Origin of the sequence: Pseudomonas graminis, from assembly GCF_013201545.1 — a bacterium.
Classification (GTDB): domain Bacteria; phylum Pseudomonadota; class Gammaproteobacteria; order Pseudomonadales; family Pseudomonadaceae; genus Aquipseudomonas.
The window spans coordinates 2,316,485-2,429,498 of the sequence record NZ_CP053746.1 but is presented as its reverse complement, the minus strand read 5'-3'; the positions used below and the strand labels follow the sequence as shown (position 1 = coordinate 2,429,498).

The window sequence follows — 113,014 nt, the reverse complement described above, 5'->3', positions numbered from 1 at the left end:
CGCAGCATTATGCCGACATGGTCGCGGACACTCAGGTCAAACTGCTCGACACCCGCAAAACCCTTCCGGGCCTGAGAATGGCGCAGAAATACGCGGTCACCTGCGGCGGCTGCCATAACCATCGCATCGGCTTGTTCGACGCCTTCCTGATCAAGGAAAACCACATCGCCGCGTGTGGCGGTATTGCGGAAGCCATCACCGCCGCCCACAAGATCGCACCGGGCAAGCCTGTGGAAATCGAAGTGGAAAGCCTCGACGAACTCAAACAAGCCCTCGATGGCGGCGCCGACATCATCATGCTCGACGAACTGAGCCTGGACGACATGCGCGAAGCCGTGCGCCTCACGGCGGGCCGCGCCAAGCTGGAGGCCAGCGGCGGCGTGACTGATGCGACCTTGAGGACCATTGCTGAAACCGGCGTTGATTACATCTCCATTGGGACGCTGACTAAAGACGTGAAGGCGGTGGATTTGTCGATGCGACTGAGCCTCTGAGGGGCTGGCAACGTCTTAAAGGTTGAACTGCGACGGCTGGTCGGGCTCTGCTTGTTATGGGCTTGAGGCCCTTGAGATCGGATTGTTGATTAGACGGATGAGGAAATGACGATGGCTGACGAGAAGCAACCTGTCGAACCTGAAGAAGACGTTCCGGCCCACTCTACTGAAGAAGAGAAGGAGCGGTTGAAGGATTTCAATAAGGATGGAATTCCGCCGGGGATTTGTTGATTAGCGGGATGTATATGATGGTACGAAAAAGCCCGGTCTTGATGACCGGGCTTTTTGTATTTCTGGTGCCGAAAATAGGAATCGAACCTACGACCTTCGCGTTACGAGTGCGCTGCTCTACCGACTGAGCTATTTCGGCGAAATACTGAGGTAAAGCAGGCTAAACCTCGTTCCTACTCAAAGCGTCAGAATCCCGGTGATTAATTAAACTCCAGTCCGAGAACGGGTGCAGCCGCCCCCAGTAACGCCGAGCCAACTAATACGGTTCGCGTCAACGGTAGGCGTCCAAGTCACAGTACAACCGCCGGCCGCCGCTGTGCCAGTGACGACAATAGCTGCAGTGGCAGCAGTGAGTGTGACAGGGGCCATGTTAGGCGTCCCAGCAGGCAACCCTGCATATCCAACGGTTGTCTGCAGCCTTTGAGCAGTGTCGCAGCTAGCCAGAACCCCGTTGTTGGTCTGCAAGCACTCCGCAATTGCCGCTTTCACAGGAGCAATTGCAGTGTTGTTGTCAGCCCAGCGGGCACGTACAACGTAATCCTGATATTGAGGGATTGCGATAGCGGCCAGGATCCCGATGATCGCCACGACAATCATCAGCTCGATTAACGTAAAACCTTTTTGTAAATTCATCGCTACTACTCCAAGCGTCAATTTGGTGTTGCTCGAAGTAGGCTCTGCATGCAACGTGCCAGCTTCTAATCGCCGAAGCCTTTGCCCATCCCTCCACTATCGCCGTCGCAAATGGCACGCGGAGTCAGCACAAAGTGACAATTTCCGTCACCCTGACATTGCTTAATTGGCAGCCAAGCTTGACTAGGCTATAAACGGTCCAATGTGTGGATCTGGTGGCTGTAATGACTGACGTCGTCCTAACCGGCTTGGCTAAACAACTTGTTGTGGCTGAGCTGCTCACTGAAAAAACGGCCCAAAAAGCCTACGAACAAGCGCGACGTGACAAGGTTTCGCTCGTGCACCACCTCGTCGAGACGAAGCTGCTTAAGAGCATCACGCTGGCTGAGGTCGCGTCAGATCAATTCGGCATTCCATTTCTTGATCTCGGCACGCTGGACAAGGAGACCCAACCGAAAGGGCTCGTCAGTGAGAAGCTCATTCGCCAGCACTGCGCGCTTCCGCTGTGGCGTAGGGGTAACAAGCTTTTTGTGGGCATATCCGACCCCACCAATCATCAAGCTATTACTGACATCCAGTTCAGCACCGGCCTGACCACTGAAGCCATATTGGTCGAAGACGACAAACTGACCTTCGCCATCGATAAGTTTTTCGACGGCAATGCTGGTATGGGCGACTTGGCGGACGTTGACCTTGGTCTAGAAATCGAAGCGGTCGATGAGAGCAAAGAAACTGCGATTGGCGGCCAAGACGCCGATGACGCGCCGGTCGTCCGCTTCGTTAATAAGATGCTGATGGACGCTATCCGCCTAGGATCGTCTGATCTGCATTTCGAACCCTATGAAAAGATCTTTCGTGTAAGGCTCCGCACCGACGGCATTCTTCATGAGGTGGCAAAGCCGCCCATTCACTTGGCTGGCCGGATCGCTGCACGCCTGAAGGTCATGGCAAGCCTCGATATTTCGGAGCGTCGAAAACCGCAAGATGGCCGCATCAAACTCCGAATTTCTAAAAACCGGGCCATCGACTTCCGGGTCAACACGCTACCCACACTGTGGGGCGAAAAAATCGTGATGCGGATTCTGGATCCCACTACCGCTCAAATGGGCATTGACGCCTTAGGCTACGAGCCAGAACAGAAAGCGCTTTACCTTGAAGCTCTTCGCCAACCCCAAGGCATGATCCTGGTGACCGGCCCTACCGGCTCGGGTAAAACAGTATCGCTCTACACTGGATTGAATATTCTCAACACTGTCGATATCAATATATCGACGGCAGAGGACCCGGTCGAAATAAATCTCGAAGGCATCAACCAGGTCAACGTCAATCCGCGTCAGGGGATGGACTTCTCTCAGGCACTACGAGCGTTTCTGCGTCAGGATCCTGACGTAATCATGGTGGGTGAAATCCGAGATCTGGAAACAGCCGAAATCGCGATTAAGGCTTCGCAGACCGGCCACATGGTTTTGTCTACGCTGCACACCAACAGCGCGGCTGAAACCCTGACTCGCCTGCACCACATGGGCGTTGCAGCGTTCAACATTGCGACCGCAATCAACCTGATCATTGCTCAACGCCTGGCGCGCAAACTGTGCGCGCACTGCAAGAAAGAAGTCGAGATCCCACGGGAGACATTGATTGCAGAAGGTTTCCCCGAGTCGCAAATCGGATCATTCCAGCTTTACTCCCCAGTGGGATGCGAGCACTGCAACGGCGGCTACAAAGGCCGAGTAGGTATCTACGAAGTGGTGAAGAGCACGCCCGCACTGGAGCGCATCATCATGGAGGAAGGCAACTCGATCCAGATTTCCGAACAGATGCGCAGAGACGGCTTCAACGATCTGCGCACGTCCGGCCTGATGAAGGCGATGCAGGGCGTAACCAGTCTTGAAGAAATAAACCGGGTGACCAAGGATTAAGCATGGCGACCAAAGCAGTAAAAGTCAGCGTCTATGCTTGGGAAGGGCTGGATAAAAAAGGGACAAAGCTAACCGGCGAAACAACTGGGCACAACCCTGCTCTGGTCAAGGCCTTACTCCGCAAGCAGGGCATCAACCCAACCAAGGTCCGTAAAAAATCCGTTTCGATCTTTGGCAAGGGTAAAAAGATTAAGCCGCTGGACATCGCATTCTTCAGCCGCCAGATGGCCACCATGATGAAAGCGGGTGTACCGCTCCTACAATCCTTCGACATCATCAGCGAGGGGCATGACAACCCGAACATGCGCAAGTTGGTAGACGACATCAAACAGGAAGTCGCGGCAGGGCACAGCTTTGCTACAGCACTGAGGCAGAAGCCCTTATATTTCGACGACCTTTTCTGCAATCTGGTAGACGCTGGCGAACAAGCGGGGGCTCTTGAAACTTTGTTGGATCGAGTCGCGACCTACAAAGAAAAGACCGAATCGCTTAAAGCCAAGATCAAAAAAGCGATGACCTATCCCATCGCTGTGGTCATCGTCGCCTTTATCGTAACGGGGATTTTGTTACTCAAAGTAGTACCCCAGTTTCAGACTATTTTTGAAGGGTTTGGAGCGGAGCTACCTGCATTCACATTGATGGTGATCGGCTTATCAAAAATTGTTCAGGACTATTGGTGGATGATACTGGCCGGGATCGGATTAAGTATTTTCTTGTTTCGGCGCGCGTACCGAACTTCCGAAAAGTTTAGAAATGGCCTGGACCGGGCACTGCTCAAGGTGCCTGTCATCGGTCCGTTGTTGTACAAATCCGCCGTGGCGCGATATGCGCGGACTTTGTCCACGACATTCGCTGCGGGCGTTCCACTGGTAGAGGCGCTTGATTCCGTCGCTGGCGCGACCGGGAATGTTGTTTTCAAGAACGCCGTCAACAAAGTCAAGCAGGACGTTTCCACCGGCATGCAACTCAACTTCTCCATGCGCAGTACCGGCGTGTTTCCGATGCTGGCCATACAGATGACCGCAATTGGAGAGGAATCCGGAGCGCTGGACTCGATGCTTGATAAAGTCGCGACCTACTATGAGGACGAAGTTGACAATATGGTCGACAGCCTGACGAGCCTTATGGAACCCATGATTATGGCTTTCTTGGGTGTCATTGTCGGCGGACTCGTGATCGCCATGTACCTCCCTATTTTCAAGCTCGGACAAGTCGTCTAACCATGCCCCTCCTCGACCTCCTGGCCAGTTCCCCGCTGGCCTTCGTTCTATGCGCACTCGTCTTTGGCCTGCTCGTCGGCAGTTTCCTCAACGTGGTCATCTACCGCCTCCCCAACATGATGATCCGCGACTGGAAAATCCAGTCCCGGGAAATGCTCGACCTCCCCGCCGAGCCGCAACCAGAAACCTTCAACCTCATCCTCCCCCACTCCCGCTGCCCGCACTGCTCACACAAAATCCGCGCGTGGGAGAACATTCCGGTCGTGAGTTATCTCTTCCTCGGCGGCAAGTGTTCCCAGTGCAAAGCCCCCATCAGCAAGCGCTACCCGCTGGTTGAATTGGCGTGCGGCTTGCTGTCGGCCTTCATCGCCTGGCATTTCGGTTTCGGCTGGCAGGCTGGGGCGATGCTGGTGCTGACATGGGGTTTGTTGGCGATGAGTCTGATCGACGCCGACCACCAGCTTCTGCCGGACGCAATCGTATTGCCGTTGTTGTGGCTGGGCCTGATCGTGAATGCGTTCGGGCTGTTCACGTCGCTGACCGATGCGCTGTGGGGCGCGGTCGCGGGGTATCTGGTGTTGTGGTGTGTGTTCTGGCTGTTCAAGCTGATCACGGGCAAGGAAGGCATGGGTTACGGCGACTTCAAGTTGCTGGCGATGCTCGGCGCGTGGGGTGGGTGGCAGATTTTGCCGCTGACGATTCTGCTGTCGTCGATTGTCGGGGCGGTTTTGGGGCTGATCCTGCTGCGTTTGCGCAATGTCGAGACCAGCACGCCGATCCCCTTCGGTCCTTATCTGGCCCTCGCGGGGTGGATCGCTTTGCTCTGGGGTGATCAAATAACCACTTCGTATTTGCAGATCGCCGGCTTCAGATGACTTCTCCTGCGTCAAAACCCTGGATTCTGGGCCTTACCGGTGGCATCGGCAGCGGCAAGAGTGCGGCCGCTCAGTGCTTCGTCGATCTCGGCGTGCATTTGGTGGACGCCGATAACGCCGCCCGCTGGGTGGTCGAACCCGGGCGTCCTGCCCTGGCGCAGATTGCCGAGCACTTCGGCCCGAGCGTGTTGCAGGCCGATGGCACGCTGAATCGCTCGGCGTTGCGCGAGCTGATTTTCAAGGATCCGCAACAGCGGGTCTGGCTCGAAAGCCTGCTGCATCCGCTGATCCGAGAGGAAATCCGGCAGTATCTGGCGCGCGCCGAATCGGCTTACGCGATTCTGGTGTCGCCGCTGTTGCTGGAGACTTCTCAGCACCAGATGGTGCAGCGGGTATTGGTCATTGATGTGCCGGAATCGGTTCAAATCGAGCGCACGGTGTTGCGCGACAAGACCAACGAGGAGCAGGTGCGGGCGATTCTCAAGGCGCAGGCCAGTCGCGATGAGCGCTTGAGCCGGGCCGATGATGTGATCGTCAATGACCGTGACCCGGCCTGGCTGAAAAGCGAAGTCGAGCGCCTGCATCACTTTTATTTAACTTTGCGTGGAGGCCAATGATGAGCCAACCAATGACCGTCGATTGCCCAACCTGCGGAGCGCCCGTGGAATGGACACCGGAGAGTAAATTCCGGCCGTTTTGCTCGGACCGTTGCAAGCTGATAGACCTGGGTGCCTGGGCGTCGGAAGAACATGCGATTCCGGTGGCGCCGGATGCGGAAGACGAACTGTTTTCGGGTGATTTCGACCCTCGTCAGCACTGATCAAATTCAGCGGCCGTATGGCTCGCTCCCCGCAATTAATCGCAAAAACAAAAAAGCTCCGCGACCTTAATCGCGAAGCTTTTTTTGTGGCCGAGCGTTTTAGCCCAATTTACGCTGCGGCGCGCCGTGGACCATGGTGTAGGCGTAATCGACGCCCATGCCGTATGCACCGCTGTGCTCCAGGACCAACTCCATCACCGCCTCGTAGGTTTCCTTGTGTGCCCAGTCGCGCTGGAATTCGAGCAAAACCTGCTGCCAGGTGACCGGCACGGCGCCTGCCTGAATCATCCGTTGAACCGACATGTCGTGCGCTTCCTTGGTCGTGCCACCGGAAGCGTCAGTGACGATGTACACCTCGTAGCCTTCAGCCAAGGCGTCCAGCGTCGGGAAGTTCAGGCAGACCTCGGTCCACAGTGCGGCGATGATCAGCTTCTTGCGGCCGGTCGCCTTGACCGCTTCCACCAGTTTTTTGTCTTCCCACGAGTTCATCGACGTGCGCTCGATCGGCTGCTGATCCGGGAACACCGCCAGCAGTTCAGGCCAGATGAAACCGCTGAAGCTTTTGGTTTCGACCGAAGTGTAGATCGTCGGCACGTTGAATATCTTGGCGGCCTTGGCCAGGCCAACAGTGTTGTTCTTCAGGGTCTGGCGATCGATCGATTGAACGCCAAAAGCCATTTGCGGCTGGTGGTCGATCAGGATCAGGGCAGCGTTGGTTGGGTTCAGCAGTTCGCGAATGGACATGGGTAGATTCCTTAAATGGTCAGCAGTGAGTTCTTTGTGGGTTAGCCGCTGCGCTGGTTAAGCGTGTTGGCTGGCTTGGGAGTGAATTTACGGGCTAGCCGACAAAGGAACAATCCCATAGAATCGGGACTCATTGTTTCCAAATCAGGAACGGTCATGGATCGTATCGAATGCATGCGCGCGTTTGTCGCCACCGTAGGCGCCAATGGCTTTGCCGCAGCGGCCCGCGCACTGGACGTGCCGCGCTCGAAAATCAGCAAGCAGATTCAGGCGCTGGAAGAAGCCATTGGTGTGCAGCTGTTGCAGCGCACCACGCGCAGCCTGCATTTGACGGAAGCTGGCGCCGAGTACTACGACGCGTGTCGGGATGTCATCGCCTCGCTGGACGAAGCCGAACAACGGGCGCGGACCGGGATGGGTGAAATACGCGGCGTGTTGCGGGTCAATGCGCCGATGTCGTTTGGACTGAGTCGTCTGGGGCCGCTGATTCCGCGCTTCAACGAGTTGCACCCGAACGTTGAGCTGCAGGTCGTGCTGAGCGATCAGCAGGTGGATCCGGTCAAAGGCGGCTTTGACGTGACGATTCGGATCGCCAGCCTGCCGGACTCGTCGATGATCGCGCGCTCGCTGGCCCCGGCGCCGAGGATCATGGTGGCCTCGCCCGACTATCTGGCACGCGAAGGCACGCCGCAAACGCCCAAGGATTTGGCACACCATAAGTGCCTGAGTTATGGCTATTTGCAGAGTGGCGTGAGCCTGCAGTTATGCAACGGCAAGGAAACACAGCGGGTGACGGTGAGCGGGCCGTTGCACGCCAACAACGGTGACATTCTGGCGCAGGCTGCAGTGGCGGGAATGGGCATTGCGCTGCTGCCCAATTTCATCATCGAGCGCGCCGTGGCGGATGGGCGGCTGGTACCGGTGCTGTGCGATTGGGAAGCGCCGGCGATTACGGTGAACGCCGTGTACCCCTCGTCCCGACGGGTGCCGATGAAGACCCGAGCGTTCATTGATTTTCTGGTGGCTGAGTTGTCGGTTGAGTCCGAGGCGTTTTGACAGCCTCCCTCGGCATTAATATTCACTTCGATCCGTAGGAGCCGGCTTGCTGGCGAAGGCAATCTGTCAGCTACATCAAAGGGGATTGACATACCGCTTTCGCCAGCCAGCCGGCTCCTACAGACCTTTGCCCGCCAGAACATCTGTAAAGGATGCGCGCCCCTACAATTGCGGCGGTGTCAGATCCTTCAAACCACACTCCCCACCGGCACTTTCCCTGCGAGCCCATCCGCCAGGCTCGCCAATACCATCTCGCCCATCCGCGTCCGGGTTTGCACGGTGGCGCTGGCACGGTGGGGTTGCAGAACCACGGTTTCCAGGGCGAACAATACCTCCGGCACGTGGGGCTCATCGGCGAATACGTCGAGCCCCGCGCCCGCAATCGAGCCAGCTTCCAGCGCTGCAACAAGGTCAGGTTCATTGACGAGACTGCCGCGCGCCACGTTAATCAAGAAACCTTGCGCGCCCAGCGCTTCCAGCACCTTGGCGTTGATGATGCCTTTGGCTTTGTCGGCAGCCGCAGCAATGATCAGCGCGTCACTTTGCGCGGCCAGTTCGACCAGATCGCTGACGAAGGTGTAAGGCACGTCGCCCATGGCGTTGAGGTCGGTATAGCTGATCGGGCAACCGAACGCAGCAGCACGCGTGGCGACGGCCCGCCCTACCCTGCCCATGCCGACGATGCCGATGCGCATGCCGCTGAATTGACGCGCCAGGGGCAGCGGCACCAGCGGCGTCGCGGTCTTGGTCCATGCGCCGGAGCGTACATATCGGTCGCCCGTGCACAGCCCGCGACAGGCTGAAATCAGCAGACCGATGGCAAGGTCGGCGACGTCTTCGGTCAGCGCGCCGATGGTCGCCGAGACGCGAATGCCGCGGTCCCGCGCGTAGGCCAGATCAATCGCATCGGTGCCAACGCCGTTGACCGCGATGATTTCGACCTTCGGCAATTGCTCCATCACTTCACGGGTGATACCGGTGTGCCCGCCGGTGACCACACCGAGGATATTGGCGCCGTGCTCGCGCAGGTAAGCAGCCTTGTCGGCCTGCTGGAAATACGGGCGAACGGTGTAGCGCTCGTTCAGCCGCGCGTTGATGTCAGGGATCAGGATCGGGCTTAGCTGGAGGATTTCAGGTTTCATCGGTATCTCGCTTATCTCGAATTCGGACGGATCAACCACGGCCCACGAAGGGCATGTTGGTGGCCATGACGGTCATGTTCAGCACGTTGGCCGACAGCGGCAGTGCAGCGATGTAACGCACGGCGTCGGCGATGTGCTTGACGTCGATCATCGGCTCGACCGCTGTCGAGCCATTGGCCTGACGCACGCCTTTGGTCATGCGCACCGACAGCTCGGTCAGCGCGTTGCCGATGTCGATCTGGCTGCAGGCGATGTTGAACTCGCGACCGTCCAGCGCCAGGCTCTTGGTCAAGCCCAACACTGCGTGCTTGCTGGCGGTGTAGGGCGCGGTGAACGGCCGTGGCACGTGGGCGGAGATCGAACCGTTGTTGATGATCCGGCCACCCTGGGGCGACTGTTTGCGCATCAGGCCAAACGCACCGCGGCTGCACAGGAAAACGCCCGTCACGTTGGTGTCGATCACGCTTAGCCACTTCTCGATGGGCAGCTCGTCCATCGGCACAGCAGGGGCGTTGACGCCGGCGTTGTTGAATACCAGATCGAGGCGGCCATACACCTCCTCGATGGTGGCGAACAGGTGATCGACGCTGGCAGGATCACGTACGTCGCACGACACCGCCAACGCTTCCCCGCCCTGCTCGCGGGCCTGCGCCACCAGCTCTTCAAGCGGCTCGATACGGCGCCCGGTCACCACTACTTTGAAGCCATCTTCCAGCAGGCCTAACGCGACGGAGCGGCCGATGCCACTGCCCGCGCCGGTGACCAGGGCAATTTTCGAAACGGATTGATCAGTCATTATTGTTCTCCTTGTTGCTCATCAAAAATGCGGCTGTTCTGGATGATTTGCTCAGCGCCGCTCACCTACCCTCACTTCTAATTCGCCGACGCCGTCGATGCCGCCATTGATCACGTCGCCCGCTTCGAGCGCAGCAACGCCAGGCGGCGTGCCGGTCATGATCAGGTCGCCGGCGCGCAACGTGATGGAATGGGAAAGCTGGCTGATGACCTCGCTCACCGACCAGATCTGGCCTTCAAGGTCGGAACGCTGACGCTCGACGCCGTTGACGCTCAGCCAGATGGCGCCTTGTTGCGCATGACCGTCACGGGCTGCCGGGCGGATGGGCGTGATCGGCGCCGAGCCGTCGAACGCCTTCGCCGGCTCCCATGGATTGCCCACCGCCTTGGCCGCCATTTGCAGATCGCGGCGGGTCAGATCGAGCCCGGCGGCGTATCCCCAGACGTGGTCCAGCGCATGTTCGGCGTCTATCTCGAAACCGTCCTTGCCGATGGCGACGACCAGTTCGATCTCGTGGCAAAACTGGTCGGTCTGGGTCGGAAACGCAACCTCGCCCACTGCGTCCACCACCGATGTCGCCGGTTTCATGAAGAACGCCGGGACCTCGCGCTCAGCGGTGGCAGCATCGCCCCACAGGTAATTGCGCCCCAGGCAAAACACCCGGCCAACGGGGAATCGCGCCTCGCTGCCATGCACCGGCAGGCTGCTGACTCGGGGCGGTTCGAATACAAAGTTGCTCATGAAATTCCTTATCACCGAAAGACGCTCAATCCCGCCAGTTGCAGTTCAGACTACGGGATCAACCGACGGGAAAGTTGGACAAAACCGTGTTTGCGCTGGACTAAAAAACTCAATACCGCGGGCATTAAAAAAGGCGTATTCGCATACGCCTCTGCCCAGTACGGCATAAGTTCACACACACATTCTTGAGCGGTTACCGGGCCTTCAGCTCGATGCGATAAATGCGGCCAAGCAACAGTGAATAAGAGAGCGTGCCGATACACGCGACCCCGCCGATGAACCAGAACGCCCACGCGAAGTTGCCGGTGACATGCAGGATCTGCCCGATAACAATCGGCGTGACGATGCCGCCAATGTTGGCCGCCAGACTGGTGATGCCCCCGGTCAGGCCGATCAGTTCCTTGGGGGCGATTTCCGACACGGCTGCCCAAGACGATGACGCGATGCCCTGTGCGAAAAAGGCGATTGTGAGGAGCGCGATGCAGACTTCATTGGAGTCGGTGAAGTTGACCAGCATGATTGACATGCCCAGCGCCGAGCCCACAACCAGCGGCAATTTGCGAGAGAAGGACAGCGAGTAGCCGCGGCGAATCATCCAGTCGGCGATAAAGCCTGCCAGCAGCACGCCGACCGTGGCGCCAATGAACGGCAGCACTGCGAAGATGCCGACTTTGACCATGGTCAGATGCCGCTCTTCAATCAGGTAGGTCGGGAACCACGTCAGGAAAAAGTACAGCGCCGAGGTGCTGGCGAATTTGCCCAGGCAGATGGCCCATACCTGACGGTATTTCAGCAACTCGGCAATTTGCGCCCATTTGAATTTGTTTCGTTCCTGACTGCTTTTGACCAGGCCGCCGCCGTCTTCAATGTAAGCCAGTTCTTCCTTGCTGACTTTCTTGCAGTTCATCGGGTCGCGATACAGGTACAGCCAGGCAATCCCGAAGACGATGCCGATGACCCCGGTGCTGTAAAACACGTGGCGCCAGTCGTAGGTCGTGGCGAGCCACAGCAACAAACCGGTGAACAGCGCCGTGCCCAGATACTGCCCGCACACGTAGATGCTGCTGGCCATGCCGCGTTCCCGAGCCGGAAACCAGACCGTGACTGCGCGGCTGTTGGCCGGAAAGGCCGGTGCTTCCATTGCGCCAATAGCCAGACGCAAGCCGAACAACGAAGCGAAACCGCCTGCCATGCCCTGGCATACCGTCACCGCGGACCATGAGATAAGTGAAGCGCCGTAGGTGAAGCGCGAACCGAACCGGTCGGCGATGAAACCGGCCGGCACCAGGGCGAAGGCGTAGGTCCAGGCGAAAGCGGAGAAGATAAGGCCCATCTCGACCTTGTCCAGACCAAGGTCTTTGGCCATGAAAGGTGCAGCGATGGAGATGTTCACGCGGTCGACGTAGTTGATGATCGTGGCGATCAGTAGCAGCGACAGCATGAACCAGCGGCGGTGGGTCATCGGGCGGGCGGGAGCGGCGGTGACTGGAGCGGCCACGACAGCATCCATCGCCTGAATATCAGGGTTGCTCGACATGAGAATTCCTCATTGTTTTTATTGGTATCGAGTGATGAAGCGCACCCCCAACTTATCGTACGACCGGTTTTAAACAAGCCGACGCTTAGAACGTTTTTGGATTTCAACAGGCGCCCGTAATGAATTGTCCAAAAAACTGCCCCCGTGTTAAAACAGCACCGAGCAAACGAATGCGCACGCAAACGCCTGCGCTAGAGCAGTCCGTTGAAGGTGAGCGGTAAAAACATTCTTGGACAAATCCACTCGCCACCCCCGTACGCAAATGTTTGGATTTAGTCATACGACGACCGACAATAAGAAACACAAGACGAGGAGCACTCGATGGATTCCATCAATCGCGTCCCCACCTACGGCATGCAGCAGCGCAGTGAGCGGCCGGATTTTTACATCCGCGGCAAGACCGAGGGCAAGGCAGAAACCGCGCCTCATCGCCACGAGTATTTTCAGATTCAGATCAACCTCGGCGGCGACACCGTGCAGCACATCGGCGGTGTGGTACGGCCCTTCCCGCGCAACACACTGGCGTTCATCCTCCCGCATAAATTGCACCTCATTCCGCATCCACCGGAAGGCAATTTCCTGCTGATCAATTTCGCCCAGAATTTCCTCCTGCCCCAGTTGCAATGCGACCCGCTGGACCTCGAAGATGTGGCGATCGCCCTCGCCCCGGAGCTGTCGCCGTTTCGCTTTCAGGAGCACCTGGATTTCACGCTGGGCGCCGCTGATTTTGCCGAGATCAAGCATTTGCTGGGCCGCATGCGTGAGCTGGACGCGAACCGGCAATTCGGCTCGCGGGAGATTCTCAAAGGGTGCCTGCTGCAACTGATCGGCACGATCTGCCAGTTGTACGCTGAGCCGATCAAGCTGCTGGCCGACGACAATGCCGCCGAGCGCAGCCGCCGCGACGCGCTGGCGCGGATGTCGGAGTACGTGCGCAAGAACCTCGATGACCCGGACCTGAGCCTGAAAAAAGCCGCCTCGGCCGCGTTTCTGTCGCCCAACTACCTGACCCACTGGCTGCGCAAGGAAGTCGGCAAGACCTTCAGCGAACTGGTGCTGGAACGGCGCATGCACCTGGCGCGCACGCTGCTGCTTAACGGCAGCAAACCAGTGGGGGAAGTGGCGCGGTTATGTGGTTTCGCCGACGAGGCGTATTTCTCGCGGCGCTTCCGCCACGCCCACGGCATGCCGCCGGGGCAGTTCAGGAAGCAGCGGGATTTGTAAGCCTGACGCCCCCGCTCATGCGCCGGGCAGCTCCTTAAATGGATCAGCGCCTCCCCGGCCAACTTTATCTCGACCCCAGTGTTTCTTCTCGCCTCTGGAGCGTTAAGCTTGGCGCCATGGATGACTCCGATTATCTGCGTCTTTTGACGATCCAGGCCGAGCAAGCCAATGCGTTTCTGTCCAATGCGCGCAAGTGGGAGCGCGAGCGTTGGGTGTGCGAACGGTTGTTGCAGGGCCTGAACATTCCCCATCGCACCGACGACTTCCTGCCTGCCGGGCAAGAGCCGCCGGACGTACTGTTTCGCGATGCATGTTTTGAAGTGTTCTTCGTACTGGATGAAGGTCGTCGGCTCAACGATGAGTGGCGCGAAGAACTGCAACGTCGGCGCAGCGCGTTTTCCCTCAGCCAACTGGTGCGCCGGGAAGCCAAACCCAAGCGCATTCCCGCTGCCGAATTGCTCCGGCGCCTGGCACCCACGTTGCGCAAAAAGGCCCACAACTACACAGAGCGCGGCCTGGATTTGGGCGAGCTGGACATCATTGCCTTCGCCAGCCTCAAGCGTGAAGTCCTCGACCTGAACAGCCACTTTCCGCCGCCCACCGAGTATTTGCGCCAAGGCTGGCGATCACTCTCGCTGGTCGGGCCGACCTTTGCCCGGGTATTGTTCGCCCATCCGGATGCCCCGGACTTCCTGCGGACCAATCTGGGCCGCAGCGTGGTGTTTGATGTAGGAATCAGTTTATGAGCCCGTTGCAGGAATTGATCGCCGACGTACCCCAGCGCGGGCGCGTGCGCTGGATCGGCGTGCGCCCCGAATCCCGAGGCGAGATGATTGAGCTGGAAGCCGTGGAAGCGCGCCGCGAAGCAGGCCTGACCGGCGATCACGCGCGCCCGGGCCCGCGCAACGCTCGACAGGTGACCCTGATCCAGTGGGAGCATTTCGCCGTGATCGGCTCGCTGATGGGCCGGGCCGAAGACAACCCGGTGTTGCCTCAGGATTTGCGACGCAACATCGTGATCAGCGGCATTAACCTGTTCAGCCTGAAGAACCGGCGCTTCCGCATCGGCCAGGCGATCTTCGAAACAACGGGCTGGTGCCAACCCTGCGCACGCCTTGAGCAGCGCCTGGGCCACGGCATTTTTCAGGCCGTCCGTGGCCATGGCGGAATCACCGCGCGGGTGATACAAAGCGGCATCGTGCGTCTGGACGACGTTTTGTGTATCGAGCCGATCGAACCGAGCGTCCAGGACTTTAACGCAGCCAACAGCGCCGCCTCCTGATCCGGGTCAATCGTGATAAAGAGCCTCAAATGATCAGCCGCCTGAAACCTGCCGACACCGCGCGTGTCGAAGCGTACGTTCGAGCCCCCCGCCCAAGTCGAGCGCCGGCCCTTTTGGCGTTGGCTGCTCCTTGTAATGGTGCTCGGACCGGGCCCTTTGAGCCGTTTACTGAGCAATCTGACGCTATGAGCTGCCTTGCGCTCGCGCGGATTGCGCTGACACAGAATCCCTTAAGCCTTATGAGATATCCCCATGACCCATCGTATTGTGATTGTCGGCGGAGGCGCTGGCGGTCTGGAGCTGGCCACCCGCCTGGGTAAAACCCTCGGCAAGAAACGCACCGCCAGCGTCACGCTGGTCGACGCCAATCTGACCCACATCTGGAAACCGCTGCTGCACGAAGTGGCCGCCGGTTCGCTCAACTCTTACGAGGACGAGCTGAACTACGTGGCGCAAGCCAAGTGGAACCATTTTCAATTTCAGATGGGCCGCATGACCGGGTTGGATCGGGAGAACAAGCAGATTCACCTGGCCGAGACCCTCGACGAAAACGGCAATGAGCTGGTCCCGGCGCGCAGCCTGGATTACGACTCCCTGGTGATTTCCGTCGGCAGCACGACCAACGACTTCGGCACCAAAGGCGCGGCTGAGCACTGCCTGTTTCTCGACACGCGCAAGCAGGCCGAGCGCTTCCATCAACAATTGCTCAATCGCTACCTGCGCGCCCACGCCAGCCAGAATGATGCGGCCGAAGAGATCAACGTCGCCATCGTCGGTGCCGGTGCGACCGGTGTCGAGCTGGCCGCGGAACTGCACAATGCCGCGCACGAACTGGCGGCTTACGGGCTGGGCCAGATCAAGCCGGAAAACCTGCGCATTACGGTGATTGAGGCCGGACCGCGCGTCCTGCCGGCACTGCCGGAACGTATTGGCGGCCCGGTGCACAAGACGCTGGAGAAATTGGGCGTCACGGTCCTGACCAATTCGGCGGTCAGCGAAGTGACGGCTGAAGGCCTGGTGACCGCAACAGGTCAGGTGATTCCTGCGACGCTGAAGGTCTGGGCGGCAGGCATCCGCGCTCCTGCGTTTCTGGAGGGCATCGCCGGTCTTGAGACCAATCGCATCAACCAGCTACAGGTGCGTCCGACGCTGCAGACGACCCGCGACGACAATATCTTCGCTTTCGGTGACTGCGCGGCCTGCCCGCAAAAAGGCACGGATCGCAACGTCCCGCCCCGCGCGCAAGCGGCGCATCAGCAGGCATCGTTGCTGGTGAAGTCGCTGAAGCTGCGCATCGACGGCGGCACGCTGCCCGAGTACCGCTACAAGGACTATGGCTCGCTGATCTCGCTGTCGAAGTTCTCGGCGGTCGGCAATCTGATGGGCAACCTGACCGGCAGCGTCATGCTCGAAGGCTGGCTGGCGCGGATGTTCTACGTCTCGCTGTATCGCATGCACCAGATGGCACTGTACGGCATGTTCCGCACGCTGATGCTTATGCTGGGCAGCCGAATCGGCCGCGGCACCGAGCCACGCATGAAGCTGCACTAAGGCTCAGCCTTGCAGGCCCGCCGCGCCAATGCGGCGGGCCTCATCCCTCCCGCATTCCAGACACCTGCCTTTCCGGGCGGGCGCGAGAATGCGCGCCCGTTACGGCATCACCCGCCCTTTGCCCAGATGCTTGGCCTTGTACATCCAGCGGTCGGCTTCGCGCATCAGTTCGTCAGGGGCCTTGCCCGAGCCGGGTTCATACATGGAGAAGCCGATGCTGGCGTTGCTGCGAATGACATCGCCCTTGATCGTGAGGGGCTGAGCAATCGCCGTGAGGAGTTTCTGAGCCACTTCACGGGCTTCTTCCACCCCCGGCGTGATGCCCTCCAGAATCACAATGAATTCATCACCGGCCAGTCGAACCAGGCTGTCAGTCCTGCGGATGCAGCTCTGCAAACGCGTGGCGATAGCGCGCAGCAGATCATCACCGGCATCGTGTCCGTAACTGTCGTTGATGCCTTTGAATCCATCCAGGTCAATGAACATCAGCGCCATCTGTAGCCTGGAGCGATCCGCCCGCGCCTGAGCGATGGGCAACAGGGAGTCCAGCGCGCGGCGATTGTGCAGACCGGTCAGGGAGTCATGTCGGGCCTCCTGCTCTAGCTCCTTGCGCGCCTGAATGTTCTGGATGATCGAAATGAAATATTCCAGCTCTCCTGCTTCGGACAGCTTCTTCGTGACGCTCAGATTGACCCAAACCGCTCTGCCATCTTTGCGCAGGTAACGCTTCTCCATCTGGTAGCTGTTGATTTCACCGACACTCAGCTGATGCAGCATCTCAAGGTCATTGTCCAGGTCCTCAGCGTGGGTGATGTCCTGAAACGTCAGGTGCTTGAGCTCATCGGGCGCGTAGCCAAGGACATCGCACAGCGCAGCATTGACGCTGATCCAGCCACCGTCGGGCGCCACCAGCGCAATGCCTACAGAGGCCAGCTCGAACATTGAGCGATACCCCGCCTCGCTGGCTTCGAACAAGGCCTCGGAGCGATTCTTCTGAATCCGCGTCAGCATCAGGTTTTCCCGCAGCTGCATTTCGCGGCTGACGATCTCGGCCAGGTCGTGGAGGATGGACAACTCGTCCGGGGTGAGGATTCTGGGCCGCGCGTCAATGGCGCAAAGCGTGCCCACGGCAAAGCCCTGGCTGGTGCGGATGGGCACGCCGGCATAAAAGCGGACATGGGGATCGCCGGTGACCAGCTGGTTGTCGCAGAACCGCGCGTCCTCGAGGGCATCGGGCACCACAAGCTCGGCGGCTTCAAGGATGGCGTGCGCGCAAAACGCGAGTTCCCGCGGAAGCTCCACCGCTTCAAGCCCCACTCGGGACTTGAACCACTGACGGTCCTGATCCACCAGCGATATCAGGGCAATCGGCACGTTCAGCACTTGCGCCACTAGACGGGTGATCCGGTCCAGCTCAACCTCGGGGGGTGTGTCGAGTACTTCGAGAAGATGCAGCGCTTCAAGTCGCTGTTGCTCGAATGAAGGAGTTGGCGACTTCATAAACGGCCGATCCTGAAAAGACTGCCTGAAGTCTATACCGGGCCTCATGAATCCGCACCGGAGCGCCGCGTAAATAAACGACCTGGCCGTCGCGATTGATCCGGCTGCCGGTGAAGAAATCTGTCATGCCTTGTCATAAAAACGTGCTGTTTGCTGTGATCCCATCAACGCATCTCACCCCGATGTCGCTCGATCACAGGAAGTCATCCATGTTGCAGCTCTCCCGTCTGATGCTGGCCGCAGGCCTTGGCATCGCGCTTAATCTTTCCATGGCCGCCACGGCAGGTGCAGCGTCCGAAGTCACCGGCGCCGGCTCCACGTTTATCTATCCGGTGCTGTACAAGTGGGCCACCGACTACAACCAGAAGACCCGGATCAAGGTTAATTATCAGTACATAGGCTCCGGCGCAGGCATTGCGCTGATCAAGGAAGGCGCCGTGGATTTCGGCGCGACTGACCGGCCGATGAGTTCGGCAGACCTGGAATCCTTTGGCCTGCAGCAGTTTCCCTCGGTGATTGGCGGCATCGTCCCGGTCATCAACGTCGCCTCGGTCAAACCGGGCACGCTGAAATTCACCGGGCCAGTGCTGGCGGCCATCTATCTCGGCAAAATCAACAAATGGAATGACCCGGCACTCACTGCTCTGAACCCGGGCGTGAAGCTGCCTGACGCGAATATCAGCGTCGCCTATCGCTCTGATGATTCTGGCACCACGTTCAACTGGGTCAGTTATCTGGCGAAGGTCAGCCCGCAATGGAAGAGTCAGCTCGGCGCAGGGTCGTCGATCAAGTGGCCGGTGGGAATGGGCAGCAAAGGCAGCGAGGGCGTGGCGACGTACGTGAAGCAGGTGCCGAACTCGATCGGTTACGTCGAGTACGCCTACGTCAAACAGCAGAAGTTGAATTACGGGCTGTTGCAGAACGCTGCGGGCGCATTCGTGACGCCGAGCACCGAGAGCTTTCAAGCGGCAGCCGCGACGGCAGACTGGAAGAATGCCAAGGATTTTGATCTGTCGATGCTCGACGCGCCGGGGGAAAACGCTTACCCGATTACGGCCGCGACGTTCATCGTGATGTACAAGCAGCCCAAAGATGCTGATCGTCAGAAGACCGTTCAGGATTTCTTTCGCTGGACGCTGGAAAGCGGTCAGGAACACGCTCGCTCGCTGGATTTCGCACCGATCCCTGATGACCTGAAAAATCAGATCGAGACTTACTGGGCTAACCCGCCCAAGGCTCAGTGAATGCCGGAAACGAAAAAAGCGTCCCTAAGGACGCTTTTTTGTAGCTTCAGCGCGAGTGGCGCTTAAGCGGTATTTTCTGCCCGGATACAGCTGGGGCGAAAATGGTCGGGGTAAGGGGATTCGAACTCCTGACATCCTGCTCCCAAAGCAGGCGCGCTACCGGACTGCGCTATACCCCGGTGAAACATGAAAACACCCTAAGGTATTTCCAGAGCGGGTGACGCGGATGGCGTCACTCCCTAAGATCCAACCCGATGAAGCCAGGTCAAAAATGGTGGGTCGTGTGGGATTCGAACCTACGACCAATTGGTTAAAAGCCAACTGCTCTACCAACTGAGCTAACGACCCAAATAATGGTCGGGGTAAGGGGATTCGAACTCCTGACATCCTGCTCCCAAAGCAGGCGCGCTACCGGACTGCGCTATACCCCGACGGTACTACCTCTTGAAATTGGCTCCGTGACCAGGACTCGAACCTGGGACCCAATGATTAACAGTCATTTGCTCTACCGACTGAGCTATCACGGAACGATCTTTTCAAATCTATCAATTTCAGATGCAGCGTTTGACGCGCTTCAACACAACAAATTCAGTAAATCATCACCAGATGAATCCGGCATTCACCTCACTGAACCTACCGCATTTTCAGCCTCTTCGACCTGTTTGCATCGCTGCGTTCACGTCTCTGAGGCGCGCTATTCTACATTTCCAGAAACACCTGTCAACCCTCTAAATTGCTTTCAAGACAATGATTTGCGAATTTTTTGCGGATCGCCCTTTAGCCCCCGAAAATCCTGCGGTTCAGTGAATAAATCACCGCGCATAAAAAAGGGCTCCCGCCTGGAGAGCCCTTTTGCGCCTCTATATAGAGGTGCGGATCAGCCGAAGACGATCTCGTCGTCCTGCACTGTGCCTCTGATGCTGGTGCCAGGCATGAAGCCACCCGACAGGATCAACTGAGCCAGCGGGTTTTCGATCCAGCGCTGGATCGCTCGTTTAAGCGGCCGCGCGCCGTAGACAGGGTCGTAGCCGACGGCGATCAGCTTGTCCATCGCCTCGGTGGACAGCTCCAGCCGCAGATCGCGCTCCGCCAGACGCTGGCGCAGACGACCCAGCTGGATCTCGGTGATGCCTGCAATCTGATCGCGGGCCAGCGGTTCAAAGATCACCACTTCGTCGACCCGATTGATGAACTCCGGACGGAAGTGCGTGGTGAGCGCATCCATGACTGCCGCGCGCTGCCCTTCACGATCGCCCACCAGCTCCTGAATACGAGCCGAGCCCAGGTTGGAGGTCATGACGATGACGGTATTACGGAAATCCACCGTACGCCCGTGACTGTCGGTCAGACGCCCGTCTTCGAGCACTTGCAGCAGGACGTTAAACACGTCCGGGTGTGCCTTCTCGACTTCGTCCAGCAGGATGACCGAGTAAGGCTTGCGCCGCACCGCTTCGGTCAGATAGCCACCCTCTTCGTAACCGACATAGCCAGGTGGCGCGCCGATCAGCCGCGCCACGGAATGTTTCTCCATGAACTCGGACATGTCGATCCGCACCATCGCTTCTTCGGTGTCGAACAGGAATTCCGCCAGCGCCTTGCACAGCTCGGTCTTACCCACACCGGTCGGGCCGAGGAACATGAACGAGCCGCTAGGACGGTTTGGGTCCGACAGCCCGGCACGCGACCGTCGAACAGCGTTGGCCACCGCGACAACCGCTTCGTTCTGGCCGATCACGCGCTGGTGCAACAGCTCTTCCATTTTCAGCAGCTTGTCGCGCTCGCCTTCGAGCATCTTCGAGACAGGAATACCGGTCCACTTGGACACGACTTCGGCAATCTCTTCCTCGGTCACCTTGCTGCGCAGCAACTGGTTTTCCGGCTTGCCGTGCTGGTCGACCATCTGCAGGCTGCGCTCCAGATCAGGAATCACGCCGTACTGCAATTCGGCCATGCGGTTCAGGTCGCCCTTACGCCGTGCCGCTTCCAGTTCCTGACGGGACTGCTCGATCTTTTGCTGAATCTGCGCAGAACCGGTCACTTCCGCTTTTTCGGAGGTCCAGATTTCTTCGAGGTCGGCGTACTCCCGCTCAAGGCGCTGAATCTCCTCCTGAAGTTTTTCCAGGCGCTTGATCGCGGCCTCGTCGTCTTCCTTCTTCAGCGCCTGCGCCTCTACTTTTAGCTGGATCAGGCGACGTTCAAGGCGGTCGAGCACTTCCGGCTTGGAGTCGATCTCCATACGAATGCGGCTGGCCGCTTCGTCGATCAAGTCGATGGCTTTGTCCGGCAGTTGCCGATCGGTGATGTAGCGATGGCTGAGCTTGGCCGCCGCGATGATCGCGCCGTCGGTGATCGCCACCTTGTGGTGAACTTCATAGCGCTCTTTCAAGCCGCGCAGGATGGCGATGGTGTCTTCTTCGCTCGGCTCGTCCACCAGCACTTTCTGGAAGCGACGCTCGAGAGCGGCGTCCTTCTCTATATATTGGCGGTACTCGTTGAGCGTCGTGGCGCCCACGCAATGCAGCTCACCACGGGCCAGCGCCGGCTTGAGCATGTTGCCGGCGTCCATTGAGCCCTCGGCCTTGCCGGCACCGACCATGGTGTGCAGCTCGTCGATGAACAGAATGATCTGCCCTTCCTGCTTCGACAGTTCATTGAGCAGCCCTTTCAGGCGCTCTTCGAACTCGCCACGGAACTTGGCACCTGCGATCAGCGCACCCATGTCCAGCGACAGCAGACGCTTTCCGCGGAGGCCGTCTGGCACTTCACCGTTGATGATGCGTTGGGCAAGGCCTTCGGCGATGGCGGTTTTACCCACGCCAGGTTCACCGATCAGCACCGGATTGTTCTTGGTCCGGCGTTGCAGCACCTGGATGGTCCGACGGATTTCGTCGTCGCGGCCAATCACCGGATCGAGCTTTCCTTCCTCGGCGCGCTTGGTCAGGTCAACGGTGTACTTGTCCAGCGCCTGACGGGATTCTTCCGCGTTTGGGTCGTTGACAGCATCGCCGCCACGCAGGTTGCTGATGGCGTTTTCCAGGGCTTTCTTGCTGACGCCCTGACCGAGCAGCAGCTTGCCGAGTTTGCTGTTCTCGTCCATGGCGGCGAGCAACACCAATTCACTGGAAATGAACTGATCGCCTTTTTGCTGAGCCAGTCGATCAGCCTGGTTCAACAGGCGCGCCAAGTCCTGGGACATGTTCACGTCGCCAGTCGGGTTCTGGATTTTCGGCAGTTGATCGAGCTCTTTGCTCAACGCAGTGCGCAGGCTGTTGACGTCAAAGCCCACTTGCAGCAGCAAAGGCTTGATCGAACCGCCCTGCTGTTCAAGCAATGCCTGCATCAGATGCGCAGGCTCGATGGCCGGATGGTCCAAACCCACCGCCAGTGATTGAGAATCTGATAGAGCGAGTTGTAACTTGCTGGTTAAACGGTCAATACGCATGGGTCACCTTCCTAAATGGGCAGGCCGGAGTAATGAACACACCTAATAAAGAAAACCTGCCAGATGGTTCTTTACATGCGGCCGATTAGGCAGGATTCAAGCGCCGACGGGTTGACATGGATCAACATTAGCTTGAAGGCAGGGTTTCGGGATGAATGAGTGCGGCAGCGTGGCAAAGGCTACCGGGCTTCTATCCAGATGAGAGACGCGAACCGTCCGGTGCGCGCGCCACGGCGATAAGAGAAGAATCGCTCATCGTCGTAGGTCGAGAGACCGCCGCCATACACCGCTGTGACGCCATGAGCGGCGAGACGCAGACGCGCCAATTGGTAGATGTCAGCCATGAACTTGCCGTCGTTGGCGCCCGACACGAATGCATCGGCTGTCTCTGGGTGCGTCGCCATGAAGGCCTCTCGCACCTCGGTACCCACTTCAAATGCCTGGGGCCCAATGGCAGGGCCGAGCCAGACAAGGATGTCGGAGGGCGCATCGGCAAAACTGTCCACCGTCGCCTCAAGCACACCCGCCGCCAGACCGCGCCAGCCCGCATGGGCAGCGGCAACCTGAGTGCCCGTTTTATTGCAGAACAGTGCGGGCAGGCAATCGGCCGTCATGATGGTGCAGGCCACGCCCGGGGTTTGACTCCAGCCGGCGTCAGCCACAGGCACTTCTGCGGGCGTGGCCTCGACGACGTCGGTGCCATGAACCTGCTTCAGCCATGCAGGCTGAATGCGCAGGCGCGAGGTCAGTGAGGAACGGTTGTGCGCAACGGCTGCTGGATCGTCGTCAACGTGATCGCCCAGATTGAAGCTGTCGAACGGCGCCGCGCTGACTCCGCCCGATCGCGTCGTGACGCACGCTTTGACACCCGCCGGCGCAGGCCAGTCGGGAATCAGCCAGTTCGTCACGCCCTCAGTCATCCGATGAAGGCTTCACGGTCTTGCTTGAGCAGGGTCAGCAGCCAGACAAAGTCGTCCGGCAACGGCGATTCCCAGCTCATGCGCTTACCGGTCGTCGGATGATCCAGTTCAAGGAAACGCGCATGCAGCGCCTGACGCGGGAAATGTTTCAACGATTCGACCATGTTCACGTTGGCCGCAGGCGGGATCCGGAAACGACCGCCGTAGGCAGGATCGCCTACCAGGGGGAAGTTGATGTGGGCCATGTGCACACGAATCTGGTGAGTACGCCCGGTTTCCAGCTTGACCCGCACGTGGGTGTGGGAACGAAAACGCTCCAGAACCCGGTAATGGCTGACCGCTGGCTTGCCGCCTTCCATGACAGCCATGCGCTGACGCTGCTGACCATGACGACCGATCGGTGCGTTGATCTTGCCGCCGGCAGTCACCACCCCGATAACGATGCACTCATAGATGCGGCTGACGCTGCGGTTCTGCAGTTGAGTGACCAGCTGGGTCTGCGCCTGAATGGTCTTGGCGACGACCATCAGACCGGTGGTGTCCTTGTCCAGGCGATGCACGATGCCGGCACGCGGGACATTGATGATGTCCGGCACGTGGTGCAGCAAGGCGTTGAGCAGGGTGCCATCGGCGTGACCGGCTGCCGGATGTACAACCAGGCCGGAAGGCTTGTTGATGACCAGGATCTGGTCGTCTTCGTAGACGATATCGAGCTCGATGTCCTGCGCGATCCACTCGCCCTGGGCTTCCTGCTCGGCTTTGAGGAGCAGAACGGCGCCACCATGCACGATGTCACGCGGGCGCAAAACGCCACCGTCCACCGTCAGGCGACCGTCTTTGATCCAGGCGGAAAGGCGCGAGCGCGAGTGCTCTGCGAATAGTTGGGCGGCGACTTGGTCGAGGCGTTGACCGCCCAATTCGGACGGCACCTCTGCGCGGAGTTCTATGATCTCAGACATGCTCAAACTAGGAGGTGGCACTGGCCTTTGGTTTCGGCTGTGCGCTTGTGGTTAAATACGGCGTCTTTTGTCCCGGGGGTTCCACGGGGCGCCCATCATAACAGGACGGTCCTGCGCAAGACAGCAGGCCGTTATAGGGACGCAAGCCGCCATGCAAGTGAAACACCTGCTGCTGATAGCCATCCTCGGACTTACTGTTGCCTGTTCTTCGAAGAAAGAAGTCATCGACGAAAACCTCAGTGAAGTCGAGCTGTACCAGCAGGCGCAGGCCGATCTGGACAACAATAGCTATAACAGCGCCACCGAGAAGCTCAAGGCGCTGGAGTCGCGTTATCCGTTCGGTCGCTACGCTGACCAGGCGCAACTCGAGCTGATCTACGCCAACTACAAGAATGGCGAGCCGGAAGCTGCCAAGTCGGCCGCCGAACGTTTCATTCGTCTGCACCCGCAACACCCGAACGTCGATTACGCCTATTACCTCAAGGGCCTGACCTCGTTCGACCAGGACGTCGGCATCATCGCCCGCTTCCTGCCGCTGGATCAGACCAAGCGTGACCCGGGCGCTGCTCGCGATTCGTATAACGAGTTCGCTCAGCTGACCAGCCGTTACCCGAACAGCCGCTACGCACCCGACGCCAAGCAGCGCATGATTTATCTGCGCAACCTGTTGGCGGCGTACGAGATTCACGTTGCCGACTACTACCTGACCCGTCAGGCCTACGTGGCAGCGGCCAACCGCGGTCGCTACGTTGTCGAAAACTTCCAGGAAACCCCATCGGTCGGTGACGGCCTGGCGGTAATGGTTGAGGCCTATCAGCGTCTGCACCTGGACGACCTGGCTGACACCAGCCTGCAAGTCCTGAAAACCAACTACCCGGATCACCCGCAACTGGTAGACGGCAAGTTCGAAGCGCGCACGGCCGAGGCCGACAACCGCTCGTGGCTGTCCAAGGCGACGCTGGGCCTGATCGAAAGCCGTCCGCCGCTGCCGCCAGGGCAAACCCGCGCCAACCAGGACGTGATCAAGCAGTACCAGGACGCCAAGGAAGCCATCCCTGCCGACCTGCTGCCTGAGAACCAGTCGGCTGACGAAGAGAAGAAAAACGATGACGACGACGGCACGCCGAAAAGCCGCTCGATCTTCAGCTACATGACCTTTGGCCTGTTTGACTGATTCAGTCCCTGCCAAACGTCAGCTAAAAGAGGCCCTTCGGGGCCTTTTTTAATGCCCGACCGTTTTCCGACAGCATCCGACGATGGAGATGACTGTGCGCCCGACACACGCTTGGCTACACTGCGCGCTCTTCACTTCATAAGCTGACAGACATGATTCGCTTGATTATGTGGATCGCCCTGATCGTGGCGGCCATCTGGTTTTTCAAACGCCTGGTGAAAGGCCCTGCCCCACGCCCGAAACCCGCAACGCCGGAACTCGACGCTGCGCCCATGGTGCGGTGCGCGCAATGTGGCGTGCATGTCCCGCGCGATCGCGCGCTGAGCCAGAACCAGCAATGGTATTGCACAGAAGCACACCGTTTGCAGGGCCCCGCCACACGTGACCGCTGACAGCCTGTCGCTGACCACGCCACAGGCCCAACGCATCCTGCGGCTGTATCACCTGTACCGTCTGAGCATCGGCGTCCTGCTGGTGCTGCTGATTTCCAGCAGCCTGGACGCCGAGTTGCTGGAACTGGCCGATATCGAGCTGTTCCGGATCGGCTGCTGGCTGTATCTGGTGTTCAACATCCTCGTGGTCGTGCTGCTTGAGCGCCCGAGCCGCCAGGGGCAACTGTTCTCCCTGGCCATGGCCGACACGCTGATGCTGGCCGCGCTGTTCTATGCCGGAGGCGGTGCACCGAGCGGTATTGGCAATTTGATCATTGCCTCCGTGGCGATCAGCAACGTGCTGCTGCGCAAGCGAACCGGGCTGCTGATTGCCGCGCTCTCAGCCATCGGCATCATTTATCTGACCTTCTACATCAGCTATCACAAGCCCTCCGCTGCCAATCATTTCGTGCAGGCCGGCTCCCTCGGTGCCCTGTGCTTCGCAGCAGCGCTGCTGGTTCAGGCCCTCGCACGACGCCTACAGCTCAGCGAAGACATCGCCGAACGTCGCGCCGCCGATGTCGATAATCTTGAAGAGCTCAACGCGCTGATCCTGCAACGCATGCGGACCGGCATATTGGTACTCGACGAAGATCACAAAGTGCTGCTCGCCAACCAGAGCGCGCTGAACCTGTTGGGCCACGAGCGCCTGCTCGGCGAAATCGTCGACGCCTACTCGCCGCAACTGGTCGAGCGCCTGGCTCAGTGGACGACCAACCCGTCCATGGCACCGCGCAGCATCACGACATCGGCCATCGGTCCGGTGCTGCGTCCGGGGTTCATCGCACTGGCGCGGGGCAGCCATCGCCACACCCTGGTGTTTCTCGATGACCTGTCCCAGATTTCCCAGCAGGCCCAACAGCTCAAACTCGCCGCGCTGGGCAGACTGACCGCTGGCATCGCCCACGAGATCCGCAACCCGCTGGGCGCCATCAGTCATGCCGCACAGCTGCTGTTGGAATCCGAGGAACTGACCGCGCCGGACCGTCGTCTCAGTCAAATCATTCACGATCAATCGCGGCGGATGAATCTGGTGATCGAGAACGTTCTGCAGCTGTCTCGTCGACGTCAGACCGAACCCCACCTGCTCGATCTCAAGGGGTGGATCGAGGACTTCGTCCGTAACCTGCGCGGTGACCTGATGGCTGATCAGGCCGTGCATCTGGATATCGGTCCGGGCGTGCTCAGTACGCAGATGGACGCGGAGCAGTTGCAGCAAGTGATGAGCAATCTGGTGCAAAACGGGCTGCGCTACAGCGGCCAGCTGCACGAACACGCCCAAGTGTGGCTAAGGTTGTTTCAAGCCCCGTTCAGCGAACTGCCGACGCTGGAAGTCCTCGACGACGGGCCGGGTGTTGCCGAAGAGCATCTCGGGAAAATCTTCGAGCCCTTCTTCACCACCGAAAGCAAAGGAACCGGGCTGGGCCTGTACCTTTCGCGCGAGCTGTGCGAAAGCAATCAGGCGAGCCTTAATTACACTCCACGGGAAGGTGGCGGTAGCTGCATGCGAATAACCTTCGCCCATCCGTTCAAGCTGAGCTGAACATGAGCCAACGGCAAAAGATCCTGATCGTCGACGATGAGCCGGACATTCGTGAGTTGCTGGAAATCACGCTCGGACGGATGAAACTGGACACTCGCAGCGCGCGCAACGTCAAGGAAGCCCAGGAGTGGCTGGCGCGCGAGGCATTCGACCTGTGCCTGACCGACATGCGTCTGCCGGATGGCAATGGCCTGGAGTTGGTGCAGCACATTCAGAAGCGCCACAACCAGGTACCGGTGGCGATGATCACCGCCCACGGCAGCCTCGACACGGCAATCCATGCACTGAAAGCCGGCGCGTTCGACTTCTTGACCAAGCCGGTCGACCTGACGCGATTACGTGAGTTGGTGACCAGCGCCTTGCGCCTGCGCATCGCCCCTGCCGAAGACAACCGCATCGACCATCGCCTGCTGGGCAGCTCTCCACCGATGCAGGCGCTGCGTAAGCAAATCGCCAAACTGGCGCGTAGCCAGGCGCCGATCTATATCAGCGGCGAGTCGGGCAGCGGCAAGGAGCTGGTCGCACGGTTGATTCACGAGCAAGGCCCGCGCGCCGAGCAGTCGTTCGTACCCGTCAACTGTGGCGCGATCCCGTCGGAACTGATGGAAAGCGAATTCTTCGGGCACCGCAAAGGCAGTTTCACTGGCGCCCATGAAGACAAACCCGGGCTGTTTCAAGTGGCCAATGGCGGGACGCTGTTTCTGGATGAAGTGGCTGATCTGCCGCTGGCGATGCAGGTGAAGCTGCTCCGCGCGATCCAGGAAAAATCCGTTCGCGCGATTGGCGGCCAGCAGGAGCAAGTGGTGGACGTTCGCGTGCTGTGCGCGACTCACAAGGACCTCAATCAGGAAGTAGCCGCCGGGCGTTTTCGGCAGGATTTGTATTACCGGCTGAACGTCATCGAACTGCGCGTCCCGCCCCTGCGCGAGCGCCGCGAAGACATTGAAGAGATCGCCAACAGCGTGCTGCGCCGCCTGGCCGAATCCGCCGGAGAGCCTGCCACCCTTCTCCCGCCCCACGCGCTGGCGGCCCTCAAGGGCTACCGTTTTCCCGGCAATGTGCGCGAGCTGGAAAACATGCTGGAACGTGCATACACACTCTGCGATAACGATCAGATCAATATCGAGGACCTGCGCCTTGCCGAGCCGTCACGCCCTACTGAGCAGGACGGCCCGAGCCTGGCCAACATCGATAACCTGGAAGACTATCTGGAGAGCATCGAGCGCAAACTGATCCTGCAGGCGCTGGAGGAAACTCGCTGGAATCGTACGGCGGCGGCGCAGCGCTTGAATTTGACGTTCAGGTCGATGCGTTATCGGCTGAAGAAGCTGGGGCTGGAGTGAGGGACTTCGCGACGTCGGAAAGGCCCCAAAGAAGGACCGATCGTTCCTCTTTTGGGACCTGTTCTTCGGCTGAACCACTCAGGCGTTGAGTCTTCCCGCAGGCGCATACGGCGCCTCATCAATAATCGGCTCATCCCCCACCAGCAAATCCGTCAACAACTGACATGAGGCCGGCGCCAGCACCAGGCCGTTGCGGTAGTGCCCGCAGTTCAGCCACAAGCCTTCATGATCCGGCACCGGGCCGATGAAAGGAATGCCGTCCGGCGAGCCCGGTCGCAAACCCGCCCAGTGCCCGACCACATGGGCTTCCGCCAACGCGGGGATCAATTCAATCGCCGAAGCTTTCAGGCTGTCCAGCGCATTTTCGGTGGGTGTCTTATCAAACCCTTCGTGCTCGAGCGTACTGCCGATGAGGATATGTCCGTCGCGCCGGGGGATGGCGTAACGACCCTTCGCGAGGATCATGCTAGGCAGAAAGTCGGCCGCGCATTTGTAGAGAATCATCTGACCTTTTACCGGCTCAACGGGCAGCGCCAGCCCCAGTTTGCCAAGCAAGTCGCCGCTCCATGCACCGGCGGCCAGCACCACGCTGTCGCCGAGTACATCGCCCTCGTCCGTCGTGACACCCAGTACCCGATCACCTTCGCGCACGAAGTCGATGACCTGGCAGTGCTCTCGAATCACCACATTGGGCAACGCCAATAACGCAGCCTTCAGCGACTTGACCAGACGCGGGTTGCGCACGTTGGCGACGTCGGCCATGTGCACCGCACGTGAATAGCCACCGCCCATGACGGGCACGGCGTCGTACACGGCGGAAATATCCACCGATGTCAGGGGACGGTTCATGCGCGCCGCCCACTGGAGCGCTTCTGCTTCGTCATCCAGGTCCAGCCAGTAAAGGCCAGTCTTGTGCACTTGCGGATCAATGCCGGTGATCGCCAGCAAACGTTCGGCGAGCTGTGGGTAAAAATCCTGCGACCAGTGTGAGAGTGCTGTTACGGCCGGGCTGTAGCGCCATGGATAAAGCGGCGACACGATGCCGCCACCAGCCCAAGAGGATTCCTGGCCGACTTCCGAGCGGTCGATCAGCGTTACATTTCGGCCTTTGGAGGCGAGGTTGAAGGCGGTCAGGAGACCGATGACGCCGCCGCCGATGATAATGATGTGTTGATCTAGCACAGCGGCCACGACTTGTTCATCTGCATGGATTCAACGGCCCCAACAGTCTTTGTTCGACAGGCCGGTGGAATTGGTGCGCAAGCCAGTGTTGGTGATCTGGAAATTGCCGCACTTGTCGCCGTTCATCATGGAGTCGGGGACGGGTGTTGCCGTCAAAATGAAGTCTGTAGCGGTGGGTGCTACGGCAACGGTGTACCAGGCATTGGAGCCTGCGACCGGCGCAGCGACATAGGTACCGTTCTTGGTATAGAAACGCTCTAAAGCCTGGCTTTGCTCCATCAGGACTCCGGCAATCTCGGTCCGATGAGTGCGCCGCACGTACTCGGTATAACTGGGGTAAGCAATGGCCGCGAGAATACCCACAATCGCCACCACGATCATCAGTTCTATGAGGGTGAATCCCTTCGTTTTACTGTCCGACATTTTTTCTTTCCTCATCTGATCTGTCGCCACATGATGCGTCGGTCCGAAACCCCACCTAACTCGGTGCCTGTCGGAGGAATAGCCAGACCGCCCGCCACAATAGCCTGATTACCATTAGCTTTATCAAGCCTGACAACCGAAGGCACACCGCCGCTCACCAGGTAGCCGCTTGAGGTAGCGTCACTGCTGTTAATCTGCCCGTCACCGTTTGTATCCAGAACCGGGTAGCTGAGCATTTTCCCGTTCAAGGCATCCAGGTCACCGAACCTGCCGGACCCCGAACTTGAGCAAGGATCCGTAGTGTCCACAATCGCGGTAGTGAACTGAACACGGCCGAATGCGAGTACGGCAGCATAGATAATCCGCTCACCCGTCGCGAAGTTGTTGTAAATCAGCGGAAGGTAAAAACCTTTCTTGGCGGCGTAATTCACATCGTTCTGAGTGGTGGTGAAGAATTGCGCTGAGGATGTAATGGCTTGCGCCACGAGATCACTCTCTCGATAGTTGGCACTCGTTCCGTCGTTGTCCCAGACCGCATAAAACGCCTGAGTCGCTGTCGTGGTTTTGTCCGACGCTTCCAGCAATTTACCGGTGCCGAAATAAACCATCTTGCCGCCGTTCGGGTTATTTCCCACGACCGGCTGAGCAGTGATTGGCTGATTCGCCCCTCCTGAAGCAGTGAACAGTGGACTTCCACCCAGTCCTACTTTCCAGGTGGATGCGGTTTGTCCCGTAAAATCAAACTTCCACATCTGACCCTTCAGATCACCGCCATAAGCGTACTGAACAACGCTCTGAGCATTGACGCGTAGCTTGACTGAAGACAATCCATTGTTGCCTGAGGTATCAACGGCAATCTCTTTTATCAGGGCCCCATTGCTGACATCGACGACAAAGAGTGACGCCACGCCATTGGTGCTGCCATAGCCATTGGAGATGAAGGCTGCCCATCTGCCATCTGGTAATTGAGCCACCTCCGGCTTGGCATAGGCGTAGCCCATATTGGCAAAACCCGCAGTCACACTGCTGATGTCCCAAAGCGCTTTAACTGTATTAGAGGTACCCGCGTTGAACAGCTGTAGCGCATAGAACCCCTTGCCACCGGAGCCCGCGCCCCCGATGGCTAAAGTTTTCCAGGACGAAGCAAACTGCACATCTACGATAGAAATTTGCCCATCCACCAAAAATTTGTGAGAGACGCCATTGATGTAATTGGGATCCGCGACGTAATGCAGGTTCGAGAGCACCGTGGAAGGCATATACGCGTACAGCCTTTTACCCGTCGATGGGTCTATCACGTTGACCAACCCATCGTTGGCGTTGACCACGAGGGTGGGGTTCATTGAGTTTGATTTGATATCCAGATACGTGGAATAGCTATTATCAGAGGCCGGATCAGACGCTGGATTATCGGTAGGTGAAGCGTACGCCAAGGGCGAGTTGATTACATCACCGAGCAACACCGTACGCGTTTTCAATCCTGTCTTGTTCGTCCCCTTACTCCATTGCACCAAGTCCAGTCCAGAAATTCCGAGTGGCAAATTGGCGCTGAGCACGAGCTGCTGCGGCAGTGAAAAGTTGAGAAAAGACAGCGGAATAACGGCATTGGTCAGAGAGTTCCAAGACTCATAAGTAGGAGCAATGCCCGGAACGATCTGCTTGTCAGTGGACCAGATAGGCGTCGTGGTATTCACCGTTCCATCAGTCGCAATGGGAAAAGCCTTGATCGTACCGCGCCAATCAGTCGGATCGTATTGAGTCTGGAAATAAACAGAACTGGTGGACAAAGACGAGTTAGACGCTACACCTCCCCCGGTTCCTGCGCGAGAGGTGATGTCATTCAGGGCTGCGGACAAAGCCGTATTCAAACCCGCACTGTCAGTCGCTTGATAGTAGATACCCTTTCCGTAAACCGCTGCGTCGGAAAGCATGGCATTAGCGGCTGTGAATCCAACGGTGTAGGTAAACATATTCTGCTTGGGGAAGTCGGTGGCATCCCACCCCTTGTTGGCGGCATCGGTCCCGCCCGTTCGCATATCGATGTCGTAGGCGAATTTCGCGATATCGTCCAGGTAAAGGGTGTCACCCTCTCCATCGCCATTGAGGTTATCACCGTCGTTATTCTTGCCGTCCCAATTAGGCAGATTGGCACCGCCCAAAGGATCATTAGTGGGAAAGGTCCGGTCGTAGGTCGGCAGACCATCGGTGATAACGACGCCATAGTTGCGCTGGCAACGGTACTGAATCGGGCTGGTATAGGTAGAAGGCGTTGTATTGTAATAGGGCGTCATTCCTCGAAAGTAGCGGGTCACCTCGTAATAGGCTTCGGCCAGTGGCGTGTTGGCGATGGCTCCAAGGCTATTGATGGACGAGATCAACGAGTTGTAGTTGGCATTGGCTTGCGCGGCGCTTGTAGCGTTCGTCTGGGACAGATCGCTGATCGCCCTCGCGATGTTGCCGCCAGGCCCGGCGTTTCCGCTCGTAGGGGGATTGAAGGTGGCCAGGCCAATGCGCAGATTTCGATTGCTGGCCACCAGCGCGGCAGACACCGTGCGCGCGACATTGATTCTGTAATCATCGGGAATAGAATCATCCGTGTAGTCTTTTTTGGACAACGACGTGGCGTAAAGCAAGTAGCTGATGTAAGCAGTGGTGTAACGAGTGTTACCGTTACCGACAGGGTCGGGGAGCTTGAGACAGACGCGCGTACGTGTGGTGAACTTGTAGAAACCATCGTACCCGGCATCGCACCCGCCAGCGCGGAGGTTTCCTACAAAATAATTGGTGTCCGTCATATCCATTGCAGTGACATTACTGCAGTTGAAATCCGAATTGCAGGTGTACACCTGCACCGGATCCGCGTTGGGATCGAACCCTGAGGCCCAGATAATGCTGTTCATACTCCCAGAGTCGTCGACCAGGAGCATCACGTTCGGAGTCACTGACCCTACCGTTAACAAAGGCGAGTCTGACGGTACAAAAGCAGCGTATGCAGTGGCCGAGCCATAAAGGCCAAGCAGTACACCCAACAACAGCCTGCCCAAATAAAGCCTTGCTCTGCGGCACCACTCAACGTTTGGCATAAATACTTTCCACTACAGTGCGCGAGTTACCCGACACGCCTACGCCGGTGATGCGATACAGCGTCCAAGATCTACCTTCATCCTCTCCGACAAAATTGACGTTAACCGGGTCCTTTGTTGTCGCAATTTTCTGCACCGCCCAAAAGCCTCCCGTCACGCCCGTCGTCGCGTACCAGATCACTCCCGAGGTACTGTTCGCACCCGGTGCCTGTACGCTTGTAGCTTCCGGAGGTGGAGCGCATTTTGTGCACGTCGCCAGTTTGTAATCATTGGCCTGAACTGCAGACTCCCCCATACGCGCAGCCGCCTCTGCGATCTGAAATGACTCATTGCGCAACTTAACGCTGCCCGACATCTTCTCCTGAAGCGTCGCGTTCTGCATCGATGAGATCCCGATCAACGTCAGCAGCAAGAGAAACACCAGACTGACGAGCAGCGCCATGCCACGCTCGCGGGGCCGGATGCGTTGAACAGCTCTTCGCTTGGCTATGTTCACGATGGCAACCCCTAATAGAGACGGTTACGTAAAGCGGTGAGAACGCTGAACGTCTGGTTTTTAACCCGACCTGTTGCATCTTGAAGCTCAATGGAGAGCCGCACGGTGCGTATCAGGTTCGTGCTGGCAGGCGTCGCGGTGTAAGCCGTAACAGTTGTGTCCGAGGCCGTATTGGCAGTGCCGAACATAACCGAGAAATTTTTTACGTTACTGACGATGGGAGCGCCCCCCAGAAGTATCTGGTTATTCGCAAACTGGTAGACGAGCTGACGTATCGGAAACGCTAACTGATTAGCAGCGGGTGTAGCCGCCCCGGTTGTGGCGGTCGCTCCCGACTTGCAATCGGAGACAACGGTCCATGTCGGAACACCTCCATTGCTTCCCACATCCGCAGTCACCAGCGTCAATTTTGACGCGGCGTTATCCCACCGGACTGGCGTCATTTGCGCAGCGGCAAAATCACTGTTGGCGCTTGAGTCTTTGACCGTCGCCAGACAGCCAAACATCCCGACCATGCGTATTTCCTGAGCCATCTTGGTGAGGATGAAACGTGCATCCTCCTGCATAACGGCCGAGGCGTTCTGCGACAGATAGGTATTCTTGGCTGAAATGAAAATCTGAATAACCCCAGCAACTATAAGCAAACCCAGTAGCAGTGAGATCATGATCTCGATCAGGCCGAAGCCTTTGGCCCGGTACTTCATTGCGTCACCTTCGGGTCTATCGCCACACGACTCGTCACCTTGAAGGTCTGCAAGAAAGTTGCCGTATTGGCCGCCCGAGCATCACTCCAGATGACAGTAATGGTGACCAACCTCTTATTTACCGGATCCACCGCAATCGTCCCATCGCCCGTAACCGGGTCGAGAGTTCGGATATTGGTCTTGAAGTCGTAGAGGTCCTGCGTGCGCGGAACATTCAGATTGGGACCAGAAGGCACCGCCGCCAGGGACGTCAGACTATAGTCAGCATCAGGATTGGCACGTATGCGGTCCATCATGTCGTACGCGATAAAACTGGCCTGACTGCTGAGCCTTGAACTGTCGGTGTACTTCAACGCATTTAACTGGAGTGCCGCCGCGCCCAGAAGCCCAATCGCCAGAACAAGCAGGGCGACCAATACCTCAATGAGCGTCGTGCCTTGTTGCCTGGGATCAATTCTGGCGTTCATATACAGGCGCCCAATGCGATACGGCCGGTCAGGCATATGTTGATCACTTTGGTGATGGTGCCGCGGGTATAGGTGATGACCAAAGGACCCGCAGGCACCGGCACCGGGGCGGCCAAACCGCCCAGGTTGTTGAAGTCAATCGCAACAGGATTACCGCCCACTGTCAGCACTGAGGTCGTGTCCATAGCCGAGAGGACACGCAGCGCAGTTATCGGGCTCACGGTGGGATCGTAGGCAAATAACTGAGTATTCCATGCAGCACCCGCCACGGTAGGCGCTATGCGAATAACGGTGCCACTGTTTATAGCCTGTTGGCGGGCGTAATTAAGGAACCGTTGAAAGTCGCTTACCTCGGTGTCGGCCTTGGTGTTCTGAATGGCAGAGCTGAAACTCGGAATGGCGATTGCGGCGAGGATGCTGACCAACGTGATGGTCACCAGCAACTCGATCAACGTAAAACCCCGACACCGTTTGGGCATTTAATCTCTCCTTAATGGAGAAACTATATAGCAACCGGTTGTTTCAATATTTGCCGAGGGGATGTGTGGCTGTTTTCGACGGACGAACGCCCTGACGCGCGGCGCCGTAGCCGACCTTGGTCATCTCACCGCCCCCAACACCCCGACACACTGGCAGCCCCCGACATCCCGAGATTGTCGCGCCTGCCGGTGTTTTCCAGCACAAAGCTGCCGCAGGCATCGCCCGCCATCATCCCCCCGCCAATCGGCGACGCAGTCAGCGTAAACGTCCGTTCCTTGCGTTCAGCCTCTATCCGGTAAAACGCATTCCCGAACGACACTTCATGACTAAATGCCGGCGGCCCGCTGACGTCCGAATACTGCCCAGCCCGCGAATGAAACCGCTCCAGTCTCTGCGCTTCTTCAATCAGCATCCCAGCGATCTCCGAGCGGCGGGTTTTCCGGGTGTATTCGCTGTACTGCGGGTACGCGACGGCGGCAAGTATCGCGACGATCGCGATGGCAATCAGCAACTCAATCAGGGTGAAGCCTCTACCCGTCCTGCTCATTGCCGCTGCCGCCACATCACGCGACGCTCCTGGGTGTGGATGCTTTCGAGCACAGTCCGTGAGTCGCCTTCGATGCCAATGGCCGTCACGCGGTACAAGGTCCAAAATTGACCGTCTGCGCCACCGGCAGGTTGGTCGGTTTGGCCGACATGCTGAATGCCGTAGAAACCACCCCGCGTTGCGACCCAATCCACTCCTGAAGACCCGCCGGCGCCGCTGTTGGAAAGGGTCAGCGCTTCGGGCGGCGGCAGACACTTCGCGGGCGACGAACAGCCCTGCAGGGAAAAACCCGGTGCCACAATTTTTGCTTCCGCGATGCGCAGCGCTGTTTCGGCAGCCTGAAACGACGCATCGCGGCGCTTGAGCGTGCCGGCGACCTTTTCCTGGAGCGTGGCGTTCTGCATCGACGATGTCGCCAACAGGGTCAGCAACAACAGAAACACCAGGCTGACGATCAACACCGCACCACGTTGTGCACTCACGTTCATGCCCTCATCCCAGCCGATTACGGATGGCGGCAACGACATCAACGGTTTGCTCCTGCACCCGGCCTGCGGGGTCGAACAGGGTGAGGGTCAGGCGTACGCTGCGGATCAACGAGGGCTCGGCAGTGGCAGCGTAACGCGCGATGGAGCGATCGTTGAGCGATCCGGCGACGCCGAACAGCACACTGAACGCGCCCACGTTGCTGACCAGCGACTGGCCGTTCAGGGACAGCTCATTGCGTGCCTTGTTGAAGCGATAGACCTGCCGGTGAATGGGCATCGCGGTCTCACCTGCGGAAAGCCGAGGCGCCCGGCCGTTGGAGTACGCGCTGGCGGTCGTCACGCAGTCAGTGTGAATGACCCAGGTCGACCAGCCACCGCCCTCCCCGGTCCCGGCCGTGGCGAGGGTCAGAGTTTTCGAATTGGCGTCCCACGTGATGGGGTCTTGAAACGCCTTGGAAAAGCCTTTGCCGGCACTCGCGTCCTCGACCGTCCCCAGGCAGCCGAACATGCCCGCCAGCCGCACTTCCTGGACCATTTTGCTGAGCACGAATCGTGCGTCTTCCTGCAGGCTGGCGGACGATGTCTGACTGGCATAGCTGCTCTTCGAGCTGATGAATATCTGCGCCAAGGCCAGCGACATCACCAATCCCAAGACCAGCGCCAGCATGACTTCGACGAGGCCAAAGCCCTTCTCCAGAGGCCTCATGGTCGTGCGACCCGCTCGGCAGAGACATCTGCGGTCAGCGTAAGCGTTTGCTTCTGCGCGGCGTCCTGGCTGGCACGGGAATCGTCCCACGTCAGCGTGAGGGTCACGCTCGATCCCGCCACCGCTATGGATGCCTCGGCGTCGTCACCGGCCGCGCGTTTCAACTGCGTCGCGAAGTCGTACAGGTCTTGCTGGCGAGGCACGGCGAGACTGCCGGAGGTCGGAGCCTGACTCAGAGAAGACAGCGCGTAGCGGGTGCCAGGATTGGCGCGGATGCGCTCGAAAAGGTCATGGGCGATGAAGCTGACGTGCAGGCTGCGCATCGAGCTGTCGGTGTACTTCAGCGCATTGAGCTGCAACATCGCCACGCCCAATATGCCGACGCTGAAGATCAGCAACGCGACCAGCACTTCGATCAATGTCATCCCCGATTGCATCGTTTTCCCTCGCACCATTCACCTCGACGATTCCCGTGCAGACGCCATTGAAGACGATGCGCAGCGGTTTGCCCGGAGGATGTGTAACGGCGGCTTGCGGACATACCGGCTGACAATCGACCCGGTTGTCAGGGCGGCCGAGCAGGTGTTTCCTTGAGCGCCGCACTCAACGGAAGACGCTCGTGAACCAGCAAGGATTGACGCTGATAGAACTGCTGGCAGGGCTGGTGATTGTCGGCATCGTCGCCACGCTGGCGATCCCCGCCTTCGGGCAATTGATCGACTCACAGCGCCGTCAGGACACGGCCCAGCAACTGGCCAGCGGGCTGCGAATGGCCAGGACCGAGGCAATTCTGCGCAGTCAGCCGGTGGTGATGCAGGCGCTGGAAAATGACTGGAGCCGAGGCTGGAACGTGTTCGTTGACAGCAACCGCAACCAGTTCAAGGACGAGGGCGAGCTGTCACTGACCGAGTTCGCCAGCCACCGAAACGTCAGGGTCGTCGGCAACAGCAAAGTGGCTGCGCGGATAGGTTTTGATAACACGGGGAGGCTGCTGAACAACGCCAACGGCACACTGGCAGTGTGCCTCAAAGACTCACCCGTCAGTCGCTATCAGTTGGCAATTGCGGTGACCGGCAGGGTCACGCTGCGATCCGAAGGATTCGGCAGCGAGCCCTGTGCATGATGCGGTGACAGGATGACCGGATTACAGCAGCGATTTGACGCGCAATTCCTTGGGCATCGAGAAGGTGATGTTTTCCTCGCGCCCGGCCAACTCGTCTTCGCCGGTGGCACCCCATGCGTGCAGCTGCTGAATCACGCCGCGCACCAGGACTTCAGGCGCCGAAGCACCGGCGGTAATGCCGATGCGGCCAACGCCGTCGAACCAGCTGCGCTGCATGTCTTCAGCGCCATCGATCAGATAGGCCGGGGTCGACATGCGCTCAGCCAGTTCACGCAGGCGATTGGAGTTGGAGCTGTTCGGGCTGCCCACCACCAACACCACGTCGCACTCATCGGCCAGAACCTTGACCGCGTCCTGACGGTTTTGGGTGGCGTAACAGATGTCGTCCTTGCGCGGCCCGCCAATAGCCGGAAACCGTGCGCGCAAGGCGTCGATCACACGGCTGGTGTCGTCCATCGACAGCGTCGTCTGGGTCACGAAAGCCAGGTTCTCGGGATTGCTCACCTGCAGGTTGGCGACGTCGGCTTCGTCTTCGACCAGATAGATCGCGCCACCGTTGCTCGCGTCGTACTGACCCATCGTGCCCTCAACCTCAGGGTGGCCGGCGTGACCGATCAGGATGCACTCGCGGCCGTCGCGGCTGTAGCGCGCGACCTCGATATGCACTTTGGTCACCAGCGGACAGGTGGCGTCGAACACCTTCAGGCCGCGCCCTGCCGCCTCGGTACGCACCGCCTGCGACACGCCGTGGGCACTGAAGATCACGATAACGTCGTCCGGCACCTGCTCGAGCTCTTCGACGAAGATCGCGCCACGGCTGCGCAGGTCTTCGACGACGAATTTGTTATGAACCACTTCATGGCGCACGTAGATCGGCGGGCCAAACACTTCCAGCGCGCGATTGACGATTTCGATCGCACGGTCCACCCCGGCGCAGAAGCCGCGTGGGTTGGCGAGTTTGATTTGCATGATGTGCCTCGTGTCTACGCGCAATGAAACATATAAACGAAGAGGCCCCGAACTGTGCCGGGGCCAGGCGCTCTGGCAATGCTCAGAGTGCCCTCACCTCGAAGATTTCCACTTCAAAGGTCAACGTCTTGCCCGCCAGCGGATGGTTGAAATCGACGGTGACATGATCATCGTCTATTGCTTTCACCACGCCCGGCAGTTCGGTGTTAGCCGCATCGTTGAAGATCACCAGCAGTCCTTCGGACAGCTCCATGTTCTGGAACTGCGAACGCGGCATGACCTGCAAGTTTTGCGGGTTCGGCTGACCGAAAGCGTTTTCCGGCGGCACCTGCAGCGTACGCTTATCCCCGGCTTTGAAACCGAAAATCAGCGTTTCGAAGCCCGGAAGCAGGCTGCCATCGCCGACCTTGAAAGTCGCCGGCGCCTTGTCGAACGTGCTGTCGACGGTGTCACCGTTTTCCAGGTGCAGCGCGAAATGCAGAGTGACTTCCGTGTTCTGACCGATGCGTGTTTCCTGAGTAGCCTGTTCGGTCACCAACTGATCAGTCATTGACGGTTTCTCCGGTTTTCTTGCTCTTGAACATGTCCAGAGCCAGCATGATCGCGCCAACGGTAATGGCGCTGTCCGCGACATTGAAGGCCGGGAAGCCGTGTTGTTTCCAATGCACGAAGATAAAGTCTATGACATGGCCGATGACGATTCGGTCATACAGATTGCCGAGCGCCCCGCCCAATACAAGGGCAAGGGCAATCGCCAGCCAGGTTTCTTCGCGCCCGAGCCGCTTGAGCCAGACCACCAGCACTACACTCACCACGACCGCAATCAACGCAAACAACCAGCGCTGCCAGCCGGAACTGTCGGCCAGAAAACTGAACGCAGCACCGGTGTTGTAGGCCAGCATCCAGCTGAAGTAGTCGGGAAGGATGACGATCTGCTCGTACAACTCCAGGCGATTTTCGAAGTAGAACTTGCTGGCCTGGTCAATGACCACTACCAGCACGCTCAACCACAACCAACCCAGTCGGCCCATGCGGCCAGCTGATGCGTTAGGCATAGTGACGAACCTCGCCTGCGCCGCTGATGTTGTCGACGCAACGGCCGCAGATTTCCGGATGTTCAGGATCGACCCCGACGTCCTCACGGTGATGCCAGCAGCGCGCGCACTTGGCGTGTCCGGATTTGACGACCTTTAGCTTCAGACCGGCCACTTCGGTAACCACGGCATCGGCAGGCGCGCTGACGAAAGGCGCGACGCTGGCCGTCGAGGTGATGAGCACGAAACGCAGCTCATTGCTGAGCTTGGAGAGATCCGCTACCAGCGCGTCTTCGGCGTACAGCGTAACTTCGGCTTGCAAGTTGCCGCCGATGGCCTTGGCCGCGCGCAGGTTTTCCATTTCCTTGTTGACCGCCACCTTCACCGCCATGATCCGCTCCCAGTAGGCGCGATCCAGCTCGAAGCCTTCCGGCAGCTCACTCAGCTCCTGATACCAGGTATTGAGCATGACCGACTCGTTACGCTCGCCCGGCAGGTACTGCCACAGCTCGTCGGCGGTAAACGCCAGGATCGGTGCGATCCAGCGAACCAGCGCTTCGGAGATGTGGAACAGCGCGGTCTGGCAGGAACGACGCGCCTTGCTGTTGGCGCCGGTGGTGTACTGGCGATCCTTGATGATGTCGAGGTAGAAGCCACCCAACTCCTGCACGCAGAAGTTGTGCACCTTCGAGTAAACGTTCCAGAAACGGTACTCGCCGTAATGCTCTTCCAGCTCACGTTGCAGCAGCAACGCGCGATCCACGGCCCAGCGATCCAGCGCGAGCATGTCTTCGGCGGGTAGCAGATCGGTGGCCGGGTTGAAGCCGGTCAGGTTCGAGAGCAGGAAGCGCGCGGTGTTGCGGATACGTCGATACGCATCGGCGCTACGCTGCAGAATGGTGTTGGAGACGGCCATTTCGCCGGAATAGTCAGTCGCCGAAACCCAAAGACGCATGATGTCGGCGCCGAGCGTGTCGTTGACGGTCTGCGGCGCGATGACGTTACCCAGCGACTTGGACATCTTGCGGCCGTTCTCATCCACGGTAAAACCATGGGTGAGCAATTCACGGTACGGCGCGTGATTGTCGATGGCGCAACCGGTCAGCAGCGACGAGTGGAACCAACCGCGGTGTTGGTCCGAGCCTTCCAGGTACAAGTCGGCGCGTGGACCGCTTTCGTGGCCCATCGGGTGCGAGCCGCGCAGCACATGCCAGTGCGTGGTGCCGGAATCGAACCAGACGTCCAGGGTGTCGGAAATCTTGTCGTAGTGCGGTGCTTCGTCACCCAGCAGCTCGGCAGCGTCCATCTTGAACCAGGCTTCGATGCCTTCCTGCTCCACACGCTGAGCGACTTCTTCCATCAGCTCGACGGTTCGCGGGTGCAGCTCGCCGCTCTCCTTGTTCAGGAAAAACGGGATCGGCACGCCCCAGTTGCGCTGACGGGAGATACACCAGTCAGGGCGGTTGGCGATCATCGAGTGCAGGCGCGCCTGTCCCCACGCCGGCACGAATCTGGTTTCTTCGATGGCTTTCACGGCGCGATTGCGCAGGGTGTCACCCGACGTCGGCTGCTTGTCCATGCCGACGAACCACTGCGCGGTGGCGCGGTAGATCAGCGGGGTCTTGTGACGCCAGCAGTGCATGTAGCTGTGGGTGATGGTCTCGGTGTGCAACAACGCGCCGACTTCGGTCAGCTTGTCGATGATGGGCTGGTTGGCCTTGAAGATGAACTGGCCACCAAAGAACTCCAGCGACGGGCTGTACACGCCGTTGCTCTGCACCGGGCTGATGATGTCGTCGTTGGTCAGGCCGTAGGCTTTGCAGATCACAAAGTCATCGACGCCATAGGCCGGCGAGCAGTGAACGACGCCGGTACCCGCGCCCAGCTCCACGTAGTCGGCCAGATAGATGGGCGACAGACGATCGTAGAACGGATGACGGAAGTTGATCAGCTCAAGTGCTGAACCCTCGGCGGTCGCCAGCACCGAACCTTCGAGGTTCCAGCGCTTCAGGCAGGACTCAACCAGCTCTTCGGCAAGCACCAGCAGACGCTCGCCGGTATCAACCAGCGCGTAGGTGAATTCCGGGTGAACGTTGAGCGCCTGGTTTGCCGGGATGGTCCACGGGGTGGTGGTCCAGATCACGATGGCAGCAGGCTTGCTCAGGCTTGGCAGACCGAAGGCGGCGGCGAGCTTGTCGGCATCAGCAACCGGGAAGGCCACGTCGATGGTGGACGACTTTTTGTCCTGATATTCAACTTCCGCTTCAGCCAGTGCCGAGGCGCAGTCGAAACACCAGTTGACGGGCTTCAGGCCCTTGAACACGAAGCCGTTCTTGACCATTTCGGCCAACGCGCGGATTTCTCCGGCCTCGTTAGCGAAGTCCATGGTGCGGTAAGGGTTGTCCCAGTCGCCGAGCACGCCCAGACGAATGAACTCGGCTTTTTGCCCTTCGATCTGTTCGCCCGCATACGCACGGCACAGCTCGCGGGTCTTGTCCGCAGGCAGGTTTTTGCCGTGGGTGACTTCGACCTTGTGCTCGATCGGCAGACCGTGGCAATCCCACCCCGGAACATAAGGCGCGTCGAAGCCCGACAGGGTTTTCGAGCGAACGATCATGTCCTTGAGAATCTTGTTGACCGCGTGACCGATGTGGATATTGCCGTTGGCGTACGGAGGCCCGTCGTGCAGCACGAACTTGGGCCGATCCTTGCCAATTTCGCGCAGCTTCTGGTACAGGCCAATGCTGTCCCAGCGCTGCAGAGTTTGCGGCTCGCGCTGGGGCAGGCCGGCCTTCATCGGGAAGGCGGTGTCCGGAAGATTAAGCGTGGCTTTGTAGTCGGTCATTTCAGGCTCTAAAGTTTAGCGGTTGATCGTGCCAGTGGGCACGAGCGGCAGCGACATCCGCATCGATCGCCGTCTTGAGCGCCTCAAGGGAGGCAAAGCGCTGCTCATCACGCAGCTTCTGGTGGAATACCACCGTCAAACGCCGGCCATAGATATCGCCGGTAAAATCCAGAAGGTGAATCTCCAGGTGGGGACGCCCATCGCCCGCCACGCTGGGACGCACGCCAATGTTGGCAACGCCCGGCCATACCTTGCCGTCAATCTGCGCGCTGACCAGATAGACACCGGTCAATGGCACGCGACGACGTTTGAGTTGCACGTTGGCGGTGGGTGTACCCAACTGACGCGCCAGCTTCTGGCCATGCAGCACCCGGCCAGAGATTTCGAACGGGCGGCCCAGCAAATGCTCGGCGAGGGTGAAGTCTGCGGCGGCCAACGCGGTGCGCACCTTGGTGCTGCTGACGCGGAAGCCGTCGATCTCGACAGTCTGTGCCGCCTCGACGGTAAAGCCCTTCTCGGCACCTACCTTTTGCAGAAAATCAAAATCACCGATCCGGTCGCAGCCAAAGCGGAAGTCGTCGCCAACCTCCAGATGCTTCACGCCCAGGCCATCGATCAGCACGGTGTCGACGAACTCCGATGCACTGAGCTTGCTGAAGCGCTGGTTGAATGCCAGACACAGCACCAGATCAACACCCTCGGCAGCGAGCAGATCGAGCTTGTCACGCAGTCGCGCCAGCCGGGCCGGCGCCGTGTCGGGAGCAAAGAACTCGCGCGGTTGCGGTTCGAAGATCACCACACAACTGGGCAAGCCCAGTTCGACGGCGCGTTCACGCAGTCTCGCCAGGATAGCCTGGTGACCCCGGTGTACACCGTCGAAATTGCCAATAGTGGCGACGCAGCCCCGGTGCTGCGGGCGCAGATTGTGAAGGCCTCGAACCAGCTGCATAACGCGCTTCTTGCTCATAAAGTGGCCGATTATAACCACACACCGCCGTCAACGACAGGCGACACATCCGGGCAAACCACAACAATCGACGTTAACCGGCAGAAAACGACGACTGATCCTACAAGATCGCCTTGCGAGCAAAATGCCTGACCCGGAAACCCAACACCAGCAGAGAGCCGAAATACGCCACGACGCCTGCCAGCACCAACGCGCCCAGGCGCAGGAATCGCTGCAGCATCTCACCGTCCGACCAGGCCGGCATCACATGCATCAGGCCCAGCAGCACCGCGGACATGATGGCCACGGCGACAATCAGCTTGCCCAGGAACACCGGCCACCCCGGCTGCGGCTGAAACAGGTCCTGCTTGCGCAGCTGCCAGAACAACAGCAAAGCGTTCAGGCATGCGCCCACACTGATCGCCAGCGCCAGACCGGCATGAGCCAAGTGAATGGCGTAGACGAAAAGCAGGTTGAACAGCTGAGTCACTATGAGGGTGAAGATCGCGATTTTCACCGGCGTGCGGATATTTTGTTGAGCATAAAAACCCGGCGCGAGCACCTTGATCACGATGATGCCCAGCAGACCCACCGAATACGCGACCAGCGCACGCTGGGTCATCGCGGCATCTTCACCGTCGAACTTGCCGTACTGGAACAGCGAGACGGTCAGCGGCTCGGCGAGCAGTCCGAGCGCCAGCATGCAAGGCAGCACCAGCAGAAAACACAGACGCAGGCCCCAGTCCAGAATGCGCGAATACTCCTGACGATCCCGACTGGCGTAGGTTTTCGAGAGAATCGGCAGAAGAATCGTCCCCAATGCAACGCCGAGCACACCGGAAGGCAACTCCATCAGACGGTCGGCGTAGTACATCCACGACACTGATCCAGCGACAAGGAACGACGCAAATATCGTGTTGATGATCAGCGAAATCTGACTGACAGAGACGCCGAGCATGGCCGGCAGCATTTGCTTCATCACTCGCCAGACACCGGTGTCGCGAACATTCAGGCGCGGCAGCACCAGCATTCCGATCTTTTTCAGGTGCGGCAGTTGATAAAGAAGCTGCAGCAACCCGCCCGCCAGCACCGCCCACCCGAGCGCCATCACGGGCGGATGGAAATAAGGCGTTAGAAATAGGGCGAAAAAGATCATCGCCAGATTGAGCAGCGTCGGCACGAACGCCGGAACGGAAAAGCGATTCCACGTATTGAGGATCGCGCCAGCCAGCGACGACAGCGAGATGAGCAATATATAAGGAAAGGTCACCCGCAACAGGTCTGAAGTCAGCTGGAATTTCTCGGGCGTATCGGCAAACCCCGGCGCAGTTGCCCAGATGACCCAAGGAGCGAACACGACGCCCAAAACAGTGACGATCGCCAGCGCCAACGTCAGCAGGCCGGTGACATACGCGACAAATGTGCGGGTTGCTTCTTCGCCCTGCTGGCTTTTGTATTCAGCAAGGATCGGCACGAACGCCTGGGAGAAAGCGCCTTCGGCGAAGATCCGGCGCAGCAGATTGGGCAGTTTGAAGGCAATAAAGAAGGCATCGGTAGCCATGCCGGCGCCGAATGCGCGCGCGATGATGGTGTCGCGGACAAAGCCCAGCACCCGCGAAAGCATCGTAATAGAGCTAACGGCGGCAAGCGATTTGAGTAGATTCATCGAAAGGTTGTGCGCCTGACCAAAGGAAGCGCCAAAGCGCGTTCCATATATGCGATACTCCGCGCCGCAAAACAGCTCAGAGCCAAAGCCCGCGAGTTTACAGGTCGCACGCCGGAAAGAAATCACCTCGGCACCACACGGCGACCACTCAGCGGAACGCATCAACTGCCCTTGACAAGCGTCAATCTCATCGGCATGATTCGCGGCCTATTTTGTTAGCTATTTCCCAAGTCTTTCGAGGAGCTCGACGGTGGCCAACACACCTTCCGCCAAAAAACGTGCAAAACAGGCTGAGAAGCGTCGCAGCCACAACGCCAGCATGCGTTCCATGGTTCGTACCTACATCAAGAATGTAGTTAAAGCCATCGACGCTAAAGACGCTGAAAAAGCGCAAGCTGCTTATGTTCTGGCCGTGCCAGTTATCGACCGTATGGCCGATAAAGGCATCATCCACAAGAACAAAGCTGCTCGCCATAAAGGTCGCTTGAATGGCCACATCAAGGCTCTGAACCTTGCTGCTGCAGCCTAAGCGATTCGCTTGTTAAAAAACCGACCTCAGGGTCGGTTTTTTATTGCCTTCGATTTAGCGCTTCAGCATCAAGGCGCCGGAGCTGGCGTCCATGGCAGAATCGGGATCGCGGTCACGGCATTCTGCGGACTGCCTTCGATGACCTTGTCGCTGTAGACGAGGTACACCAGCGTATTGCGCTTCTTGTCCAGGAATCGCACGACCTGCATGGTTTTGAACACCAGCGAGGTCCGTTCCTTGAACACCTCGTCTCCGTCTTTCAATTGCTCTTTGAAATGAATGGGACCGACCTGCCGGCATGCGATGGACGCCTCTGCACGGTCTTCAGCCAAACCCAGGCCGCCCTTCACCCCACCGGTTTTCGCACGGGACAGATAGCAGGTCACGCCGTCGACCTTGGGGTCGTCAAAGGCTTCGACCACGATCCGATCGTTAGGCCCCACCATCTTGAACACGGTCGATACCTGGCCGATCTCTTCAGCTGACGCCAGTAACGGCAACATCAGCAACGCGCCTACCAGCCCCTTCATGACTCGCATGTATGCTTCCTTCTTTTGATGATGCACTTCAGACCAGAATCAGGTTGTCACGGTGTACGAGCTCAGGCTCAGCCATGTAACCCAGCTCCCTGACGATAGCGTCGGAAGGCAGGCCGATGATCTTTTGCGCTTCCAGGGCGCTGTAATTGCTGAGACCCCGGGCAATCTCGCGACCGTCAGCTGCCACGCACACCACCATCTCGCCACGACGAAAACTGCCTTGCACCAGTTTGACGCCGACCGGCAACAGGCTCTTGTGGCTTTCGGTCAATGCCTTCACCGCCCCCTCATCCAGCACCAGCGTGCCACGGGTCTGTAGATGTCCGGCCAGCCACTGCTTGCGAGCGGCAAGCATCTCGCGCTCCGGGGAAAGCAACGTTCCCAGGCGCTCACCGGCTTTCAGACGCGCCAGAACACGCTCGATGCGCCCCCCCACAATCACGGTGTGCGCGCCGGAACGGGCGGCAAGTCGCGCAGCACGCAATTTGGTCTGCATGCCGCCACGACCCAACGCACCGCCGGTGCCGCCGGCCACGGCATCAAGGGCAGGGTCATCGGCGCGCGCTTCATAGATGAGCTGCGCCTCGGGATTGTTGCGAGGGTCGGCATCGAACATGCCATCGCGGTCGGTCAGGATGACCAACAGATCAGCTTCAACCAGGTTGGCAACCAGCGCCGCCAGCGTGTCGTTGTCGCCGAACCGAATTTCATCGGTGACGACCGTGTCGTTTTCATTGATGACAGGGATGACACCCAGCTCAACCAGGGTGCGCAAGGTGCTTCGGGCGTTCAGGTAGCGCTTGCGGTCAGACAGATCGTCGTGGGTCAGCAGAATCTGCGCAGTGTGCCGCTGATGCTCGGCGAAGCTGGATTCCCACGCTTGCACCAGGCCCATCTGACCAATCGCGGCGGCCGCCTGGAGCTCATGCATGGCGCTCGGTCGCGCAGTCCAGCCCAGACGGCTCATGCCGGCCGCTACCGCGCCGGACGACACCAGGACCAGTTCAACACCTGCTTCATGCAGGGCGACCATCTGCTCAACCCAAACACCCATGGCGTTGCGATCCAGACCCTTGCCGTCCGCTGTCAGCAGCGCACTTCCGATCTTCACCACCCAACGCTGGGCACCTGTCACCTTGCTCCGCATGATCTTTCAACCTTAAGCCAGAGAGTCCGAATTCTAGATACTAAAACGCCGCTTCAAGAGCGGCGTCGTAGTTTACTTCAGTCGATCAGTCGCGGACGTAAATGATTTCCGGACCATCTTCGTCGTCCACGTCTTCCTCATCCCAATCGTCGTCACCGATGTCATGGACGCTCTTCACGCCGCTGCGGCGCAAGGCACGCTGGTCATCCAGCGCCTGCAACTGGGCGCGGGCTTCGTCTTCGATGCGCTGATCCAGCTCAGCCAGCTCGGCGGCGTAGGCCGGGTCGTTAGCCAGACGATCAGCGCGGTCTTCGAGATAGCGCATGATGTCGTGGGTCAGGCGATCGGTGCCCTCTTTGGCAATGGCCGAGATCACGTAGACAGGACCGGTCCACTCCAGGCGATCAATGATCTCCTGCTTGCGGGCCTCGTGCTCTTCCTCGAGGATCTGGTCGCACTTGTTCAGCACCAGCCAGCGGTCACGATCGGCCAGCGCAGGACTGAACTTGAACAGCTCGGTGACAATGACCTCAGCCGCATCCGGCGCACTGCTGTCGTCCAGCGGCGCCATGTCGACGAGGTGCAGCAGCAGACGCGTACGCGCCAGGTGCTTGAGGAAACGAATCCCCAGGCCGGCGCCGTGGGAGGCGCCTTCGATCAAGCCGGGAATATCGGCAACGACGAAGCTTTTCCAGCGATCGACACTGACGACACCCAGGTTCGGCACCAGAGTCGTGAACGGGTAATCAGCAACCTTGGGCTTGGCAGCCGACACCGAACGGATGAACGTGCTCTTGCCAGCGTTCGGCAAGCCGAGCAGACCGACGTCAGCCAGTACTTTCAGCTCAAGCTTGAGGTCACGCTGCTCACCCGGCTTGCCCGGCGTGGTCTGACGCGGTGCACGGTTGGTACTGGATTTGAAGCGCGTATTACCCAGACCGTGCCAGCCGCCATGGGCAACCAGCAGACGCTGACCGGCTTTGGTCAGGTCGCCGATAACTTCCTGGGTACCGGCGTCGATCACGGTAGTGCCGACCGGCACGCGCAGTACCAGCTCTTCACCCTTGCGACCGGTGCAGTCGGTGCTGCCGCCGTTCGAACCGCGCTCCGCGTCGAAATGGCGGGTGTAGCGGTAGTCAACCAGGGTGTTGAGGTTTTCGTCGGCGACCATGTAGATCGAGCCGCCGTCACCACCATCACCGCCGTTGGGACCACCGTTCTCGATGAATTTTTCGCGACGGAAGCTCATGCAACCGTTACCGCCATCACCGGCCTTTACTCGAATGGATACTTCATCAACAAATTTCATAGCGCACGCCTCCCGTCACAAAGACGAGCAAACAACATAAATTCATAAGGCTCTTGCAAAGATGAGCGTTGCGATACCGATCAAAAACCAGCGACTTCACACCACAACGGCCCACACAAACAGCTTTGCAAGAGACTCACCAGAAACAGGACCTTCTACAAACGAAAAAGCCCTGTCATCGACAGGGCTTTTCAGCTCAGGAGGCGTGAAGGCGAGGCCCTCACACCCCCTGAACGCAAGATTATGCCGCGACTTCAGTCTTTGGCACGATGCTTACATAGCGACGACCGAAGGCGCCTTTAACCTGGAACTTGATCACGCCTTCGACTTTAGCGAACAGGGTGTGATCCTTGCCCATACCAACGCCGTAGCCAGCGTGGAATTGGGTGCCGCGCTGACGCACGATGATGTTGCCCGGAACGATAACCTGGCCGCCATACATCTTCACGCCAAGGCGTTTGGCTTCTGAGTCGCGACCGTTACGGGTACTACCACCAGCTTTTTTGTGTGCCATGAGTCAATTCTCCTAGTGAGGATTAGGCTGAAATTAAGCCTGAATACCGGTGATTTTGATCTCGGTGTACCACTGGCGGTGGCCCATACGCTTCATGTGGTGCTTACGACGACGGAACTTGATGATGCGGATTTTATCGTGACGACCTTGGGAGATCACTTCAGCCACAACGGTAGCGCCTGCAACAACTGGAGCGCCGATGTTCACGTCGTCGCCATTGGCAACCAACAGAACGCGATCAAAAGTGACGGATTCGCCGGTAGCGATTTCCAGTTTTTCAATCTTCAGGTATTCACCTGGGGCGACCTTGTATTGCTTGCCGCCAGTAACGATTACTGCATAAGACATGGTGTATCTCCGATAATCCTGCTCACCCAGCTCTTTATAGGAAGAGGTATTGGCTGGCATGGCTGCACAAGGCTGGAAGGCCGACATGCAATTGCGTAAGGCAGGTGCTGCCCAGGAAGTTAGGGTGCGCGATTGTACGCAAGCGATCAACGCCTTGCAAGCTGCGTTATGTCACGCCTTGACAGGGTTGGGCCTGCAACCTAGCATGCCGCGCAACCCTTCTGGAGCACGTCTCGCTGATGCAACCCCAAGCCTTCTACACCGCTGTGGCGGACGACTTTACAGCCGTCGACCACATTATCAAGAAGCAGCTGACATCGCGCGTGCCGCTGGTCTCCAAAATCGGCGACTACATCACTTCTGCTGGCGGTAAACGTCTGCGCCCGTTGCTCGTTCTGTTATGCGGCAAAGCGCTGGGCTCTGGCGGTGATGACCTGCGCCTGTTGGCGGCGACCATTGAATTCCTGCACACCGCGACCCTGCTTCACGACGACGTGGTGGACATGTCCGGCATGCGCCGTGGTCGCTCGACTGCCAATGCAATGTGGGGCAACGCGCCGAGCGTGCTGGTGGGTGACTTCCTGTATTCGCGTTCATTCGAGATGATGGTCGAACTCGGCTCGATGCCAGTGATGCAGATCCTGTCGAAGGCCACTCGGGTCATCGCAGAGGGCGAAGTGTTGCAGCTGTCCAAGGTGCGCGACGCCAGCACCACCGAAGAAACCTACATGGAAGTCATCCGCGGCAAAACCGCGATGCTCTTCGAAGCGTCGACCCACAGCGCAGCTGCCCTAGCCAACGCCGGTGCTGAACAAAGCGAGGCGCTGCGCACCTTCGGTGATCATCTCGGCGTGGCATTCCAGCTGGTCGACGACCTGCTGGACTATCGGGGCGATGCGGAAACCCTTGGCAAGAACGTTGGCGACGACCTCGCCGAAGGCAAACCTACCCTGCCGCTGATCTACACCATGCGCGAAGGCACTCCTGAACAAGCCGCGCTGGTCCGTCAGGCCATTCAGAAGGGCGGCCTGGAAGATCTCGAAAGCATCCGCAATGCAGTGGAACAGTCAGGTTCCCTCGAGTACACCGCCCAGCTCGCACGCGACTACATCGCTCGCGCCATTGCCTGCCTGGACGTGCTGCCACCGAGCATCTATCGCGACGCTCTCATCGAGTTGAGTGAATTTGCGGTCGCTCGCACGCACTGATCGCCGCCCTGCTCACCGAAAGCCCGTCCACGTGACGGGCTTTTTGTTGCCTGCGATCCAGGGCCGCCCCACTGCGAACAGTCAATGCGAATTAATCTCAAATAGATCCTTGCTATTCTTCAGATAAGAATTATTCTCATTGAAACATTTTGAGGAGAATCACATGACGTATCTGATTGATGCCTGGCTTGATCGGCCACAGCCCTACCTGCGCATCCTCGATCGTGAGACAGGCCAAGTGTGCGCGGTGCTGGAGGAAGAGGCGCTCGACGAATTACGCGATCAGGGTGATCTGGATGTCAGCAGTCTGAGTTCAAGCGAACCCGGCATTCAGAAGGAGATGGTGCGAAGTCTGTTTCTGTTCTGTTATGCGCGGGCATTGCGGCCGGGCAGTGAACTGCATTGATGGAAGAGATAAAACGACAATGCCGAGCCAGCGCGGGGCTGACTCGGCATATGTCGATGCATGACGCGGTCGCTACAGAACCTTACAGAACGTCGAGCAGCTCGACGTCGAATACCAGAACGCTGTGCGGCGGAATGCTGCCAACGCCCTGAGCGCCGTAGGCCAGTTCGCTAGGAACGTAGAGACGCCATTTGCTGCCGGCCTTCATCAACTGAAGCGCCTCGGTCCAGCCTGGAATCACGCCGCCGACCGGAAATTCAGCCGGCTCGCCACGATCGTAGGAGCTATCAAACACGGTGCCGTCGATCAGCATGCCGTGGTAATGGGTGCGCACGTTGCTTTCGCGGGTCGGCTGAGCGCCTTCGCCTGCCGTGATCACTTCATATTGCAGACCGGAGGCCAGAGTGGTCACGCCGTCACGCTTGGCGTTCTCAGTCAGGTATTCCTTGCCAGCGCCAGCCGCTGCTTCAGCTTTGGCAGCTGCTTCGGCCTGCATGATTTCACGGATGACTTTGAAGCTCGCGCCCATTTCTTCCTGGCCAACACGGCTCGGTTTGCCGGCGAAGGCGTCGGTCAGACCGGCCAGGATAGCGTCCAAGTCGACGCCCGGCGGCGGGTTGTCACGCAGTTGGTCGCCCAATTGACGGCCAATACCGTAGCTGACGCGGGTTTCGTCGGTGGACAGATTGACTTCGGACATGAGACTGCTCCGCTGAAGAGCGCCCTCTGGCGCCCGTATTTAAAGGCCGGGCAGCCTAGCACAAAGCGTAATACCCGTAACCACTACCAGGCGGATCGAAAGGCCAGGGGAATTTTGACGTCCTGATTCAGGTTGTCATGCCCACCGCACATTTCGTCGTGAACCACGGCGTGGACCAGATGGAACGGCATCGGCGCAACCGGCTGCAGCAGTTCGCGCGCATGCTCGACTGAGCGCAGGTGCAAAGCCTTGTTCTGCGCATCGACCAAACGATGCGCGACGCCCTGCATTCTTGCTTCCAGTAAGTAAATGCCGCCTTCGATGGAGATCAGATTCAGCTCGTCAACAGCACCGGCGCTGGCGTGGGAAATGAGTTCCTGAAGGTTCATGGCAAATCCTCGCGGGCCGCAGGAAGTCGATTAGTGCTTGGTGACTTTGTCCAGAAAGCCCATGGCGCAGGCCGACACAACAAAGGTCATGTGGATGATCACGTACCACATGAGGTACTGCGGCTCGATGTTCTTGGCGTCCATGAACACCCGCAACAGGTGAATGGACGAAATCGCGACGATGGACGCAGCGACTTTCATCTTCAGGGACGAAGAATCCATCTTGCCCAGCCAGTTGAGCTTTTCTTTGCCTTCGTCGATATCCAGCTGGGACACAAAGTTCTCGTACCCGGAGATCATCACCATAACCAGCAGCCCGCCGACCAGAGCCATGTCGATCAACGACAGCAGCACCAGGATCAGATCAGACTCCGCCAGCGCGAACACATTGGGGATGATGTGAAAGATTTCCTGGAAAAACTTCAGCGCCAACGCCAGAAGCCCCAGAGACAAGCCAAAGTAGATCGGCGCCAGCAACCAGCGCGATGCGTACATGGCATTTTCGATAAAACGTTCCATTGAAGCTCACAGATAATTTAAAAGCCCGCGAGTATAGGGCGAAGGCCGATTAGCACAACCCACGGTGAAAAGAGTTGAAACAATAACGCCAGATCCGACGCCGGAAGCGCTGGACGATCCGCGTCTGCAGGTAGCACAAAGCAAACGCGGAATGCATCGAAACACAGGGGTCAGTTGGCGGGAGACGTCCGCTGACCCACGGCGGCGTCGCTGTTGATTCTTCGCAGCTCCCCCTGAAGGTGAAGGCCCCAGATCGGGATCTCCTCCGCCGTTTGATAACCATGCATCAGGAGGCTTTCGGCAATCGCATCAAGCACCGATTCGGCAGCAATCGGCCCATGAAACGGTCCCTGAGCCTTGAGTGCGGAGGGCTGTTCGCCAGACATCCCGGCGGCGAACAACAAGGTCCACATTCCTTTATCGCCTGACAGCGGGCGTACAACACATTCGATTCGGGTCACCAGACCCAGGCATTGGCGGGTAAGACAGAGGCTGCGCGGCATGGCGAGCTCCTCATTGATTGCAGTATTCATCTCCTTCGCATAACGAGGGAAACGCGTCAGTCCCTTTGACAACTGCTGCAACCCGACAATATCGAACAAATACCCCGTTGGAAAAGCGCGAAAACGAAAAGGGCGCCGAATGGTCATTTGGCCATCAAGCGCCCCGTTTCATTGACGTCAAAGGCCTAGCTTTTCAGCTCGGGCTGTAATTGTGGCGCCTCCTTTTCGAGCTCTTTAAGGTCGTCGTCGCTGAGCATTTCAGCGATGTCGCGTAGACGATCCACTACCCTGCCGTTGACCGAATCGTCGGGGAATTGACCGTCCTCGTCTGCTTCTCCCACCGGCATACCCACCAGCAGGCTCAGCGCCTCATCCACCTGACGCACGGCGTACACGTGGAACTGCCCGGCACGCACGGCTTGCAGCACGCGCTCGTCGAGCATCAGCGTGGCGACGTTGGCGTGAGGGATGATTGCGCCTTGATCGCCGGTAAGACCGCGGGCTTCACAGAGTCGGAAGAAGCCTTCGATCTTCTCGTTGACGCCGCCCACCGCCTGAACTTCGCCGAACTGATTGATCGAGCCGGTGATGGCGAAGCACTGTTTGAGCGGGGTTTTCGACAGTGCGGAAATCAGCGTGCAGACCTCGCCGAGGGAAGCGCTGTCGCCATCGACGTAGCCGTAGGACTGTTCCAACGCGATGCTCGCGGAAATGGCCAGCGGGAATTCTTGGGCGTAACGGCTGCCCAGATAACCGGTGAGAATCATCACGCCCTTGGAGTGGATCGGCTGGCCCAGGTTGACCTCACGCTCGATGTCGACAATGCCGCTGCCGCCCGGGTAAACCGTCGCAGAGATCCGCGCTGGTACTCCGAACGCGGAATCACCTACCTCCAGCACCGTCAGGCCGTTGCATTTGCCGACCGCCGCACCGTGGGTGTCGATCAGGATGATGCCAGCGAGCATGTCATCGAGAATTCGGGCCGACACACGACCGGTGCGCGTGGCCTTTGCTTTCAGCGCGCGCTCGATGTGCCCGGCATCAGTGCGCTCGTCACCGGCGACGCTGCGGATGAAGTCGGCTTCGCTGACCAGCTGGAAAAGATCGCCAATGCGCGCCGACAAACGCCCCTGATGCTCGGCGAGACGCGCGCTGTACGTGGCAAGCCGCGCGACCGCATCGGCCGTCAGGGGCGCCATGCCCTCCTCCGAGGTCCGGGTTTTGAGCAACTGGGCGAACTGCTCCAGACTCTCGTCGACCATCGGAATGTCTTCGTCGAAGTCCACCAGCACCCGGAACATCTCCTGGAAGTCCGGATCGAGGTCCTGCAGCGTGTAGTACAGCGACCGCGCGCCAATGATGATGACTTTGACCTGCAGCGGGATGGTCTGCGGGGTCAGGGTCACGGTGGCCAGACGACCCAGTTCACCCAGCGGCGCTTCCATCTTCAGCTTGCGCGATTGCAGGGAGCGCTTGAGGGCGTCCCACACGAACGGCTCGCTGAGCATTTTCTCGGCTTCCAGCACCAGGAAGCCGCCGTTGGCGCGGTGAAACGCGCCGGGGCGCAGCTGACGGTAAGTGGTGTAAAGCGCGCCCTGATCAGTGCTGTATTCGATGCGGCCGAAGAGGTTGTCATAGGTCGGGTGCGGTTCGAACACCACCGGCGCGCCACCGCTGGCGGAATGACCGACCATCAGGCTTGGGCAGTATTGCTCTTCAAGCAGCTTGCGCGCCTGAGCATCGGTCTTGCTGTCGTCGACCAGTTGTTCGACCACGGTTTTAAGCAGGTTGACCTGCACGGCCTGAAGGTAGGCGCACACCGCGGCGTTTTCGGCGTACTGCTCGGACAACGGTGCCAGCAGCGGCTGGAGCGCGAGGATGATGGTCTCCTCATTGAGCTCACGCATCTGGTTGTTGGACTCGCGTTTCCACTGCGGCAGGCAGGCAAGTTCTTCATTCAACCGCTCTTCCAGCGCCGAAATATCAGTGTGAAAACGCTCGCGCTCGGCTTCCGGCAGTTGCGAAAACTCGGCCTCGTCCAACGCCTTTCCTTCGAGCATCGGGGTGAAGGCGATGTTGGTGTTGTCGCGGTACAGCGCGATGTCCTTTTCCAGCGCAAGACGCTCAATGACATCGAGGGCGCGGTCGTAGCGCTGATTGAAGGCGCGGTCGATCGCGCTCTTCTTCTGCTGGTAGGACGGATGCTCGAACACCGCAGGAAACGTCGACAGCAGGTTGTCGATCAGTCCGTTGATGTCGGCGATGAAAGCGCTGGCGCTGCCGGGCGGCAGTTCCAGGGCGCGCGGCTCACGGGCGTCGTCGAAATTGTTGACGTACACCCAGTCCGACGGCGTTTGCATGCGTTTGGCTTCGGCCTTGAGGTAGCGCTTGACGAAGGAAAAGCGCCCGGTGCCGGGCTCGCCCATCACGAAGACGTTGTAGCCAGGGCGCGGCATGGCGACGCCGAACTGCAGGGCTTCGACCGCTCGTTCCTGGCCGAGCACGCCGCGAAAGGGTTCCAGATCGTTGGTTGTCGTGAAGCTGAACTGTTCAGCGGAAAAGGGACGGGTCAGCGCTTCGGGCGCGAGTCGCAAGCTGGCAGCAACAGAATCGGGCATCGGACATCCTTACATCAGGCGGGGCAGATGGGAGCATTCTGGCGCTCGCCGCACCGCACTGGCAAGGCATGAACCACCTGATCGCTTTTCCGTATGAGGAACCGGCCTACACACCCGGCGGAGGCGGATTACACGCAACAATCTGCAATTACTCACGGAACGTTCATATCGTGCCTAAACTCCAACTTGCGCGACCGGTAACAATTTAAATAACCGGTTCGCCCTGGCGCCCTACCGGCCAGGAATCCGACCCTTGGTTGAAACAACAGAGACTAAAGCTATGAAACGGATTCTTCTTGGTACTCTCTTCGCCGCTGTGTCCATCAACGCCATGGCTCAAGCGCCTGGCGGTCCGGACTGCGGTTGGGGCAACATGCTGTTTGAAGGTCAACGCGGCACTCCCGCTCACTTCCTCGCTTCCACCACCAACGGTACTTCGGGCAACGCCACCTTCGGCATGACCTCGGGCACCAACGGTTGCTCCACCAACAGCGCGCTGACCTACGGCGGCAAATCCTGGATTGCCATGAACGGCATGATGGATGAGCTCTCCAAAGACATGGCCATGGGCCAAGGCGAAGCACTGACCACCTACGCGGTCGTGTTGGGCGTTGCACCGGAAGACCGTGCGCATTTCGCCGCAGTCACCCACGAGCACTATCAGCAGATCTTCACCAAGGCCGATGCCACTGCTGAAGATGTTCACACCAATACCATCGACGTCCTGAAGAACGATCCGACACTGGCTAAATACGCGACCCAAGCTTAAAGTCGTGCCGCCTGCCTTCCTCCCCGGAAGGCAGGTTCTCCGCCCTGCCCATTTCTGACTAGTTGCCTATCTATGCTCAAACGCCTTGCCTGGCTGGTGCTGTGTGTCTGCGCCCCGCTGTCCGCCGCGCCTCACGTCGACAATGATCGTTTGCAGCAACTGGCCAGTTCCAGGTTCTGGATCTCCATCGGGCACTACGAAGCCGGCAAGCTGGGCGGCTGGCGCAGCTATGTCGATGATCCGAAATTCTTCCTCGCCCAGAACGGCGCTCATGACCCCAAAGCCGAGCTGGCGGCGACGCTTGAGGCGATCTACCGCCCCGTCACCCAGGGCCAGGAAAACGCACACCCGCAATGCGTTTACCCCTCTCGCACACGATTTTTGCATGACGAGCTGAAGCTGACAGATCTGCCTGCCGTTGACTGCGCAGAATTCAACAAATGGTTTTCCGATGTGGCCCCGGACAGCACGGTGCTGATTTTCCCGGCGGCGTACCTCAACAGCCCTTCCTCCATGTTCGGCCACACGCTGCTGCGCATCGATCAGGCTGACGTACAGGCCAACAAGACCGCGTTGCTCAGCTACGCGATCAATTTCGGCGCGTACATCGAAGGCTCCGACAACAGCATTTTGTATGCGTGGAAAGGCCTGGCAGGCGGCTACCCCGGGTTGTTCGCGCTGGTGCCTTATCAGGAGAAGCTTTCCGAGTACCGGAGTCTTGAAAATCGGGACCTGTGGGAGTACCGCCTCAACCTGACGCCGGAAGAGACCCGGCGCATGGTCGAGCACGTGTGGGAACTCAAACAGATTCGCTTCGGGTATTTCTTCTTCGACGAAAACTGTTCCTATCGTCTGCTTGAGCTGCTTCAAGTGGCTCGCCCGAGCCTGGACCTGACGCCGCAGTTTCGTCTCACGGCCATTCCCACGGACACCGTGCGTGCGGTGAAAGAGGCAGGGCTTGTAGAGAAGATCGAGTATCGCCCGTCCAGGGAGCGCGAGCTGCTGAGCCGCGCCGAGCCGTTGAATCACAACGAGCAGCAATGGGTTTTGAAGGTCAGTGCCGACCAGAAGCAAATGCAGAGCGCCGACTACATCGCCCTGCCGAAGGAACGTCGTGCGTTGATTCAGGACGCGGCCTACCGGCTTGAGCGGTATCGCGCCAACGGCCAGGAACGTGACCCTACAAGCGCGCAACGCAGCTATGACCTGTTGCGCGCGATCAGCACCAACCCGCCGCCGGCGCTGGAGATAGAACGGCCGGGGCTGCCGGAAGACGGGCACGAATCGCGCACCTGGCAACTGGGTGCGGGCACGCGGGATGACAAGGCATTTGCCGAATACGGCCTGCGCATGGCGTATCACGATTTGAACGACAACGCCTACGGTTTCCCGCTGGGTGCGCAGATCGAAATCCTGCAGCTCAAGCTGCGCCAATATGAAGACAACCATTGGCAGCTGCAGCGGCTCGATCTGGCGACCATCCGCTCGCTGACACCGCGCAATGAGCTATTGCAGCCGTGGTCATGGCAAGTGGCGGGCGGTCTTGAGCGTGTGCTCGGCAAGCATGGCGACGAGAATCTGGTCAGTCACGTCAACGGCGGCGCGGGCGGCACGTGGAAATTGGGTGATGACGTGCTGGGCTTTGCGATGGGAACGGTGCGGGTGGAGCACAACAACGATTTTTCGGCGCTGATTTCGCCGGCGGCGGGTTTTAATACCGGCGTGCTGTGGCGCAATCCGCTGGGTAATTTCAGCCTGGAAACCAAGGGCGATTACTTCACCAACGGTGAGGTGCGGCGCAATATCAGCCTTAACCAGCAATGGGAGCTGTCGCGCAACCTCGGCCTGCGGCTCAGCGCGCAGCGGGATTTCAGCCAGCTGACTTCGCCGGTGAATGAGGTGATGCTGGAGCTGAAGTGGTATCACTATTGAGTAGTGCTCTCAGCCGCAGAATTATCTGACGAGAAATGAGTGAAGGAGCGAGCTTGCTCGCGAAGAGGTCCGTACATCCGCTAAATCTTCTTTGGCTGAAATCCCGTCTTCGTGGGCAAGCTCACTCCTACATGGGCAGCGCTTGCTGCGCAACGGGGCGGCGTGGGCGGCGTGGGCGGCGAAAGCGCCTATGGAGCCCGCGTCAGACCAATGTTGCGGTATAGCCCTCTTCCTCAATCAATCCGACGACCTGCTCAGATCCGAGCTGGCTTTGCACGTTCACCTCTCCCTTGCCCAGATCAACCTGCACCTGTGCCGTGGGATCTTGCCTCTGGATGGCACTGATGACGGCTCGCACGCAATGCGCGCAGGTCATGCCTTGGACCTTGAATACCTGCATGTGCTGACTCCTCTTCTCATCGAAAACACGCGATGGCGCCATCTAAGACCTTCCCGTCGGGGCAAGGTCAAGTTTCCGGGAGATCTGCCGGGCTGGCATTCATCTGCACTCTGCGCCAGAGTGCGACTACAACCGTCATATCAGGAGATTCAGCCATGCGCTGGTCAGCCTTTCGTATTGCAGGTTTTGCCGGCCTGTTGGCGTGCGCATTCTGGGCCCACGCCGATCAGGACTATGGCGTGCTGATCATTTCCCGTGAGCGCCTGGAGGTTTCCACCTCCTGCGAAATCGGAATCTTCATGCAGGACCAACTGGTCGGCCGCCTGTACCAAGAGGAGTCGCGCTCATTCAATCTGCCAGCCGGCGACCTATCCGTGCGCTTGCGGGTGCTCCCGGGGCAGACGCCGGGCTGCTCGCCGGGCATTGAGGCGCAGAACAACACGCGTCTGCACATCAATGCGGGGGACGTTCTAAAATACCGCATTGCGTCCGGGCCAAACGGGATGTACCTGAAGAAAGCAGATTTGAATTATTAGCGTGCAACGAAAAAACCCGGCCTGAGCCGGGTTTTTTCTGGGTCGATCACTGCATCCAGGGCGGAGGCGGTTCTTCGGCTTTTCCAGGTGGCGCGTCGTCTGCAGCACGTGCTGCCTGACGCCTTGCATCATCCAGCCGTGCCGCTTCAATCTCGCGCAGCACACCCCCAACGTCAGCGTCCTCTTCTGGCTCGTCAAACTCGCCGGTCAGCACTGTTGCGGGCGACAAGGTGCCAGCTTCGTAGTAAGACCACATTTCCCTGGCGTAGCGAGTCTTCTTGAGCTCTGGCGCAAAACGACCAAAGTACGATGCCATGTTGCCAACGTCGCGCTCCAGCATGCTGAATGCGTGGTTGTTCCCCGCAGCGTCCACGGCCTGCGGCAGGTCAATGATGACCGGCCCGGTTGGCGTGAGCAGCACGTTGAACTCGGACAGGTCACCGTGCACCAGACCGGTACACAACATCAGCACGATCTGCTGAATCAGGAACGCGTGGTACTCACGCGCCTGATCCGGCTCCAGTGTGACGTCATTCAGACGCGGCGCCGCATCGCCATACTCGTCGCAGATCATCTCCATCAGCAGTACGCCCTCAAGGAAGTCGAACGGCTTGGGCACTCTCACGCCAGCCCCTGCCAGACGGAACAGCGCCGCGACCTCGGCGTTCTGCCACGCGTCTTCGGTTTCCTTGCGGCCGAACTTCGACCCCTTGGCCATGGCGCGGGCCTGGCGGCTGTTACGGACCTTGCGGCCTTCCTGATATTCCGCTGCCTGACGGAAACTACGTTTGTTGGCCTCCTTGTAAACCTTGGCACACCGCAGCTCATTGCCACAGCGCACCACATAAACAGCTGCCTCTTTACCGCTCATGAGCGGGCGCAGCACCTCGTCCACCAGACCGTCTTCGATCAGGGGTTCAATGCGTTTAGGAGTCTTCATCAGCTTTTATTGGGGGTCCTTCGTTGCCAAACACGCGATTGTTGCTCGTTATACGGCAATCCTCTGCCAGCGAGTAGGGGGTCAGGTCGATTGACTGTATGCCAGCTGTCTCACGATATCCCTGACACTTCGCCAAGCAGCATTCGTGCCGACGCATATCTACATCACCTGATAGCCTCTACCACTGCGCTTGTCGACGAGCGACTACAGCGCAACCACGCAAGCTTCGCTCATCATCCGCGAAACAGTTCGCCAGGTGTTTTCCCGAATAGCCCTTTGAAAGCAGCAATGAAAGCCGACGTCGAATCGTAACCGCAGTTGAGCGCCGTGCTCGTAACGCTCACCCCTTCCTCCAACGCATTGAGTGACGACAGCAGGCGTGCCCTCTGCCGCCAGCCCCGAAAGCTCAAGCCGGTTTCGCGCTGAAACAATCGCGTCAGGGTCTTTTCGGACATGTTCAAACGCGCCGCCCAATCATTCAGGGTGACCGCTTGATACGGCGTTTCGATCAGCTCACCACACAGTCCCAGCAAGCGTGGATGACGAGGCAGCGGGAGCGAGAAACCTACCTCGGGTAAATTCGCCAGCTGGTCGAGCAGTACCTGAACGAGACGAGACTCGGCGCTATCGACCTCCGGATAATCCGCTGGCAGCTGACAAAACGTCTTTATCAACTCCTTGGCCAGCGGCGTGACCTCCAGCACACGGCAGCGGTCCGGCGCCCACTCGCAATCTTCCTTGCGCACGTAAAGACTGCGCATCTCGGCGCGGGTTGACGTGACGACTTCATGATCGAGGCCGGCCGGAATCCACACGCCCCACTGCGGCGGCGCGAAGAAACTGCCGTGGGGTGTGTGCACGCCGAGCACGCCGCTGATGGCGTAAGAAAACTGCACCCAGTCGTGACGGTGAGTCGGCGTCCAGGAGCCTTCGCTCAAGCTCTCGGCTCGGGCATAAAGCGGACGAGGAAGGTGCAGAAGCGCCGGGATCTGGCGTTCAGTAGCGGAATTTCGCAGGGAAGAGTGTCTCCAGGTCGGCATTATTGAACGCCCGAGTGGGGATAGCCTATGGGGAGCTGATTTATAGAATGGGTGCCCCAGAGAGGACAGACTACTTCACCGGCAAGCGTCGTAGATAATCCGTCCCCTCAATCAGCATCAACCCTCGATAATGGCCGTCACGCCCTGGCCACCCGCGGCGCAGATGGAGATTAACCCGCGCCCTCCCCCTTTCTTGCTCAGCAGTTTCGCGAGGTTCGCCACAATCCGTCCACCCGTTGCGGCAAACGGATGTCCGGCCGCCAGCGAGCTGCCTTTCACATTCAGTTTGCTGCGATCAATCGCTCCCAACGGCGCATCAAGGCCCAGACGAGTTTTGCAGTATTCGGGATCTTCCCACGCCTTTAACGTACACAGCACCTGCGCGGCGAAGGCTTCGTGAATTTCGTAGTAATCGAAGTCTTGCAGCGTCAAACCGTTACGCGCAAGCAAACGGGGGACGGCGTAAACCGGGGCCATCAGCAGCCCTTCGTCGCCGCGCACGAAATCCACGGCGGCGGCTTCGCCATCCCGCCAATAGGCCAGAATCGGCAAGCCACGCTCACGCGCCCAATCTTCGCTGGCGAGCAACACCAGCGAGGCGCCATCGGTCAGCGGTGTCGAGTTGCCCGCCGTCAGTGTGCCCTTGGCGCTGCGCTCGTAAGCAGGCTTGAGCGAGGTGAGTTTTTCCAGGCTCGCGTCGGGCCGCAAATTGTTGTCCCGCGTCAGGCCGAGGAACGGCGTAAGCAGATCGTCCTGCCAGCCTTCAGCATAAGCCGCAGCCATTTTTTGGTGGCTCTCCAAGGCTAACTGATCTTGCGCTTCGCGAGGAATGCCCCAGGTTTGCGCCATCAGTTCGCAGTGCTGGCCCATCGACAAACCGGTGCGCGGTTCGCCATTGCGCGGCAGTTCCGGCTTGAGGTTATGCAGGCGCAATTGCGTCAGCGCCTTGAGCTTGTCGGCCGTGGTTTTGCTGCGATTCACCTGCAACAAGATCTGCCGCAGGTCTTCGTTGACGCCGATGGGCGCGTCAGACGTGGTGTCGACGCCGCCAGCAATGCCGCACTCAATCTGGCCGAGGGCGATTTTGTTCGCCACCAGCAGCGCCGCTTCGAGACCGGTGCCGCAAGCCTGTTGAATATCGTAGGCCGGGGTTTGCGGCGACAGCCTTGAGCCGAGCACGCATTCACGGGTGAGGTTGAAATCACGGGAGTGCTTGAGTACCGCGCCGGCGGCGACTTCGCCCATGCGCAGGCCATGGAGGTTAAAGCGCTCGATCAAACCTTCCAACGTGGCGGTCAGCATTTCCTGATTGCTGGCCGTGGCATATGCGCCGTTGGAGCGTGCGAACGGTATGCGGTTGCCGCCGACAATGGCCACGCGTCGTGTCTGAGTCATCTAAATCTCCCCGCCCTGAATGCGTCTATCGTTTGAGAAGCGCCGCCTAACAGCGTAGGACCTATTACCCACCCACGCGGTCCACTGATTCGAACCCAGACGCAAGGAGAGTGTTCCATGGCATCCGATCGCTACATTGACTTCGTCAACTCTGACCTCGGCCGCAAGCTGGTCGGCGCCGTCGGATTGCCTGCTCCCGCGCGGTTGGAGCGCTGGCAGGCGGGTCGGTTGCGTCCAGTGGAGGGCGCGTTGTTGCTGAGCACAGGGCCACTGGCCGAGCAGGTCAGCAACTTTGCGCCGCGCCTGACCGACGTGCTTCTTGGTGCTGGCGGCGAAGTCACTGGCGCTCACCCCTGGACTGCCGAGCAGAATGCGAAGATCAAGGCCGTGGTGTTCGACGCCAGCGCGCTGCTGCACACCTCCCAACTGAGTCAGTTGCGCGAATTCTTTCAGCCAGTCCTGCGTCATCTGGATAACAGCGCCCACGTCGTCATTCTCTCGCGCGCGCCGGAGGTTCAATCCGATCCGCTGGCTGCGAGCACGCAGCAAGCCATCGAAGGGTTCAGCCGCTCGCTGGCCAAGGAAATGCGCAACGGCGGCACGGTTCAGCTGTTGCAAGTAGAAGACGGTGCCGAAGACCAGCTGGAAGGCGCGCTTCGGTTTTTCCTGTCGCCAAAGAGCGCGTTCATCTCCGGCCAGGTCATTCGCCTGAGTGTCTGCCGTCAGCAGGTTCAGGACTGGACCCGCCCACTGGCCGGACGCAAAGCGCTGGTGACCGGCGCAGCCCGAGGCATCGGCGCCGCTATCGCGGAAACCCTCGCCCGCGATGGTGCAGAGGTCGTCTTGCTGGACGTGCCCCAAGCCAAATCCGATCTCGATGCGCTGGCGGCGCGTCTGGGTGGACAGGCGCTGGTGCTGGACATCTGCGCGCCGGACGCGGCGGCTCAGTTGATTGAACACCTGCCCGGCGGCCTGGATATCGTCGTGCACAACGCCGGCATCACCCGGGACAAGACGCTGGCCAACATGCCGGCGGACTTCTGGGACTCGGTGCTCGACGTCAACCTCAATGCGCCGCAGGTGCTGACTCAGGCGCTGATCGACAGCGGCGCGCTGCATGAAAACGGCCGTGTGATTCTGCTGGCGTCCATCAGCGGGCTGGCGGGCAATCGTGGGCAAACCAACTACACCACCAGCAAGGCCGGCCTGATCGGCTATGCCCGGGCCATGGCGCAGGCGCTCAAAGCGCGGGGCATCAGCATCAACGCCGTAGCGCCGGGCTTCATCGAAACCAGCATGACGGCGCACATGCCCTTTGCCCTGCGCGAAGCGGGCCGACGCATGAGCTCGTTGGGCCAGGGCGGGCAGCCGCAAGACGTGGCGGAAGCAGTGGCCTGGCTCGGTCAACCGGGCTCCGGCGCAATAAGCGGCCAGGTGCTGCGGGTGTGCGGCCAAAGTGTGCTTGGCGCCTGAGTGAGCGTCGACACGATCAGCGTTTGAACAGTTGCGCCGGCGAATGGCGGCGTGCCTGATCTGCAGCATGACCACAGGAGAAGTTCGATGAGTGCGCACTGGCGGTATCTAGACACTCCCCCGGCCCTGCCCGGCCTGTTCATGCAAGCGGTGCTGCGGCGCAAGGTCAGCGGGACGCAATTGCCGGATCAGGGTTTGCGATGCTGGATGTCGGTGGACCCCGACAAAGTCAAGGCGTTTGCCCAGGTCTGCGGGTTCGTGCCCGGCAGCCTGTTGCCGCCCACTTACCCCCACGTGCTGGCCTTCCCACTGCAGATGAAGCTGCTCACCGACAAGGACTTCCCCTTCCCGCTCCTCGGGCTGGTGCACCTGCGTAACCGGATCAGCATCCGCCGGCCCCTCGGCAGCGTGATCAAGGTGCAGGTCAGCGTGCGTGTCGACCGTCTCAAGCCCCACGCAAAAGGCGCGACGTTCAGTCTGATCACACAGATCGAGGATGCGCTGGGCCTGCTGTGGGAGGAAGAGAGCACGATGCTGTGCCAGGGCGTCCACGTGGACGGCGAGATCGAAGGCGATTACGAACCCGCGCCGCTGCCGATGACGGAATTGGCAACGTGGTCGGCGCCGTCGGACATTGGTCGCCAGTACGCAAAGGTCAGTGGCGATTACAACCCGATTCACCTGAGTGACAGCAGCGCCAGGCTATTCGGTTTTCCCAAGGCGATTGCCCACGGGCTGTGGATAAAAAGCCGTGCGCTGGCTGCCCTTGAAGATCACCTGCCGGCCTCGAATGTGGAGATATGGGTGGAATTTCACAAACCGGTGAGACTGCCCAGCGGCGTGACCTTGTCTGCCAGCGCGGCAGGGTCGCACGGGCAGTTCAAGCTGGAAGGGGCGGAAGGGATCGTGCATATGCTGGGAAGCTGGCGGCCGGCTTCGGAGTGATGGCCGCGCCTCAATACGCCCTTACTTTTGCGGCGTGACATCTGACGTCTTCCCGGCTAAAGCCGGTCCCACCGAGTACGCTGACGGTAGGACCGGCCTCAGCGGGAACCGGCGCACCGCCGTAGCGGGTATTGAACCTGCATCCCGGAGCATCGCGCCCCCTTGCGTCTATCTCTCATCCCCCTGAAGCTACGCACCTTCAGGAGACCCCCATGAACCTCGACGAACTTACCCAACGCCTGCATCGCATCCGCGATAACAACGACTGGAAGCAATTTCACAGCCCGAAAAACCTGGCCATGGCCGCCAGTGTGGAAATGGCCGAGCTGGTGGAGATATTCCAGTGGAAGACCGAGGATCAGTCGCGTCAGCTGCCGGCTGATGAGCTGGCCCACGCCGGGCAGGAAGTCGGGGATATCGTGCTTTACCTGCTGTTGTTGTGCAGCGAGTTGGGGCTGGACCTGGATGAAGTGGTGCGCGCGAAACTGACGGACAGCGAACGGCGGTTCAGCCAATGAGCGACCGTCATTTCGATCAACTGGCGACGCGCTTCGCTGAAAAAATCTACGGCGGCGCCAAAGGTGCGATCCGGTTGGCGGTGCTACAAGCTGACCTTATCGAAAGCCTGCCGGACCGTCCGTTGCGCGTGCTGGACATCGGCGCCGGGCTTGGGCACATGTCGCTGTGGCTGGCCGAGCGCGGGCATGACGTGACGCTGGCCGAACCCGCCGCCCCCATGCTTGAAGGCGCGCGTCAGCGCTTTGCCGACGCGGGGCAGACGGCGAACTTCATTCAGGCGCCGTGGCAAGCACTGCCCGACATTCTGACCGAGCGGTACGACCTGGTGATCTGCCATGCCGTGCTGGAATGGCTGGACGAGCCGTTCACGATTCTGCCGGTGCTGCATCAGTTGACCAAGCCCGAAGGCTGGCTCTCGCTGGCGTTCTACAACCGCGACGCGCTGATTTACCGCAACCTGCTCAAGGGCCACTTCCGCAAAATGCGCAAGAACACCCTGGCCGGCGAGAAACAGAGCCTGACGCCCCAGGAGCCTCTTGATCCCCGCGAACTGGCGGCGCAACTTGGCACCCTGTGGCGAGTCGAAACCCAGAGTGGCGTTCGGGTTTTTCACGACTACATGCCGGTCGAGTTTCAGGCCAGAGCCGACCTTGCGGACCTCTTGGAAATGGAGCTCGCCCATCGTCGCCACCCGGCATTCGCCGGACTGGGACGCTACCTGCACTGGATGTGCCGCCCCTTATAACAGACGCTGGTTTACTCGCTGCTTAACGCACGCTGCGGAGACCCTCATGAAACGCCGTCTCGCTTTGCTTTCCCTATGCCTGGGCCTCGCTGCCTGCCAGAGCCCCAACCCTTATCGCGCCGTGTCCGCGGCCATCCCACCGGCGCCGCCTCACGCCGCCAATGCTGTCGACATGAGCGCCTACCCTGCGGCGCCGCGCGATTATGGCCGCTATCGCAACTGGGCCTGGCTGAACGGCCAACTGCCGCCAGGCACGCTTTGGGCTGACTCTGCTCAACTGGCCGAAGCCGTCAGCAACGGGCTGGATCAGCGCGGCTTGCGGCCTTCGCAGAACCCGCAGGCGGCAGACCTGCGCGTGGCCGCCGATGCACACGCCGAAACCCGCATTCGCCAGGTGCGCGATGACTATTACGATCCGTACTATGGCGGTTCAGGTGTGGGCTATTACGGCGGCAATGGCTACCGTAACGGTTACGGCGGTTATGCCAGCGTCCCGATCGTGCGCACGTATCAAGAGCAGGTGGTTGTGGTGCGCATCAGTCTGTTCGATGCGCGCAGCGGCCAGCCGGTCTGGAGCGCGAGCGCCGAAACCGCGGGCGGCGGCGATCAGTCGGCCCGCGCCAAAGCCCTGCGCCAGGCCGTTCAACAAGCACTGACGGCTTACCCGCCGTCCTGATTTCGCGCCCCTTGGCGTTTTGTTTTCACGCTGGAGAAATCCCATGTATCGCCGCATTGCTGTCCTCTGTGTCGCCCTGCTGCTCGGCGCCTGCCAGACCGACCGGGTCAACCGCGACTTCGACGCCCAGCGCGATTTCGGCGCCTACCGCTCTTGGGCGTGGAAGGAGCCTGGTTTGCAATATCAGCCCAACGATCCGCGCATCAAGAGTGACCTCACCGAGCAGCGCATTCGCCAGGCGGTGGGCGAGCAATTGGAGCAGCGCGGTTTGCGCATGGCCGGGCCCGGTGTGAGCGCGGACGTTCAATTGCAGGCATGGCTGATCGTTGAGAACCGCCAGCAGACGGTCACCACCAACTACGGCGGTGGCGGTTATTGGGGCAACCCGTGGGGCGGCTACTGGGGCGGCCCGATCGGCACCGAGACGCGCAACGTCGATTACAAAGTCTCGACCCTGCAGATCGACATGCTCGACGGCAAGGACGGCAAGCTGGTCTGGCGTGGCAGCACCGAGCAGATGGTGAGCGACAGCAACGCCAATCCTGCTGCGCGCGAACAGGTGTTGCGCCAGACGGTGCAGAAGATCCTGCAGCAGTACCCGCCGCATTGAGGAGTGGGTCCATTCGCGAGCAAGCTCGCTCCCACCGTCCGCGCTTCAGCAGATGCATCCCCTGTGGGAGTGAGCTTGCTCACGAAGACGGAAATGGAGTCCAAAACCCTGCCTTAATCCACCACACTGAACTCCACCCGGGCGGTCTGTCCGCTTTCATCCAGCACGCTCAGTTGGTAGCGCCCCAAGCGGGTGAAGGTGTGGGTGTAGCTGTCCTGACTGGCGGTGTCGCCCACCGGCGTGCCGTCGATGAACCACCAGCGCCGGCCACTTCCGCCCAGCGCCGACAGCGTGAGCCGCAACAGTTGCTGACTGCCGGCCGGCAAGCGCAACTGATCGCCCTCTCGCACCCCCACCACCGACAACGGCGGCGCCAGGCTCAGTCCCTGGGGCGGGCATGAGGGGTCGACCTCCGGCAAACGTGCCTCGCGCCGCTCGTTCTTCGGCAGCCAGGGCTCAAGCGGCGCCGGCCAGAGGGCGATTTCTTTGGGTTGAGCCTGTGGACAACTTGCCGCGACACGCAGGCCCTTATCGTTCAGCCAGACTTTCTCCGTGAGCCCCAACCCCAGCGGCTGATCGGTCGCCTGCAAGGTCGGTGGCGTCGTGCCATCCAGAGTCCAGGCGAAACGCTGACGCCGGCAGTTCGGATCGCTTTTGCTCATCGGCTGCCCCAACGGCCAGCAGATCGCCGCGACACCCACATTGAGCGGCACCGGCAACACGGGCGGCAGGATGTTGCGCTGGGCGTCGCGATTCACCAGCAGATCGTGAACCTGCAGCATCAACGGCGCTGCCGACGCCAGCCCGAACTGCCCGGGCACCGGGGTGCCGTCGGGCCGGCCGATCCACACGCCAATCAGAAACCTCGGCCCCACGCCAATCGACCAAGCATCTCGAAAGCCGTAACTGGTACCGGTTTTCCAGGCCAGTTGCGGGCGCTGCACCAGTTCCGCGTGAGGATCGAGGTCGGGCCGTGACTGGCCGCTGAGAATCCGCCGAATGATCCAAGCCGCGCCGGGCGACATCATCGGCCGGTCACGCAGGCGATCATCGGGCTGCAAGCGAATATCAGCGCTGCGCCCGCCCCGCGCGAAGGCGCTGTAGCCGCCGACCAGGTCTTCCAGCCGACTGCCCGCGCCGCCGAGAATCAGCGCCAGATTGGGTTCGGCCAGAGGCGGCAGGGTCAGCGGCACGCCGCCATTGCGCAACTCCGCCGCGAAGCGCTTGGGTCCATAGGCTTCCAGCAGCTGCACCGCCGGCAGATTGAGCGACATCGACAGCGCCGAACTCGCCGCCACCGCACCGTTGAACCCTGAGGAGAAATTGCCGGGACGATAGTCGCCATAGCGCCGCGGTACGTCCTGCAGCAAGGACTCGGAATGGATCAGGCCGGCGTCGATGGCCTTGCCGTAGAGAAAGGGTTTCAGCGTCGAGCCGGGGGATCGCAGCGCGCTGACCATGTCGACATGACCGAAGCGTTTTGCATCGCCGATGTCCACCGAGCCAACGTAGGCGCGCACGGCCATGTTCTGCGCCTCCACCACCAGAATCGCCGCAGACGTACGCTCGGGCAGACGCGCGCGCCAGCCTAGCAGCAGGTCTTCGAGACGTCGCTGCAGACCGGCGTCCAGCGTAGTACGGATCAGCGGCGGGCTGTTCGGGCGGTTCAGCCGCCGGGCCAGCAACGGCGCCAGGCTCGGTTCCTGACGAGGCGCGAGCAGCAGCGGTTCTTCCAGCGCTTCGTCAACCGCACCCTGCGGCCAGGTGCCGAACTCGGCCAGACGCCGCAGCACTTTGTCCCGTGCGGCCTGGGCACGTCGCGCGTGGCGATCAGGACGCAGACGACTCGGCGCCTGGGGCAGCACCGCCAGCAGCGCCGCGTCGGCACGGGTCAGTTGCTGCGGGGACTTGCCCAGGTAGGCCCAACTGGCGGCGGCGACGCCTTGCAAGGTGCCGCCAAACGGCGCGCGATTGAGGTACAGCACGAGGATGTCCTGTTTGGACAGGTGCCATTCCAGCTGCGCGGTGCGCCAGAGCTGTCGAAGTTTGCCCGCCAGCGTGCGCGAATGCGGGTCGAGCAATCGGGCCACCTGCATCGACAGCGTGCTGCCCCCCGACACCACGTGGCCGCCGCTGAGGTTTTGCCAGGCGGCGCGCGCCAGCGCCATGGGGTTCACGCCAGGATGTTGATAGAACCAGCGGTCCTCGTAGGTCAGCAGCGCTTCGAGGTAATAGGGCGACACCTGATCGACCGTCACCGGGTAGCGCCAGACGCCATTGGCATCGGCAAATCGCCACAACGGCGTGCCGTCTTCAGCGAGCACTACGCGGGCCAGATCGTCCTTGGGCAAGGGCAGCGGCCAGATCCGGTCAGCGAGCCAGAGCAGCAGGCACACGCTGAGCAGGCTGCCGAGTAGCCAAGCGCACGCGCGGGCAAAGCGTCGCCCCATTCGCGAGCAAGCTCGCTCCCACAATCCCGAGGAGGTCGGCCGTGGCAATAATCGGGTGATCTTCACAGAAAGCCTTTACCCGACAGGGAACTCGCCCGGACAATCGACAGCCAAAGCGAGCAATGCCGTTTTTGGTCCACGCCCCTCATCAGGAAGCAGATATGCAGGTAGAAAGCGTTTTCGAATGGCTCGGCCAAGTGATTGGCGCCGTGATCCGCTTCGTCGTCGACGGCTTAAGCTGGTTGTTCAACATGTTCACTCACGCGGGCGGCAATTTCGTTGATGGCCTGTCGCGCACGCTGGGCATGGACACTTCAATCGTCAGCATCGTGGCCCTGATCGTCGGGTTGATGCTGCTGTATTCAGCGATCCGCGCCTTCATGCGCGCCTCGATCATCATGGGGATCATCTGGCTGTTTCTGGGGTTGTGGCTGCTGAGCTGGATCATTCATTGATCGCTTGATGCCGATCGTTCCCGAGCGGCGCTGATCGTTCCCACGCTCCGCGTGGGCACGCAGCCCAAGACGCTCCGCGTCATCTGACGCAGAGCGTCGACCGAAGTGCTACCACGCAGAGCGTGGGAGCGATCATCAGCGCGATCACTTTTCCCTATTTCTTGCCCTTCACCACCAACTGCGCCGGCGCTTCGCCCAAAGCCTGCCAGTTCGAGCGATACATCGACTCCACTTGCGGCGGCGGCACGCGGTACACGCCCGGCGTCACAGCCCGCGCCAGATATAGCAGGTGCACCGTGTTGAAACCCTCCAGATCCACCGCCGCCACATAGCGATCGCCACGGAATTCCTGATGCTTCACGCCAGCGTTTTCCATCGATTCGCGCCACTGTTTCACCGACTCGCTGGCGTCCTCCAAACTGGCCGAACTCTGCGCCAGATTCTGGTTTTCGATCTCCAGACCGGCCGGCAGCAGGTCCACCACCAATGCATCCGGCACGCGCTCCTTGGCCTTGATCTCAAGATGCACCAGGACCAGTTCGCCGCTTTTCAGCCCATTGAGGTTCAGCGCTGCGCCGTCCATGCCCAAGTAATCACGGCTGATCGACAGGTTCTCGCCCCCGGCCGCAGGCGGCTGGGACGGATAGCCGGAAATCGTCATCTGCTGATACAGCGTGTCGCCACCGGTGTTCTGCACCGTCAACGGTGCGGCCAGCACTGAACTGTCGAGTTTGACGCCCGGCTGATCGTTGCTCAGTTCGCGATTGTTGCTGCCGCTGGTCAAGGTCGCCGCCCATTTGGCTTCAGGCTTGCCGAGCAGATCGCGACCGGCAAGGAACAGGGAATTGCGCTCTTGGGTCGACAGATAGCGGTTCGCCGCGACCTGATCAGACAGCGTAAACAGCCGCTCTTCGACCTTCTCCGGTGCCAGTTTGTTTTCTTCCAGCAGTGACAGAATCAACGCCTGATCACGCAACGGGCTGCCGTAATCGGCGAGCCAGTCGTTGGCCTTGCGCCCGGCTGCCAGCCCGGCGAGCAGCGCTTGATCGGCGCGGGGGTTGTCGCCCATTTTCTCCAGCGCGATGGACAGTTGCACCAGCGGCAGACCCGATCGCGCATCGCTGCGGCGCTCGAAGAGGCTGCGCAACGCACCCAACGGCGCCTGCTGACTGCGCGACAACACCAGACCGGCGTAGGCCTGTACGGCGAAGCGGGTGTGGTCGGCGTTTTCGCTGTAGTTGACCTCGATCTGATTGCGCTCCTGCAAGTAACGCAGCAGCCGCTCGTTGGCTTTCTTCAGCGCATCCGGCGGCACGGCAAAGCCTTGGTCGCGGGCGCGCAGGAGGAAGTCGGTGACGTACGCGGTCAGCCAGTATTCCTCTTCGCCGTCCGCCGCCCACAGGCCGAAGCTGCCGTTGTAACGCTGCATGCCGATCAGTCGCTCGATGCCCAGTTCGATCTTGCGCTTGCGCTCGGCATCTGACTCGCCTTGCAGGCCCAGACGCTTGAGCGTCGCGGCGTCAGCGTACAGCGACGGGTACAAGCCGCTGGTGGTCTGCTCCAGGCAACCGTAGGGATAGGCTTTGAGCGCGCGAATCTGTTCGCCGAGGTTGAGCGGCGGACGGCTCGACACCGACAGCAGCGCCTCGCGCCCCGCTGGCTCGAATGCCTCAAGGGCGCCCTCCGGCAGGCTCCATGCCTGATCCTTGAGCACCGCGCGGTATTGCTTGAGCATCGCCGGGTACGCAGGGCGCACGCCGATAGTCCATTCGCGGCTGAACGCCGGCAGGTTCTCGCCCGGCAGGTCCAGGCCGTTGACCGTGACCCGGATGGCGCCCTGACCAAAACCGCCAAGCGCCTTGACCGGAATCTGCAACGTGGTGCGTTGCCCCTGATTCAGGCTGATGGCTTTGGCGCTCTCGCCTTCAGCCAGACTCAGTTGCCCTTCAGCCACGACTTGCACGTTGAGCTTCTGCGCCTTGCCGGACAGGTTCGACAGGTCCAGCGCCACCTTGGTCTGGTCGCCGCCCGCTAGGAATCTAGGTGCCGACAGCTCGGCGATCAGCGGTGCCGCCACCACGGTTTTGGCTTCCGCCATGCCGTAGCGCTCGTCAGTCCAGGCCTGGGCCATGATCCGCAGCTCACCGTTGAAATCCGGGATATCGACGCTCACTTCCGCGTCGCCCTGCTCGTTCAGGGTCACCGGCGCGCTTTGCAGGGCGACGATGGTGACGCTGGTTTCCGGGCGCTTGCCGCCTTTGGCCAGCGCCGCGTCACCGCCGAAGGCCAGGCTGGCGAGACGATTACGCCCGGCCTCGATCAACTGCCCGTAGATGTCCAGTTGATCGGCGCCGTACTCCTTGCGCCCGAACATCGCCGCGAACGGATCCGGCGTGGCGTACTCGGTGATATTGAGAATGCCCACGTCCACCGCAGCCACCAGCACATGCACGCTCTTGGGGATCGTACCGTCGGCGTTCTTCGCATTGACCTTCAGTTTGAGCGGCTGCTTGGGCCGCATTTTTTCGGGTGCCGTGACGGTCAGCGCCAGCTTGCGCTGCGAGCGGTCCAGCGGCAGGTGCAGCACGCCCACGGCGCGTTTCGGCGTGACGTTGGCTTTGCGTTCACCCGGACGAATCACCAGCGCGCTGACGTAGAGGTCATGCCGCGCCCACTTCTTGTCCATCGGGATGTCGTAGGTTTTGCCTTCGGCGGGGACATCGATCTCTTGCCACCACAGCGGCCCTTCGCTCGATTCCACCAACAGATAGCCCTTGCCCGCCGACGGCGGCGTGACCGTCACTTTCGCGGTGTCGCCGTCGGCATAGGCCGGTTTGTCCAGCGCCAGCTTGACCTGATCGGGACGCACGGCGCCGCCTTCGGCATTGTCCTGCCAGCGGTAACCAGCCCAGAAACGCACGCTGCTGATCAGGCCGGTGGCCGGATCCTCGACTTCGACGCGATAAGGGCCCCACTCCACCGGGAAGCTGATTTTCGCCGTCGAGTCCTTCTTCACGCTGAGGGTTTCTTCGGAGAGGTTGAGAAACTTCTCGTTGAAGTGATAGCTCCAGCCATCGCTGTCGGAGTAGTTCCAGTAGTAATCGCGGCGCTCGCGCACCAGCCGCACCTTGAGGTTGTCGGCGGCCAGCTTGTGGCCTTGGGCGTCGGCCATCAGCACTTCAAATTCAACCGGGCCGTCGCCGTCGGTGGCTTCGCCGTCGAACAAACCGCGCAGGCCCGGCATGGCATCGGCGGGCCAGACCGGTTGGGTCAGACGCCGCGTGATCGGACGCCCACCCGACTCCTGCAAACTGGCTTGCAGCACCAGCTCAAGCGGTGAACGGGCCTTGGCCCATTGGCTGTCGATGCTCAGGTCCAGCTTGCCGTTGGCATCGAGCGTGCTGTCTTCGATTTCCAGGTCCTGCTTGAGGTCCTCCTCGGTCACCGAACCAAACTGATAACCCGGCAGACCGGGTACGGCTTCCCGCAGCGGACGCACATACAACTGACCGTTCAGGCGATTGCCCGACGCGGGTGCGCCGTAGAGGTAACGACCGGTAATCGCCACATCGAACGGCGCATCGGGCGCCAGCGGGGTGTCGCTACCCTTGAGCTCCAGGGCCATGCGTTCTGGCAGGAAGTCTTCGACCTGGAATTCATACAGCTGCGGCTTGCCGTCACCCAGATCAAACACCAGTTGCCAGCGACCCGTCGGCGCTTCTTCCGACAGCTGCAATTGATATTGATACAGCCCGGTGGCGTCAGCGTCCCACACGAACTTGCGACTGACCTGCTCATCCGGTCGGCGCACTTCCACGGTGATCGGCTGAGGCTTCACGCTCTTACCGTCGCTGTCACGCAGCAAACCGTTGAGCAGCACCACTTCGCCCGGGCGATAGAGATCGCGCGGGCCGAAAATAAAGAATTGCAGCGGGTGGGCCTTAGGGCCGGTGATGTCGAATTCGGCCAGATCCAGCGCGGCGCTGTTCAGGCGCAGCATGCTGGTCTGCTCACCCTGATGGGCCAGCAGCACTTCAGCCTTGGCCGGCAATGGCAGCTCGGCGTGGCCGGCGTTGTCGGTTTTGCCCTGCCCGATCACACGGCCCTTCTCGTCATACAGCTCGACGTCGACGCCGCTCAGGGCTTTGCCGCCTTCCAGCGCCTGGGTGAACACGTCCAGACGATTGGCGTAACGGTGCGCCGACAGACCGATGTCGCTGAGGGTGAACAACGTGGCTGGCTGGGTGTAGTTGTAGGTCCCGGAGGCGCGCATCACGGCGAGATAAACGCCCGGCTGTTGCAGCGGCTTGAGGCCTGAGATCGGCAGCAGCACGGTCTCGCGGGTGTTGCGCGCAGGATTCAGGTCGAAACGGCCGCGGTAGACCAGATCGGCCAGGGGCAACAATTCTTTGGATTGGTAACTCTCCAGACTGGACGAGCCTTCCCATGAACCAAGAAACGCCGGCAATGACTCAGGCTTGATGCGGAAGAATTCGACGTCGACTTTATCGACGTTGAGGGCAATCACCGGCAGGCCTTCAGCGAGCCGGGTCGGCAGCAGGCTGCCGCGACTGGCGAATCCCACGGTCGCTTGCAGGTCAGCCGTTTCGATCCGCGCGGAATACTCGGCTGCCAAGGTGTTGTTGTTCACCGCCACCAGACCCGGGTCGATGGTCAGCACCAGCTTGCGCTTGGGCTCGAGGTGACGAAGACGCAGCTCCATGAGGTTGTCCGACAGCTCCCAGGCCCCATCCACCTTGCCGTCCTTGCTGTCGACCAGATGCACGTTTTCAGCGAATTTCTGATCAGGGTTCAACGGCACCGAAAAGCTCAACGACAGCGTGCTGGCGCCATCGAGCTGAACTTCGGAGACGTCCACCACCGTCAACTCGCGCCCGGCGTAACGCTTGCTCAACGCGGGAATGTCCACCGCAGGCTTCGGCTTGGCATCGGCGGGGCCCGGTTGCGCAGCTGTAGCAACCGGCGAAGCGGGAACAGGGGCGGGTTTTTCGGAGGAAGAGGAATCGCAGGCACTGAGCAGTAACAGCGCGCAGGCCAGGAACAATCCTTTGTTTAGCATGAGGCACTCATTTGGACGGCAGCGATGAGGGAGCAGAAGTTATAGCACCGCTTTGACAATCGTAAAGCGCGGCGCGCAGATAGACCGTGGGTTTGTGCGTTTGTTCTCGCTACACTCGCGCGCTTGCCCGGGAGCCTTCATGTCCAACTTTTTCAACGACTGGCGTCAGCGTGCGACGCATCGGCAAGTGTGGGCGCTGGCGGCGCCGATGATCCTGTCGAATATCTCCGTGCCGCTGGTTTCACTGGTGGACAGCACGGTCATCGGCCATTTGCCCCACGCCCACCAGCTCGGCGCTGTCGCGGTCGGCGGCACGCTGTACAGCTTTCTCGCCTGGGCCATGGGTTTCCTGCGCATGGGCACGACCGGGTTTGCCGCCCAGGCCGCCGGGCGCGACGACGGCGCGGCGCTGCGTCAGGTGTTACTGCAGGGCTTGCTGCTGGCGATGGGGTTTTCGGTGCTGCTCGGGTTGATCGGCCTGCCCTTCCAGCACCTGGCGCTGGAAATGATGCAGCCTTCGGAGGATCTCAACGACCTGACCCGCGACTTTTTCCATACCCGCTTGTTCGGGTTGCCTGCTGCGCTGGCAAGTTACGCGCTGGTGGGCTGGTTCCTCGGGCTGCAAAACGCCCGGGCGCCGCTGGCGATTCTGCTGACCACCAACCTCGTCAACATCGCGCTGAACCTGTGGTTCGTCATGGGCCTGGACTGGGGCGTGGTGGGCAGCGCGCGGGCATCGGTCATCGCCGAATGGACCGGCGCACTGCTTGGCCTCGCCCTCACCCACAGAGGTCTGCGCGCGTATCCGGGGCACTTGGCGTTATCTGCCCTCAAGCGCTGGCAGAGCTGGCGACCGCTGCTCACGGTCAATCGCGATATCTTCATTCGCAGCCTGATCCTGCAATCGGTGTTCTTTTTGATCACGGTGCAAGGCGCGCGACTGGGCGATGCCACTGTGGCCGCCAATGCGCTGCTGCTTAATGGGCTGCTGCTGATGGCCCACGCGCTGGACGGACTGGCCCATGCCGTCGAAGCCCTCTGCGGGCACGCCATCGGCGCACGGGATCGCGACGCGCTGCGGCGCTCGTTGAATGTCTCCGGAGGCTGGTCGCTGATTTGCAGCGTCGCGTTTGTGGGGCTGTTCCTGCTCGGCGGGCACCTGTTCATCGAGATGCAAACCGACATCACCGCAGTGCGCGACATCGCCTTCGTTTATCTGCCCTATCTTGCCGTGCTGCCCTTTGTAGCGGTCTGGAGTTACTTGCTCGACGGCCTGTTCATCGGCGCCACCCGTGCCCGCGAGATGCGCAACGCGATGGTCGTCACGGCATTGATCACCGCACCGTTCGCCTGGCTGGCAAACGGGTTCGGCAATCATGGTCTGTGGCTGGCGTTTTTGCTGTTCATGGCATTAAGGGCGCTGACGCTGGGGTATCTGGCGTTGAAGCTCAACCGCAGCGGCGCCTGGTTCAATGGCTGACCGAGACGCTCGACACCTGCGCCTGATCCTGGGCGTGGATAAAGGCTGCGACCTCCTCCAGCACCGGCGCCAGGCTGCGTAACGGGCGGGCAAGTGCACCCACCAGCGTGCGGTGACTTGTGCGAGAGAAATACACCTCGCGCACTGACACGCCTTGAGCGCGCAAACGACTGGCCATGCCCCCCGTGTTGCGTTGTGGGTTTACTTCTGTGTCTTCCACGGAAGCGATCAGCAACGCCGGCGGTGACGCTGCGCTGACATGGTTGATGGGCTGGGAGTCGGGTGGTGAGTTCGGGAAGTAAAACACTGGCATCACTTCCGGATCTTCGATGGGCAGAAAATCATAGGGTCCGGCCAGACCGATCCAGCCCTTGATGATGGAAGGTGTCGTGCCCGCCGCCGCCAGCCACTGCGGATCCAGGGCCAGCATCGCCGCGTTGTAAGCCCCGGCACTGTGGCCCATCACGTACAACTTTGCCGGATCACCGCCGAACTGACGAATGTGCGCGTGGGTCCAGCCCACCGCCTGGGCACTGTCCCGCAGCAGCTCCTGGTAGTGCACTTGCGGGTACAAACGGTAATCGGCAAGTACCGCAACGATGCCCCGGGACGCCAGCGCCTCACCGACGAAGGCGTAATCACCCCGCGATCCGCTGATCCAGCTGCCGCCATAGAAAAACACGACGACGGGCGCGTCCGGCGCTGCATCTTTGGGCGTGTAGATGTCGAGTTTATTGCGCGGGTCCGGGCCGTAAGCCAGATCGGACGTTCTGTTGAACGTGTCGCCCGGGTTAAACGCGTTGAGCACCTTCAACGGCGAGCAGGCCATCAACAAGGTCATCAGCCAGGCGGAGAACACTGGTTTGAGCGCCAGTTTGATCATCGTTCATGCTCCCGAAACAGTGGAGGACGCGTTGCTTTGCAGACAACGAAAACGGGCCACAAGGGCCCGTTTTTGGGAGTCGCTACATCATCACGACGACAGGTAGGACGACCGTGTCAGGCCCAGACGCAAGGCGTCCAGAAACTGGGTGCGCTCGCGCGGGGTGATCTTGGCGCTAGCGACTTTGTCCCGGTAATGGGTCATCAGTTCTTCCGGCGACAAGTGCACGTAGCGCAGCATGTCTTCGATGGTGTCGTGGGTTTCGATCCCTGCCGAATACGCGCTGCCATCCTGGTTCTGATAGATATTCACCGAGTCGGTGTCACCAAACAGGTTGTGCATGTCGCCCAGAATTTCCTGATAGGCGCCGACCAGGAACACGCCCAGCAAGTAATCCTCGCCTTCCTTCAATGCGTGAACCGGCAGGCTGGTCTCGATGCTCTGCTCGTCGACGTACTGATTGATCTTGCCGTCGGAGTCGCAGGTCAGGTCTTGCAGCACGGCGCGACGCAGCGGCTCTTCGTCCAGACGATGCAGCGGAATGATCGGCAGCACCTGATCAATCGCCCAGGTGTCCGGCAGGCTCTGGAACACCGAGAAGTTGCAGATGTACTTGTCGGCCAGCTTGTCGTTGAGTTCGTCGAGCACCTGACGATGAGAGCGCTGACGGGCTTTCAGCGAGTTGTGCAAACGGCGGCACACCGCGAAGTAGCACTGCTCGCCCAGGGCCTTTTGCGCCAGGGTGATCTTGCCATCGGAATACTGTGTAGCGATGTCACTCATGTAGTGCGTGGCGCGCCAGTAGGTCTCGGTGACCATTTCGATGTCGGTCGGGCCGAGCAGATCGATCAGCCACTGCAGGGTTTCCGGCAGGCTTTCCTTGTCGGTGATTTCCGGCACTTCGTCGTTATGACGCTCGACGTCCGTCACCTGGATCACCAGCATGGCGTGGTGCGCGGTCAGCGAGCGGCCGCTTTCCGAAAATATGTGCGGATGCGGCAGGCCCTGCGCGTCGCAGAACTCCTTGAGCATCCCGACCACGACACCGGCGTAATCGTCCATGTCGTAGTTGATCGAACTGGCGTTGCGCGAATGCGTGCCGTCGTAGTCGACACCCAGACCGCCGCCCACGTCGATGTGGTCCACCGGCAGGCCAAGGTTGCGCAGCTCGCCGTAGTAACGAATCGCTTCCTTGAAACCATGCTGGTAGTCGGCCAGGTTGGCGATCTGCGAACCCATGTGGAAGTGCAGCAGACGAATGCCCTGATCGAGCCCTGCCTTGGTGAAGCGGTCGACGACGGACAGCAATTGAGCGGCCGACAGCCCGAACTTGGACTTCTCGCCACCGGTGTCCGCCCACTTGCTGGAAGCCAGGGACGACAGGCGTACGCGAAGACCCACTTGCGGCGCGACCTTCAGCTCGGCGGCTTCTTCGATGACCAGTTCGACTTCGGATTCTTTCTCGATGACGATAAAGACGTTGTGGCCCAGCTTCTGACCCATCAAGGCCAAACGGATGAACTCGCGGTCCTTGTAGCCGTTGCAGACGATGGTGCCGCCCTTCGGCGCCAGGGCCAGCACGGCCATCAGCTCAGGCTTGGAGCCGGCTTCGAGGCCGATGGAAACGTTTTGCGTGGCGATGATGTTTTCCACCACCGCCTCTTGCTGGTTGACCTTGATCGGGTACAGCGCGGTGTATTTGCTCTGGTATTCCAGGCGGGCGATGTTTTCGTCGAACGCACCGGTCAGTTGGCGCACCCGGTCCTGCAGAATGTCTGGGAAACGCACCAGCAATGGCAGGGACAAGCCGCTCTTGCGCAGCTGATCGACCTGCTCGTAAAGATCGATGGGCGAGCTGGTCGGCCCGTTGGGGCGAACTTCAACGCGGCCGGCCTCATTGATTGCGAAATAACCGGCCCCCCAATGACGGATCCCGTAGACACTGCGGCTGTCTGCCACGGTCCATTGGCTGCCATCGTCTTTGCGTGTGCGTCGTACGGACATCAAAGTCCCCTATAGAAAAGTCATAAAGCCCCGGCCTGACCGGCTGGGCGCAGTGTAGAGCGTGGAAATGACGGTTTGGCGCCTGCTCGCTGTGGGGCAATAGACCCGCATTGCGCAGCAGAGTTTGCAGGGATGACTGCGGCCAGACCGACGACAAAAATAAACGGGCTTGAACCCGATGGCTCAACCGCCTGACTTTTTCGCCTTGAAACCCTGCTTGACCAACTCGGCCAACAGCGTTTCGACGTGGTCACCCTGGATTTCGATCACGCCATCCTTCAGCGCGCCGCCGGTTCCGCAACGTTGCTTGAGGGTCTTAGCCAGGTCCTTGAGCGCGTCTTCAGCCAGCGGAACGCCGGTGACAGTCGTGACGGTCTTGCCGCCACGGCCTTTGCTTTCACGGCGCACGCGAGCGATGCCATCACCTTCCGGGATGAGCGTGCGTTTGCAGGTGCAGGCGTCGACGGGCTGACGGCAGTCGGGACAATGCCGACCGGCGTCGGTTGAAAATACCAGGCCACCGAGGGCGGCGAAGGATGCGGCTTTTTTGGCCACCGGCAATCCTCTTGTTGAGGAGCGAAGTCTGGCCGACGGGAGCCGACCGCGAAGCCCCACTCAGGCAGGGGCAGCGCAACCGGATCGCAAGGGCGGTCCGGCGTGAAAAGTCGCGCAGTGTAACGGCAAATGTCGCAGATGCTAAGTGCAAATATGCGCCAATTTACGGGACATTTGCGACGCCTTCCAAATAGCGCTTGAAGGCGGCCAGCGAGTCAGGGCAGTAAGGCTTTTCGGTGGTTTCGCGCATCACTTGGCTGATGCTGAGAAAGCGCGCTTCCAGCACTTCTTCCGGTTGCAGTTTCAACGGTCCGTCCCAGACCGCCGAGAACACCGCGCACCACAGTCGGTTGTCCGGCTGATCAAAGAAGAAACATTCGTGAGGGGTAAGCGGTACGCCAGAGACGCCCAGTTCTTCTTCGAGCTCGCGCGCCGCCGACAGCTCGTAGCTCTCATCAGCCTGCACCATGCCGCCCGCCGCCACATCCCAATACCCGGGATAGATCGCCTTGCTCAGCATGCGTCGATGCACACACAGCTCGCCCGCCGAGTTGAACAGAAGAATGTAGGTGCCGCGTCCGATAAGTCCGCGCTCACGCAGCTCTGCCCGGGGCAGCGCGCCGAGGACTTGATCGTGACGATCAACCCAGGCAATCAGCTCGGCATCGGAGGCCGCACGGTGGGCGGCCTCTTGATTGGAAACATTCACCGATCAGCCTTGAGACAGCAGCTGACGCAGGTCAATCACCGCCGCGTTGGCACGGGACAGGTAGTTGGCCATGACCAGCGAGTGGTTGGCGAAGATACCGAAAGGGCTGCCGTTGAGGATCATCGGGCTCCAGATCGGCTCTTGCGAGGCCTCCAGTTCACGAATGATCTGACGCACGCTCACGGTTGCATTCTTCTTCGCCAGAACATCGGCGAAATCGACCTCGATCGCGCGCAGCAAGTGCGACAGCGCCCAGGCCTGACCGCGTGCTTCATAGAAGACGTTGTCGATTTGCATCCATGGGGTTTCGACGATTTCTTCGTCAACCTGCGGGACTTCTCCCGGCTTGACCGTGACCGTGGACTGCGCCTCGGTTTTCAGGGTGCTGTTCAGTTTGACCCGACCCACGCTGGCGGACAGCCGCTGGGACAAGGAGCCCAGACGTGTACCGACGTCGCCCAGCCAGTTATTCAGGTTGTCGGCACGTGTGTAGAACAGTGCGCCCTTCTGATTCGGGTCAGACAGGCGCGCCTGGTAGCGGCTCAACGCAGCGATGCCGTCGCGGTATTGGGACTCGCTGGAAGGCAGCACCCAGCTTTTGTTGTCGAAGTTGAACAGCGGCTCGGCGCGCGCCAGGTCGCCATCTTCGGCGGATTGGGACTGCGATCGAGCGAAGTCTTTACGCAAGGCACGGCTCAGGTCGCGGACCTGAACCAGCACGCCGTATTCCCAGCTCGGCATGTTGTCCATCCACAGGCCGGGCGGCGAACGATCGTTGGAAATGTAACCGCCCGGTTTATCCAGCAAGGTAGACGCGACGGTCTTGAGGGTCTCGACGGTGGTGTAGCCCAGCACCATCTGCTTGCCTTCACTTTGCGCAGCAGCCTGGGCTTGCTGCTGGACCGGAAACAGGGGCGGCTCGCTGCTCCACCAGATGCCGAGCACCACGGTGACAACCAGATAAATACCCACCACAGCCCCGACGGCGCGACTGAACAACAGGCCGCCCCAATAACCGCGCGGCGCTTTGCCCATGGGCTTTTCGTCAGCGCGTTCAGTTCCCGCGCTGCCCGAGCGCTTCTTCCAATCCAGCATGGCCTTGTCCTTTCAATCACGGAATTCAGTGCTTCTGACCGCAACCTTACAGCAAGGTGCGTTTGGCAGGAATGTGATGGCAAGTGCATTTGTTTAGCAATCGAGTCAATCGGACTCTGAATCCTGCGTCGCCCTTTCCGATGCCTCCCCGGCCTATGCCGGTTCTGCCTTCCATCCGGCGGTTCGCATTTGCTGCAGACTAAGCAGGCGCTTCAAAGGCTAAATATTTGACGGGGGATAACCGTCAAAAATAACGAGAAATTGACTTGCGGCATCCTGACTTGAGAAAACTAGTGCTAGCATAGCGCCAGCATTGGTATTGGGGTTTCCCCATTAAAGAAGTCAGAGCATGACCGAAGCAGCAGATCCGAGCCGCGACAGACTCAAACACCACTTTGCCCAGCGGGTAATCCATCAGGCTCGTCAGATCCTTGAGGTGTGGCAACGCCTGCAGCAAAGTGAATGGTCGGCAACGGACATGGCTGAACTCATCGAGGCCAACCGGCGGCTGCTGCGATTCGCCGAACGTTTCGAGCAAGCCGAACACACGCAACTGGCTACCGCGATCGACTTGGCATTGCTTGACGTCGAGGCCAACCGTGGACAGTTGAGCAGCGCCCTGATTACCGACCTCAATCGCCTGATGCAACGCCTGTCCCGCACCGGCCTCCGGCATGGCGACCGTCTGGAGCAAACCGCCCTGCCGCCCCTGCGAAAGCCAATCTACCTCGCGCTGCAGGATCATGAACGCAGCGAGCGTCTGGCCAGGCAGCTGGAATTCTTCGGCTTGAGCGCGCAGTCCTTCGCAAGCATTGAGGCCTTCCACATGACCATGGCCGAACGCTTGCCCGCCGCCGTCGTCATGGATGTGGACTTCGGTGGCGCGGGCCAGGGCCTGAAGCTCGCTACCCGGATGCAGGAAGGACTGGAGCAGAAACTACCGCTGCTGTTTTTCAGCCATCACGAGACGGACACGCCCACGCGCCTTGCCGCCGTGCGCGCCGGTGGCGAAGAGTTCCTGACCGGCACTCTTGAGGCGTCCAGTCTGCTGGAGAAGATCGAAATCCTGACCCGGGTTGCGCAATACGCACCGTATAAGGTGCTGATCATCGACGACTCGCGCGCCCAGGCGACGCACACCGAACGCTTGCTCAACGGCGCCGGCATCGTCACCCGCACCCTGCTCGACCCGATCAAGACCATGTCGGAGCTGGCCGACTTTCAGCCGGACCTGATCATCCTCGACATGTACATGCCAGCCTGCACCGGCACCGAGCTGGCCAAGGTGATCCGCCACAATGACCGCTACGTCAGCGTGCCGATCATTTACCTTTCGGCCGAAGACGATCTGGATAAACAGCTGGATGCGATGAGCGAGGGCGGCGATGACTTTCTCACAAAGCCGATCAAGGCTCGCCACCTGATCACCACCGTGCGCAATCGCGCGGCACGGGCGCGCAACCTTAAAGCGCGCATGGTCCGCGACAGCCTGACCGGCCTATACAACCACACCCACATCCTGCAATTGCTCGAAGATTCCAGCTTCCGCGCGCGGCGTGAGAACAAGCCTCTGAGCTTTGCCATGCTGGACATCGACCACTTCAAGAGGGTCAACGACAGCCACGGCCATCCCATGGGCGACCGCGTCATCAAAAGCCTGGCGCTGTTCCTCAAGCAGCGTCTGCGCAAAACCGACTACATCGGTCGCTATGGTGGTGAGGAGTTTGCCGTGGTCATGCCGGACACTGATCTGGCAGACGCCCACGGTTTGCTCGACGAAATCCGCCAGCGTTTCGCCGAAATTCATTACCCTGCGCAACCTGTGGATCTGTTCTGCACGTTCAGCGCCGGGGTCGTGGAGATCGCCGAGGACGACGACGCGCTGATGATGGCCTCGCAGGCAGACGAAGCGCTGTACCGCGCAAAAAAGGCAGGCCGCAATCAAGTGCATGGGCTGGCGGAGCGCGTTGCAGCGTCGCCATCAACTAAACACCCCCAGCCGGACACTGTTTGACTGCTGCTTCCTGCCTCATTTTCAGACCGAAGTTCAGACCGAAGAACGCTAGCCCTCCCTGCACGCCCGCAGCCACTCCGTTATCATGCGCGGACTTCTGTGATGCGAGACCGCCATGCGCCGCCTGCTTTGTCTGTTACTGCTGATCTGTGCCCTGCCCGCCGTCGGCGCGAGCTTTCTGGAGAACAGATCAAGTCCCACACTGGGCGGCGCATCAGTCGACAACAGCAAGGATTTTCTCCCGGTTCGCCAGGCGTTCCAGTTGAACCTCAGCGACACCACTCCGGAGTCCATCAAGCTGCAGTTCGTCGCCACCGAAGGCTACTACCTGTATCGCCATCGCTTTCAGTTCCGCACCGAACCCGCTGACATCGGCCTCGGCGCCGCGCAACTGCCGGATGGCGAAAAGAAACACGACGAGTATTTTGGCGACGTCGAGGTCTATCACGGCATCCTCGACGTCAACCTGCCGCGCAAAGCCGGGGACACCCGCCCTTTCACGCTTGTCGTCACCTACCAAGGCTGCGCAGACAAAGGGCTCTGCTACCCTCCCGAAACCGAGCGATTGAACATTGGCGGCGCGAGCCCCGCAGCGTCCGATACCCCACTCGCGGGCGATGTCACCAACGTCGAATTCAGCTGGAAACAACTGGCACTGTTTTTCCTCGCCGGCGTCGGTCTGACATTCACGCCGTGCGTGTTACCGATGCTGCCGATCCTGTCGGGCGTCGTCCTGCGTGGGCAGATCGGCGGGCTGCGCGGTTTCTCTTTGTCCCTGGCCTACGTGCTGCCGATGGCGATCTGCTTCGCCATCCTCGGCGCACTGATGGGCATTTTTGGCGCCAGCCTCAATCTGCAAGCACGCCTGCAATCGGCGTGGGTCCTCGTGCCATTTGCCGGGTTCTTTGCGCTCTTCGCCGTCGCCATGTTCGGCGTGTTCGAGCTGCGCCTGCCCCGTGCCCTCAATGACCGGCTGGACCGCATCGCCGGCAATACCCAAGGCGGGTCTCTGTGGGGGGCGGCAGTTCTGGGCGTGGTGTCGAGCCTGTTGGTGTCGCCCTGTGTCTCGGCGCCGCTGGCCGGTGCACTGCTTTATATAAGCGCCAGCGGCGATGCCATTGGCGGGGCCTTGAAGCTGTTCGTCCTGGGCCTGGGCATGGGCGCACCGCTGGTGCTGGTGGCAACGGGCGGCGCGGCGTGGCTACCGAAAAGCGGGCCGTGGTTGGTCTCGGTGAAGAATGCGATCGGCGTGCTGTTGCTGGCGCTATCAATCGGCTTGCTCAGCCGGGTGATTCCGGGGCAAGCCACGTTGCTGTTGATCGGGCTGCTAGGGGCTGGCGTTGCGATCTTTCTAGGCGCGCTGGAGTTCGGCGAAAAAACCACGCGCGCGCGCCTCGCTCAATTGCTCGGCTTGTTCTTGCTGGTTTACGCCCTCGCGTGCTGGTACGGGGCGCTGAGTGGTCAGACGGACCCGCTGCGACCGCTGGGTCAATCGCGGATCATTTCAGCTTCTGCTGCACCTGCGTCAGAAAGCCGCTGGCAGACCGTGACTCAGGCCAGCGAGCTGGACCGAATCCTTGCGGAATCCAAAAGCGCGGGCCAACCCGTTCTGGTCGACTGGTACGCCGACTGGTGTATCAGTTGCAAGGTCATCGAGCACGAGGTTCTCCCTGATCCGAAAGTCGTCAGTCAGTTGGGCGGTTTCAGGCTGATCCGCTTCGACATGACCGACAGCGACGCCGAGCAACGCGCCCTGCTGGATCGCTACAAACTGTTTGGCCCTCCCGCGCTGCTGTTCTTCGGAAAAAACGGCAACGAGCTTGGAAACGCGCGTGTCGTCGGCGAAATCGACGTAGACGCGTTCGCAGAGCGGCTTTCTAGAGCAAATGACCAAATTTAGCGTCAGAGTCACAAACTTCGCGCGAACATCGGGCATCGTGCTGAATATTGTGGGTAACTGGACAGTCCATCGTACTTTCCGGCATAGTCGCTGCCCATCAGCGGCTCACTCTGTGCGTGAGCGTCGAAAACGCGAACAACAAGGAACACTCGATGGCGACTTTTCTGGTTCTTCACGGACCTAACCTGAACCTGCTGGGTACCCGCGAACCGGGGATCTATGGCTCGATCACGTTGGCCGACATCAACCAGGATCTGGAACAGCGTGCGCGCGAAGCTGGTCACCATCTGATGTACCTGCAGAGCAACGCTGAATACGAGTTGATCGACCGCATCCACGCTGCACGCGATGAAGGCGTGGACTTCATCCTGATCAATCCGGCTGCTTTTACGCACACAAGCGTTGCGATACGTGACGCGCTGCTGGGAGTGAGCATCCCATTCATCGAAGTGCACCTGTCAAACGTGCACAAGCGCGAACCTTTCCGCCATCACTCCTACTTTTCAGATGTTGCTGTAGGCGTGATCTGCGGCCTTGGCGCCAGCGGTTACCGACTGGCCCTGGAGGCCGCCCTGGAACAATTGGCCAAGCGTTCGGAGGCGTGAACGGCACAGTCCCGTACTGAGCCAGACCGCCGGAACCGGCTACCAAATCCCCCTGACCGTCCCTTGGGAGTTGATGATTAATGGATATCCGTAAAGTCAAGAAACTGATCGAATTGCTGGAAGAGTCCGGCATCGACGAATTGGAAATCCGTGAAGGCGAAGAATCCGTACGGATCAGCCGTCACAGCAAGACTCCAGCACAGCAGTACTACGCGCCGGCTCCGGTCGCCGCTCCGGCTCCTGCCCCTGTTGCAGCGCCAGTGGCCGCCGCCGCTGAAGCACCAGTTGCTCCACAGCACGCCGGCAATGTCATCAAGTCGCCAATGGTCGGTACGTTCTACCGCACCCCGGCGCCTGGCTCGCCAGCGTTCGTTGAAGTCGGCAAGACCGTCAAGAAAGGCGACACGATCTGCATCGTTGAAGCGATGAAAATGATGAACCACATCGAAGCCGAAGTCAGCGGCACGATCGAATCCATCCTGGTAGAAAACGGTCAGCCGGTTGAGTATGACCAGCCGCTGTTCACCATCGTTTGAACCGGGGAGAGCCTGCGATGTTGGAAAAAGTCCTGATCGCCAACCGCGGCGAAATCGCCTTGCGCATCTTGCGTGCCTGTAAAGAACTGGGCATCAAGACCGTCGCGGTCCATTCCACGGCAGACCGTGAGCTGATGCACCTTGGCCTGGCAGACGAAACCGTCTGCATCGGACCGGCGCCAGCCAACCTGTCGTACCTGAACATTCCGGCCATCATTTCGGCTGCAGAGCTGACCGGCGCCACGGCGATTCACCCGGGCTACGGTTTCCTCGCGGAAAACGCAGACTTTGCCGAGCAGGTCGAGAAGTCCGGCTTCGCGTTCATCGGCCCGAAAGCCGAAACCATTCGCCTGATGGGCGACAAGGTGTCCGCCAAGGACGCTATGAAGCTTGCCAAGGTGCCGACCGTTCCCGGTTCCGACGGCCCGCTGCCGGAAGACGAAGAAACGGCATTGCGCATTGGCCGCGAAGTCGGCTATCCGGTGATCATCAAGGCCGCTGGCGGCGGCGGTGGTCGCGGCATGCGCGTGGTGCACAAGGAAGAAGACCTGATCGAAGCGGCCAAGCAGACCCGTGCTGAAGCGGCTGCCTGGTTCAGCAACCCGATGGTCTACCTCGAGAAATACCTGACCAATCCGCGCCACGTGGAAGTGCAGGTGATTTCCGACGGCCAGGGCCAGGCGATTCATCTGGGCGACCGCGACTGCTCCTTGCAGCGCCGTCACCAGAAGGTCCTGGAAGAAGCGCCGGCGCCATTCATCGACGAACAAGCCCGCAAGGACGTGTTCGCGGCCTGTGTCAAAGCGTGCATCGACATCGGCTACCGTGGCGCCGGCACGTTCGAGTTCCTGTACGAGAACGGCCGCTTCTACTTCATCGAAATGAACACCCGTGTTCAGGTGGAGCACCCGGTCTCGGAGATGGTCACCGGTATCGACATCGTCAAGGAGATGCTCAGCATCGCCGCCGGCAACAAGCTGTCGTACACCCAGGATGACGTGGTCATCACCGGGCACGCGCTGGAATGCCGGATCAACGCCGAAGATCCGAAGACCTTCGTCCCGAGCCCGGGCCTGGTCAAGCATTTCCACGCGCCTGGCGGCAACGGCGTGCGTGTGGATTCGCACCTGTACAGCGGCTACAAGGTTCCGTCCAACTACGACTCGTTGATCGGCAAGCTGATCACCTGGGGCGCCACGCGCGATGAAGCCATGGCGCGCATGCGTAACGCCCTGGATGAAATCGTGGTCGACGGCATCAAGACCAACATCCCGCTGCACCGTGATCTGACCCGCGATGAAGGCTTCTGCGAAGGTGGCGTCAACATCCACTATCTGGAACACAAACTGGCTGCTGACAAGCATTGATCCGCCAGTAACGTGCTGCAGACAAACAAAGCCGCTTTCGAGCGGCTTTGTTGTTCAGTAGGACCGGCTTTAGCCGGGAACAGGTCGATGTGATCGCCATACCATTTGCGGTGAGACGCCCGACGCCTTCCCGGCTGAAGCCGGTCCTACCGATTCACCACCCCACCAGAATCACAGGCACGCCACAGATCGCCACACCCTCTTTGTTGTTTCCCCGCGAACCCCGTAAACTTGCCGGTCTTTCGTGGCCGTCGGCCGCTTCTCATTTTTCAACTCGAAGGTCACCCGCCATGCCTTGGCTGCAAGTCCGTCTCGCCATTAGCCCAGAACAAGCCGAAACCTACGAAGACGCCCTGCTCGAAGTCGGCGCCGTATCGGTGACGTTCATGGACGCTGAAGACCAGCCGATCTTCGAGCCAGAGCTGAACACCACGCCGCTGTGGTCGCACACGCACCTGCTGGCACTGTTCGAAGCCGATACAGATGCCGATCACGTGCTCGCTCACCTGCGGCTGCTTACCGACGCCGAGCTGCCGGAACACACCCATGAAGTGATCGAAGATCAGGACTGGGAACGCAGCTGGATGGACAACTTCAACCCGATGCGCTTCGGCCAGCGCCTGTGGATCGTACCGAGCTGGCACGCCGCGCCGGAACCCGAAGCGGTGAATCTGTTGCTCGATCCGGGCCTTGCATTCGGCACCGGTACCCATCCGACCACCGCGCTGTGCCTTGAGTGGCTCGACGGCCAGGACCTCGCCGGCTGCAACGTGCTGGATTTCGGCTGCGGTTCCGGCATCCTCGCCATCGCCGCGCTGCTGTTGGGCGCTGAACAGGCGGTCGGCACCGACATCGACGTCCAGGCCCTCGAAGCCTCGCGCGACAACGCCGGTCGCAACAACGTCCCGGCCGAGAAATTCCCGCTGTACTTGCCTGAAGACCTGCCCCAGGTGCAGGCCGATGTGCTGGTGGCCAACATCCTGGCGGGCCCGCTGGTTTCTCTGGCGCCGCAGTTGGCAAGCCTGGTCAAACCCGGTGGCCGCCTGGCGCTGTCAGGCATTCTTGCCGAGCAAGGCGAAGAAGTCGCTGCTGCTTACGCCGACGCTTTCGAACTGGACCCGATCGCCAACCGCGAGGGCTGGGTACGGATCACCGGTCGTCGCCGCTGACAGCCAGTTGCCCTAAGATCCAACCATCAGGCGCTCTTTAACCCGGATACCCGCATGACCGACAGCTTCGTCACTCAGTGCCCGCATTGCCAGACCAGTTTCCGCGTCAGTCACGCTCAGTTGAGCGTGGCCCGAGGCATGGTGCGCTGTGGCTCATGCCTGCAGGTGTTCAACGCCGCGAAACAGTTGCTGGAACAACGCAGCGGGAAGACACCGGAAGCGCCGCTGACGTCGGGACCCAACCCCGAAAGCGCCGAGAAAAAACCTGAAATCCTGGCGCCGCAGTCACTCGTCGTGACCCAGCCAGCGCCGCTGCCGGTCAGGCGTGAAGAGCGTAATGTGGACCTGGACAGCCTGGATCTGGACGATCTTGACGTGGAACTGGCTCGTCTCGAACAGCGCGAGATTCAGCGGCCCGAGTCTTTCGGGCGGGTCAGCAAGACGCGTGATCACGACGAAGTCGAGTCCTTCAGCGCCCGGCGCGACGAGCCTGACGTCGCGCAGGAGTCGTGGGCCCACGGCATGAGCCACGACGATGTCGACCGGCTGCCCGAACTGCGCGCCGAAGTCGTCGAGGAACACGAAGCGCATACCGACCACACGATAGACGAAGGCCCGCTGGAAGAGCCCGTCAATCAACAGGACCGCCATCGTACCGAGCCGTCATTCTCGCGGACTCCTGACGATCTGGACGACCTGAATGACGAGCCGGCTCGCCCCCACTCGTTCAAGCATCAAGCCGAACCCGACGATGAGCCGTCGTCGGAACGCTTTTCCGCCCTGGATACCCACGACGATCAGGATCACCTCAGCGCACGTCACGATGATGATGAGCACGACGAGGCCCCGCGCACCACTGCAGATGGCAGTCGTCGCGGCCGAAGCGAGCCGGGCCTGCGGGACAGAGCGCTGGTCGACATTACGGATGACCCGCTGCAGCTGTCCTGGCAAAAGCCCAAACCGCGCCGGGGTCGACGTCTGCTGTGGGTGCTGTTCGTCCTGATTGCGCTGGGCGCACTGGCCGGGCAGTACGTTGCGTACCACTTCGAAGAACTGGCGCGGCAGGATCAGTACCGTCCCCTCTTCATGGAGCTGTGCCCGACCCTCGGCTGCAAGGTCCCGTCCAAGGTCGATATCAAACTGCTCAAGAGCAGCAACCTTGTCGTGCGTAGCCACCCCGAATTTCAGGGGGCTCTGGTCGTTGACGCGATCATCTATAACCGAGCGTCCTTTTCACAGCCCTTCCCGCTGCTGGAACTGCGCTTTGCCGATGCGACGGGTCAGTTGATTGCCAGCCGTCGATTCAAACCGGGTGAGTACCTGAGCGGAGAGCTGGCGGGGAAGGACGAAATGCCGCCACAGACGCCGATTCACATCGCACTGGACATCCTCGACCCGGGCCCAAAGGCGGCGAACTACAGCCTCAGCTTCCGCTCGCCGGAGTAAAGACGCCACGCACACCGGTTTCTCCGCACCGAAATGCAGCACCCTGCGCGGGAGGAGATGCCCGAATTTCGACGACGCTTTTATGACAATTCCGGCCTAAACCTAAACGTTTGCGATAAGAACGGAGCTGTTCAGATTTTATCCAATTCAGCCTTTATCCAGTCATCGAGAGCGGGTATCATGCCCACCCTTTTTCATACTCTGGGTCCCGTCTGAATTGGCGCTGAAGCACTTTTCGGACCAGACCTCGTGATTCGGCCCCACAACAGGTCACCCTATGTCGGCGGTACGCATCGGCCCTTACACATTGCAAAACGGCTTGATTCTCGCCCCGATGGCGGGTGTCACCGACCAGCCCTTCCGACAACTCTGTCGCCAGCTCGGCGCAGGCCTGGTGGTCTCGGAAATGGTCACCAGCGACATGAGCCTCTGGAACAGCCGCAAGTCGCGGTTGCGCATGATTCACGAAGGCGATCCCGAGCCCCGCTCGGTACAGATCGCTGGCGGGGACCCGCAAATGCTTGCGGACGCAGCACGCGCCAACGTCGAACTCGGCGCGCAGATCATCGACATCAACATGGGGTGCCCGGCAAAAAAGGTCTGCAACAAGGCCGCCGGCTCCGCGCTGTTGAAAGATGAACAGTTGGTGACCGAAATCCTGCACGCAGTGGTTGCGGCAGTTGAGGTACCGGTCACGCTGAAGATTCGCACCGGCTGGGACCGGGCGAACAAGAATGGTCTGACCGTCGCCAGAATCGCCGAGCAAGCCGGCATTCAGGCACTGGCGGTGCACGGGCGAACCCGTGCCGATCTCTACACCGGTGAAGCCGAGTACGACACCATCGCCGCCATCAAGCAGGCGGTGTCCATCCCGGTGTTTGCCAATGGCGACATCGATTCACCGGAAAAGGCCCGCTACGTCCTTGACGCGACCGGCGCCGACGGGCTGTTGATTGGCCGGGCTGCCCAGGGGCGCCCATGGATTTTTCGCGAGATAGAACACTACCTGCAGACCGGAGAGAAACTTCCGGGCCTGCCCGTCGGTGAAGTGGAACGCATTCTGCTAGAGCATCTGGCTGCGCTTCACACGTTCTATGGCGACGTGATGGGCGTGAGAATCGCCCGCAAACACGTCGGCTGGTACCTCGCAACGTTGCCGGGCGCCAGGGAGTTTCGCGCCCTTTTCAACCGTTTGGACGATACAGAAGCACAGTGCGCCAACGTTCGGGAGTTCTTTTCCCAGCGCGATAAATCCCGCCCAGCAGGGAACGAAGAAGAGGTGGCCGCATGACGATGATGACTGAGACTTTAGTGAGTGGAACAACACCCGTGAGCGACAACGTCAATTTGAAACAACACCTCAATACGCCGAGCGAAGAGGGTCAGACCCTGCGCGGAAGCGTCGAGAAGGCGTTGCACAACTACTTCGCTCATCTGGAAGGTGCGGCCGTCACTGATGTCTACAACCTGGTGCTCTCGGAAGTCGAGGCGCCGTTGCTCGAGTGCGTGATGAACTACGTCAAGGGCAACCAGACCAAGGCCTCCGAGCTGCTGGGGCTGAATCGCGGCACCCTGCGCAAGAAACTCAAGCAGTACGACCTGCTGTAAGCATCCGAAAAACAAGCGACCTCACTTCAATGCGGTCGTTTTTTTTGCAAAATTCTTTTGCTTTTGATGGAAGTTGAGATGACCGACCAGACGACCCGCCTGCCGATCCGCCGCGCCTTGATCAGCGTATCCGACAAGACCGGCATCCTTGAATTCGCGCGTGAACTCGAAGCCCTCGGTGTCGAGATCCTCTCCACTGGTGGTACGTTCAAGCTGCTCAAGGACAACGGCGTTGCCGCAGTAGAAGTCGCCGACTACACCGGCTTCGCTGAAATGATGGACGGCCGGGTCAAGACACTGCACCCGAAAATCCACGGCGGCATCCTGGGCCGTCGCGGCATCGACGACGCCATCATGAGCGAACATGGCATCAAGCCGATCGACCTGGTCGCCGTGAATCTCTATCCGTTCGAAGCGACAGTTTCCAGGCCGGGCTGCGACCTGCCGACCGCCATCGAAAACATCGATATCGGCGGCCCGACCATGGTGCGCTCCGCCGCTAAAAACCATAAAGACGTCGCCATCGTCGTCAACGCGAGCGATTACCCCAACGTGCTGGAAAGCCTCAAGGCCGGCGGTCTGACCTATGCGCAGCGCTTTGACCTGATGCTCAAGGCTTTCGAGCACACCGCAGCCTACGACGGCATGATCGCCAACTACCTGGGCAGCGTTGACCAATCCGCTGAAACCCTGAGCACCGAAGGCCGCAGTGAATTCCCACGCACCTTCAACACTCAGTTCGTCAAGGCGCAGGAAATGCGCTACGGCGAGAACCCGCACCAGAGCGCGGCGTTCTACGTTGAAGCCAAGCCTGCCGAAGTGGGTATCGCCACCGCGACCCAACTGCAAGGCAAAGAGCTTTCCTACAACAACGTCGCCGATACCGACGCGGCACTTGAGTGCGTGAAGAGCTTCGTCAAACCCGCGTGCGTGATCGTCAAGCACGCCAACCCGTGCGGCGTTGCAGTAAGCCCGGACGCGGAAGGCGGCATTCGTCAGGCCTACGAGCTGGCCTATGCCACTGACAGCGAATCGGCGTTCGGCGGCATTATCGCCTTCAACCGTGAACTGGATGCCGAGACGGCCAAGGCCATCGTCGAGCGTCAGTTCGTCGAAGTGATCATCGCCCCGAGCGTCAGCGCCGAAGCCCAGGCCATCATTGCCAGCAAAGCCAACGTGCGCCTGTTGACCAGCGGCCAGTGGGACGCAGAACGCGCGCCGGCCTGGGATTACAAGCGGGTCAACGGTGGTCTGCTGGTGCAGAGCCGCGACATCGGCATGATCGGCGCCGACGACCTTAAAGTGGTCACCCAGCGCGCGCCGACCGAGCAGGAAGTCCACGACCTGATCTTCGCCTGGAAAGTCGCCAAGTACGTGAAATCCAACGCCATCGTCTATGCCAAGAATCGCCAGACCATCGGCGTCGGCGCAGGCCAGATGAGCCGCGTGAACTCCGCGCGCATTGCTGCGATCAAGGCCGAACACGCCGGTTTGCAGGTGCAGGGCGCTGTCATGGCTTCCGATGCGTTCTTCCCGTTCCGCGACGGCATCGACAACGCGGCCAAGGTCGGCATCACGGCGGTGATCCAGCCAGGCGGTTCGATGCGCGATGCTGAAGTGATCGCCGCAGCGGACGAAGCGGGTATCGCGATGGTCTTCACCGGCATGCGCCATTTCAGGCACTGAGTGCAGCGGCAAGCATCAAGCTGCAAGCGGTAAGTAAAAGCAGATTCGCGTCGCTTTACTCGCCCTTGCAGCCCTATTAATTCAGAGCAATGAGCCGTGATTAAGAGTTGTGCTATCCGCTTTTACTTGCCGCTTGTAGCTTGCAGCTTCTCCGAAGGAGTCCTTCTTTGAATATTTTAATCATTGGCAGCGGTGGCCGTGAACACGCTCTGGCCTGGAAGGTCGCGCAGGACGCTCGTGTCGAGAAAGTCTTCGTCGCCCCGGGCAATGCTGGCACTGCCACTGAAGCCAAGTGCGAAAACGTTGCCATCGACGTACTGGCGCTGGAGCAACTGGCGGATTTCGCCGAGAAGAACGTCGCGCTGACCATCGTCGGTCCGGAAGTCCCGCTGGTGGCCGGTGTCGTTGATCTGTTCCGCGCCCGTGGCCTGAAGTGCTTTGGGCCGACCAAGGGCGCCGCGCAGCTGGAAGGCTCCAAGGCATTCACCAAGGATTTCCTGGCGCGCCACAGTATTCCCTCTGCCGATTACCAGAACTTCACCGAAATCGAACCTGCTCTGGCGTACCTGCAAGAAAAAGGCGCGCCGATCGTTATCAAGGCCGACGGCCTTGCAGCGGGCAAAGGCGTCATCGTCGCAATGACCCTCGCGGAAGCGGAAGACGCCGTGCGTGACATGCTGGCCGGCAATGCCTTCGGCGACGCAGGTTCACGCGTGGTGATCGAAGAATTCCTCGATGGCGAAGAAGCCAGCTTCATCGTCATGGTCGACGGCAAGAACGTGCTGCCCATGGCCACCAGCCAGGACCACAAACGCGTCGGCGACGGCGACAGCGGCCCGAACACCGGCGGCATGGGTGCGTACTCCCCGGCCCCGGTGGTCACCGCCGAGGTTCACCAGCGCGTGATGGATCAGGTCATATGGCCGACCGTCAGGGGCATGGCGGCCGAGGGCAACATTTACACCGGTTTCCTCTATGCTGGTCTGATGATCGACAAGGCCGGCAACCCGAAAGTCATCGAGTTCAACTGCCGCTTTGGCGATCCTGAAACCCAGCCGGTGATGCTGCGTCTGCAATCGAGTCTGGTGGCGCTGGTCGAAGCCGCTCTGGCGCAAACGCTGGATACAGTGGATGCTCAGTGGGACCCGCGACCGAGTCTGGGGATTGTGCTGGCAGCTGGCGGTTATCCGGCCGACTACGCCAAGGGCGACGAGATTCACGGGCTGGACGCTGCGGCCGCGTTGCCCGGTAAAGTGTTTCACGCCGGCACGGCGTTGCAGGATGGCCGCATCGTGACCTCCGGGGGTCGGGTGCTGTGCGCGACAGCGCTGGGCGACACCGTTGGCGATGCCCAGAAACAAGCGTACGCACTGGCGGCAAAGATTGACTGGCAAGGTTGTTTTTACCGCAAGGACATTGGCTACCGCGCCATTGCCCGGGAACGCGGCGAAGATCTGGCGTGAATCTCGGCCCACTGGCGGCTCCTCTGGAGCAGCCAGTGGGACCGGCTTTAGCCGGGTAGGCCCAGGATGAGCAATCAGCCAGTGCGCCAGAGTTAAACAGGCTTCATTCACGAAGGGATTTCGCCGTGCGCTGGCTCAGGATTGCCACTCGTTTGACCGTCACATTGCTGACCCTGCTCTGGATATCCTCGGCCACCGCCGAGGTCAGTGCAGGCTGGTCAACCCTTGTCGACGATCAGGCGAACCTGAACCTCAGCGACATCCGCTCCCCCCATTACGAATCCCAGTTCAGCCCGGTCGAACTCGACAAGGTGCGCGCGACTAACCGCGACGCCGCCCTGTGGCTGCACTATCGCCTGCCCCCCACCACCCATGAACAACTGGTGCGGATCTTCGCGCCCGACCTGGCGACGGTCGATATGTACGTGCTCGACGGCGACAGCCTGATCGATCACTCGCGCTCCGGTAACCGGGTGCCGCGAGAAGCCCAACCCCTGCCGTCACTGGACTTTTTGCTGCCAGTGCCCCACAGCGACAAGCCGCTTGACCTGTATTTGCGCCTCAAGTCCGAGCAGGAACTGCGCCCGAACATCACCTTGCAGTCAGCGGTCTCCAGCGCTGCAGACGAGCGCCGACCGCTGCTGCTCGGTCTGTTCTTCGGCTCACTCGCCATGTTGATCGTGCAGAACATCACGCGGTTCGCCCAGTCCCGCTCGATCAGCAGCTTGTGGCTGGCAGCCTGCGAGGCGTTTCTGGGGCTGAGCGCGCTGCTGTTGCTCAACCTTCAGGCGCCGTGGCTGCCGCGCTGGCACCTGGCGCAGACCCCGAGCGCTCACCTCGCCCTGCTCCTCGCTGCCGCGACGGGGCTGATGTACACGTACTGTTTCTTCATTCAGCGCGGGGTCGAGATGCTCAACCGGCTGCTGATGGGCGTGCTGCTGGTGGTCGGCTTCGGCGCGCTGCTGGTGCTGTTCGTTGAAACGCTGCCGCTGAACATCATGACGTTCCTGTTGGTGGCACTGACCACGGTCAGTATCACGCTGGTGTCGATCTACCACCTGCAGAGAGGTTACTCCCCTGCCCGTCCGTTCGTGATCGCCATGATCGCGTTCAATCTCGGCAACCTGGTGGTGCTGCCGGCCATGCTCTGGCTGACGAGCATTCCTGCGCAGACCCTGATCATCGGGGTGCTGGCGGTGTTTTGCCTGTGCGGTTTGCTGATGAGCATCGCCCTCAGCGAGCGTCATCGCAGCATCACCGAAGACAACTTCAGCATCAGCCGTGAGCTGGCGGCCAGCACCGCAGAAATCAATGCCAAGGCCGAGTTTCTGGCGAAGATCAGTCACGAAATTCGCACCCCCATGAACGGCGTTCTAGGGATGACCGAGCTGCTGCTGGGCACGCCGTTGTCGGTCAAACAGCGCGATTATGTGCAGACCATTCACAGCGCCGGCAATGAACTGCTGACCCTGATCAACGAAATCCTCGACATCACCAAACTGGAGTCCGGGCAGATCGAGCTGGACGACGTGCAGTTCGATCTCAACGCAATGATCGAAGACTGCCTGAGTATCTTCCGCGCCAAGGCGGAGCAGCAAAGTGTCGAGTTGATCAGTTTCATCCAGCCCCAGGTACCGCGCGTCATCAGCGGTGACCCGACACGCCTGCGGCAGACGCTGCTCAGTTTGCTGGAAAACGCATTAAAGAAGACCGACGAGGGCGAGATCCTGTTGGTCGTCGCCCTCGACTCTCGCGGTGGCAAGCCACGACTGCGCATCGCCGTACAGGACAGCGGCACGCCGCTGACGCCCAAGGAACGGGACGCGCTGCTGCACGCCGAGCTGCATAGCAAGAACTTCCTGGCGGCCAGCAAGGTCGGCGGTCACTTGGGACTGGTCATTGCCCGGCAACTGATCCTGTTGATGAACGGCGAGTTCGGCATCCAGAGCGGCACCAATCAGGGCAGCACGCTGTGGCTGAGTCTGCCTCTGGATGCGGAACGACTGGAGCAGCCGCCCGCTGATCTGGACAGCCCCCTCCAAGGGGCGCGGGTTCTGGTGGTCGACGACAACGACACCTGTCGCAAGGTACTGGTCCAGCAGTGCAGCGCCTGGGGGCTGAACGTCAGCGCAGTGCCATCCGGCAAGGAGGCCCTGGCGTTGCTGCGCACAAAAGCTCACTTGCGCGACTATTTCGATATTGTCCTGCTCGACCAGAACATGCCCGGCATGACCGGCATGCAACTGGCCGCCAAGATCAAGGAAGACCCGAGCCTGAACCACGACATTCTGCTGATCATGCTCACGGGCATCAGCAACGCGCCGAGCAAGATCATCGCGCGCAATGCAGGGGTCAAACGCATCCTCGCCAAACCGGTCGCCGGGTACACGCTGAAGACAACACTGGCGGACGAGCTCAATCAACGCAACAAAGGCAATGCGCCCTTCTCTGCCGTACCCGGGTTGATCAGCGATATTAACGTGCCCAGCGACTTCCGCATTCTGGTCGCCGAAGACAACAGCATTTCCACCAAGGTCATTCGGGGCATGCTCGGCAAGCTCAACCTGCAGCCGGACACCGCCAGCAACGGCGAAGAAGCGCTGCTGGCGATGAAGACCCAGCGCTATGACCTGGTGCTGATGGACTGCGAAATGCCGATCCTCGACGGCTTTTCGGCGACGCAGCAGTTCCGCGCCTGGGAAACCGGCAACCAACGCATCCGCACCCCTGTGGTGGCGTTGACCGCGCACATTCTGGCGGAGCACAAGGATCGCGCGCGCCAGTCCGGCATGGATGGCCACATGTCCAAGCCGGTGGAGATGTCACAGCTACGCGATCTGGTCGAATACTGGGTGGAGCAACGTGCTCGGGATGAGGCCACCCGCGGCGAAGACCGTTATGAGCAAAACTGACCGCCAAGTGGCCGTGACGGGCTGATAGACTTGGCGCCGTCCCAGTCTGCTGCCATGAGCTCAAACCATGCTTCACGTGCTGTTCAGCGTTTACCTGAAGATGCTGGTGCTCTATAGCCCATTCTTCGTCCTGTCCTGTTTCATTTCCCTGAGCCGCGGTTATTCGCGCAAGGAACGTCGGCACCTGGCGTGGAAAATCGCCTTGGCGACTCTGGTTTCCAGCGTCTTGCTGTACCTGTTCGGACGGGTGATTTTCGGGGTCTTCGGCATCACCGCCGACGCCTTCAGAATAGGCGCCGGCAGCGTGCTCTTCATCTCAGCCCTGGCCATGGCCCAGGGCAAATCCGGCGTGCAGACCGACAACGTTCAGCAGGACGTCGCCATCGTGCCCCTGACCATCCCCATCACCGTCGGTCCCGGCACCATTGGCGCACTGCTGGTCATGGGCATCAGCCAGCCGCACTGGGATGACAAACTCACCGCCATCGTCAGCATTGCGCTGGCCAGCCTGACGGTGGGGGTCATTCTTTATCTGTCCAACAGCATCGAGCGTATTTTGGGGGATCAGGGGCTACAGATCGTCAGCCGCCTGATGGGGCTTTTCGTTTGTGCCCTCGCGGCCCAGATCATCTTTACGGGCATCAAAGGCTACCTGCTGACCTGAGGCGCGCTCAGAGCGCAAAGGTCTGGACGGCCAGCGCTCCCTGGGCATCGAGCTCCCTTGCGACGGTATCGCGATGCTTCGCATAATCCAGACGGTCAAAACGGTAGACCCCTCCCGTGATACGCAACGTCAGCTCACCGCGTGAGTCAGACCAGAAGTCGAAATCCCGCGTCTCGACGATACCTGTCATCTGGATGCCGCACAGCAGCACCATCAAAGCACCTGTTGAATCCACTGCGCACGGTATGACCTGGAAACCTGCGATGACGCTGTGCCCGTTGATGCTTTCAAAAAAGTGCTCCGCGTGGTGGTGAATCTGCATGGCCTGAAGCGACGCCTTCGCCTGTCGCGCCAACCGAGCGGAGCCGCGTGATTCGATAACACTGAAGCTGATTTCCTCCAGTTCCGATGCGCTCCCGATCACCATCGGTTCATGAATGATCGGGCTCAGTTTCCTGAAGCTTCGCTGCTCCAGTGCCTTGCCATACCGGTATGCCCAGTAGGTGAAATGTTCATCCCGACTGACTTTACCCGCCACACGCTCGGCTCGCAGCAGGCAGTCAAATAGATCCGCGCGGTCCTGCTTCTTGATATCGGCGGACAACGATACCAGACCGTTACCAACCACCGCGCCTGTAGCGCTCATGTGTCATCTCCTGCCAATGCACACACTAACGTGGGGCGACGATCTTCCAGTGCCTGGCTGACGTTTTTGCGCAGGGGCGTGTAAACCAGGTCCATCAGCCGCAGCGAATAGAAGCGCAGGTCGATATTGCCAACGATGTCGGCGGGATGGAGTGTTTCGAACAGAAAGTCATTCTTCAGTGCAGTCCGGTGAGCAAAACTGATGAGGGCAACGGACAGCGCTGCGTTCTCGTTCAGGAAAGCGATCTGCAGCACCACCTTCTGCCCACGTTGCACATCGCCGGATTTCGGAACGATCGGTTCAAGCGCATGACCGGCAAGCAGTTCGACCGCTGGCTGAATGGGCTGGCTTGAGAATGAGCGCTTCAGGACAGACTCTCCGTCAACCAACATGTCGTTGGGCATGAAAAGCGGCCAGTTGCTCTTCAACCATGTCCACACCGAGCCCGGCCCGAGGTCCAGCGCTGGGCAACTCAGCGTTTCATGGGTGTTCAGCGCCCAGCCGAAGCGGATCAAGGCAGCCAGCCAGGTGTCGTGCCACGCGGAGGATGGTGCGAAGCGGGGGTGTCTTTTGGTCGCTGCAAGCTGTGCATAGAGTGCGCAATCAGCTGCGTCACTTTTCTGTAGATCAGTGCAGGCACGGTGCATGAACAACAAGCACCCTGCGCTGACCTGCGTTTCGATCATTCCCTGATGCATGGCACATCTCCTTGAGAAGGAGGCGACGAGCGCCTCCTGCCAACTGATCAAATCTCGAATTCCTCGATGGCGGCGGAGGCGCTCTTGTTCAAACGCTGCCGGATCTGTGTACGCAGTGACGCGTAGAGGCGTGTGTCCAGCACCAGATGGTTCTCACCCCGGAAAGCGGTGACTTCAGCACTGTTCCATTCCCAGAAGAGGACGTTGGTGACGGCCGAATCGGTGGAGAAACTGACCGCACCCATTGCCAGATTGACAGTGCCGTCGCTGGATTCGGAACAGGCGCCGATGCGGAAATTCGCGCCACGGTGGGTCTTGGTCTGACGCTCGAAAATTCGCAGCGGTTTTTCCTGAGCCTTCAGCGCGGCCACGGCATCACCCGCGACTTTCAACATGGCGACGGACGCGGGACCTGGCAGCGCTGCGGCTGCGATGGCGGAAGAGATGATCTCAAGCCCCGCTTGCTCCATGCTGAATCGACGGTGCGTCGAGTAATAGCGACTGTACCTCCAGTTGGTGGAAAACCAGCCCAGCGCCGTCAACACATCGTTGTACTGCTTGTACCACTGCTCGCTTTGCTTCTCCGGGTTGAACGCTTTGTTGGCGACCAGCGTCGCGAACAGAAGGGAGTCCATGACGTCTTCTTTGTTCTGCCGCGAAACGCCTTCTGCGAAGGCCAACAAGTTGCTGCCTACAACTGCAGCCTGGCTCGGTTCTTCCAGCAGGCGTGGCACCGGGGCATCCATTGCCGAGACGTGCTCGATCAACGAGTGGGTGCAGTTGGCCAACTCGCAATGGTTGATGAAAGCGCTACGTTCAGCGGAGGTCATGCTTGTGTCGTGTTTCATTCGTCAATCCTTTAACTGGTGGGTACGTCCGTCGTGGACACCTCCGAGATTAACGAACATTTCCCGGCGCGCCACCCGTGGTTCGGGAGACGGTTCGGCACATTCAGACAAGTGTTAATACGGAGCGACTGCACCGTGCCCTAATCCTGGGAGAAGCAAAATTCAATCAAAGCAAAGGGTTGGGAGAGGCGCCATGGGAAGCTGCAGAAGCGGGCGACGCGCGCAGTCGCCTCCCGCCTGACGCTTCTGCAAGCGGCTGGATCGGTTTCGCCATCGACTGGCTGATTGGCCTGCGTCAGCTATGAGACAAATCCCACAGCGCAAACCGAACCGTAGCTCAGGTCGGCTTGGCGCCGTACCAACGCGGCGTGTAGACCCACGACTCACCATTGGCGCGCGGGAACACGCAGGTCAACGACGACCCCACCAGCACCATCGTGCGCATGTCGACGTGCTCCGGCGTCAGCTCGCCGAGGGTGATGACCCGCAACGTCTGCGCTGGCCGACCCACATCACGTCCCAGGGTCACCGGGGTTTCCGGGCCGCGATGCTGGCGCACGATTTCCAGGGCACGCCCCAACTGCCATGGGCGGGAACGCGAGATCGGGTTGTAGAACGCCAGCGCCAGATCGGCCTGACAGGCCAGATCCAGGCGCTTCTCGATGACCTCCCAGGGCTTGAGGTTGTCCGACAGGGACATGACGCAGAAGTCATGACCCAACGGCGCACCCGCCAGCGCGGCGGTTGCCAGCGAGGCTGACACGCCCGGCAGTATGTGCAAGTCCACCCGGTGCCAGTCGGGATTACCCGATTCGTGCAGCGCTTCCAGCACCGCTGCAGCCATGGCGAATACGCCGGGGTCACCCGATGAAACCACCACCACCGAACGGCCTTCAGCGGCCAGCTCGAAGGCATGCCGGGCGCGGAGCATTTCTTCGCGGTTGTCAGTGCAGTGCAGCACTTGGTCGGCGCGGAACGGCCCGGCCATGCGTACGTACGTCTCATAGCCGAGCACATCGTTGGCACGCGCCAGCTCGGCCTTTACGGCGGGAATCATGAAGTCGGTCGCGCCGGGGCCGAGGCCGATGACCGCCAGCCGCCCCCGTGCAAAGCCGATGTGTGAAATGTCCAAAGGTTGCGGCGCGACGGCAATGGCGATGCCCGCCGCCGGGGTGAGCGGTGGCAACAGCTGCGGCAATACCTGCTGGGTCATTTCCGCAGGAGTACCGCCGGCGGTGAAACGCAGCGCAACGCCCAGTGATTCGGCAGCCGCGTGCAGAGAAGGATTGGCCATTTCGGCCTTGCTGGCCAGCAGGCAGCCCAGCGCCTGCACGGCAATGCGCGAATCATGCAGCGCGGCTTTCACGGCATCGGCCACTGCCTCGCCGGAATCGGCCAGATCCCCGCTCAGCGCCACCAGCACGTTGCGTGGGTAGATCAACAATTCGTGGTCGCTGAGTTCTCGCTCGGCATAGCCGACGTGGATCGCCAACTGCGCCTGATCATCTTCAGGCAACTGCGCCTGAGCCAGCCAGGGCGCGACCCCCTCGATGCGCACGCTTTCGCCCGACAGCAAATCGCTGACAAAGCGCTTGCCCAGCTCCAGATCACCCAATGCATAACCAGCTGGCGGATTGAGCAGGCAGGTGCCGAAGCGCAACTCGCCGCTGGTGGTAATAGCCGCTGCGGTGTTCAGCGCGGCCGCGATTTCCCGGGCCATCACATTGACGCCGCCCAGTCCTCCCAGCAGCGGCACGACTGCGCTGCCATCTTCAGCGACGGCCAGCACCGGCGGCTCGACGCCCTTTTCCAGCAACACCGGCGCCAGCGTGCGGATGACGATGCCCGCTGCGCACAGCGCAATGATCGGCGTGTCTTGCTGATAAAGCTGGCGCAGCGTCGCACCAAATTCCGAGTAGCTGCGGTCGGCGTCTTCGATGCGTTCGGCCAGCCCGTAAATCAGCGCTTGGGGGTACAGCTGCTGGATACGTCGCGCCGTCGCCAGCGCGCCTTTGCCCAGAATGACAATCGCCGGGGCCTTGATGTTGGTCGTGCCCATCAGCCTTGCCACCGTTCGCCGGGGACAATGATCAGAGAAAAATAGGGCGACGACATCGGGTCAACCTCGGCCAGCGGCACGATCTTCTGATTGACCATGGTTGCGCGCTCGACGTACAGCGCGCGATCCGCCAGGCCGGTTTCAATCAGCACCTGACGTACTTTCGGCAGGTTGCGCCCCAGTTTCATGATCACCGCAGCGTCGGCATCCTGAAGCTTGCGTTTCAGCTCTTCGGCAGACAACACACCGGACAGCACCGACAGGCTTTGATTGCGGTACACCAGCGGCGCGCCCAGCACCGACGCGCCGCCGAGCATCGAACAGACGCCCGGGATGACTTCGGCGTCGTAGTGATTGGCGAGACGATCGTGCAGGTACATGTACGACCCATAGAACATCGGGTCGCCTTCGCAGATCACCGCCACGTCGCGGCCGGCGTCCAGGTGCGCGGCCAGATCGGCGCTGCAGCGATCGTAGAACTCGCTGATCACCCGCTCGTAGGACATCGGCGCGGGCAGCGCCTCGGTGGTCACCGGGTACACCAGCGGCATCAGCGTCTGGGCTTGCTGCAAGTGGCCTTCGATGATGCCGAACGCATTGCCCTTCTTGCCCTTGGCGACGAAGTACGCGACCACCGGCGACTCTCGCAGCAGGCGCAGCGCCTTGACGGTAATGAGTTCCGGATCACCCGGCCCCACGCCCAGGCCAATCAGACGACCGCGTGGTGCCATCATTCGATCTCCGTGGCGAGTGAGTTGACCGCCGCGGCAGCCATGGCGCTGCCACCGCGACGGCCCTGCATGATCACGTAAGGCACGCCGCGGCTGTCGGCAGCCAGCATGTCCTTGGATTCAGCGGCGCCGACGAAACCCACTGGAAACCCGAGGATCAGCGCAGGTTTCGGCGCGCCGGCATCGAGCATTTCCAGCAGGTAGAACAGCGCAGTCGGTGCGTTGCCGATCACTACAACCGCCCCTTCCAGGTGCGGGCGCCAGAGCTCCAGCGCCGCCGCCGAGCGGGTGTTGCCCAGCTCACGGGCCATCTCGGGCACGCGTTCGTTTTTCAGGGTGCAGATCACCTGGTTGTTAGCGGGCAGCCGCGTGCGCGTGACCCCTTCGGCCACCATGTGCGCATCACACAGAATCGGCGCACCGGCGGCCAGCGCGCGGCGACCTGCCGTGCCTGCACCGGGCGAAAAACGCAGGCCTTCGACGGCATCGACCATGCCGCAGGCGTGAATCACCCGTACGGCGAGTTTTTCCAGGTCGGCCGGGATGGAATCGAGCCGGGCTTCGGCACGAATGATCGCGAAGGAGTTGCGGTAGATCTCCTGGCCGTCGCGGATGTAATCAATCATGGGTGTTGCTCCGTGAGTCGGCGGTCAACAACGCGCCGACTGCTTCAATAGTGAGGTCACGTGCATGCAGATCGCCGAACCCGGACATTCCTGCATGACGAAAATAAAGGTCGTAACGACCGGGCGACGCTGCCAGCAGGGTCACCGGCATCACGTGCGCAGCAGCGCATGAACGCGCGCAGCCGGACAGATGTACCGCGCGGCTGATGGCGTTTTCTTGCAGCAACGTCGCCAGGCGCAGCCCGTCGGCCTTGGTGTCGGCCAACCCTTTAGCGCAGGCAGCGGAGCCGGTGCAGGCGACAATTTTGGTCAGCGACTGAGTAGCATCGACGAGCAAGCCCGCATTGCTCAAGCCATCCATCACGGCTGCCGACTTGGCTGTCGGGACATTTCGCAGCATCAGGCTCTGCCACGGTGTCATGCACAACTGACCGTCGCCGAACGCAGTCGCCAATCGGGCGGCTTCACGCAACATGGACGGCCGCAGACGCCCCAACGGCACGCCCGCGCCCACCGCCACGATGCCGGCTGATGCCTGGGGATACGTGCTGATGTGCGCAAAAGATCGTGCAGGCGCGCGCCGCCAGTCGGTTACTTTTCGATCAATCACCAGTCGCTGCGGCAAATGCCCGGCAACGTGTTCGATGAATTGCGCAACGGTGACTTCTTTCAGCAAGTCCCGCATGCGTGCCTGATCGGGGCGAGCGAGAGCCAGGAATGTTTCCAGTACCGCAACGACCAACGCGTGCGCTGCATCCGGCGCCACCGCAGCCACCGGCGACTCGGTGGCCGAACAGCCCGCCAGCCCAAATCCCAGCAGCGTCTGGCCGTCGACCTGCAACGCGGACAGCCAGAGATCATGGGGATGCTCAAGCATCGCCAAGCCCTCGCCGCCGTCCAGCGACAGCGCGAACTTGGGCGACAGTTCATGGAAACGCGGGTGGTGCTCAAGAGAATGCAGGATCTGCCCGGCCAGCGGACGCACATCCAGCAGCTGCTGCGGATCGAGGCCTGCGGTGGGGCTGAGCATCAGATTGCGTACGTCGTCGCTGGCCGGATTGCTCGGCCCCAGACCGGCATCGAGCAGGCGGGCAATCAGCCCGTCGTGGTCGGCGCCGATGCCGCGAATCTGCAGGTTGCCCCGATTGGTCGCCTCGATCACGCCACCTGCGAACCCCTCGGCGGCACTTGCCACGGCCAGCGCCTGATCCGCTGAAAGCACCCCGCCCGGCAGCTTGATCCGGCAGATCCCGCCATCCAGCGCCGGGACGATACGCAGCAACCCCGGACAAGCCGAGGGGCGAAGGGGCGTAGCGGATAGGCGAGCGGACAACGGCTCGGTCAATGGGTCACCTGGTGCGAACGGGCGGACGCGTAGAGAAACGAAAAGTTACAGGGGCCGTATTATGCCTGCTTTGGCCGTTACCATGAAAAGACGCTCTGTCGGATTCATAAAGCCATACGAACCGGGCCCGCCAGCGCGGTATCATGCCGGCCACTTTCACGGGCCGATATGACAGGCCTGTCGCACGTATTTGGTGGAGGGCAATTCATGTCACCGTGGCTGACAGTCGTGGGAATCGGTGAGGACGGGTATAAAGGTCTGGCCCGGAACGCTCGGCACGCGCTGTTGCAGGCGCGGCAGGTGTTTGGCGGCGCACGGCAGCTGGCCTTGCTGCCGCCGTGCATCCAGGCCGAGCAGCGCCAGTGGCCGAGCCCGTTTTCCCTGAGCCCGGTGCTGGAACAGCGCGGCGCCCCGGTCTGCGTGCTGGCCAGCGGCGATCCCATGTTGTTCGGCGTCGGCGCAAGCCTGTCGAAACACGTCCCCCTCGCTGAGATGCGGGTAATTCCCGCGCCCTCTTCCTATTCGTTGGCGGCGGCCCGTCTGGGTTGGGCGTTGCAGGACGTGGTAACGCTGTCAGTCGTCGCCCGTCCCGTCGCCGCGTTGAATGCCCACCTGCAAAACGGGCTGCGCCTGCTGGTGCTGAGCAACGACGGCTCTAGCCCGGCGGCTATCGCGGCGCAGCTCCGCGACCGCGGCTTTGGCCCGAGCCGTATGATCGTCCTCGAACACTTGGGCGGTAGCGCCGAGCGACAGATCGAAGGCACCGCCGGTGAGTGGAGCCCCGCCGACATCGCGGCGCTGAACCTGGTCGCCATCGAGTGCCGCGCACAGCCTGATGCACTGCGTCTGTCGCCACTCGGCGGTCTGCCGGACGAGGCGTTTCGGCATGACGGTCAGCTCACCAAACGCGACGTGCGCGCGATTACCCTGGCTCGCCTCGCGCCCGTTCCCGGCGAATTGCTGTGGGACGTGGGCGCGGGATGCGGCTCCATCGGCATCGAGTGGATGCGTGCGCACTCGACCTGCCGTGCCATCGCTGTTGAGGCCGATGAGGGACGGCAACACCTGATCGAATTCAATCGCGATGCACTGGGCGTGCCCGGTCTTCAACTGATTCGCGGACGCGCCCCCGATGCGCTTGAGGGCCTTGAGCAGCCGGACGCCATCTTCATCGGCGGCGGCGTGACGCGGGAAGGTGTGCTGCACGCATGCTGGCAAAACCTGCGTTCGGGCGGGCGGTTGGTGGCTAATGCGGTCACGCTGCAAAGCGAGGCGATGCTGGTGAACTGGCGCGAGCAGCATGGAGGTGAACTGACCCGCATCCATCTGGCCCACGCCAAACCGCTGGGCGAATTCGACACCTGGCGTCAGGCGCTGCCGATCACCCTGCTCGAAGCGATCAAACCCTGATGCGCGACGAAACCGCCGAACAACCCGCTCCGCTGCGCAGTGGCTTGACCACCGGCAGCTGCGCCACGGCGACGTCCCTCGCCGCCGCGCGCCTGCTGCTGGCCGGCGAAACCAACGATGCCATCGACATCACATTGCCCAAGGGCAAGTCCGTGCAGATGCGCCTGGAGTTCTGCCGGCTGATTGCAAGCGGCGCCGAGGCCGGCACGCTCAAGGATGCCGGGGATGACCCGGACGTGACCCACGGCGCGCTGGTGTCTGCCCAAGTCAGGCTGATCCATGAGCCTGGCGTGCGATTTGTGGCGGGCGAAGGCGTCGGTACCGTCACCCGCCCGGGTCTGGTGCTGGGTGTCGGCGAGCCGGCGATCAATCCGGTGCCGCGCAGGATGATGGCCGAACACCTCACGCAACTGGCGCAAGACGTCGGCTATAGCGGCGGGTTTGAAGTGACGGTTTGCGTCGAAAACGGCAGCGCGCTGGCGCTGAAAACCATGAACCCGCGGCTGGGAATTCTCGGCGGCCTATCGATTCTGGGCACCAGCGGCATCGTCCGGCCCTTCTCCTGCGCGGCGTACATCGCGTCGATCCACCAAGGCATCGATGTCGCTCGCACCAACGGTTACCAGCACATCGCCGCCTGCACCGGCAACGCCAGCGAAGACACGATGCGTCGGGTGTATCAAATCCCCGACATCGCACTGATCGAGATGGGGGATTTTGTCGGCGCCGTGCTCAAGCACCTGCGCAAAACCCCGGTCGAGCGGCTGAGCGTCTGCGGCGGCTTTGGCAAGATCAGCAAGCTGGCGGCGGGCCACATGGACCTGCACAGCCGCCATTCCAGTATCGATCTGGTTCAGCTCGCGCGATGGGCCGCCGACGTGGGCGCGGACGCCGAGCTGCAACAACGCATTTGCGGGGCCAATACCAGTCAGCAAGCGCTGGCCATGGCCTCGGCCGTCGGCATCGCGCTGGGTGATGCGGTGTGTCAGCACGCGCTGAATTTCGCCCGCAGCGTGGTGCCTACACAGGTTCAGGTCGAGGTCTTTGCCATCGACCGACAGGGCGGGATCGTCGGCCACGCGGGAGGCTTCATTTGAAACCACACACCGTAAAACGCGTGTTGTTGCTCGGCGGCGTCACCGAAGCACTGGTGATCGCCCGCACGCTTGGCCCTCAGCATATTTACAGCCTGGCAGGCGTGGGCCGCGTGCCCACCGACTTGCGCTGTGAAGTCCGTGTCGGCGGGTTCGGCGGCGCTGAAGGTTTGGCAAACTTCGTACAGCAGACAGGCATCGATCTGATCCTGGATGCGACTCACCCTTACGCTGCGCAGATCAGCCAGAACGCAGTGGCTGCTTCAAAGATGACCGGTGTCCCCTGCTGGGCATTGCGTCGCCCGGCGTGGCAGGCAGGGCCGGACGATGACTGGCGCGAAGTCGCGGACTGGGCAGAATTGATCGCCGCCCTCGCTCCCTTTCAGCGCCCCCTGTTCACCTTGGGCCGCGAACCTTTGCAGCATCTGCACGAGATTCCACCCCATCAGTTCTGGACGCTACGGGCCCTGGACATTTACCCCGGCAATGAACGCTGTGAAGTCATCGGCGCGCGTGGGCCTTTCCTTCTCGAAGAAGAGCGCGAGCTGTTCGAGACTCGCAACATCGACGTCCTCATCAGCAAGAACAGCGGCAGCACGGCGACCGAGCCGAAGCTGGAAGTGGCACGGCAGCGCGGGATGCCGGTGTTGGTATTGAAGCGGCCGGTGTTGCCGGAGGTGGATCGGGCGTTCTGGAGTGTGGGTGAGGTGCTGGATACGTTGCGGGACGTGGGCTGACGCGGGTCGAAGATACCGTGAAAATCGTCTGGGTTTGCGGATCGGTCTGACTTCCACCGTCTGACTCGCCTGACATCGGAAATGTATCCTCCGGGATACCTTTCCCGTATGATTTTTTTCGAACGATCCACCTCATTCAACAAGTGGTTGACGTCTTTGAAGGACAAGACCGGGCAACAGCGCATCATTGCGCGGATTCGATCAGCACAGCGAGGCAACTTTGGAGATTGTGAATCAGTAGGTAGCAGCGTTTTTGAAATGCGTGTTCACTACGGGCCGGGTTATCGAATTTATCTGACCCGCCATGGGAACGCGATCTATCTGCTTCTAGTTGGTGGGGACAAATCGACTCAGAAAACGGATATCAGACGTGCCAGGGAAATGGCGGAACGCCTCACGGCGAGGGAACAATGATGAAAGAAGAATTCAAACCGTTCGACGCAGCGGAATACTTGGAGACGGTTGAAGACATGGCGGGCTATCTCGATGCCTGTCTCGATGAGGACACCGGTGACGGCATGCTAGTCCGACTGGCCCTGAAAGACATTGCGCGCGCATATGGGATGACGCAGATTGCACGCGACACGGGTTTAGGCCGCGAAAGTCTGTACAAGGCATTAGGCAGAGGCGGCAACCCCGAATTCGCCACCATCATGAAGGTCATCAAAGCCTTGGGCCTGAAACTCCACGCTTCCACCGCCTGAAACCCTGCTGAACCCTTCCTGAACCAAACCCGCCGCGCGACATAACGTCGCGGGCGGGCTTTTTACATCTGGCGGCCGATCAGGCTAAATGGCCGACATGAAAAAACAACAAGATCAAATCATCACGCAGAAGCGGCGCCGGGCCTTTGCCTGGGTGGCCTGTTTCACGTTGCTGTTCGGCGTGCTGGCGATGCCGATGACGCCCACCATGCCGCGCCCCGAGGGTGAGCGGCTGGTCTGGGGAAGCGCCTGCACTGGCGCTGCGTCCCGACTGGCCAATACGCCCGTTGAAGTCATCGATAAACAATCGCCCTATCACCCCGACATCGCGTTCATGCGGCATTGCGACTGCTGCACCCACGCCACGCCATTGGTTGCGGTACCGACCAGCGTCGGTTTAGGGCTCTTTGCCCTCATCGAACCGGTGCGCTTCCCTGTCGCGGTATTGGTGCTGCGCGCGCCGCCTCGTCAGCACTGGCCTGACCGTAATCCGCACGCGTCACCCCGGGTCTGATGTGTCGATCGTGCCGTCGCGTACCTGAATGAACCCGGAGACCTGCGTAGATGCTGAACAAAATCCTCGTGCTGATCGCCCTTGCGCTGCCAGCCGCTTTCGTTGAAGCCCAGGATTACGCCAAGGGGCAACTGCGCGTTGCGCAACCATGGTCAATGGCATTACCGCCCAACGCGCCCACCGTCGCGGCCTATTTTGTGATCACCAACAGCGGCCCCGACACCGATAGGCTGGAAGCGGTCGACAGCCCCATCGCCGGTGCCGCCCAGTTGCACGAGCACATCAATCAGAATGGACTGATGAAGATGCAGCACGTCGAGACGGTGGATGTCCCTGCCGGGGGCACCGTGACATTCGCGCCCATGGCCTATCACGTCATGTTGCTGGACCTGAAAGACCGCAGCCGACTTATCGACGGTCAGACCTTCCCGCTGACCCTGCATTTTCAAAAAGCGGGCGACCTCACCGTCGACGTTGTGGTACTGAAACAGCCACCCGATGCTGCCGCTCCGGCCCACGCCCACTGACCCGCCGAAGACCGACACCGCCCACCTTGAACCGCCTGCCCGCGACCCGCGCCAGATCCGCCCCCGCCCCTCGTCATCCGCAGGGCGCCTGGCTGAGCCTGTTCGCCATGCTGATGATCTTCATCGGCCCGCTGATTTCGCAATCCATGCCCATGGAGCATCACAGCGGCATGGCGATGCCTGCGTCGGCATCCATGTCGATGTCGATGCACGGCGAAATGGACATGTCGGCGTCGATGGACCTGGAGATGGGCGCGGGTGAGCACAGCGGCCATGCCAAGGTCGAGCAGAACGTCGGCGTCGAT

107 protein-coding genes, 5 tRNA genes and 1 pseudogene (2 of these 113 cut by a window edge) are annotated in these 113,014 nt (G+C 60.4%); 53 read left to right on the top strand and 60 right to left on the bottom strand.

Going from position 1 to position 113,014, the window contains the following annotated elements:
- On the top strand, positions 1-494 hold the 3' portion of the coding sequence (nadC, locus tag FX982_RS10980) for a carboxylating nicotinate-nucleotide diphosphorylase (protein WP_172610650.1). 355 nt of this gene lie to the left of the window's left edge; only the last 494 of its 849 coding nucleotides appear in the window; the start codon falls outside the window, past its left edge; its stop codon occupies positions 492-494.
- 294 nt (positions 495-788) lie between these two features.
- On the opposite strand, the gene FX982_RS10975 is transcribed toward nadC, so the two are convergent.
- Both FX982_RS10975 and FX982_RS10970 read right to left on the bottom strand, forming a co-directional pair.
- A tRNA-Thr gene (locus tag FX982_RS10975) sits at positions 789-864 on the bottom strand.
- 65 nt (positions 865-929) lie between these two features.
- The gene (locus FX982_RS10970; protein WP_172610649.1) at positions 930-1,358 is read right to left on the bottom strand and encodes a pilin; all 429 of its coding nucleotides are present in this window, start codon (positions 1,356-1,358) and stop codon (positions 930-932) included.
- Positions 1,359-1,582: 224 nt separating this feature from the next.
- On the opposite strand from FX982_RS10970, the gene pilB reads away from it, so the two are divergent.
- Genes pilB through yacG form a run of 5 tightly spaced genes read left to right on the top strand, consistent with a single transcriptional unit; the run spans position 1,583 to position 6,192 of the window.
- Positions 1,583-3,277 (top strand): type IV-A pilus assembly ATPase PilB, encoded by a 1,695-nt coding sequence (gene pilB / locus FX982_RS10965; RefSeq protein ID WP_172610648.1) that lies wholly within the window; start codon positions 1,583-1,585, stop codon positions 3,275-3,277.
- Between the two features lie 2 nt (positions 3,278-3,279).
- Positions 3,280-4,497 carry a type II secretion system F family protein gene (locus FX982_RS10960; protein WP_172610647.1) on the top strand — a complete coding sequence of 406 codons (1,218 nt, stop codon included), beginning with the start codon at positions 3,280-3,282 and terminating at the stop codon, positions 4,495-4,497.
- 2 nt (positions 4,498-4,499) lie between these two features.
- Positions 4,500-5,372, top strand: coding sequence for a prepilin peptidase (locus FX982_RS10955; protein WP_172610646.1), 873 nt, complete (start codon positions 4,500-4,502; stop codon positions 5,370-5,372).
- Positions 5,369-5,989, top strand: a complete 621-nt coding sequence (gene coaE / locus FX982_RS10950; RefSeq protein ID WP_172610645.1) for a dephospho-CoA kinase — start codon at positions 5,369-5,371, stop codon at positions 5,987-5,989. The genes FX982_RS10955 and coaE overlap by 4 nt, the downstream gene beginning before the upstream one ends.
- Entirely contained in the window at positions 5,989-6,192 is a 204-nt protein-coding gene (yacG, locus tag FX982_RS10945; protein WP_062378727.1) for a DNA gyrase inhibitor YacG, read from the top strand. Before coaE ends, yacG begins: the two co-directional genes overlap by 1 nt.
- 99 nt (positions 6,193-6,291) lie before the next feature.
- On the opposite strand, the gene FX982_RS10940 is transcribed toward yacG, so the two are convergent.
- Entirely contained in the window at positions 6,292-6,936 is a 645-nt protein-coding gene (locus tag FX982_RS10940; RefSeq protein WP_122535388.1) for a hydrolase, read from the bottom strand.
- Between the two features lie 156 nt (positions 6,937-7,092).
- Here FX982_RS10940 and FX982_RS10935 point away from each other — a divergent pair, with 156 nt between their 5' ends.
- A complete protein-coding gene (locus FX982_RS10935) occupies positions 7,093-7,992 on the top strand; it encodes a LysR family transcriptional regulator (protein WP_172610644.1) in 900 nt (299 codons plus the stop codon).
- A gap of 188 nt (positions 7,993-8,180) precedes the next feature.
- Here the strand turns inward: FX982_RS10935 and FX982_RS10930 are convergent, their stop codons facing one another.
- From FX982_RS10930 to FX982_RS10915, 4 genes are all read right to left on the bottom strand, one after another.
- The gene (locus FX982_RS10930; protein ID WP_172610643.1) at positions 8,181-9,134 is read right to left on the bottom strand and encodes a 2-hydroxyacid dehydrogenase; all 954 of its coding nucleotides are present in this window, start codon (positions 9,132-9,134) and stop codon (positions 8,181-8,183) included.
- 31 nt (positions 9,135-9,165) lie between these two features.
- Positions 9,166-9,930: an SDR family oxidoreductase gene (locus FX982_RS10925; RefSeq protein WP_122535385.1), complete on the bottom strand. Its 765-nt coding sequence runs from the start codon at positions 9,928-9,930 to the stop codon at positions 9,166-9,168.
- Positions 9,931-9,981: 51 nt separating this feature from the next.
- Positions 9,982-10,671 (bottom strand): fumarylacetoacetate hydrolase family protein, encoded by a 690-nt coding sequence (locus FX982_RS10920; RefSeq protein ID WP_172610642.1) that lies wholly within the window; start codon positions 10,669-10,671, stop codon positions 9,982-9,984.
- 193 nt (positions 10,672-10,864) lie between these two features.
- The gene (locus FX982_RS10915; protein WP_254074922.1) at positions 10,865-12,181 is read right to left on the bottom strand and encodes an MFS transporter; all 1,317 of its coding nucleotides are present in this window, start codon (positions 12,179-12,181) and stop codon (positions 10,865-10,867) included.
- 348 nt (positions 12,182-12,529) lie between these two features.
- Here FX982_RS10915 and FX982_RS10910 point away from each other — a divergent pair, with 348 nt between their 5' ends.
- The 5 genes and pseudogenes from FX982_RS10910 to FX982_RS10890 all read left to right on the top strand — a co-directional run bounded on the left by FX982_RS10910 (position 12,530) and on the right by FX982_RS10890 (position 16,265).
- Complete coding sequence (locus tag FX982_RS10910; RefSeq protein WP_172610640.1) at positions 12,530-13,432, top strand: helix-turn-helix transcriptional regulator; 903 nt, start codon at positions 12,530-12,532, stop codon at positions 13,430-13,432.
- Positions 13,433-13,548: 116 nt separating this feature from the next.
- Positions 13,549-14,178, top strand: a complete 630-nt coding sequence (locus tag FX982_RS10905; RefSeq protein ID WP_122535381.1) for a DUF1780 domain-containing protein — start codon at positions 13,549-13,551, stop codon at positions 14,176-14,178.
- Positions 14,175-14,714 carry an MOSC domain-containing protein gene (locus FX982_RS10900; RefSeq protein ID WP_172610639.1) on the top strand — a complete coding sequence of 180 codons (540 nt, stop codon included), beginning with the start codon at positions 14,175-14,177 and terminating at the stop codon, positions 14,712-14,714. Before FX982_RS10905 ends, FX982_RS10900 begins: the two co-directional genes overlap by 4 nt.
- A gap of 29 nt (positions 14,715-14,743) precedes the next feature.
- Positions 14,744-14,903: pseudogene (locus FX982_RS10895) on the top strand (DUF3094 family protein).
- A gap of 63 nt (positions 14,904-14,966) precedes the next feature.
- Positions 14,967-16,265: an NAD(P)/FAD-dependent oxidoreductase gene (locus tag FX982_RS10890; protein WP_172610638.1), complete on the top strand. Its 1,299-nt coding sequence runs from the start codon at positions 14,967-14,969 to the stop codon at positions 16,263-16,265.
- Positions 16,266-16,364: 99 nt separating this feature from the next.
- On the opposite strand, the gene FX982_RS10885 is transcribed toward FX982_RS10890, so the two are convergent.
- Positions 16,365-17,765 carry a sensor domain-containing diguanylate cyclase gene (locus FX982_RS10885; RefSeq protein WP_172610637.1) on the bottom strand — a complete coding sequence of 467 codons (1,401 nt, stop codon included), beginning with the start codon at positions 17,763-17,765 and terminating at the stop codon, positions 16,365-16,367.
- 209 nt (positions 17,766-17,974) lie between these two features.
- Here FX982_RS10885 and pstS point away from each other — a divergent pair, with 209 nt between their 5' ends.
- Positions 17,975-19,009 carry a phosphate ABC transporter substrate-binding protein PstS gene (gene pstS / locus FX982_RS10880; protein ID WP_254074893.1) on the top strand — a complete coding sequence of 345 codons (1,035 nt, stop codon included), beginning with the start codon at positions 17,975-17,977 and terminating at the stop codon, positions 19,007-19,009.
- Between the two features lie 102 nt (positions 19,010-19,111).
- Here pstS and FX982_RS10875 read toward each other — a convergent pair.
- From FX982_RS10875 to rluD, 7 genes are all read right to left on the bottom strand, one after another.
- A tRNA-Pro gene (locus tag FX982_RS10875) sits at positions 19,112-19,188 on the bottom strand.
- Between the two features lie 93 nt (positions 19,189-19,281).
- Positions 19,282-19,357, bottom strand: a tRNA-Lys gene (locus tag FX982_RS10870).
- Between the two features lie 6 nt (positions 19,358-19,363).
- Positions 19,364-19,440, bottom strand: a tRNA-Pro gene (locus FX982_RS10865).
- Between the two features lie 20 nt (positions 19,441-19,460).
- Positions 19,461-19,536: transfer RNA gene (locus FX982_RS10860), tRNA-Asn, on the bottom strand.
- A gap of 350 nt (positions 19,537-19,886) precedes the next feature.
- A complete protein-coding gene (gene clpB / locus FX982_RS10855) occupies positions 19,887-22,451 on the bottom strand; it encodes an ATP-dependent chaperone ClpB (RefSeq protein ID WP_122535376.1) in 2,565 nt (854 codons plus the stop codon).
- Positions 22,452-22,630: 179 nt separating this feature from the next.
- Complete coding sequence (pgeF, locus tag FX982_RS10850) at positions 22,631-23,359, bottom strand: peptidoglycan editing factor PgeF (protein ID WP_172610635.1); 729 nt, start codon at positions 23,357-23,359, stop codon at positions 22,631-22,633.
- An 8-nt stretch (positions 23,360-23,367) separates the two neighbouring features.
- Positions 23,368-24,330 carry a 23S rRNA pseudouridine(1911/1915/1917) synthase RluD gene (rluD, locus tag FX982_RS10845; protein WP_074890541.1) on the bottom strand — a complete coding sequence of 321 codons (963 nt, stop codon included), beginning with the start codon at positions 24,328-24,330 and terminating at the stop codon, positions 23,368-23,370.
- A gap of 151 nt (positions 24,331-24,481) precedes the next feature.
- Here rluD and FX982_RS10840 point away from each other — a divergent pair, with 151 nt between their 5' ends.
- The 4 genes from FX982_RS10840 to FX982_RS10825 all read left to right on the top strand — a co-directional run bounded on the left by FX982_RS10840 (position 24,482) and on the right by FX982_RS10825 (position 28,821).
- Positions 24,482-25,504, top strand: a complete 1,023-nt coding sequence (locus FX982_RS10840; RefSeq protein ID WP_122535375.1) for an outer membrane protein assembly factor BamD — start codon at positions 24,482-24,484, stop codon at positions 25,502-25,504.
- A 152-nt stretch (positions 25,505-25,656) separates the two neighbouring features.
- Positions 25,657-25,896 carry a PP0621 family protein gene (locus tag FX982_RS10835; protein WP_122535374.1) on the top strand — a complete coding sequence of 80 codons (240 nt, stop codon included), beginning with the start codon at positions 25,657-25,659 and terminating at the stop codon, positions 25,894-25,896.
- Positions 25,886-27,478, top strand: a complete 1,593-nt coding sequence (locus FX982_RS10830) for a sensor histidine kinase (RefSeq protein ID WP_172610634.1) — start codon at positions 25,886-25,888, stop codon at positions 27,476-27,478. Before FX982_RS10835 ends, FX982_RS10830 begins: the two co-directional genes overlap by 11 nt.
- Before the next feature lie 2 nt (positions 27,479-27,480).
- Positions 27,481-28,821, top strand: coding sequence for a sigma-54-dependent transcriptional regulator (locus FX982_RS10825; RefSeq protein ID WP_172610633.1), 1,341 nt, complete (start codon positions 27,481-27,483; stop codon positions 28,819-28,821).
- A 78-nt stretch (positions 28,822-28,899) separates the two neighbouring features.
- Here the strand turns inward: FX982_RS10825 and thiO are convergent, their stop codons facing one another.
- The 11 genes from thiO to pilV (FX982_RS10770) form a co-directional block, all read right to left on the bottom strand.
- Entirely contained in the window at positions 28,900-30,003 is a 1,104-nt protein-coding gene (thiO, locus tag FX982_RS10820; RefSeq protein ID WP_172613029.1) for a glycine oxidase ThiO, read from the bottom strand.
- A 30-nt stretch (positions 30,004-30,033) separates the two neighbouring features.
- Positions 30,034-30,426, bottom strand: coding sequence for a type IV pilin protein (locus FX982_RS10815; RefSeq protein WP_172610632.1), 393 nt, complete (start codon positions 30,424-30,426; stop codon positions 30,034-30,036).
- A gap of 11 nt (positions 30,427-30,437) precedes the next feature.
- On the bottom strand, positions 30,438-33,509 hold the full coding sequence (locus tag FX982_RS10810; RefSeq protein WP_172610631.1) for a pilus assembly protein: 3,072 nt from the start codon (positions 33,507-33,509) through the stop codon (positions 30,438-30,440).
- On the bottom strand, positions 33,496-33,951 hold the full coding sequence (locus tag FX982_RS10805; protein WP_172610630.1) for a pilus assembly PilX family protein: 456 nt from the start codon (positions 33,949-33,951) through the stop codon (positions 33,496-33,498). Before FX982_RS10805 ends, FX982_RS10810 begins: the two co-directional genes overlap by 14 nt.
- Before the next feature lie 65 nt (positions 33,952-34,016).
- Positions 34,017-34,709 (bottom strand): PilW family protein, encoded by a 693-nt coding sequence (locus FX982_RS10800; RefSeq protein ID WP_172610629.1) that lies wholly within the window; start codon positions 34,707-34,709, stop codon positions 34,017-34,019.
- Positions 34,706-35,176, bottom strand: a complete 471-nt coding sequence (gene pilV, locus FX982_RS10795; protein ID WP_172610628.1) for a type IV pilus modification protein PilV — start codon at positions 35,174-35,176, stop codon at positions 34,706-34,708. Before pilV (FX982_RS10795) ends, FX982_RS10800 begins: the two co-directional genes overlap by 4 nt.
- Positions 35,173-35,655, bottom strand: a complete 483-nt coding sequence (locus FX982_RS10790) for a GspH/FimT family pseudopilin (protein WP_172610627.1) — start codon at positions 35,653-35,655, stop codon at positions 35,173-35,175. The genes pilV (FX982_RS10795) and FX982_RS10790 overlap by 4 nt, the downstream gene beginning before the upstream one ends.
- 125 nt (positions 35,656-35,780) lie before the next feature.
- A complete protein-coding gene (locus FX982_RS10785; protein WP_172610626.1) occupies positions 35,781-36,203 on the bottom strand; it encodes a type IV pilin protein in 423 nt (140 codons plus the stop codon).
- Positions 36,200-36,691 (bottom strand): pilus assembly PilX family protein, encoded by a 492-nt coding sequence (locus FX982_RS10780; RefSeq protein WP_172610625.1) that lies wholly within the window; start codon positions 36,689-36,691, stop codon positions 36,200-36,202. The genes FX982_RS10785 and FX982_RS10780 overlap by 4 nt, the downstream gene beginning before the upstream one ends.
- A gap of 4 nt (positions 36,692-36,695) precedes the next feature.
- On the bottom strand, positions 36,696-37,397 hold the full coding sequence (locus FX982_RS10775) for a PilW family protein (protein ID WP_172610624.1): 702 nt from the start codon (positions 37,395-37,397) through the stop codon (positions 36,696-36,698).
- The gene (gene pilV / locus FX982_RS10770) at positions 37,394-37,822 is read right to left on the bottom strand and encodes a type IV pilus modification protein PilV (protein WP_254074892.1); all 429 of its coding nucleotides are present in this window, start codon (positions 37,820-37,822) and stop codon (positions 37,394-37,396) included. The genes FX982_RS10775 and pilV (FX982_RS10770) overlap by 4 nt, the downstream gene beginning before the upstream one ends.
- Before the next feature lie 194 nt (positions 37,823-38,016).
- Here pilV (FX982_RS10770) and FX982_RS10765 point away from each other — a divergent pair, with 194 nt between their 5' ends.
- Positions 38,017-38,520, top strand: a complete 504-nt coding sequence (locus tag FX982_RS10765; RefSeq protein ID WP_172610623.1) for a GspH/FimT family pseudopilin — start codon at positions 38,017-38,019, stop codon at positions 38,518-38,520.
- A gap of 21 nt (positions 38,521-38,541) precedes the next feature.
- Here FX982_RS10765 and ispH read toward each other — a convergent pair whose 3' ends face one another.
- From ispH to murJ, 6 genes are all read right to left on the bottom strand, one after another.
- Positions 38,542-39,489: a 4-hydroxy-3-methylbut-2-enyl diphosphate reductase gene (gene ispH / locus FX982_RS10760; protein WP_122622728.1), complete on the bottom strand. Its 948-nt coding sequence runs from the start codon at positions 39,487-39,489 to the stop codon at positions 38,542-38,544.
- Positions 39,490-39,571: 82 nt separating this feature from the next.
- Positions 39,572-40,039 (bottom strand): FKBP-type peptidyl-prolyl cis-trans isomerase, encoded by a 468-nt coding sequence (fkpB, locus tag FX982_RS10755; protein WP_172610622.1) that lies wholly within the window; start codon positions 40,037-40,039, stop codon positions 39,572-39,574.
- Complete coding sequence (gene lspA / locus FX982_RS10750; protein WP_172610621.1) at positions 40,032-40,544, bottom strand: signal peptidase II; 513 nt, start codon at positions 40,542-40,544, stop codon at positions 40,032-40,034. The genes fkpB and lspA overlap by 8 nt, the downstream gene beginning before the upstream one ends.
- Entirely contained in the window at positions 40,537-43,368 is a 2,832-nt protein-coding gene (gene ileS, locus FX982_RS10745) for an isoleucine--tRNA ligase (RefSeq protein ID WP_172610620.1), read from the bottom strand. The genes lspA and ileS overlap by 8 nt, the downstream gene beginning before the upstream one ends.
- Position 43,369: 1 nt before the next feature.
- A complete protein-coding gene (gene ribF / locus FX982_RS10740; RefSeq protein WP_172610619.1) occupies positions 43,370-44,317 on the bottom strand; it encodes a bifunctional riboflavin kinase/FAD synthetase in 948 nt (315 codons plus the stop codon).
- A 118-nt stretch (positions 44,318-44,435) separates the two neighbouring features.
- The gene (gene murJ / locus FX982_RS10735) at positions 44,436-45,980 is read right to left on the bottom strand and encodes a murein biosynthesis integral membrane protein MurJ (protein ID WP_172610618.1); all 1,545 of its coding nucleotides are present in this window, start codon (positions 45,978-45,980) and stop codon (positions 44,436-44,438) included.
- A 250-nt stretch (positions 45,981-46,230) separates the two neighbouring features.
- On the opposite strand from murJ, the gene rpsT reads away from it, so the two are divergent.
- A complete protein-coding gene (gene rpsT / locus FX982_RS10730) occupies positions 46,231-46,509 on the top strand; it encodes a 30S ribosomal protein S20 (protein ID WP_037015424.1) in 279 nt (92 codons plus the stop codon).
- Between the two features lie 68 nt (positions 46,510-46,577).
- Here the strand turns inward: rpsT and FX982_RS10725 are convergent, their stop codons facing one another.
- From FX982_RS10725 to rplU, 5 genes are all read right to left on the bottom strand, one after another.
- Positions 46,578-47,048 carry a CreA family protein gene (locus tag FX982_RS10725; protein WP_108118986.1) on the bottom strand — a complete coding sequence of 157 codons (471 nt, stop codon included), beginning with the start codon at positions 47,046-47,048 and terminating at the stop codon, positions 46,578-46,580.
- Between the two features lie 28 nt (positions 47,049-47,076).
- Positions 47,077-48,195, bottom strand: a complete 1,119-nt coding sequence (gene proB / locus FX982_RS10720) for a glutamate 5-kinase (RefSeq protein ID WP_122535354.1) — start codon at positions 48,193-48,195, stop codon at positions 47,077-47,079.
- An 85-nt stretch (positions 48,196-48,280) separates the two neighbouring features.
- A complete protein-coding gene (cgtA, locus tag FX982_RS10715) occupies positions 48,281-49,504 on the bottom strand; it encodes an Obg family GTPase CgtA (protein ID WP_172610617.1) in 1,224 nt (407 codons plus the stop codon).
- Positions 49,505-49,745: 241 nt separating this feature from the next.
- Complete coding sequence (gene rpmA, locus FX982_RS10710) at positions 49,746-50,018, bottom strand: 50S ribosomal protein L27 (protein WP_037015434.1); 273 nt, start codon at positions 50,016-50,018, stop codon at positions 49,746-49,748.
- 33 nt (positions 50,019-50,051) lie between these two features.
- The gene (gene rplU, locus FX982_RS10705; RefSeq protein ID WP_003230856.1) at positions 50,052-50,366 is read right to left on the bottom strand and encodes a 50S ribosomal protein L21; all 315 of its coding nucleotides are present in this window, start codon (positions 50,364-50,366) and stop codon (positions 50,052-50,054) included.
- A 239-nt stretch (positions 50,367-50,605) separates the two neighbouring features.
- Here rplU and FX982_RS10700 point away from each other — a divergent pair, with 239 nt between their 5' ends.
- Together FX982_RS10700 and FX982_RS10695 are read left to right on the top strand one after the other, a co-directional pair.
- The gene (locus FX982_RS10700; RefSeq protein ID WP_172610616.1) at positions 50,606-51,574 is read left to right on the top strand and encodes a polyprenyl synthetase family protein; all 969 of its coding nucleotides are present in this window, start codon (positions 50,606-50,608) and stop codon (positions 51,572-51,574) included.
- A 163-nt stretch (positions 51,575-51,737) separates the two neighbouring features.
- Positions 51,738-51,980: a PA4570 family protein gene (locus FX982_RS10695; RefSeq protein ID WP_122535351.1), complete on the top strand. Its 243-nt coding sequence runs from the start codon at positions 51,738-51,740 to the stop codon at positions 51,978-51,980.
- Positions 51,981-52,062: 82 nt separating this feature from the next.
- Here FX982_RS10695 and FX982_RS10690 read toward each other — a convergent pair whose 3' ends face one another.
- The 5 genes from FX982_RS10690 to FX982_RS10670 form a co-directional block, all read right to left on the bottom strand.
- The gene (locus FX982_RS10690) at positions 52,063-52,680 is read right to left on the bottom strand and encodes an FKBP-type peptidyl-prolyl cis-trans isomerase (RefSeq protein WP_122535350.1); all 618 of its coding nucleotides are present in this window, start codon (positions 52,678-52,680) and stop codon (positions 52,063-52,065) included.
- A gap of 83 nt (positions 52,681-52,763) precedes the next feature.
- Positions 52,764-53,069 carry a DUF6482 family protein gene (locus FX982_RS10685; protein ID WP_172610615.1) on the bottom strand — a complete coding sequence of 102 codons (306 nt, stop codon included), beginning with the start codon at positions 53,067-53,069 and terminating at the stop codon, positions 52,764-52,766.
- Between the two features lie 30 nt (positions 53,070-53,099).
- Entirely contained in the window at positions 53,100-53,588 is a 489-nt protein-coding gene (locus FX982_RS10680) for a TIGR00645 family protein (protein ID WP_122535348.1), read from the bottom strand.
- A gap of 170 nt (positions 53,589-53,758) precedes the next feature.
- A complete protein-coding gene (locus tag FX982_RS10675) occupies positions 53,759-54,091 on the bottom strand; it encodes a hypothetical protein (RefSeq protein WP_172613027.1) in 333 nt (110 codons plus the stop codon).
- Between the two features lie 185 nt (positions 54,092-54,276).
- A complete protein-coding gene (locus FX982_RS10670; RefSeq protein ID WP_172610614.1) occupies positions 54,277-56,709 on the bottom strand; it encodes a Lon protease family protein in 2,433 nt (810 codons plus the stop codon).
- A 280-nt stretch (positions 56,710-56,989) separates the two neighbouring features.
- Between FX982_RS10670 and FX982_RS10665 the strand changes: the two genes are divergently transcribed.
- Both FX982_RS10665 and FX982_RS10660 read left to right on the top strand, forming a co-directional pair.
- Complete coding sequence (locus FX982_RS10665) at positions 56,990-57,478, top strand: DUF3015 domain-containing protein (protein WP_122535346.1); 489 nt, start codon at positions 56,990-56,992, stop codon at positions 57,476-57,478.
- Between the two features lie 72 nt (positions 57,479-57,550).
- Positions 57,551-59,410: an Lnb N-terminal periplasmic domain-containing protein gene (locus FX982_RS10660; protein WP_172610613.1), complete on the top strand. Its 1,860-nt coding sequence runs from the start codon at positions 57,551-57,553 to the stop codon at positions 59,408-59,410.
- A gap of 202 nt (positions 59,411-59,612) precedes the next feature.
- Here FX982_RS10660 and FX982_RS10655 read toward each other — a convergent pair whose 3' ends face one another.
- Positions 59,613-59,810 (bottom strand): heavy-metal-associated domain-containing protein, encoded by a 198-nt coding sequence (locus tag FX982_RS10655; protein ID WP_172610612.1) that lies wholly within the window; start codon positions 59,808-59,810, stop codon positions 59,613-59,615.
- 155 nt (positions 59,811-59,965) lie between these two features.
- Here FX982_RS10655 and FX982_RS10650 point away from each other — a divergent pair, with 155 nt between their 5' ends.
- Entirely contained in the window at positions 59,966-60,346 is a 381-nt protein-coding gene (locus tag FX982_RS10650) for a hypothetical protein (protein WP_172610611.1), read from the top strand.
- A 46-nt stretch (positions 60,347-60,392) separates the two neighbouring features.
- On the opposite strand, the gene FX982_RS10645 is transcribed toward FX982_RS10650, so the two are convergent.
- From FX982_RS10645 to FX982_RS10635, 3 genes are all read right to left on the bottom strand, one after another.
- Positions 60,393-61,286, bottom strand: a complete 894-nt coding sequence (locus FX982_RS10645; RefSeq protein ID WP_172610610.1) for a PA4780 family RIO1-like protein kinase — start codon at positions 61,284-61,286, stop codon at positions 60,393-60,395.
- 233 nt (positions 61,287-61,519) lie between these two features.
- Positions 61,520-62,326, bottom strand: a complete 807-nt coding sequence (locus tag FX982_RS10640) for an AraC family transcriptional regulator (RefSeq protein WP_172610609.1) — start codon at positions 62,324-62,326, stop codon at positions 61,520-61,522.
- 117 nt (positions 62,327-62,443) lie between these two features.
- The gene (locus FX982_RS10635; protein ID WP_172610608.1) at positions 62,444-63,721 is read right to left on the bottom strand and encodes an acetyl-CoA C-acetyltransferase; all 1,278 of its coding nucleotides are present in this window, start codon (positions 63,719-63,721) and stop codon (positions 62,444-62,446) included.
- A 117-nt stretch (positions 63,722-63,838) separates the two neighbouring features.
- On the opposite strand from FX982_RS10635, the gene FX982_RS10630 reads away from it, so the two are divergent.
- The 6 genes from FX982_RS10630 (at position 63,839) to FX982_RS10605 (ending at position 68,689) form a co-directional block, all read left to right on the top strand.
- Positions 63,839-65,194: a 3-oxoacyl-ACP reductase gene (locus tag FX982_RS10630; RefSeq protein ID WP_172610607.1), complete on the top strand. Its 1,356-nt coding sequence runs from the start codon at positions 63,839-63,841 to the stop codon at positions 65,192-65,194.
- 87 nt (positions 65,195-65,281) lie between these two features.
- Positions 65,282-66,139, top strand: coding sequence for a MaoC family dehydratase (locus tag FX982_RS10625; protein WP_172610606.1), 858 nt, complete (start codon positions 65,282-65,284; stop codon positions 66,137-66,139).
- A 212-nt stretch (positions 66,140-66,351) separates the two neighbouring features.
- Entirely contained in the window at positions 66,352-66,657 is a 306-nt protein-coding gene (locus tag FX982_RS10620) for a MazG-like family protein (RefSeq protein ID WP_172610605.1), read from the top strand.
- Positions 66,654-67,403, top strand: a complete 750-nt coding sequence (locus tag FX982_RS10615; protein ID WP_122535332.1) for a methyltransferase domain-containing protein — start codon at positions 66,654-66,656, stop codon at positions 67,401-67,403. Before FX982_RS10620 ends, FX982_RS10615 begins: the two co-directional genes overlap by 4 nt.
- Before the next feature lie 46 nt (positions 67,404-67,449).
- Entirely contained in the window at positions 67,450-68,079 is a 630-nt protein-coding gene (locus tag FX982_RS10610) for a DUF4136 domain-containing protein (protein WP_172610604.1), read from the top strand.
- 43 nt (positions 68,080-68,122) lie between these two features.
- Positions 68,123-68,689, top strand: coding sequence for a DUF4136 domain-containing protein (locus tag FX982_RS10605; protein ID WP_172610603.1), 567 nt, complete (start codon positions 68,123-68,125; stop codon positions 68,687-68,689).
- Between the two features lie 113 nt (positions 68,690-68,802).
- Here FX982_RS10605 and pbpC read toward each other — a convergent pair whose 3' ends face one another.
- The gene (gene pbpC, locus FX982_RS10600; RefSeq protein WP_172610602.1) at positions 68,803-71,139 is read right to left on the bottom strand and encodes a peptidoglycan glycosyltransferase PbpC; all 2,337 of its coding nucleotides are present in this window, start codon (positions 71,137-71,139) and stop codon (positions 68,803-68,805) included.
- Positions 71,140-71,300: 161 nt separating this feature from the next.
- On the opposite strand from pbpC, the gene FX982_RS10595 reads away from it, so the two are divergent.
- A complete protein-coding gene (locus FX982_RS10595; protein ID WP_074890469.1) occupies positions 71,301-71,594 on the top strand; it encodes a hypothetical protein in 294 nt (97 codons plus the stop codon).
- 154 nt (positions 71,595-71,748) lie between these two features.
- Here FX982_RS10595 and FX982_RS10590 read toward each other — a convergent pair whose 3' ends face one another.
- Complete coding sequence (locus FX982_RS10590) at positions 71,749-76,674, bottom strand: alpha-2-macroglobulin family protein (protein WP_172610601.1); 4,926 nt, start codon at positions 76,672-76,674, stop codon at positions 71,749-71,751.
- A gap of 139 nt (positions 76,675-76,813) precedes the next feature.
- Here FX982_RS10590 and FX982_RS10585 point away from each other — a divergent pair, with 139 nt between their 5' ends.
- Positions 76,814-78,154 (top strand): MATE family efflux transporter, encoded by a 1,341-nt coding sequence (locus FX982_RS10585; RefSeq protein ID WP_172610600.1) that lies wholly within the window; start codon positions 76,814-76,816, stop codon positions 78,152-78,154.
- Here FX982_RS10585 and FX982_RS10580 read toward each other — a convergent pair.
- The 5 genes from FX982_RS10580 to FX982_RS10560 form a co-directional block, all read right to left on the bottom strand.
- Positions 78,144-79,037, bottom strand: coding sequence for an alpha/beta hydrolase (locus FX982_RS10580; protein WP_172610599.1), 894 nt, complete (start codon positions 79,035-79,037; stop codon positions 78,144-78,146). The two genes, FX982_RS10585 and FX982_RS10580, sit on opposite strands and share 11 nt — an antisense overlap.
- A 90-nt stretch (positions 79,038-79,127) precedes the next feature.
- On the bottom strand, positions 79,128-81,041 hold the full coding sequence (gene speA, locus FX982_RS10575; protein ID WP_172610598.1) for an arginine decarboxylase: 1,914 nt from the start codon (positions 81,039-81,041) through the stop codon (positions 79,128-79,130).
- A gap of 183 nt (positions 81,042-81,224) precedes the next feature.
- Positions 81,225-81,596: a translation initiation factor Sui1 gene (locus FX982_RS10570; RefSeq protein ID WP_122533743.1), complete on the bottom strand. Its 372-nt coding sequence runs from the start codon at positions 81,594-81,596 to the stop codon at positions 81,225-81,227.
- Between the two features lie 163 nt (positions 81,597-81,759).
- Complete coding sequence (locus FX982_RS10565; protein ID WP_172610597.1) at positions 81,760-82,305, bottom strand: NUDIX hydrolase; 546 nt, start codon at positions 82,303-82,305, stop codon at positions 81,760-81,762.
- A 3-nt stretch (positions 82,306-82,308) separates the two neighbouring features.
- The gene (locus tag FX982_RS10560) at positions 82,309-83,340 is read right to left on the bottom strand and encodes a DUF2333 family protein (protein WP_438826322.1); all 1,032 of its coding nucleotides are present in this window, start codon (positions 83,338-83,340) and stop codon (positions 82,309-82,311) included.
- Positions 83,341-83,749: 409 nt separating this feature from the next.
- Between FX982_RS10560 and FX982_RS10555 the strand changes: the two genes are divergently transcribed.
- The 13 genes from FX982_RS10555 to FX982_RS10495 all read left to right on the top strand — a co-directional run bounded on the left by FX982_RS10555 (position 83,750) and on the right by FX982_RS10495 (position 100,770).
- A complete protein-coding gene (locus tag FX982_RS10555) occupies positions 83,750-85,414 on the top strand; it encodes a response regulator (protein WP_172610595.1) in 1,665 nt (554 codons plus the stop codon).
- 115 nt (positions 85,415-85,529) lie between these two features.
- Positions 85,530-87,314, top strand: a complete 1,785-nt coding sequence (locus tag FX982_RS10550) for a protein-disulfide reductase DsbD (protein ID WP_172610594.1) — start codon at positions 85,530-85,532, stop codon at positions 87,312-87,314.
- Positions 87,315-87,466: 152 nt separating this feature from the next.
- Entirely contained in the window at positions 87,467-87,919 is a 453-nt protein-coding gene (gene aroQ / locus FX982_RS10545; RefSeq protein ID WP_065987726.1) for a type II 3-dehydroquinate dehydratase, read from the top strand.
- A gap of 80 nt (positions 87,920-87,999) precedes the next feature.
- Positions 88,000-88,455 (top strand): acetyl-CoA carboxylase biotin carboxyl carrier protein, encoded by a 456-nt coding sequence (gene accB, locus FX982_RS10540; RefSeq protein WP_172610593.1) that lies wholly within the window; start codon positions 88,000-88,002, stop codon positions 88,453-88,455.
- A 17-nt stretch (positions 88,456-88,472) separates the two neighbouring features.
- Positions 88,473-89,822, top strand: coding sequence for an acetyl-CoA carboxylase biotin carboxylase subunit (accC, locus tag FX982_RS10535; protein ID WP_172610592.1), 1,350 nt, complete (start codon positions 88,473-88,475; stop codon positions 89,820-89,822).
- A 290-nt stretch (positions 89,823-90,112) separates the two neighbouring features.
- Positions 90,113-90,991, top strand: coding sequence for a 50S ribosomal protein L11 methyltransferase (gene prmA, locus FX982_RS10530; RefSeq protein ID WP_172610591.1), 879 nt, complete (start codon positions 90,113-90,115; stop codon positions 90,989-90,991).
- A gap of 54 nt (positions 90,992-91,045) precedes the next feature.
- Positions 91,046-92,437 carry a DUF3426 domain-containing protein gene (locus tag FX982_RS10525; protein WP_172610590.1) on the top strand — a complete coding sequence of 464 codons (1,392 nt, stop codon included), beginning with the start codon at positions 91,046-91,048 and terminating at the stop codon, positions 92,435-92,437.
- Positions 92,438-92,714: 277 nt separating this feature from the next.
- The gene (gene dusB / locus FX982_RS10520; protein ID WP_122533752.1) at positions 92,715-93,728 is read left to right on the top strand and encodes a tRNA dihydrouridine synthase DusB; all 1,014 of its coding nucleotides are present in this window, start codon (positions 92,715-92,717) and stop codon (positions 93,726-93,728) included.
- Positions 93,725-94,045: a DNA-binding transcriptional regulator Fis gene (fis, locus tag FX982_RS10515; RefSeq protein ID WP_007907419.1), complete on the top strand. Its 321-nt coding sequence runs from the start codon at positions 93,725-93,727 to the stop codon at positions 94,043-94,045. The genes dusB and fis overlap by 4 nt, the downstream gene beginning before the upstream one ends.
- Before the next feature lie 78 nt (positions 94,046-94,123).
- Positions 94,124-95,731, top strand: a complete 1,608-nt coding sequence (gene purH, locus FX982_RS10510; protein WP_172610589.1) for a bifunctional phosphoribosylaminoimidazolecarboxamide formyltransferase/IMP cyclohydrolase — start codon at positions 94,124-94,126, stop codon at positions 95,729-95,731.
- Positions 95,732-95,898: 167 nt separating this feature from the next.
- The gene (gene purD / locus FX982_RS10505) at positions 95,899-97,194 is read left to right on the top strand and encodes a phosphoribosylamine--glycine ligase (protein WP_172610588.1); all 1,296 of its coding nucleotides are present in this window, start codon (positions 95,899-95,901) and stop codon (positions 97,192-97,194) included.
- 125 nt (positions 97,195-97,319) lie between these two features.
- Entirely contained in the window at positions 97,320-100,106 is a 2,787-nt protein-coding gene (locus FX982_RS10500; RefSeq protein ID WP_172610587.1) for a hybrid sensor histidine kinase/response regulator, read from the top strand.
- Between the two features lie 67 nt (positions 100,107-100,173).
- Positions 100,174-100,770 carry a MarC family protein gene (locus FX982_RS10495; protein ID WP_122625668.1) on the top strand — a complete coding sequence of 199 codons (597 nt, stop codon included), beginning with the start codon at positions 100,174-100,176 and terminating at the stop codon, positions 100,768-100,770.
- Between the two features lie 7 nt (positions 100,771-100,777).
- On the opposite strand, the gene FX982_RS10490 is transcribed toward FX982_RS10495, so the two are convergent.
- From FX982_RS10490 to cobG, 7 genes are all read right to left on the bottom strand, one after another.
- On the bottom strand, positions 100,778-101,416 hold the full coding sequence (locus FX982_RS10490; protein ID WP_172610586.1) for a hypothetical protein: 639 nt from the start codon (positions 101,414-101,416) through the stop codon (positions 100,778-100,780).
- Positions 101,413-102,114, bottom strand: coding sequence for a hypothetical protein (locus FX982_RS10485; RefSeq protein WP_172610585.1), 702 nt, complete (start codon positions 102,112-102,114; stop codon positions 101,413-101,415). Before FX982_RS10485 ends, FX982_RS10490 begins: the two co-directional genes overlap by 4 nt.
- Positions 102,115-102,161: 47 nt before the next feature.
- Complete coding sequence (locus FX982_RS10480) at positions 102,162-102,962, bottom strand: hypothetical protein (protein ID WP_172610584.1); 801 nt, start codon at positions 102,960-102,962, stop codon at positions 102,162-102,164.
- A 337-nt stretch (positions 102,963-103,299) separates the two neighbouring features.
- Positions 103,300-105,021: a precorrin-3B C(17)-methyltransferase gene (cobJ, locus tag FX982_RS10475; protein ID WP_172610583.1), complete on the bottom strand. Its 1,722-nt coding sequence runs from the start codon at positions 105,019-105,021 to the stop codon at positions 103,300-103,302.
- Complete coding sequence (locus tag FX982_RS10470; protein WP_172613026.1) at positions 105,021-105,752, bottom strand: precorrin-2 C(20)-methyltransferase; 732 nt, start codon at positions 105,750-105,752, stop codon at positions 105,021-105,023. The genes cobJ and FX982_RS10470 overlap by 1 nt, the downstream gene beginning before the upstream one ends.
- The gene (locus FX982_RS10465) at positions 105,752-106,378 is read right to left on the bottom strand and encodes a precorrin-8X methylmutase (RefSeq protein WP_108119017.1); all 627 of its coding nucleotides are present in this window, start codon (positions 106,376-106,378) and stop codon (positions 105,752-105,754) included. The genes FX982_RS10470 and FX982_RS10465 overlap by 1 nt, the downstream gene beginning before the upstream one ends.
- On the bottom strand, positions 106,371-107,723 hold the full coding sequence (cobG, locus tag FX982_RS10460) for a precorrin-3B synthase (RefSeq protein WP_172610582.1): 1,353 nt from the start codon (positions 107,721-107,723) through the stop codon (positions 106,371-106,373). Before cobG ends, FX982_RS10465 begins: the two co-directional genes overlap by 8 nt.
- A gap of 207 nt (positions 107,724-107,930) precedes the next feature.
- Here cobG and cbiE point away from each other — a divergent pair, with 207 nt between their 5' ends.
- From cbiE to FX982_RS10420, 8 genes are all read left to right on the top strand, one after another.
- Entirely contained in the window at positions 107,931-109,133 is a 1,203-nt protein-coding gene (gene cbiE, locus FX982_RS10455; protein WP_172610581.1) for a precorrin-6y C5,15-methyltransferase (decarboxylating) subunit CbiE, read from the top strand.
- Positions 109,133-110,230, top strand: coding sequence for a cobalt-precorrin-5B (C(1))-methyltransferase (locus FX982_RS10450; RefSeq protein WP_172610580.1), 1,098 nt, complete (start codon positions 109,133-109,135; stop codon positions 110,228-110,230). Before cbiE ends, FX982_RS10450 begins: the two co-directional genes overlap by 1 nt.
- Positions 110,227-110,964 (top strand): cobalt-precorrin-6A reductase, encoded by a 738-nt coding sequence (locus tag FX982_RS10445; RefSeq protein ID WP_172610579.1) that lies wholly within the window; start codon positions 110,227-110,229, stop codon positions 110,962-110,964. The genes FX982_RS10450 and FX982_RS10445 overlap by 4 nt, the downstream gene beginning before the upstream one ends.
- Positions 110,965-111,072: 108 nt before the next feature.
- Complete coding sequence (locus FX982_RS10440) at positions 111,073-111,378, top strand: type II toxin-antitoxin system RelE/ParE family toxin (RefSeq protein ID WP_172610578.1); 306 nt, start codon at positions 111,073-111,075, stop codon at positions 111,376-111,378.
- Positions 111,378-111,668, top strand: a complete 291-nt coding sequence (locus FX982_RS10435; RefSeq protein WP_122533764.1) for an addiction module antidote protein — start codon at positions 111,378-111,380, stop codon at positions 111,666-111,668. The genes FX982_RS10440 and FX982_RS10435 overlap by 1 nt, the downstream gene beginning before the upstream one ends.
- An 88-nt stretch (positions 111,669-111,756) precedes the next feature.
- Complete coding sequence (locus FX982_RS10430) at positions 111,757-112,182, top strand: DUF2946 family protein (protein ID WP_172610577.1); 426 nt, start codon at positions 111,757-111,759, stop codon at positions 112,180-112,182.
- A 50-nt stretch (positions 112,183-112,232) separates the two neighbouring features.
- Positions 112,233-112,709, top strand: coding sequence for a copper chaperone PCu(A)C (locus FX982_RS10425; protein ID WP_172610576.1), 477 nt, complete (start codon positions 112,233-112,235; stop codon positions 112,707-112,709).
- Between the two features lie 35 nt (positions 112,710-112,744).
- On the top strand, positions 112,745-113,014 hold the 5' portion of the coding sequence (locus FX982_RS10420; RefSeq protein ID WP_172613025.1) for a DUF2946 domain-containing protein. It continues 198 nt past the right edge of the window; only the first 270 of its 468 coding nucleotides appear in the window; the start codon lies at positions 112,745-112,747; the stop codon falls past the right edge of the window.

What these genes read in the sequence shown, in the direction of transcription:
- FX982_RS10885 (WP_172610637.1), bottom strand. Translation starts at nt 17,765, where the DNA reads ATGAAGTCGCCAACTCCTTCATTCGAGCAACAGCGACTTGAAGCGCTG.
- FX982_RS10675 (WP_172613027.1), bottom strand. Translation starts at nt 54,091, where the DNA reads ATGCCGCGCAGCCTCTGTCTTACCCGCCAATGCCTGGGTCTGGTGACC.
- FX982_RS10665 (WP_122535346.1), top strand. Translation starts at nt 56,990, where the DNA reads ATGAAACGGATTCTTCTTGGTACTCTCTTCGCCGCTGTGTCCATCAAC.
- rluD (WP_074890541.1), bottom strand. Translation starts at nt 24,330, where the DNA reads ATGTCTGAGATCATAGAACTCCGCGCAGAGGTGCCGTCCGAATTGGGC.
- cobJ (WP_172610583.1), bottom strand. Translation starts at nt 105,021, where the DNA reads ATGGGCACGACCAACATCAAGGCCCCGGCGATTGTCATTCTGGGCAAA.
- fis (WP_007907419.1), top strand. Translation starts at nt 93,725, where the DNA reads ATGACGATGATGACTGAGACTTTAGTGAGTGGAACAACACCCGTGAGC.
- FX982_RS10550 (WP_172610594.1), top strand. Translation starts at nt 85,530, where the DNA reads ATGCGCCGCCTGCTTTGTCTGTTACTGCTGATCTGTGCCCTGCCCGCC.
- FX982_RS10470 (WP_172613026.1), bottom strand. Translation starts at nt 105,752, where the DNA reads ATGGCACCACGCGGTCGTCTGATTGGCCTGGGCGTGGGGCCGGGTGAT.
- clpB (WP_122535376.1), bottom strand. Translation starts at nt 22,451, where the DNA reads ATGCGTATTGACCGTTTAACCAGCAAGTTACAACTCGCTCTATCAGAT.
- FX982_RS10970 (WP_172610649.1), bottom strand. Translation starts at nt 1,358, where the DNA reads ATGAATTTACAAAAAGGTTTTACGTTAATCGAGCTGATGATTGTCGTG.
- aroQ (WP_065987726.1), top strand. Translation starts at nt 87,467, where the DNA reads ATGGCGACTTTTCTGGTTCTTCACGGACCTAACCTGAACCTGCTGGGT.
- accC (WP_172610592.1), top strand. Translation starts at nt 88,473, where the DNA reads ATGTTGGAAAAAGTCCTGATCGCCAACCGCGGCGAAATCGCCTTGCGC.
- FX982_RS10615 (WP_122535332.1), top strand. Translation starts at nt 66,654, where the DNA reads ATGAGCGACCGTCATTTCGATCAACTGGCGACGCGCTTCGCTGAAAAA.
- pilV (WP_172610628.1), bottom strand. Translation starts at nt 35,176, where the DNA reads ATGAACGCCAGAATTGATCCCAGGCAACAAGGCACGACGCTCATTGAG.
- FX982_RS10685 (WP_172610615.1), bottom strand. Translation starts at nt 53,069, where the DNA reads ATGAACCTTCAGGAACTCATTTCCCACGCCAGCGCCGGTGCTGTTGAC.
- FX982_RS10920 (WP_172610642.1), bottom strand. Translation starts at nt 10,671, where the DNA reads ATGAGCAACTTTGTATTCGAACCGCCCCGAGTCAGCAGCCTGCCGGTG.
- FX982_RS10430 (WP_172610577.1), top strand. Translation starts at nt 111,757, where the DNA reads ATGGCCGACATGAAAAAACAACAAGATCAAATCATCACGCAGAAGCGG.
- FX982_RS10590 (WP_172610601.1), bottom strand. Translation starts at nt 76,674, where the DNA reads ATGCTAAACAAAGGATTGTTCCTGGCCTGCGCGCTGTTACTGCTCAGT.
- proB (WP_122535354.1), bottom strand. Translation starts at nt 48,195, where the DNA reads ATGCGGAGCAAGGTGACAGGTGCCCAGCGTTGGGTGGTGAAGATCGGA.
- FX982_RS10805 (WP_172610630.1), bottom strand. Translation starts at nt 33,951, where the DNA reads ATGGCGCTGCTCGTCAGTCTGGTGTTTCTCTTGCTGCTGACGTTGATC.
- FX982_RS10910 (WP_172610640.1), top strand. Translation starts at nt 12,530, where the DNA reads ATGGATTCCATCAATCGCGTCCCCACCTACGGCATGCAGCAGCGCAGT.
- FX982_RS10425 (WP_172610576.1), top strand. Translation starts at nt 112,233, where the DNA reads ATGCTGAACAAAATCCTCGTGCTGATCGCCCTTGCGCTGCCAGCCGCT.
- FX982_RS10585 (WP_172610600.1), top strand. Translation starts at nt 76,814, where the DNA reads ATGTCCAACTTTTTCAACGACTGGCGTCAGCGTGCGACGCATCGGCAA.
- FX982_RS10725 (WP_108118986.1), bottom strand. Translation starts at nt 47,048, where the DNA reads ATGCGAGTCATGAAGGGGCTGGTAGGCGCGTTGCTGATGTTGCCGTTA.
- ileS (WP_172610620.1), bottom strand. Translation starts at nt 43,368, where the DNA reads ATGACCGACTACAAAGCCACGCTTAATCTTCCGGACACCGCCTTCCCG.
- FX982_RS10555 (WP_172610595.1), top strand. Translation starts at nt 83,750, where the DNA reads ATGACCGAAGCAGCAGATCCGAGCCGCGACAGACTCAAACACCACTTT.
- FX982_RS10905 (WP_122535381.1), top strand. Translation starts at nt 13,549, where the DNA reads ATGGATGACTCCGATTATCTGCGTCTTTTGACGATCCAGGCCGAGCAA.
- FX982_RS10925 (WP_122535385.1), bottom strand. Translation starts at nt 9,930, where the DNA reads ATGACTGATCAATCCGTTTCGAAAATTGCCCTGGTCACCGGCGCGGGC.
- rplU (WP_003230856.1), bottom strand. Translation starts at nt 50,366, where the DNA reads ATGTCTTATGCAGTAATCGTTACTGGCGGCAAGCAATACAAGGTCGCC.
- ispH (WP_122622728.1), bottom strand. Translation starts at nt 39,489, where the DNA reads ATGCAAATCAAACTCGCCAACCCACGCGGCTTCTGCGCCGGGGTGGAC.
- FX982_RS10625 (WP_172610606.1), top strand. Translation starts at nt 65,282, where the DNA reads ATGAGTGCGCACTGGCGGTATCTAGACACTCCCCCGGCCCTGCCCGGC.
- FX982_RS10785 (WP_172610626.1), bottom strand. Translation starts at nt 36,203, where the DNA reads ATGAGCAGGACGGGTAGAGGCTTCACCCTGATTGAGTTGCTGATTGCC.
- FX982_RS10580 (WP_172610599.1), bottom strand. Translation starts at nt 79,037, where the DNA reads ATGATCAAACTGGCGCTCAAACCAGTGTTCTCCGCCTGGCTGATGACC.
- FX982_RS10930 (WP_172610643.1), bottom strand. Translation starts at nt 9,134, where the DNA reads ATGAAACCTGAAATCCTCCAGCTAAGCCCGATCCTGATCCCTGACATC.
- FX982_RS10815 (WP_172610632.1), bottom strand. Translation starts at nt 30,426, where the DNA reads ATGTCGGACAGTAAAACGAAGGGATTCACCCTCATAGAACTGATGATC.
- FX982_RS10955 (WP_172610646.1), top strand. Translation starts at nt 4,500, where the DNA reads ATGCCCCTCCTCGACCTCCTGGCCAGTTCCCCGCTGGCCTTCGTTCTA.
- FX982_RS10790 (WP_172610627.1), bottom strand. Translation starts at nt 35,655, where the DNA reads ATGCCCAAACGGTGTCGGGGTTTTACGTTGATCGAGTTGCTGGTGACC.
- fkpB (WP_172610622.1), bottom strand. Translation starts at nt 40,039, where the DNA reads ATGACTGATCAGTTGGTGACCGAACAGGCTACTCAGGAAACACGCATC.
- murJ (WP_172610618.1), bottom strand. Translation starts at nt 45,980, where the DNA reads ATGAATCTACTCAAATCGCTTGCCGCCGTTAGCTCTATTACGATGCTT.
- FX982_RS10490 (WP_172610586.1), bottom strand. Translation starts at nt 101,416, where the DNA reads ATGAGCGCTACAGGCGCGGTGGTTGGTAACGGTCTGGTATCGTTGTCC.
- FX982_RS10935 (WP_172610644.1), top strand. Translation starts at nt 7,093, where the DNA reads ATGGATCGTATCGAATGCATGCGCGCGTTTGTCGCCACCGTAGGCGCC.
- FX982_RS10960 (WP_172610647.1), top strand. Translation starts at nt 3,280, where the DNA reads ATGGCGACCAAAGCAGTAAAAGTCAGCGTCTATGCTTGGGAAGGGCTG.
- FX982_RS10825 (WP_172610633.1), top strand. Translation starts at nt 27,481, where the DNA reads ATGAGCCAACGGCAAAAGATCCTGATCGTCGACGATGAGCCGGACATT.
- FX982_RS10560 (WP_438826322.1), bottom strand. Translation starts at nt 83,340, where the DNA reads ATGGGCAAAGCGCCGCGCGGTTATTGGGGCGGCCTGTTGTTCAGTCGC.
- FX982_RS10605 (WP_172610603.1), top strand. Translation starts at nt 68,123, where the DNA reads ATGTATCGCCGCATTGCTGTCCTCTGTGTCGCCCTGCTGCTCGGCGCC.
- FX982_RS10480 (WP_172610584.1), bottom strand. Translation starts at nt 102,962, where the DNA reads ATGAAACACGACACAAGCATGACCTCCGCTGAACGTAGCGCTTTCATC.
- FX982_RS10835 (WP_122535374.1), top strand. Translation starts at nt 25,657, where the DNA reads ATGATTCGCTTGATTATGTGGATCGCCCTGATCGTGGCGGCCATCTGG.
- FX982_RS10690 (WP_122535350.1), bottom strand. Translation starts at nt 52,680, where the DNA reads ATGTCCGAAGTCAATCTGTCCACCGACGAAACCCGCGTCAGCTACGGT.
- speA (WP_172610598.1), bottom strand. Translation starts at nt 81,041, where the DNA reads ATGTCCGTACGACGCACACGCAAAGACGATGGCAGCCAATGGACCGTG.
- FX982_RS10695 (WP_122535351.1), top strand. Translation starts at nt 51,738, where the DNA reads ATGACGTATCTGATTGATGCCTGGCTTGATCGGCCACAGCCCTACCTG.
- FX982_RS10890 (WP_172610638.1), top strand. Translation starts at nt 14,967, where the DNA reads ATGACCCATCGTATTGTGATTGTCGGCGGAGGCGCTGGCGGTCTGGAG.
- cbiE (WP_172610581.1), top strand. Translation starts at nt 107,931, where the DNA reads ATGTCACCGTGGCTGACAGTCGTGGGAATCGGTGAGGACGGGTATAAA.
- FX982_RS10485 (WP_172610585.1), bottom strand. Translation starts at nt 102,114, where the DNA reads ATGCATCAGGGAATGATCGAAACGCAGGTCAGCGCAGGGTGCTTGTTG.
- ribF (WP_172610619.1), bottom strand. Translation starts at nt 44,317, where the DNA reads ATGCAGCTGGTTCGAGGCCTTCACAATCTGCGCCCGCAGCACCGGGGC.
- FX982_RS10700 (WP_172610616.1), top strand. Translation starts at nt 50,606, where the DNA reads ATGCAACCCCAAGCCTTCTACACCGCTGTGGCGGACGACTTTACAGCC.
- FX982_RS10635 (WP_172610608.1), bottom strand. Translation starts at nt 63,721, where the DNA reads ATGACTCAGACACGACGCGTGGCCATTGTCGGCGGCAACCGCATACCG.
- FX982_RS10670 (WP_172610614.1), bottom strand. Translation starts at nt 56,709, where the DNA reads ATGCCCGATTCTGTTGCTGCCAGCTTGCGACTCGCGCCCGAAGCGCTG.
- FX982_RS10840 (WP_122535375.1), top strand. Translation starts at nt 24,482, where the DNA reads ATGCAAGTGAAACACCTGCTGCTGATAGCCATCCTCGGACTTACTGTT.
- dusB (WP_122533752.1), top strand. Translation starts at nt 92,715, where the DNA reads ATGTCGGCGGTACGCATCGGCCCTTACACATTGCAAAACGGCTTGATT.
- FX982_RS10595 (WP_074890469.1), top strand. Translation starts at nt 71,301, where the DNA reads ATGCAGGTAGAAAGCGTTTTCGAATGGCTCGGCCAAGTGATTGGCGCC.
- FX982_RS10495 (WP_122625668.1), top strand. Translation starts at nt 100,174, where the DNA reads ATGCTTCACGTGCTGTTCAGCGTTTACCTGAAGATGCTGGTGCTCTAT.
- FX982_RS10620 (WP_172610605.1), top strand. Translation starts at nt 66,352, where the DNA reads ATGAACCTCGACGAACTTACCCAACGCCTGCATCGCATCCGCGATAAC.
- FX982_RS10440 (WP_172610578.1), top strand. Translation starts at nt 111,073, where the DNA reads ATGATTTTTTTCGAACGATCCACCTCATTCAACAAGTGGTTGACGTCT.
- FX982_RS10610 (WP_172610604.1), top strand. Translation starts at nt 67,450, where the DNA reads ATGAAACGCCGTCTCGCTTTGCTTTCCCTATGCCTGGGCCTCGCTGCC.
- FX982_RS10900 (WP_172610639.1), top strand. Translation starts at nt 14,175, where the DNA reads ATGAGCCCGTTGCAGGAATTGATCGCCGACGTACCCCAGCGCGGGCGC.
- pstS (WP_254074893.1), top strand. Translation starts at nt 17,975, where the DNA reads ATGTTGCAGCTCTCCCGTCTGATGCTGGCCGCAGGCCTTGGCATCGCG.
- FX982_RS10650 (WP_172610611.1), top strand. Translation starts at nt 59,966, where the DNA reads ATGCGCTGGTCAGCCTTTCGTATTGCAGGTTTTGCCGGCCTGTTGGCG.
- FX982_RS10655 (WP_172610612.1), bottom strand. Translation starts at nt 59,810, where the DNA reads ATGCAGGTATTCAAGGTCCAAGGCATGACCTGCGCGCATTGCGTGCGA.
- coaE (WP_172610645.1), top strand. Translation starts at nt 5,369, where the DNA reads ATGACTTCTCCTGCGTCAAAACCCTGGATTCTGGGCCTTACCGGTGGC.
- FX982_RS10940 (WP_122535388.1), bottom strand. Translation starts at nt 6,936, where the DNA reads ATGTCCATTCGCGAACTGCTGAACCCAACCAACGCTGCCCTGATCCTG.
- pilB (WP_172610648.1), top strand. Translation starts at nt 1,583, where the DNA reads ATGACTGACGTCGTCCTAACCGGCTTGGCTAAACAACTTGTTGTGGCT.
- FX982_RS10780 (WP_172610625.1), bottom strand. Translation starts at nt 36,691, where the DNA reads ATGAACGTGAGTGCACAACGTGGTGCGGTGTTGATCGTCAGCCTGGTG.
- pilV (WP_254074892.1), bottom strand. Translation starts at nt 37,822, where the DNA reads ATGACATTGATCGAAGTGCTGGTCGCGTTGCTGATCTTCAGCGTCGGC.
- FX982_RS10435 (WP_122533764.1), top strand. Translation starts at nt 111,378, where the DNA reads ATGAAAGAAGAATTCAAACCGTTCGACGCAGCGGAATACTTGGAGACG.
- FX982_RS10525 (WP_172610590.1), top strand. Translation starts at nt 91,046, where the DNA reads ATGACCGACAGCTTCGTCACTCAGTGCCCGCATTGCCAGACCAGTTTC.
- pbpC (WP_172610602.1), bottom strand. Translation starts at nt 71,139, where the DNA reads ATGGGGCGACGCTTTGCCCGCGCGTGCGCTTGGCTACTCGGCAGCCTG.
- cgtA (WP_172610617.1), bottom strand. Translation starts at nt 49,504, where the DNA reads ATGAAATTTGTTGATGAAGTATCCATTCGAGTAAAGGCCGGTGATGGC.
- prmA (WP_172610591.1), top strand. Translation starts at nt 90,113, where the DNA reads ATGCCTTGGCTGCAAGTCCGTCTCGCCATTAGCCCAGAACAAGCCGAA.
- rpmA (WP_037015434.1), bottom strand. Translation starts at nt 50,018, where the DNA reads ATGGCACACAAAAAAGCTGGTGGTAGTACCCGTAACGGTCGCGACTCA.
- yacG (WP_062378727.1), top strand. Translation starts at nt 5,989, where the DNA reads ATGAGCCAACCAATGACCGTCGATTGCCCAACCTGCGGAGCGCCCGTG.
- FX982_RS10810 (WP_172610631.1), bottom strand. Translation starts at nt 33,509, where the DNA reads ATGCCAAACGTTGAGTGGTGCCGCAGAGCAAGGCTTTATTTGGGCAGG.
- accB (WP_172610593.1), top strand. Translation starts at nt 88,000, where the DNA reads ATGGATATCCGTAAAGTCAAGAAACTGATCGAATTGCTGGAAGAGTCC.
- FX982_RS10775 (WP_172610624.1), bottom strand. Translation starts at nt 37,397, where the DNA reads ATGAGGCCTCTGGAGAAGGGCTTTGGCCTCGTCGAAGTCATGCTGGCG.
- FX982_RS10660 (WP_172610613.1), top strand. Translation starts at nt 57,551, where the DNA reads ATGCTCAAACGCCTTGCCTGGCTGGTGCTGTGTGTCTGCGCCCCGCTG.
- FX982_RS10645 (WP_172610610.1), bottom strand. Translation starts at nt 61,286, where the DNA reads ATGAAGACTCCTAAACGCATTGAACCCCTGATCGAAGACGGTCTGGTG.
- FX982_RS10450 (WP_172610580.1), top strand. Translation starts at nt 109,133, where the DNA reads ATGCGCGACGAAACCGCCGAACAACCCGCTCCGCTGCGCAGTGGCTTG.
- lspA (WP_172610621.1), bottom strand. Translation starts at nt 40,544, where the DNA reads ATGCCTAACGCATCAGCTGGCCGCATGGGCCGACTGGGTTGGTTGTGG.
- FX982_RS10465 (WP_108119017.1), bottom strand. Translation starts at nt 106,378, where the DNA reads ATGATTGATTACATCCGCGACGGCCAGGAGATCTACCGCAACTCCTTC.
- FX982_RS10680 (WP_122535348.1), bottom strand. Translation starts at nt 53,588, where the DNA reads ATGGAACGTTTTATCGAAAATGCCATGTACGCATCGCGCTGGTTGCTG.
- FX982_RS10640 (WP_172610609.1), bottom strand. Translation starts at nt 62,326, where the DNA reads ATGCCGACCTGGAGACACTCTTCCCTGCGAAATTCCGCTACTGAACGC.
- FX982_RS10630 (WP_172610607.1), top strand. Translation starts at nt 63,839, where the DNA reads ATGGCATCCGATCGCTACATTGACTTCGTCAACTCTGACCTCGGCCGC.
- FX982_RS10800 (WP_172610629.1), bottom strand. Translation starts at nt 34,709, where the DNA reads ATGAAGTACCGGGCCAAAGGCTTCGGCCTGATCGAGATCATGATCTCA.
- purH (WP_172610589.1), top strand. Translation starts at nt 94,124, where the DNA reads ATGACCGACCAGACGACCCGCCTGCCGATCCGCCGCGCCTTGATCAGC.
- FX982_RS10915 (WP_254074922.1), bottom strand. Translation starts at nt 12,181, where the DNA reads ATGGATGCTGTCGTGGCCGCTCCAGTCACCGCCGCTCCCGCCCGCCCG.